This is a genomic window from Mycobacterium sp. 1164985.4 (genome assembly GCF_001668575.1).
Taxonomy (GTDB): Bacteria; Actinomycetota; Actinomycetes; order Mycobacteriales; family Mycobacteriaceae; genus Mycobacterium.
Genome location: NZ_LZMD01000061.1, coordinates 56791 through 171566, shown reverse-complemented (window position 1 = coordinate 171566; position 114776 = coordinate 56791). Strand labels below are relative to the sequence as shown.

The 114776-nt window shown below is 65.0% G+C and carries 109 protein-coding genes, 1 tRNA gene and 6 pseudogenes (2 of these 116 only partly in view); 83 read left to right on the top strand and 33 right to left on the bottom strand.

Features of this window, described 5'->3' with window-relative positions; translation table 11 throughout:
* The 6 genes from pgeF to A5650_RS11965 form a co-directional block, all read left to right on the top strand.
* On the top strand, positions 1-593 hold the 3' portion of the coding sequence (pgeF, locus tag A5650_RS11990; RefSeq protein WP_067290969.1) for a peptidoglycan editing factor PgeF. Its footprint begins 115 nt before the window's first position; 593 of the gene's 708 nt are visible here — the last part of the coding sequence; the start codon falls outside the window, past its left edge; it ends in the stop codon at positions 591-593.
* 8 nt (positions 594-601) lie between these two features.
* Positions 602-1393, top strand: coding sequence for a YggS family pyridoxal phosphate-dependent enzyme (locus tag A5650_RS11985; RefSeq protein WP_067291021.1), 792 nt, complete (start codon positions 602-604; stop codon positions 1391-1393).
* A gap of 13 nt (positions 1394-1406) precedes the next feature.
* Positions 1407-2039, top strand: a complete 633-nt coding sequence (locus tag A5650_RS11980; RefSeq protein WP_067089739.1) for a cell division protein SepF — start codon at positions 1407-1409, stop codon at positions 2037-2039.
* A 120-nt stretch (positions 2040-2159) separates the two neighbouring features.
* Positions 2160-2450, top strand: coding sequence for a YggT family protein (locus tag A5650_RS11975; protein WP_067089743.1), 291 nt, complete (start codon positions 2160-2162; stop codon positions 2448-2450).
* Positions 2451-2655: 205 nt separating this feature from the next.
* Positions 2656-3465 (top strand): DivIVA-like cell division protein Wag31, encoded by an 810-nt coding sequence (wag31, locus tag A5650_RS11970; protein ID WP_067290966.1) that lies wholly within the window; start codon positions 2656-2658, stop codon positions 3463-3465.
* Positions 3466-3490: 25 nt separating this feature from the next.
* Positions 3491-3811, top strand: coding sequence for a hypothetical protein (locus A5650_RS11965; RefSeq protein ID WP_067290962.1), 321 nt, complete (start codon positions 3491-3493; stop codon positions 3809-3811).
* On the opposite strand, the gene A5650_RS11960 is transcribed toward A5650_RS11965, so the two are convergent.
* Positions 3808-4500 (bottom strand): phosphoribosyltransferase, encoded by a 693-nt coding sequence (locus A5650_RS11960; RefSeq protein ID WP_067290959.1) that lies wholly within the window; start codon positions 4498-4500, stop codon positions 3808-3810. The genes A5650_RS11965 and A5650_RS11960 overlap by 4 nt on opposite strands.
* A 95-nt stretch (positions 4501-4595) precedes the next feature.
* On the opposite strand from A5650_RS11960, the gene A5650_RS11955 reads away from it, so the two are divergent.
* On the top strand, positions 4596-5945 hold the full coding sequence (locus A5650_RS11955; protein WP_067290956.1) for a TIGR01777 family oxidoreductase: 1350 nt from the start codon (positions 4596-4598) through the stop codon (positions 5943-5945).
* A 4-nt stretch (positions 5946-5949) separates the two neighbouring features.
* Here the strand turns inward: A5650_RS11955 and A5650_RS26420 are convergent.
* Positions 5950-6690 (bottom strand): annotated as a pseudogene (locus A5650_RS26420) (type 1 glutamine amidotransferase); the annotation flags it as partial.
* An 8-nt stretch (positions 6691-6698) separates the two neighbouring features.
* Between A5650_RS26420 and A5650_RS11945 the strand changes: the two are divergent.
* From A5650_RS11945 to A5650_RS11900, 10 genes are all read left to right on the top strand, one after another.
* Complete coding sequence (locus A5650_RS11945; protein WP_067290945.1) at positions 6699-8243, top strand: phospholipase D family protein; 1545 nt, start codon at positions 6699-6701, stop codon at positions 8241-8243.
* Entirely contained in the window at positions 8240-9781 is a 1542-nt protein-coding gene (locus A5650_RS11940; RefSeq protein ID WP_067290943.1) for a phospholipase D family protein, read from the top strand. Before A5650_RS11945 ends, A5650_RS11940 begins: the two co-directional genes overlap by 4 nt.
* Positions 9782-9853: 72 nt before the next feature.
* On the top strand, positions 9854-13123 hold the full coding sequence (locus A5650_RS11935; protein WP_231992599.1) for a helix-turn-helix transcriptional regulator: 3270 nt from the start codon (positions 9854-9856) through the stop codon (positions 13121-13123).
* A gap of 9 nt (positions 13124-13132) precedes the next feature.
* Positions 13133-13879 carry an alpha/beta fold hydrolase gene (locus A5650_RS11930; protein WP_067290939.1) on the top strand — a complete coding sequence of 249 codons (747 nt, stop codon included), beginning with the start codon at positions 13133-13135 and terminating at the stop codon, positions 13877-13879.
* Between the two features lie 42 nt (positions 13880-13921).
* Positions 13922-15334 carry an HNH endonuclease signature motif containing protein gene (locus A5650_RS11925; RefSeq protein ID WP_067290937.1) on the top strand — a complete coding sequence of 471 codons (1413 nt, stop codon included), beginning with the start codon at positions 13922-13924 and terminating at the stop codon, positions 15332-15334.
* Between the two features lie 141 nt (positions 15335-15475).
* Entirely contained in the window at positions 15476-16903 is a 1428-nt protein-coding gene (locus A5650_RS11920; RefSeq protein WP_067290934.1) for a nitrate/nitrite transporter, read from the top strand.
* A gap of 5 nt (positions 16904-16908) precedes the next feature.
* Positions 16909-20856, top strand: a complete 3948-nt coding sequence (locus A5650_RS11915) for a bifunctional nitrate reductase/sulfite reductase flavoprotein subunit alpha (RefSeq protein WP_067290930.1) — start codon at positions 16909-16911, stop codon at positions 20854-20856.
* A 155-nt stretch (positions 20857-21011) separates the two neighbouring features.
* Positions 21012-22388, top strand: a complete 1377-nt coding sequence (locus A5650_RS11910) for a neutral zinc metallopeptidase (RefSeq protein WP_082950733.1) — start codon at positions 21012-21014, stop codon at positions 22386-22388.
* 202 nt (positions 22389-22590) lie between these two features.
* Positions 22591-23352 carry an SDR family NAD(P)-dependent oxidoreductase gene (locus tag A5650_RS11905; RefSeq protein ID WP_067290923.1) on the top strand — a complete coding sequence of 254 codons (762 nt, stop codon included), beginning with the start codon at positions 22591-22593 and terminating at the stop codon, positions 23350-23352.
* Between the two features lie 9 nt (positions 23353-23361).
* The gene (locus tag A5650_RS11900; protein ID WP_067290920.1) at positions 23362-24165 is read left to right on the top strand and encodes an SDR family oxidoreductase; all 804 of its coding nucleotides are present in this window, start codon (positions 23362-23364) and stop codon (positions 24163-24165) included.
* Positions 24166-24571: 406 nt separating this feature from the next.
* On the opposite strand, the gene A5650_RS11895 is transcribed toward A5650_RS11900, so the two are convergent.
* The 3 genes from A5650_RS11895 to A5650_RS11885 are packed head-to-tail and all read right to left on the bottom strand — an operon-like array spanning position 24572 to position 29260.
* Positions 24572-25987 (bottom strand): phytoene desaturase family protein, encoded by a 1416-nt coding sequence (locus A5650_RS11895; RefSeq protein WP_067290916.1) that lies wholly within the window; start codon positions 25985-25987, stop codon positions 24572-24574.
* Complete coding sequence (locus A5650_RS11890) at positions 25984-27771, bottom strand: DUF3556 domain-containing protein (protein WP_067290913.1); 1788 nt, start codon at positions 27769-27771, stop codon at positions 25984-25986. Before A5650_RS11890 ends, A5650_RS11895 begins: the two co-directional genes overlap by 4 nt.
* Before the next feature lie 37 nt (positions 27772-27808).
* Positions 27809-29260 (bottom strand): class I adenylate-forming enzyme family protein, encoded by a 1452-nt coding sequence (locus A5650_RS11885; protein ID WP_067291018.1) that lies wholly within the window; start codon positions 29258-29260, stop codon positions 27809-27811.
* Positions 29261-29429: 169 nt separating this feature from the next.
* On the opposite strand from A5650_RS11885, the gene A5650_RS11880 reads away from it, so the two are divergent.
* Positions 29430-30713 (top strand): PucR family transcriptional regulator, encoded by a 1284-nt coding sequence (locus tag A5650_RS11880; RefSeq protein WP_067290911.1) that lies wholly within the window; start codon positions 29430-29432, stop codon positions 30711-30713.
* Positions 30714-31015: 302 nt separating this feature from the next.
* Here the strand turns inward: A5650_RS11880 and A5650_RS11875 are convergent, their stop codons facing one another.
* The 5 genes and pseudogenes from A5650_RS11875 to A5650_RS11855 all read right to left on the bottom strand — a co-directional run.
* Complete coding sequence (locus A5650_RS11875; RefSeq protein ID WP_012394840.1) at positions 31016-31450, bottom strand: type II toxin-antitoxin system VapC family toxin; 435 nt, start codon at positions 31448-31450, stop codon at positions 31016-31018.
* Between the two features lie 3 nt (positions 31451-31453).
* Positions 31454-31908: pseudogene (locus tag A5650_RS27345) on the bottom strand (type II toxin-antitoxin system Phd/YefM family antitoxin).
* Positions 31909-32394: 486 nt separating this feature from the next.
* The gene (locus tag A5650_RS11865; RefSeq protein ID WP_012394838.1) at positions 32395-32973 is read right to left on the bottom strand and encodes a carboxymuconolactone decarboxylase family protein; all 579 of its coding nucleotides are present in this window, start codon (positions 32971-32973) and stop codon (positions 32395-32397) included.
* Positions 32936-34108, bottom strand: coding sequence for a zinc-dependent alcohol dehydrogenase (locus A5650_RS11860; protein ID WP_012394837.1), 1173 nt, complete (start codon positions 34106-34108; stop codon positions 32936-32938). The genes A5650_RS11865 and A5650_RS11860 overlap by 38 nt, the downstream gene beginning before the upstream one ends.
* Positions 34105-34473, bottom strand: a pseudogene (locus tag A5650_RS11855) (TLP1 C-terminal extension domain-containing protein); the annotation flags it as partial. The pseudogene A5650_RS11855 and the gene A5650_RS11860, both read right to left, overlap by 4 nt.
* Before the next feature lie 275 nt (positions 34474-34748).
* On the opposite strand from A5650_RS11855, the gene A5650_RS11850 reads away from it, so the two are divergent.
* The 5 genes and pseudogenes from A5650_RS11850 to A5650_RS27340 all read left to right on the top strand — a co-directional run.
* Positions 34749-35273 (top strand): TetR/AcrR family transcriptional regulator, encoded by a 525-nt coding sequence (locus tag A5650_RS11850; RefSeq protein WP_008256180.1) that lies wholly within the window; start codon positions 34749-34751, stop codon positions 35271-35273.
* A gap of 53 nt (positions 35274-35326) precedes the next feature.
* Positions 35327-35764 (top strand): PaaI family thioesterase, encoded by a 438-nt coding sequence (locus A5650_RS11845; RefSeq protein ID WP_041325313.1) that lies wholly within the window; start codon positions 35327-35329, stop codon positions 35762-35764.
* The gene (locus A5650_RS11840) at positions 35764-36675 is read left to right on the top strand and encodes an alpha/beta fold hydrolase (protein ID WP_012394833.1); all 912 of its coding nucleotides are present in this window, start codon (positions 35764-35766) and stop codon (positions 36673-36675) included. The genes A5650_RS11845 and A5650_RS11840 overlap by 1 nt, the downstream gene beginning before the upstream one ends.
* A gap of 92 nt (positions 36676-36767) precedes the next feature.
* Positions 36768-37346 carry a TetR/AcrR family transcriptional regulator gene (locus tag A5650_RS11835; protein ID WP_172827193.1) on the top strand — a complete coding sequence of 193 codons (579 nt, stop codon included), beginning with the start codon at positions 36768-36770 and terminating at the stop codon, positions 37344-37346.
* A gap of 147 nt (positions 37347-37493) precedes the next feature.
* A pseudogene (locus tag A5650_RS27340) lies at positions 37494-37919 on the top strand (IS1380 family transposase); the annotation flags it as partial.
* A gap of 69 nt (positions 37920-37988) precedes the next feature.
* Here the strand turns inward: A5650_RS27340 and A5650_RS11830 are convergent.
* Positions 37989-38954 carry a helix-turn-helix transcriptional regulator gene (locus A5650_RS11830; RefSeq protein ID WP_046188922.1) on the bottom strand — a complete coding sequence of 322 codons (966 nt, stop codon included), beginning with the start codon at positions 38952-38954 and terminating at the stop codon, positions 37989-37991.
* A gap of 162 nt (positions 38955-39116) precedes the next feature.
* On the opposite strand from A5650_RS11830, the gene A5650_RS11825 reads away from it, so the two are divergent.
* The 8 genes from A5650_RS11825 to A5650_RS11790 all read left to right on the top strand — a co-directional run bounded on the left by A5650_RS11825 (position 39117) and on the right by A5650_RS11790 (position 47879).
* Positions 39117-39437 (top strand): 2Fe-2S iron-sulfur cluster-binding protein, encoded by a 321-nt coding sequence (locus A5650_RS11825; RefSeq protein ID WP_012394830.1) that lies wholly within the window; start codon positions 39117-39119, stop codon positions 39435-39437.
* 71 nt (positions 39438-39508) lie between these two features.
* Entirely contained in the window at positions 39509-40849 is a 1341-nt protein-coding gene (locus A5650_RS11820; protein WP_046188902.1) for a cytochrome P450, read from the top strand.
* Positions 40846-42048, top strand: coding sequence for an NAD(P)/FAD-dependent oxidoreductase (locus tag A5650_RS11815; protein ID WP_012394828.1), 1203 nt, complete (start codon positions 40846-40848; stop codon positions 42046-42048). Before A5650_RS11820 ends, A5650_RS11815 begins: the two co-directional genes overlap by 4 nt.
* Positions 42049-42309: 261 nt before the next feature.
* Positions 42310-42720, top strand: a complete 411-nt coding sequence (locus A5650_RS11810) for an SCP2 sterol-binding domain-containing protein (RefSeq protein WP_016889191.1) — start codon at positions 42310-42312, stop codon at positions 42718-42720.
* 36 nt (positions 42721-42756) lie between these two features.
* Positions 42757-44385, top strand: a complete 1629-nt coding sequence (locus A5650_RS11805) for a fatty acid--CoA ligase (RefSeq protein ID WP_046188900.1) — start codon at positions 42757-42759, stop codon at positions 44383-44385.
* A gap of 46 nt (positions 44386-44431) precedes the next feature.
* The gene (locus A5650_RS11800; RefSeq protein WP_046188899.1) at positions 44432-45538 is read left to right on the top strand and encodes an NDMA-dependent alcohol dehydrogenase; all 1107 of its coding nucleotides are present in this window, start codon (positions 44432-44434) and stop codon (positions 45536-45538) included.
* Positions 45539-45815: 277 nt separating this feature from the next.
* Positions 45816-46916, top strand: coding sequence for a BtrH N-terminal domain-containing protein (locus A5650_RS11795; protein ID WP_046188921.1), 1101 nt, complete (start codon positions 45816-45818; stop codon positions 46914-46916).
* Positions 46917-47285: 369 nt separating this feature from the next.
* A complete protein-coding gene (locus A5650_RS11790; RefSeq protein ID WP_082950727.1) occupies positions 47286-47879 on the top strand; it encodes a PaaI family thioesterase in 594 nt (197 codons plus the stop codon).
* A gap of 162 nt (positions 47880-48041) precedes the next feature.
* On the opposite strand, the gene A5650_RS11785 is transcribed toward A5650_RS11790, so the two are convergent.
* The gene (locus A5650_RS11785; protein ID WP_012394821.1) at positions 48042-48731 is read right to left on the bottom strand and encodes a TetR/AcrR family transcriptional regulator; all 690 of its coding nucleotides are present in this window, start codon (positions 48729-48731) and stop codon (positions 48042-48044) included.
* Between the two features lie 73 nt (positions 48732-48804).
* Between A5650_RS11785 and A5650_RS11780 the strand changes: the two genes are divergently transcribed.
* Positions 48805-49674, top strand: coding sequence for a metal-dependent hydrolase (locus tag A5650_RS11780; protein WP_012394820.1), 870 nt, complete (start codon positions 48805-48807; stop codon positions 49672-49674).
* Between the two features lie 166 nt (positions 49675-49840).
* Here A5650_RS11780 and A5650_RS11775 read toward each other — a convergent pair whose 3' ends face one another.
* Positions 49841-50350: a TetR/AcrR family transcriptional regulator gene (locus A5650_RS11775; RefSeq protein ID WP_502687065.1), complete on the bottom strand. Its 510-nt coding sequence runs from the start codon at positions 50348-50350 to the stop codon at positions 49841-49843.
* A gap of 252 nt (positions 50351-50602) precedes the next feature.
* On the opposite strand from A5650_RS11775, the gene A5650_RS11770 reads away from it, so the two are divergent.
* From A5650_RS11770 to A5650_RS11725, 10 genes are all read left to right on the top strand, one after another.
* Entirely contained in the window at positions 50603-51469 is an 867-nt protein-coding gene (locus tag A5650_RS11770; protein WP_012394818.1) for an SDR family NAD(P)-dependent oxidoreductase, read from the top strand.
* A gap of 1 nt (position 51470) precedes the next feature.
* Positions 51471-52394: a hypothetical protein gene (locus A5650_RS11765; RefSeq protein WP_012394817.1), complete on the top strand. Its 924-nt coding sequence runs from the start codon at positions 51471-51473 to the stop codon at positions 52392-52394.
* Positions 52391-53890, top strand: a complete 1500-nt coding sequence (locus A5650_RS11760; RefSeq protein ID WP_012394816.1) for a flavin-containing monooxygenase — start codon at positions 52391-52393, stop codon at positions 53888-53890. Before A5650_RS11765 ends, A5650_RS11760 begins: the two co-directional genes overlap by 4 nt.
* Before the next feature lie 47 nt (positions 53891-53937).
* On the top strand, positions 53938-55455 hold the full coding sequence (locus A5650_RS11755; protein ID WP_012394815.1) for a flavin-containing monooxygenase: 1518 nt from the start codon (positions 53938-53940) through the stop codon (positions 55453-55455).
* Positions 55452-56417, top strand: coding sequence for an alpha/beta hydrolase (locus A5650_RS11750; protein ID WP_012394814.1), 966 nt, complete (start codon positions 55452-55454; stop codon positions 56415-56417). The genes A5650_RS11755 and A5650_RS11750 overlap by 4 nt, the downstream gene beginning before the upstream one ends.
* 61 nt (positions 56418-56478) lie before the next feature.
* A complete protein-coding gene (locus A5650_RS11745; protein WP_012394813.1) occupies positions 56479-58014 on the top strand; it encodes a flavin-containing monooxygenase in 1536 nt (511 codons plus the stop codon).
* Positions 58015-58129: 115 nt separating this feature from the next.
* Positions 58130-59587, top strand: a complete 1458-nt coding sequence (locus A5650_RS11740; RefSeq protein WP_012394812.1) for a cytochrome P450 — start codon at positions 58130-58132, stop codon at positions 59585-59587.
* A complete protein-coding gene (locus A5650_RS11735) occupies positions 59584-60237 on the top strand; it encodes a transglutaminase-like domain-containing protein (protein WP_012394811.1) in 654 nt (217 codons plus the stop codon). The genes A5650_RS11740 and A5650_RS11735 overlap by 4 nt, the downstream gene beginning before the upstream one ends.
* 14 nt (positions 60238-60251) lie before the next feature.
* On the top strand, positions 60252-61877 hold the full coding sequence (locus A5650_RS11730; RefSeq protein ID WP_016889183.1) for a fatty acid--CoA ligase: 1626 nt from the start codon (positions 60252-60254) through the stop codon (positions 61875-61877).
* Between the two features lie 66 nt (positions 61878-61943).
* Positions 61944-63065: an acyl-CoA dehydrogenase family protein gene (locus A5650_RS11725; RefSeq protein WP_016889182.1), complete on the top strand. Its 1122-nt coding sequence runs from the start codon at positions 61944-61946 to the stop codon at positions 63063-63065.
* Positions 63066-63201: 136 nt separating this feature from the next.
* On the opposite strand, the gene A5650_RS27335 is transcribed toward A5650_RS11725, so the two are convergent.
* Entirely contained in the window at positions 63202-63516 is a 315-nt protein-coding gene (locus A5650_RS27335; RefSeq protein ID WP_231973737.1) for a transposase, read from the bottom strand.
* A gap of 521 nt (positions 63517-64037) precedes the next feature.
* On the opposite strand from A5650_RS27335, the gene A5650_RS11715 reads away from it, so the two are divergent.
* A complete protein-coding gene (locus tag A5650_RS11715; protein ID WP_012394808.1) occupies positions 64038-64574 on the top strand; it encodes an HD domain-containing protein in 537 nt (178 codons plus the stop codon).
* 10 nt (positions 64575-64584) lie between these two features.
* On the opposite strand, the gene A5650_RS11710 is transcribed toward A5650_RS11715, so the two are convergent.
* Together A5650_RS11710 and A5650_RS11705 are read right to left on the bottom strand one after the other, a co-directional pair.
* Complete coding sequence (locus tag A5650_RS11710) at positions 64585-65052, bottom strand: NUDIX hydrolase (protein ID WP_012394807.1); 468 nt, start codon at positions 65050-65052, stop codon at positions 64585-64587.
* A gap of 5 nt (positions 65053-65057) precedes the next feature.
* Positions 65058-65876 (bottom strand): hypothetical protein, encoded by an 819-nt coding sequence (locus A5650_RS11705; RefSeq protein WP_012394806.1) that lies wholly within the window; start codon positions 65874-65876, stop codon positions 65058-65060.
* Between the two features lie 239 nt (positions 65877-66115).
* Between A5650_RS11705 and A5650_RS11700 the strand changes: the two genes are divergently transcribed.
* The 4 genes from A5650_RS11700 (at position 66116) to A5650_RS26395 (ending at position 71318) form a co-directional block, all read left to right on the top strand.
* On the top strand, positions 66116-66460 hold the full coding sequence (locus tag A5650_RS11700; RefSeq protein WP_011893911.1) for an SCO3933 family regulatory protein: 345 nt from the start codon (positions 66116-66118) through the stop codon (positions 66458-66460).
* 89 nt (positions 66461-66549) lie between these two features.
* Positions 66550-67983 carry an FtsK/SpoIIIE domain-containing protein gene (locus A5650_RS11695; protein ID WP_012394805.1) on the top strand — a complete coding sequence of 478 codons (1434 nt, stop codon included), beginning with the start codon at positions 66550-66552 and terminating at the stop codon, positions 67981-67983.
* Positions 67980-69485, top strand: coding sequence for a replication initiator (locus A5650_RS11690; RefSeq protein WP_012394804.1), 1506 nt, complete (start codon positions 67980-67982; stop codon positions 69483-69485). The genes A5650_RS11695 and A5650_RS11690 overlap by 4 nt, the downstream gene beginning before the upstream one ends.
* Before the next feature lie 186 nt (positions 69486-69671).
* On the top strand, positions 69672-71318 hold the full coding sequence (locus tag A5650_RS26395; RefSeq protein ID WP_012394803.1) for a recombinase family protein: 1647 nt from the start codon (positions 69672-69674) through the stop codon (positions 71316-71318).
* Here the strand turns inward: A5650_RS26395 and A5650_RS11675 are convergent.
* A tRNA-Leu gene (locus tag A5650_RS11675) sits at positions 71300-71385 on the bottom strand. The genes A5650_RS26395 and A5650_RS11675 overlap by 19 nt on opposite strands.
* Before the next feature lie 100 nt (positions 71386-71485).
* Between A5650_RS11675 and A5650_RS11670 the strand changes: the two genes are divergently transcribed.
* The 3 genes from A5650_RS11670 to A5650_RS27525 all read left to right on the top strand — a co-directional run bounded on the left by A5650_RS11670 (position 71486) and on the right by A5650_RS27525 (position 73611).
* Positions 71486-72829, top strand: a complete 1344-nt coding sequence (locus A5650_RS11670; RefSeq protein WP_067291015.1) for a M20/M25/M40 family metallo-hydrolase — start codon at positions 71486-71488, stop codon at positions 72827-72829.
* A 19-nt stretch (positions 72830-72848) separates the two neighbouring features.
* Positions 72849-73379: a YbhB/YbcL family Raf kinase inhibitor-like protein gene (locus A5650_RS11665; protein ID WP_067290907.1), complete on the top strand. Its 531-nt coding sequence runs from the start codon at positions 72849-72851 to the stop codon at positions 73377-73379.
* Between the two features lie 103 nt (positions 73380-73482).
* The gene (locus A5650_RS27525; protein ID WP_286144517.1) at positions 73483-73611 is read left to right on the top strand and encodes a hypothetical protein; all 129 of its coding nucleotides are present in this window, start codon (positions 73483-73485) and stop codon (positions 73609-73611) included.
* Here the strand turns inward: A5650_RS27525 and A5650_RS11660 are convergent.
* From A5650_RS11660 to A5650_RS11650, 3 genes are read right to left on the bottom strand one after another with little or no spacing between them, the layout of a single operon-like run.
* Positions 73608-74666: a quinone-dependent dihydroorotate dehydrogenase gene (locus A5650_RS11660; protein ID WP_197501849.1), complete on the bottom strand. Its 1059-nt coding sequence runs from the start codon at positions 74664-74666 to the stop codon at positions 73608-73610. The two genes, A5650_RS27525 and A5650_RS11660, sit on opposite strands and share 4 nt — an antisense overlap.
* A 7-nt stretch (positions 74667-74673) precedes the next feature.
* Positions 74674-74943 (bottom strand): DUF5703 family protein, encoded by a 270-nt coding sequence (locus tag A5650_RS11655; protein ID WP_067290900.1) that lies wholly within the window; start codon positions 74941-74943, stop codon positions 74674-74676.
* On the bottom strand, positions 74940-75989 hold the full coding sequence (locus A5650_RS11650; RefSeq protein WP_067290896.1) for a YncE family protein: 1050 nt from the start codon (positions 75987-75989) through the stop codon (positions 74940-74942). The genes A5650_RS11655 and A5650_RS11650 overlap by 4 nt, the downstream gene beginning before the upstream one ends.
* Before the next feature lie 129 nt (positions 75990-76118).
* Here A5650_RS11650 and A5650_RS11645 point away from each other — a divergent pair, with 129 nt between their 5' ends.
* The 9 genes from A5650_RS11645 (at position 76119) to A5650_RS11605 (ending at position 83965) form a co-directional block, all read left to right on the top strand.
* Complete coding sequence (locus A5650_RS11645; RefSeq protein WP_067290893.1) at positions 76119-76430, top strand: hypothetical protein; 312 nt, start codon at positions 76119-76121, stop codon at positions 76428-76430.
* Positions 76431-76474: 44 nt separating this feature from the next.
* The gene (locus tag A5650_RS11640) at positions 76475-77305 is read left to right on the top strand and encodes an undecaprenyl-diphosphate phosphatase (protein ID WP_067290890.1); all 831 of its coding nucleotides are present in this window, start codon (positions 76475-76477) and stop codon (positions 77303-77305) included.
* A complete protein-coding gene (locus A5650_RS11635) occupies positions 77302-78018 on the top strand; it encodes a histidine phosphatase family protein (RefSeq protein WP_067290887.1) in 717 nt (238 codons plus the stop codon). Before A5650_RS11640 ends, A5650_RS11635 begins: the two co-directional genes overlap by 4 nt.
* Before the next feature lie 64 nt (positions 78019-78082).
* Positions 78083-78670: a DUF3090 domain-containing protein gene (locus A5650_RS11630; protein ID WP_067085215.1), complete on the top strand. Its 588-nt coding sequence runs from the start codon at positions 78083-78085 to the stop codon at positions 78668-78670.
* Complete coding sequence (locus A5650_RS11625) at positions 78654-79490, top strand: SCO1664 family protein (RefSeq protein ID WP_156744102.1); 837 nt, start codon at positions 78654-78656, stop codon at positions 79488-79490. Before A5650_RS11630 ends, A5650_RS11625 begins: the two co-directional genes overlap by 17 nt.
* Before the next feature lie 48 nt (positions 79491-79538).
* Positions 79539-80318, top strand: a complete 780-nt coding sequence (locus tag A5650_RS11620; RefSeq protein ID WP_067290880.1) for a 3'(2'),5'-bisphosphate nucleotidase CysQ — start codon at positions 79539-79541, stop codon at positions 80316-80318.
* Positions 80319-80376: 58 nt separating this feature from the next.
* Positions 80377-81615: a cysteine--1-D-myo-inosityl 2-amino-2-deoxy-alpha-D-glucopyranoside ligase gene (gene mshC / locus A5650_RS11615; protein WP_067290876.1), complete on the top strand. Its 1239-nt coding sequence runs from the start codon at positions 80377-80379 to the stop codon at positions 81613-81615.
* A gap of 41 nt (positions 81616-81656) precedes the next feature.
* Positions 81657-82535, top strand: a complete 879-nt coding sequence (locus tag A5650_RS11610) for an SDR family oxidoreductase (RefSeq protein ID WP_067290873.1) — start codon at positions 81657-81659, stop codon at positions 82533-82535.
* A complete protein-coding gene (locus tag A5650_RS11605; protein WP_067290871.1) occupies positions 82532-83965 on the top strand; it encodes a DUF1254 domain-containing protein in 1434 nt (477 codons plus the stop codon). The genes A5650_RS11610 and A5650_RS11605 overlap by 4 nt, the downstream gene beginning before the upstream one ends.
* On the opposite strand, the gene A5650_RS11600 is transcribed toward A5650_RS11605, so the two are convergent.
* The gene (locus tag A5650_RS11600; RefSeq protein ID WP_067290868.1) at positions 83966-84856 is read right to left on the bottom strand and encodes a PAC2 family protein; all 891 of its coding nucleotides are present in this window, start codon (positions 84854-84856) and stop codon (positions 83966-83968) included. It lies immediately after the preceding gene.
* A gap of 81 nt (positions 84857-84937) precedes the next feature.
* Here A5650_RS11600 and A5650_RS26790 point away from each other — a divergent pair, with 81 nt between their 5' ends.
* The 9 genes from A5650_RS26790 to A5650_RS11560 all read left to right on the top strand — a co-directional run bounded on the left by A5650_RS26790 (position 84938) and on the right by A5650_RS11560 (position 95972).
* On the top strand, positions 84938-85129 hold the full coding sequence (locus A5650_RS26790; RefSeq protein ID WP_156744101.1) for a hypothetical protein: 192 nt from the start codon (positions 84938-84940) through the stop codon (positions 85127-85129).
* Positions 85130-85367: 238 nt separating this feature from the next.
* Positions 85368-89117 carry a methionine synthase gene (gene metH, locus A5650_RS11595; protein ID WP_067290865.1) on the top strand — a complete coding sequence of 1250 codons (3750 nt, stop codon included), beginning with the start codon at positions 85368-85370 and terminating at the stop codon, positions 89115-89117.
* Positions 89118-89122: 5 nt separating this feature from the next.
* A complete protein-coding gene (locus tag A5650_RS11590) occupies positions 89123-89806 on the top strand; it encodes an HAD family hydrolase (protein ID WP_067290861.1) in 684 nt (227 codons plus the stop codon).
* 57 nt (positions 89807-89863) lie between these two features.
* Positions 89864-91321: a sugar porter family MFS transporter gene (locus A5650_RS11585; RefSeq protein WP_067290857.1), complete on the top strand. Its 1458-nt coding sequence runs from the start codon at positions 89864-89866 to the stop codon at positions 91319-91321.
* Positions 91318-92853: an FAD-binding protein gene (locus tag A5650_RS11580; protein ID WP_067291012.1), complete on the top strand. Its 1536-nt coding sequence runs from the start codon at positions 91318-91320 to the stop codon at positions 92851-92853. The genes A5650_RS11585 and A5650_RS11580 overlap by 4 nt, the downstream gene beginning before the upstream one ends.
* Positions 92854-92892: 39 nt before the next feature.
* On the top strand, positions 92893-93174 hold the full coding sequence (locus tag A5650_RS11575; RefSeq protein WP_067085432.1) for a phosphoribosyl-ATP diphosphatase: 282 nt from the start codon (positions 92893-92895) through the stop codon (positions 93172-93174).
* On the top strand, positions 93175-94026 hold the full coding sequence (gene hisG / locus A5650_RS11570) for an ATP phosphoribosyltransferase (RefSeq protein WP_067290853.1): 852 nt from the start codon (positions 93175-93177) through the stop codon (positions 94024-94026).
* 67 nt (positions 94027-94093) lie between these two features.
* Entirely contained in the window at positions 94094-94576 is a 483-nt protein-coding gene (locus A5650_RS11565) for a DUF4126 family protein (protein ID WP_067290850.1), read from the top strand.
* Between the two features lie 25 nt (positions 94577-94601).
* Positions 94602-95972 carry an FAD-containing oxidoreductase gene (locus tag A5650_RS11560; RefSeq protein ID WP_156744100.1) on the top strand — a complete coding sequence of 457 codons (1371 nt, stop codon included), beginning with the start codon at positions 94602-94604 and terminating at the stop codon, positions 95970-95972.
* Here the strand turns inward: A5650_RS11560 and A5650_RS11555 are convergent.
* Genes A5650_RS11555 through A5650_RS11540 form a run of 4 tightly spaced genes read right to left on the bottom strand, consistent with a single transcriptional unit; the run spans position 95938 to position 97716 of the window.
* Positions 95938-96570: a flavodoxin family protein gene (locus A5650_RS11555; RefSeq protein ID WP_067290844.1), complete on the bottom strand. Its 633-nt coding sequence runs from the start codon at positions 96568-96570 to the stop codon at positions 95938-95940. The genes A5650_RS11560 and A5650_RS11555 overlap by 35 nt on opposite strands.
* Position 96571: 1 nt before the next feature.
* Positions 96572-97072, bottom strand: coding sequence for an SRPBCC family protein (locus tag A5650_RS11550; protein WP_067085244.1), 501 nt, complete (start codon positions 97070-97072; stop codon positions 96572-96574).
* A complete protein-coding gene (locus tag A5650_RS11545; RefSeq protein ID WP_067290841.1) occupies positions 97065-97385 on the bottom strand; it encodes an ArsR/SmtB family transcription factor in 321 nt (106 codons plus the stop codon). The genes A5650_RS11550 and A5650_RS11545 overlap by 8 nt, the downstream gene beginning before the upstream one ends.
* A 46-nt stretch (positions 97386-97431) precedes the next feature.
* Complete coding sequence (locus A5650_RS11540; RefSeq protein ID WP_067290837.1) at positions 97432-97716, bottom strand: YiaA/YiaB family inner membrane protein; 285 nt, start codon at positions 97714-97716, stop codon at positions 97432-97434.
* 158 nt (positions 97717-97874) lie between these two features.
* On the opposite strand from A5650_RS11540, the pseudogene A5650_RS27330 reads away from it, so the two are divergent.
* The 8 genes and pseudogenes from A5650_RS27330 to A5650_RS27115 form a co-directional block, all read left to right on the top strand.
* A pseudogene (locus A5650_RS27330) lies at positions 97875-98660 on the top strand (DUF222 domain-containing protein); the annotation flags it as partial.
* Between the two features lie 478 nt (positions 98661-99138).
* Positions 99139-100539 carry a recombinase family protein gene (locus tag A5650_RS11535; protein WP_067290833.1) on the top strand — a complete coding sequence of 467 codons (1401 nt, stop codon included), beginning with the start codon at positions 99139-99141 and terminating at the stop codon, positions 100537-100539.
* A gap of 96 nt (positions 100540-100635) precedes the next feature.
* Complete coding sequence (locus tag A5650_RS11530) at positions 100636-100848, top strand: hypothetical protein (protein ID WP_067290830.1); 213 nt, start codon at positions 100636-100638, stop codon at positions 100846-100848.
* A gap of 113 nt (positions 100849-100961) precedes the next feature.
* Positions 100962-102947, top strand: coding sequence for a bifunctional DNA primase/polymerase (locus A5650_RS26385; protein ID WP_082950724.1), 1986 nt, complete (start codon positions 100962-100964; stop codon positions 102945-102947).
* 278 nt (positions 102948-103225) lie between these two features.
* A complete protein-coding gene (locus A5650_RS26785) occupies positions 103226-103402 on the top strand; it encodes a hypothetical protein (RefSeq protein ID WP_156744099.1) in 177 nt (58 codons plus the stop codon).
* A 44-nt stretch (positions 103403-103446) separates the two neighbouring features.
* A complete protein-coding gene (locus tag A5650_RS11520) occupies positions 103447-103878 on the top strand; it encodes a hypothetical protein (RefSeq protein ID WP_067290828.1) in 432 nt (143 codons plus the stop codon).
* Between the two features lie 322 nt (positions 103879-104200).
* On the top strand, positions 104201-104362 hold the full coding sequence (locus A5650_RS26780) for a hypothetical protein (protein WP_156744098.1): 162 nt from the start codon (positions 104201-104203) through the stop codon (positions 104360-104362).
* Positions 104352-104621, top strand: a complete 270-nt coding sequence (locus A5650_RS27115) for a hypothetical protein (RefSeq protein WP_197501847.1) — start codon at positions 104352-104354, stop codon at positions 104619-104621. Before A5650_RS26780 ends, A5650_RS27115 begins: the two co-directional genes overlap by 11 nt.
* Positions 104622-104830: 209 nt before the next feature.
* Here the strand turns inward: A5650_RS27115 and A5650_RS11515 are convergent, their stop codons facing one another.
* Complete coding sequence (locus A5650_RS11515; RefSeq protein ID WP_082950723.1) at positions 104831-105340, bottom strand: hypothetical protein; 510 nt, start codon at positions 105338-105340, stop codon at positions 104831-104833.
* 300 nt (positions 105341-105640) lie between these two features.
* On the opposite strand from A5650_RS11515, the gene A5650_RS11510 reads away from it, so the two are divergent.
* The 3 genes from A5650_RS11510 to A5650_RS11500 all read left to right on the top strand — a co-directional run bounded on the left by A5650_RS11510 (position 105641) and on the right by A5650_RS11500 (position 107989).
* Entirely contained in the window at positions 105641-106567 is a 927-nt protein-coding gene (locus A5650_RS11510; protein WP_156744096.1) for a DUF4747 family protein, read from the top strand.
* Entirely contained in the window at positions 106560-107111 is a 552-nt protein-coding gene (locus tag A5650_RS11505) for a hypothetical protein (RefSeq protein WP_067290823.1), read from the top strand. The genes A5650_RS11510 and A5650_RS11505 overlap by 8 nt, the downstream gene beginning before the upstream one ends.
* 182 nt (positions 107112-107293) lie before the next feature.
* A complete protein-coding gene (locus tag A5650_RS11500) occupies positions 107294-107989 on the top strand; it encodes an HNH endonuclease (protein ID WP_067290821.1) in 696 nt (231 codons plus the stop codon).
* 23 nt (positions 107990-108012) lie between these two features.
* On the opposite strand, the pseudogene A5650_RS27325 reads toward A5650_RS11500, so the two are convergent.
* Positions 108013-108199 (bottom strand): annotated as a pseudogene (locus tag A5650_RS27325) (adenylate/guanylate cyclase domain-containing protein); the annotation flags it as partial.
* A 170-nt stretch (positions 108200-108369) separates the two neighbouring features.
* Positions 108370-108585, bottom strand: coding sequence for a hypothetical protein (locus tag A5650_RS11495; RefSeq protein ID WP_067290818.1), 216 nt, complete (start codon positions 108583-108585; stop codon positions 108370-108372).
* 561 nt (positions 108586-109146) lie between these two features.
* On the opposite strand from A5650_RS11495, the gene A5650_RS11490 reads away from it, so the two are divergent.
* The 3 genes from A5650_RS11490 to A5650_RS26770 all read left to right on the top strand — a co-directional run bounded on the left by A5650_RS11490 (position 109147) and on the right by A5650_RS26770 (position 110667).
* On the top strand, positions 109147-109839 hold the full coding sequence (locus A5650_RS11490; protein WP_067290815.1) for a hypothetical protein: 693 nt from the start codon (positions 109147-109149) through the stop codon (positions 109837-109839).
* Positions 109840-109906: 67 nt separating this feature from the next.
* Positions 109907-110263, top strand: coding sequence for a DUF732 domain-containing protein (locus tag A5650_RS11485; protein ID WP_067290813.1), 357 nt, complete (start codon positions 109907-109909; stop codon positions 110261-110263).
* A 92-nt stretch (positions 110264-110355) separates the two neighbouring features.
* Positions 110356-110667, top strand: coding sequence for a hypothetical protein (locus A5650_RS26770; protein WP_231992598.1), 312 nt, complete (start codon positions 110356-110358; stop codon positions 110665-110667).
* A gap of 7 nt (positions 110668-110674) precedes the next feature.
* On the opposite strand, the gene A5650_RS11480 is transcribed toward A5650_RS26770, so the two are convergent.
* The 3 genes from A5650_RS11480 to A5650_RS11470 form a co-directional block, all read right to left on the bottom strand.
* Positions 110675-111178, bottom strand: a complete 504-nt coding sequence (locus A5650_RS11480; RefSeq protein WP_156744104.1) for a DinB family protein — start codon at positions 111176-111178, stop codon at positions 110675-110677.
* Between the two features lie 97 nt (positions 111179-111275).
* Positions 111276-112073, bottom strand: coding sequence for a thioesterase family protein (locus tag A5650_RS11475; RefSeq protein WP_067290811.1), 798 nt, complete (start codon positions 112071-112073; stop codon positions 111276-111278).
* A 67-nt stretch (positions 112074-112140) separates the two neighbouring features.
* Positions 112141-113028 carry a RecB family exonuclease gene (locus A5650_RS11470; RefSeq protein WP_067290808.1) on the bottom strand — a complete coding sequence of 296 codons (888 nt, stop codon included), beginning with the start codon at positions 113026-113028 and terminating at the stop codon, positions 112141-112143.
* A gap of 74 nt (positions 113029-113102) precedes the next feature.
* Between A5650_RS11470 and A5650_RS11465 the strand changes: the two genes are divergently transcribed.
* Positions 113103-113936 carry a tRNA (adenine-N1)-methyltransferase gene (locus A5650_RS11465; RefSeq protein WP_067290805.1) on the top strand — a complete coding sequence of 278 codons (834 nt, stop codon included), beginning with the start codon at positions 113103-113105 and terminating at the stop codon, positions 113934-113936.
* A gap of 44 nt (positions 113937-113980) precedes the next feature.
* On the opposite strand, the gene A5650_RS11460 is transcribed toward A5650_RS11465, so the two are convergent.
* A complete protein-coding gene (locus A5650_RS11460) occupies positions 113981-114277 on the bottom strand; it encodes a DUF503 domain-containing protein (protein ID WP_067290802.1) in 297 nt (98 codons plus the stop codon).
* 7 nt (positions 114278-114284) lie between these two features.
* Positions 114285-114776, bottom strand: the 3' portion of a protein-coding gene (lppK, locus tag A5650_RS11455; RefSeq protein WP_197501845.1) for a lipoprotein LppK. 54 nt of this gene lie beyond the right edge of the window; the window shows 492 of its 546 coding nt (coding positions 55-546); its start codon lies off the right edge, out of view — the gene reads right to left on this strand; the stop codon is at positions 114285-114287.

Below are 114776 nucleotides of genomic sequence, written 5' to 3'. Positions count from 1 at the left end.
CCAACCGAAAACGGCTCAGCGGCGCCATCGGTCTGGGCGACGACGGAATCGTGTGGATGAATCAGGTGCACAGCGATCACGTCGTCGTGATCGACGAGGCCACCGACCGACCCGTCGACAATACTGACGCATTGGTCACCGCGACACCGCGATTGGCTTTGGCGGTGGTTACCGCCGACTGCGTTCCCGTTTTATTGGGCGACGCGCGCGCCGGAGTGGTGGCCGCCGTGCACGCCGGACGTGTGGGTGCCCAGAAGGGCGTCGTCGCCCGCACGGTGGAGGCGATGCTGTCGCTCGGCGCGCACCCCGAGGACATCTCGGCGCTGCTCGGGCCCGCGGTCAGCGGACGCAATTACGAGGTCCCCGAAGCCATGGCCGCCGAGGTCGAGACCACGTTGCCCGGCAGCCGCACGACGAGTGCGAAAAACACCCCCGCCCTCGACTTGCGAGCCGGAATCCACACGCAGCTAACGAGTTTGGGCGTCACCGCCATCGATGTCGACCCGCGATGCACGGTCGAGGACCGCAACCTGTTCAGCCACCGCCGCGACGCCCCGACCGGGCGCCTGGCCTCACTGGTGTGGATGGAGTGAGCGAGGCCATGCCGTCGTCCCGCGAACTCGAACTGACCGAAGCGCTGACGGCCGTGCGGGCGCGGCTCACCGCGGCCGCCGAAGCCGCGGGACGCGATATCGCCGAAATTGAATTACTTCCTGTGACCAAATTCTTTCCCGCCGACGATGTCATTATTCTGCGCCGTTTGGGGTGTGAGGCTTTTGGCGAGTCACGCGAACAGGAAGCGTCGAATAAAGTCCGCGAAATCGCGTCGAATCCGGATATCGGTCCCATTCGCTGGCACATGGTCGGACGCATTCAGCGCAATAAGGCGCGCTCCATTGCCGGATGGGCGTATGCGGCGCACTCGGTCGACAGCCGCAAATTGATCGACGCGTTGAGCGGAGCGGCGTCCGCGGCGCTCGAGGACGGCAGCCGCGCCGAACCGCTGCGCGTCTTCGTCCAGCTGAGCTTCGACGGTGACGAGAGCCGCGGCGGCGTCGACATCAACAAGCCCGAATCCGTCGACGAGTTGTGCGCCGCCGCGCACGAGGCTCCGGGGCTGGAGTTCACCGGGCTGATGGCGATCCCTCCGCTCGGCGAGGACGCGGACACGGCGTTCGCGCGGGTCAACGCCGAGCTCAGAAGGGTCCAGGCCGGCTACCGCCAGCGCCTGGAGCTGTCGGCCGGGATGTCGAACGATCTGGAAGCGGCGGTCAAACACGGCTCGACATGTGTGCGTGTCGGTACCGCGTTATTGGGACAACGTCCTCTACCGTCACCAGAAGTAGTCACTCCAGTCACATCTTCATCACAGACACCAGAGTCCAGGGCATGAGAAGGGTCGAGCGATGAGCACACTTCACAAGGTCAAGGCGTACTTCGGTATGGCCCCGATGGATGACTACGACGACGAGTACTACGAGGACGACGAGCGCGGCGCCTCCCGTGGATATTCGCGCCGTAGTCGAGACGATCGCTTCGACGACGATGGTTACGGCCCGGGCCGTGGCTACGACGACCGCGATTACGACGACGCCCCTGGCGGTTATCGCGGCTACGAGGACCGGTTCGAGCCGCGGCTGCGCGCACCGCGCGAGTTCGAGCGGCCGGCGCCGCGGTTCGCCCCGATGCGCGGCGCCACCCGAGGCGCGCTCGCGATGGACCCCCGCAGGATGGCCGAGTTGTTCGAGGCGGGCAGCCCGCTGTCGAAGATCACCACGCTGCGGCCCAAGGATTACAGCGAGGCCCGCACGATCGGTGAGCGGTTCCGCGACGGCACCCCGGTGATCATGGACCTGGTCTCGATGGACAACGCCGACGCCAAGCGCCTCGTCGACTTCGCCGCGGGCCTGGCCTTCGCGCTGCGGGGTTCGTTCGACAAGGTCGCCACCAAGGTCTTCCTGCTGTCGCCCGCGGACATCGACGTCACCGCCGAGGAGCGGCGCCGCATCGCCGAGGCGGGCTTCTACTCCTATCAATAGGTCGGGCCACAGACGGGTAGGCTGGCGTCGCGCTCGGGCTTGAGCAGCCTCAGAGCGCGATTGCCTGTATCAAGCCTGTAGTAAAAGTCACATCTGTGCCCGTAGTGAGGACCGTCGGCGTTGTCGCTCTTCTTCGAGATCCTGGGCTTCGCCCTGTTCATCTTCTGGCTGCTGTTGATCGCGCGGGTCGTGGTCGAGTTCATCCGGTCGTTCTCCCGGGACTGGCATCCGAAGGGCGCGACCGTGGTGATCCTGGAGATCATCATGACGGTGACGGATCCGCCGGTGAAACTGCTCCGGCGGCTTATTCCCCAGCTCACGATAGGTGCGGTGCGCTTCGATCTGTCGATCATGGTGCTGCTGCTGGTCGCGTTCATCGGCATGCAACTGGCGTTCGGCGCGGCCGCCTGAGACCGCGCACTCGGCCGGCGTTTGCCCGCAGGAATTCGAGCGGAGAAATCGTCGCCGCCCGTGCGGCCTTGTTTGAAATTCGCTCTTAATTTCATCCTCTTCTGCAACGGCCGCGGCTGGTGTGACAGGATGGACGCCAGTTACGTTCCACCCACGCTCTACACTTTGAGACCGGTTGACTGTCCAGACTTCATAGGGGGCGACAATGCCGCTCACACCCGCCGACGTTCACAATGTCGCGTTCAGCAAGCCACCCATCGGCAAGCGCGGCTACAACGAGGACGAGGTTGACGCGTTCCTCGATCTGGTGGAGAACGAGCTGACGCGGCTCATCGAGGAGAACGCCGATCTCCGGCAGCGCGTCGCCGAACTGGACCAGGAACTGGCCTCGGCCCGCTCCGGCGGCTCCGGACAGTCGACCCAGGCCGTGCCCGTCTACGAGCAGCCCGCCCCCGAGCCTGCCGCCGCGCCGACGCCGCAGCCCGCTTACGAGGCACCGTCCGCGCAGGCCAGCGAGGACCAGGCGCTCAAGGCGGCCAAGGTGTTGAGCCTCGCCCAGGACACCGCGGACCGGTTGACCAGCACCGCCAAGGCTGAGTCGGAGAAGCTGCTGGCCGATGCGCGCGCACAGGCCGACGCCCTGGTGAGCGAGGCGCGGCAGACCGCAGAGACCACGGTCGCGGACGCTCGTCAGCGGGCCGACGCGATGCTCGCCGACGCGCAGACCCGCTCCGAGGCGCAGCTGCGCCAGGCGCAGGAGAAGGCCGACGCCCTGCAGGCCGACGCCGAGCGCAAGCACTCCGAGATCATGGGCACGATCAACCAGCAGCGCACCGTGCTGGAGGGTCGCCTCGAGCAGCTGCGGACCTTCGAGCGTGAATACCGCACCCGCCTCAAGACCTACCTGGAGTCTCAGCTCGAGGAGCTCGGCCAGCGCGGCTCGGCCGCGCCCGTCGATTCGAGCGCCGGAAACGACGGCGGCGGCTTCAATCAGTTCAACCGGGGAAACAACTGAGCCGGCTGTCACCTAGGGTTGATCAATGCTGATCGTTGCGCTCGTCCTCGCTGTCATCGGCCTCGCGGCGCTGGTGACCGCGGTCGTCACCAGCAATGAATTGATTGCCTGGGTCTGTATAGCGGCCAGCGTGATCGGTGTCGTGCTCCTGATCGTTGATGCGGTCCGGGAGCGGTCGGGCCGCAAGGCCGAGACCTCCGACGAGGCGCACACCGAGGCCGAACCGGAATACTACGAGGACTACCCCGAGGACCAAACCGTCGCCGAGCAGCAACCCGAGTACGCCGACGCCGACGAAGAGACCACGGTCGTCGAACAAGCCGACTCCGGCGAAGACCGCCGTTAATCCCTTGGTGCAGAACCGGATTCGTCCGGTGAGAGCAGTTCGCGCACTTCGTCGTCGCTGACTTGATGAAAGTCGGCGAACACCTGGCCGACGGCCTCGAATCCCGGCGGCATGGTCGCGCAGACGACGTCGTCGGCTTCCTTGGCCAGTTCCCCGCACGCCGAGGCCGGCCCGACCGGCACCGCGACGACGACGCGGCCCGGCTTCTGGGCCCGCACGGCACGCACCGCGGCGAGCATGCTGGCGCCCGTGGCGATGCCGTCGTCGACGAGGATCACGGTCCTGCCCGTCAGATCGGGCGGCGGCCTGTCGCCCCGGTACGCGCGCTCGCGGCGGTTCAGCTCGTCGGTCTCGCGGGCGATCGCGGCCTCGATCGCCTCGTCGCCGATGTCGAGGCTGCGCACCAGGTTGTCATTGATGACGACGCCGCCCCCGCTGGCCAGCGCCCCCATGGCCAGCTCCTCCCACTGCGGCACACCGAGCTTGCGCACCAGAAACACGTCGAGCGGCGCGTGCAGCGAGCGGGCCACCTGCGCGGCGACCGGCACACCGCCGCGCGCTAGTCCGAGAACCACCACATCCTGACCGCGGTAGGACGACAGTTCACGGGCCAAGACCTCGCCGGCGTCGCGGCGGTCCTGATACACGCGCCTGCTGTTTCGGCGGGCGAGCCCGCTCCATCCGGTCATCACAGTCGATTCGATGTCGAGACCTTGTCAGCCTACGACCGTGGGTACCCCACCCGGACGCAATCCATCGGCGCGACGGCGACGAATATCGGGGTATGGGGATCGAATACGAGGGCGTGGTCGAGCACCCGCTGGACGAGGTGTTCGCCTGGCACGCACGGCCGGGCGCGATGCGGCGGCTCGTCCCGCCGTGGCAGCCGATGACGGTGGTCACCGAAGCGCAGTCACTGGCCGACGGGAAGGCGGTGCTCGGGCTGCCCGGCGGCCTGCGTTGGATCGCCCGACACGATCCGGCGCGCTACGACCCGCCGCACCGCTTCGTCGACGTGCTGTCCTCCGACGGCCCGACGTCCTGGCCGCCGCGCCTGGTCGGCCGGTGGACGCACACCCACTCGTTTGAGGCGGTGCCCGGCGGCACGCGAGTGCACGACCGCGTCGAGGCGCCGGTGCCCGCGGCCGCGTTGCGACCGATGTTCGCCTACCGGCATCGCCAACTCGCCGACGATCTGTCCGCCCACCGCGACGCCGCCGACGCCGGGCTCGCGCCGCTCACCGTCGCGGTCAGCGGGGCATCGGGGCTGGTCGGATCCGCGTTGACGGCCTTCCTGAGCACCGGCGGGCACCGGGTGATCCGGTTGGTGCGACGGCCCGCTGCTGGGCCGGACGAGCGACAGTGGGATCCCGCGCGAGCCGAACCCGGGCTGCTTGCCGGGGTGGACGCGGTCGTACACCTGGCCGGTGCGTCCATCGCGGGACGGTTCAGCGACGCGCACAAGGACGCGATCCGCACCAGCCGCATCGAACCGACCCGCCGTCTCGCCGAGGCGGCGGCGCGTGCCGAAGACGGACCGCGGGTGTTCGTCAGCGCGTCGGCGGTCGGCTTCTACGGTTTCGACCGCGGTGACGCGGTGTTGACCGAGGGGAGCGTGCCCGGCGACGGCTTCCTCGCCGACGTCGTCCAGAACTGGGAAGCGGCGACGGCGCCGGCCGCCGAGGCGGGGCTGAGGGTCGTCACCGTCCGCACGGGCATCGTGCAATCCGCGCGCGGCGGCACCTTGCGGCTGATGCGGCCGCTGTTCGCGGCGGGACTGGGCGGCCGGTTGGGCAGCGGCCGGCAGTGGCTGGCGTGGATCGCGCTCGACGACCTGCTCGACGTCTATCACCGCGCGCTCTACGACGCCCGGCTGACCGGTCCGATCAATGCCGTGGCGCCCCATCCTGTGCGCAACGCCGACTACACCAGGACGCTGGCGCGGGTGATGCGGCGTCCCGCCGTCTTACCGGTGCCGTCGTTCGGCCCCCGACTACTGCTCGGAGAGCAGGGCGCCCGCGAACTCGCCGAAGCCAATCAACGTGTTCTGCCCACCGCGCTGCAGGCGGTGGGACACCGCTTTCGCCATCCGTCGCTCGACGGTGCGCTCGCTCACGAACTCGGACACGCCTGAGGACAACGCGGGCCACGAAGCCCTGCACGAGGCGGCGTACCCGGGCGGCCGCGTCGTCTGCGAATTCGTCTGTCGCGCAACGTAGTTGGTCATGGGTAAGGCCGAAGGCGGCGACCTCGCCGTGATCGTCGTCGGCCAGCCAGATGTCCAGCAGTTTGCCGTCGACCTCGGGATGGAACTGCAGCGCAAGCGTGCGGCCGAGCAGGAACGCCTGGGACGCGTCAGCGGTGCGGGCCAGTTCGACGGCGCCCGGTGGCAGTGTCCAGCGATCGTAGTGCCATTGGAACCAGCGACCGCCCGGCACCAGTTCGGGGTCGGCGGACTCGACGTCATACCAACCGATCTCGGGTGAGGGCGATCGCGTCACCGTCCCGCCGAAGGCCTGGGCCAGCAGCTGCCCGCCGAAGCAGATGCCGAGGATCGGGACGCCTGCGTCGGCGGCGCGGCGCATCATCGCCATCTCCTCGCCGACCCAGCTGCTGCGCAACGCGTCGTCGTAGACGGGCCAGCGCGCGCCGAGCGGCACGAGCGCGTCGTACGCCGTCGGGTCGGGGAAGATCACGTCGCCGGCCGGAGAGTCCACGCGGTCGGCTGGTACGACCTCGAAGGTCTGCACGTCGAAGCCCGCGTCGGCGAAAGCCTCGCCCAGCAGCGCCTCGGTCGCGAGGTGCTCGTTGTAGAGGAACAGGACTTTCGCCGTCACGCGGCCATTATTCCGCGCGTAGATTGGTCGCCCAGCGGGCATCCCACGGGGTGTCTGTTCTGGCCGAATGGTTTCTCACCGCCGGTGAACGCGGCAACCCCAGTTGGGAGTTGCCGGCGTGGAGCGAGGGCAACCGGGCCGAGGCTTTGATTCACGGCGCGTCTTACTTCGATCGGCTCGTCACGGAGGTGGAGAAGCTCGGCTCCGGCGATCACCTGTTCTTCGCCGACTGGCGCGGGGATGCCGACGAGCGGTTGCGCGAGGAGGGCCCGACCGTGGCCGAGCTGTTCCGCGCGGCGGCCGACCGTGGCGTGCTCGTGAAGGGTTTGATGTGGCGGTCGTATCCGAATCGCTTGCAGTTCAACGAGGAGCAGAACCGCCACCTCGCCGAGACCATCGAACGCGCGGGGGGAGAGGTGTTGCTCGACCAGCGGGTGCTGGTCGGCGGATCGCACCATCAGCGGCTGGTGCTGCTGCGCCACCCCGACGAACCCGAGCGTGACGTGGCGTTCATCGGCGGTATCGATCTGTGCCACAGCCGCCGCGACGACGCGTCACACCGGGGCGACCCGCAGGCCGTGCAGATGTCGGCCCGGTACGGGAAGCGCCCCCCGTGGCACGACGTGCAACTCGAGGTGCGCGGTCCGGCCGTCGGCGCGCTGGACGTCACCTTCCGCGAACGGTGGACCGCACGGGCACCGCTGGATCTGTTCAACCCACTCGCCTGGTTGCGAGACAAATTCGGTGGCGATTCGCGACGGCGCCCGCTTCCGGAGCAGCCACCGGATCCGCCGTCCTGCGGGCCGCACGCGGTGCAGGTGCTTCGCACCTACGGTGACGCGTTGATCGAATACGAGTTCGCCAAGGAGGGGGAACGCAGCATCGCGCGTGGCTACACGAAGGCGATCCGGCGCGCCCGGCGCCTGATCTATCTCGAGGATCAGTATCTGTGGTCCGAGGAGGTGGCGAACCTGCTCGTCGGTGCGCTGACCGAGAACCCCGAACTGCATCTGGTGGCCGTGGTGCCGCGCTATTTCGACCTCGAGGGTGGTCTTGGCCGCCCGCCGACACTGGTGGGTCGTCAGCTGGCGCTCGATGCGTGCCGACGTGCCGCACCGGACCGCGTGCACGTCTTCGATGTCGAAAACCACGAGGGCACACCGGTTTACGTACACTCGAAGGTGTGCGTCATCGACGACACCTGGGCGTGCATCGGCAGCGACAACTTCAATCGGCGGTCGTGGACCCACGACAGCGAACTGTCGTGCGCGGTGCTCGACGCCGACGACACGTTCGCGCGTGACCTTCGGCTCCGGTTGCTGCGCGAGCACCTCGACCGGGCCGACGACGGCAGCGAGGACCAGGGCCTGATCGACCCCGTCACCGCCGTCGACGAGATCGTGGAAAGCGCACGGTCTTTGGAGGAGTGGCACCAATCGGGCCGCCGCGGGCCGCGGCCACCCGGCCGGTTGCGGCCCCACGAGGCAGAGCGAGTGGATCCCCTGACGCGGTTATGGGCCGAACCCGCCTATCGGATGATCTTCGACCCGGACGGTCGCTCGTACCGGGACCGGCTGCTGAGGCGTCGGCCGTGAACGCCGAGGAGTGGTTCCTCACCGCCGAGGAGCGCGGTAACCCCGCATCGGACCTCCCGGCGTGGTGCGACGGCAATCGTGTCGAACCGCTCGTGCACGGCTCAACCTATTTCGACCAGCTCGCCACCGAGGTGGAGGCGCTCGAACCGGGCGATCATCTGTTCTTCACCGACTGGCGTGGCGACCCCGACGAGAAGCTGCGCGACGACGGTCCGACGATAAGCGAATTGTTCTGCCGCGCAGCACAACGCGGTGTGATCGTCAAGGGGCTGGTGTGGCGGTCACATCTGGACAAGCTGGCCTACAGCGAGGAGGAGAACCGCCATCTCGGTGAGCGCATCGAGGAGGCCGGCGGAGAGGTGCTGCTGGACCAACGGGTGCGCATCGGCGGTTCCCACCACCAGAAGCTCGTCGTGATCAGGCATCCCGGCCGGCCGGAACGCGACGTGGCGTTCGCCGGTGGCATCGACCTGTGCCACTCGCGCCGTGACGACGCCTCACACCGGGGCGACCCGCAGGCCCTGCAGATGTCGGCCCGCTACGGGGAGCACCCGCCCTGGCACGACGTGCAGTTGCGTCTGCAGGGGCCCGTTGTGGGCGCACTGGACATGACATTCCGCGAGCGGTGGAACGATCCCGCCTCGCTGGACATGCTGAATCCCTTGGCGTGGCTGCGCGACAAGCTCCGCGGCGCGGACATGACGGCCGAACCGCTGCCTGAGCAACCCCCGGATCCGCCGCCGTGCGGCCCGCACCGAGTCCAGGTGTTGCGGACCTACCCGGACGCCCACTTCGCCTACGACTTCGCACCGACCGGCGAGCGCGGCATCGCACGGGCCTACAGCAAGGCGGTGCCGCGTGCCCGCCGGCTGATCTACCTGGAGGACCAGTACCTGTGGTCGAAGCGGGTGGCCAATCTGTTCGCCTCCGCGCTGCGGGACAACCCCGGGCTGCATCTGGTCGCGGTGGTGCCGCGATATCCCGACGTCGACGGCCGGCTCGCCCTGCCGCCCAACCAGGTCGGCCGCTGGCAGGCCCTCGAGACGTGTCACCGCGCCGCGCCGGACCGCGTGCACGTCTTCGATGTCGAAAACCACCAGGGCACACCGGTGTACGTGCACGCGAAGGTGTGCGTGATCGACGACGTGTGGGCCTGTTCGGGCAGCGACAACTTCAACCGGCGGTCATGGACCCACGACAGCGAGCTGTCCTGCGCGGTGCTCGACGAGGAGGGTGAGTTCGCCCGCGACCTGCGGTTGCGCCTGATGCGTGAGCACCTGGACCGTGCCGACGACGGAAGCGAGGACGGCGGGCTGGTCGACCCGGCCACCGCCGTGGACGAGATCATCGCGGCCGCACAGGCGCTGGAGGACTGGTACGCCTCCGGTCGTAGGGGACCGCGACCGCCGGGTCGGCTGCGTCCGAACAAGGCCGAGAGACTCGGGTTGTTGACGCGGTTGTGGGCAGAGCCCGCGTACCGGTTCATCTACGACCCCGACGGGCGGTCGTACCGCGACCGGCTGAAACGGCGGCTGTGAGCGGGCTGCGCGCGTGAAATCTACGCGCTTGCGCTGATGTTTTGCCGATACCCGGGTCGCATGCTGGCTAGCATGAACGCACTCGAGTGGAGCGAACTTGGTGTGAGCGGACTGCCGACCGGCACGGTGACCTTACTGCTGGCCGACGTCGAGGGATCGACGCGGTTATGGGATTCGCAGCCCGAGGAGATGCGCGCGGCGATTCGGCGACTCGACGCGACGCTGGCCGATCTCGTAGTCATGAACAACGGTGCCCGCCCCGTCGAGCAGGGCGAGGGCGACAGTTTCGTGCTGGCTTTCGCACGGGCCAGCGATGCGGTGGCGTGCGCGCTGGCGCTGCAGCAGGCGCCGCTGGCCCCGATCCGGCTGCGCATCGGCGTACACACCGGTGAGATCCAATTGCGCGACGAGGGCAACTACATCGGGACGACCATCAACCGCGCGGCGCGGCTACGCGATCTGGCGCACGGTGGACAGACGGTGCTCACCGGTGCGACCGAATCCATGGTCGTCGACTATCTGCCCGAGGGTGCGTGGCTGAGCGACCTCGGTTCACATCCGCTGCGAGACCTGCCCCGGCCCGAACGCGTCGTGCAACTGTGTCATCCGGACATCCGCAATGACTTCCCGCCCCTGCGTACGGCCGAGACCGCGTTGAGACACGATCTGCCCGCGCAGCTGACGCGATTCATCGGACGCCGCAAGCAGATCGGCGAGATCGGTGAGCTCCTGACCGGTAACCGGTTGGTGACGCTGACCGGTGCGGGTGGGGTGGGCAAGACGCGACTGGCTGTGCAGATCGCGGACCGTACCGATCTGCCGTCGGTCTGGTATGTGGACCTGGCGCCGATCAGCGACCCGGATCTCGTGCCGGTCGCCGTGCTGCGGGCGCTCGGGATACCAGACCAACCGGGTCGATCGACGATGGACAGCATCGTCGAGTTCGTCGGCGCGCGTGCGGGCCTCGCGGTGCTCGACAACTGCGAACACCTGCTCGAGGTCAGCGCCGAGCTGATCACCACTCTCCTGGAGCGCTGTCCGGCGCTGCGGCTGCTGGCCACCAGTCGCGAACCGATCGGCGTCGAGGGTGAGCTCGTCTGGCGGGTGGCCTCGCTGGCGATCGACGACGAGGCCGTCGAGTTGTTCGTCGACCGTGCTCGCCACGTTCAGTCCGATTTCACGCCCGCGGAAGAGGAACTGGCGGTCATCGGAGAGATCTGCAGTCGCCTGGACGGTATGCCGTTGGCGATCGAGCTGGCCGCCGCCCGGGTCCGCGCCCTGTCCGTGCGCGAGATCCTCGACGGCCTGCACGACAGGTTCCGCCTGTTGACAGGCGGATCGCGAAAAGCGGTGCGCCGCCAGCAGACTCTCAAGGCGTCCGTGGATTGGTCGCATCAGATGCTGACCGAGCCCGAGCGGGTCGTCTTCCGCCGGTTGGCGGCGTTCGCCGGGGACTTCGATCTCGAGGCCGCGCAGGCGGTGGCCACGGGGGGAGAGGTCGAGCGCTTCCAGGTGCTCGACCTGCTGATGCTTCTGGTGGACAAGTCGTTGGTGTTGGCCGAATCATCCAGTGGGCGAGTGAGATACCGGTTGCTGGAAACGGTCCGCCAGTATGCGCTGGACAAACTCGGTGAGTCCGGCGAAGCCGACATCGTGCGGGGTCGGCACCGGGATCATTACACCTCGATCACGCGACTGGCGACGCCGGGGCTCGCCGAGTACGAACGCCTCGTCACGCAGGCGGAGATCGAGATCGACAATCTCCGTGCCGCGTTCGCCTGGAGTCTCGAGCGGCAGGATGTCGACGTGGCACTGCGGTTCGCGAGTTCGTTGCAACCGCTGTGGCTCATGCGCGGGCGGGTACAAGAGGGCCTGTCCTGGTTCAACGCCGCCCTGGACGATCCGGCGCTCGAAGGGGCGTCCGATGTCGTGGCACAGGTCAGTGCGGTGGCCGACCAGGCGGTGCTCCACGCATGGGCGGTGACGGTCGGCGTCACGGAGGGTCTCGAGCAGGCCCTGGCCACGGCCAGGGAGCTCGACGACCCCGCGTTGTTGCTTCGGGTGCTGACGTCGTGTGTGGGGGCGGCCGCATTCGATGCCCAGTCGGCGTACCCGTACATCGACGAAGCTCTCGATTTGGCACGGCGATTGGACGACCGGTGGCGGCTCTGTCAGGTCCTCGGCTGGAAGGCGTTCATCGCCATCCTGCTCGGAGATCCTGTGCCGGCACGTGCGGCCGGCGAGGAGGGACAGTCGCTGGCCGATGCCATCGGCGACGTGTTCATGTCGCGGATGAATCGGTACTGGGGCCCGGCGATGGCCGTTTATCAGATAGGTGACCTGAAAGAGGGCACTGCCCTCCTGCATGCGCTTGCCGCGGAGGCGGATGCATCCGGGGACGTCATCCACGGCTACCTCGCGCGCGTCGGTCTCGCGCATGCGTATGTCTGGCTTGGCGATCCCGCCGCGGGGCGAAGCTACGCCGAGGCAGCCATCGAAGCCGCGACCACGCTCGGCCCGTTCCTCGAGCCGTGGGCGTACGCTCCGCTGGCCTTCGCCATCCTCGCAGAGGGAGACGTGAAAGCGGCTGCCGACGCGTGCGATTGGGCGTGGCAGCGCATCAACGCCCAGCCCGAGACGGCGATCACGAACGTCATCCCGTCGGCGGAGCTCGAGCTCGCCAGAGGTGATCTGCGGGCCGCCAGAGAGTACGCCGACACCGACGTGTCGGTGATGCAGGGGTGGCACCTGGCACGGGCCCTGGTGAATCGCTCTCGCATCGCCTTGGCGCAGAATGATCTCGGTCAGGCGGATGAAGACATGCGCCGGGCGCTGGACACCATGGCCGGTCATCGGTCCTATCAGATCGCGCCTGACGCGTTCGAGGTGCTGGGCGAGTTGACCTGTGCGGCCGGTGATCAGCGCAACGCGGCGCGTTTCCTTGGCGCCGCCGACGCCATGCGCAAACGCATGGGGCTGGTGCGGCTCCGAGTGCACGACGCGACGTACGCGGCAACGGTGTCGCTGCTCAGGGAGTCCCTCGGCGAGAAGGAATTCGAGGCGTTGTGGGACGAAGGGACCGCGCTGTCGATCGAGGAGGCCGTCGCGTACGCGCAGCGTGGACGCGGTGAGCGCAAGCGACCGTCGAGCGGCTGGGCTTCCTTGACGCCGACCGAGCTCGGCGTGGTCCGGTTGGTCGCCGAGGGACTCGGCAACAAGGACATCGCAGCAAGGCTCTTCGTGTCGCACCGGACGGTGCAGACGCATTTGACCCATGTCTACACCAAGCTGGGACTGACATCGCGCGTGCAGCTGGCACAGGAAGCTGCGCGGCACGCCTAGGATCGCGGTATGACAGTCGTTCTGGTGCATGGCAATCCGGAGACGGATGCGATCTGGGGTCCCTTGGTCGACGCGCTCGGCCGCGAGGACGTGGTGCGGCTCTCTCCGCCCGGGTTCGGTGCACCGCTATCCGACGACTTTGCGGCTACGTATCTCGACTACCGCGACTGGCTCGAGCGCGAACTGGAGCGCTTCGACGAGCCGGTCGACCTCGTCGGACACGACTGGGGCGGCGGCCACGTCGTCAACGTGGCGATGCACCGGCCCGACTTGCTGCGCACATGGACGAGCGACGTCGTCGGGCTGTTCGATCCCGACTACGTTTGGCACGACCTGGCCCAGGTGTGGCAGACGCCGGGAGCGGGCGAGGAACTCAACGAGACCATGATGGGCGGCACCGTCGACGACCGGGCAGCGCAGATGGCCGAGCTGGGCCTGCCAGCCGACATCGCCACATCGCTGGCCGAGGCGCAGGGGCCCGAGATGGGGCGCGCGATCCTCGCGCTGTACCGCTCGGCCGCGCAGCCGGCGATCGCCGAGGCCGCGCGTGGACTGGATGCGGCCGCCTCCCGGCCGGGCCTGTCGATCCTGGCCACCGAGGACCCGTACGTGGGGAGCGACGAGATGCGCCGGCGTGCGGCGCAGCGGGCCGGCGCGCGAACGGAAGTGCTCGAAGGGTTGGGGCACTGGTGGATGGTGCAGGATCCCGCGCGCGGGTCCGAGGCGCTCACGAGTTTCTGGGAGACCGTCGACTGACGGATGGAATCAATGTCACACCCTCGTGGCATAGTCGAATGTATGTTCGACTCCGAATTTGCGACCGCGGATGATTCCGCTGTCGTGGCTGCGATCGAGGAGAGCACGCGGGCCGAGGCAAGGGCGGGCGCCCGTCGGCTCGCCGCGATCGCCGAACTCGCCCGCCGCAGAGTCGACGACGAGGACCGATCGGCATTCGACGGTTGGGACGCGGCCGCCGCCGAAGTCGCGGCCGCTATGACCGTCGGCCACAAGCGGGCCTCGGCACAGATGCGCATAGCGATCGCACTTCGGGACCGACTTCCACGCGTCGCGGCGCTGTACCTGCAGGGCGCCATCAATTCCCGCGTGGCTTCGGCGCTTACGTGGCGCACACAGTTCGTTGACGACGCCGAGGCGCTGGCTTTGATCGACGCCGCCTTAGCGGAAGGCGCTTCAAGGTGGGGTCGGCTGTCCGATTACAAGCTCGAGCGCGCAATCGATGCGTGGGTCGAGCGGTACGATCCGGACGGGTTGCGCCGAAGCGAATCAACTACGCGCAGCAGAGACTTCTCGGTCGGGGACATCGACGATCCGGCAGGAACCACGTCGGTGTGGGGACGTCTGCTGGCCACGGACGGTGCTGTTCTCAAACGTCGCATCGCGGAAATGGTGCAGACCCTGTGCGATGACGATCCGCGAACCGCTGGAGAGCGCCGATCGGACGCGGTCGGCGCAATTCTCGCGGGCAGTGACCGCCTCGCGTGCGCCTGCGGATCCGACACCTGTCCGTCGGCTGACGCGTCGCGATCGTCGAACGTCGTCATCCATGTACTCGCAGAGCGGTCGGCTGTCGATGTGGCATTGCAGCAGCCGACAGCCGCCGAGTCCAGGACGAAGCCGCCCGCAGCGCTCATCGTCGGCGAGGACGTCGTGCCGGCATCACTGCTGTCGCAACTGATCCGAGGTGGCGCGAAGATTCGTCCGATCACATTACCCAGCGACAAGCCTGAGTCGCAGTACCGGCCGTCGGCCGAGTTGGCTCGGTTCGTACTCATGCGAGATCTGCACTGCCGGGCCCCTGGTTGCAACGTGCCAGCCGACGGTGGCGACATCGACCACACCATCCCGTATCCATTCGGGACCACGCATGCGTCGAATCTCAAGTGTCTGTGCCGAAAACACCATCTGATGAAGACGTTTGGTGGATGGGACGACGTCCAACTGTCCGACGGTACGGTGGTCTGGACCTCGCCGAGCGGGAGGAAGTACACCACCCAACCCGGTAGCAGAATCTTCTTTCCGACCTGGGATACGACGACCGCTGACCTTCCTCCGCCGGCGAGCTTGCCGCCGATGGCTCGCGACCGCGGGGTGATGATGCCACTGCGACGGCGTAGCCGTGCCGCCGATTACGCCGCGCGAATCAAGGCCGAACGCGCGAGAAATCGGCTAGCGGCTGGCGCACCGTTCTGATCACTTGCCGGAGTAACCCACGCCACATTTGTTTCGGGCACGTTTCAGGCGATTGGAATGGGTCGCGCGAGCCATGTGAGCGGGTGTTGACCTTTCGGTCATGGATGTGCAACGGCCACGGAATGGCCGCCCGCCATCGTGATGCCCGTGAAGACTTTGAGCCGCAGCCGCACGATCGAACACTGGGACGCCGAAGACGTCGAGGCGTGGGAATCTGGCGGTAAGGACATCGCCAAGCGGAACCTGATCTGGTCGATCTTCGCCGAGCACGTCGGATTCTCGGTGTGGTCGATCTGGTCGGTGATGGTGCTGTTCATGCCACAGGACGTCTACGGCATCGACCCTGCGGGCAAGTTCTACCTGGTCGCGATCCCCACGCTCATCGGAGCGATCTTGCGTATCCCGTACACGATCGCCCCGGCGCGGTTCGGCGGGCGCAACTGGACCATCGTCAGCGCCCTGCTGCTGTTGATCCCGACCGTGCTCACACTGTGGGCGATGAGCAACCCCGGCACGTCCTACACCACGTTCATGATCGTGGCCGCAGTGTCCGGCGTGGGCGGCGGCAACTTCGCGTCGTCGATGACCAACATCAACGCGTTCTACCCGCAACGGCTCAAGGGCTTTGCGCTCGGGCTGAACGCCGGCGGCGGTAACATCGGCGTGCCGGTGATCCAACTGGTCGGACTCCTGGTGATCGCCACCGTGAGCAACACCGCCCCCGAAATCGTCTGCGCCATCTATCTCGTCCTTGTCGCGTTGGCCGCGCTGGGGGCTGCGCTGTTCATGGACAACCTCGGCAACCAGCGATCCAATCTCGGCGCGATGGCAGAAGCGTTGCGGTTCAAGCACTCCTGGGTTATGAGCTTTCTCTACATCGGCACGTTCGGTTCGTTCATCGGGTTTTCGTTCGCCTTCGGCCAGGTGCTGCAGATCAACTTCCTCGCAGGCGGCGACACCCCGGCGCAGGCCTCTCTGCACGCCGCCCAGATCGCCTTCATCGGCCCGTTGCTCGGCTCAATCTCGCGGCCGTTCGGCGGCAAGCTGGCCGACCGGATCGGGGGCGGGAGGATCACGCTCTACACCTTCGTCGCGATGATCTTCGCAGCCGGGATCCTGGTCGCAGCAGGCGTTCTCGACGACGGTATGGCGGGCGCGGCCACCGGTGGGCAGATGGCCGCCTATGTCACCGGCTTCATCTTGCTGTTCATCCTCTCGGGCATCGGCAACGGTTCGACGTACAAGATGATCCCGTCGATCTTCGAGGCCAAGGCCCAGGGCCGCGACGGCTGGAGCCGCGAGGACAAGGCCGCATGGTCGCGCAGCATGTCCGGCGCGTTGATCGGCTTCGCCGGCGCTACCGGCGCCCTCGGCGGCGTCTTCATCAACGTCGTGCTGCGCGCGTCGTACGTCAGTGACGCCAAGTCCGCCACCAACGCGTTCTGGGTGTTCCTCGGCTTCTACGTGATCTGCGCGATCGTCACCTGGGTTGTGTTCCTGCGCATGAAGACCTCGCGGGCCGGTGCCGGCGAACAGATCGGCCGCGCCGCCGCACCGGTGCCCGCCTGACGCCGATGGGTACTCGGACGGCGTGCTCGTACTGCGGCGTGGGCTGCGGTATCGAGGTGCACACCGCCACTGACCGCGAGACCGGCAACCCGGTCATCGCTCGGGTAACCGGGGACAAGCTGCATCCGGCCAACTTCGGCAGGCTCTGCACCAAGGGTGCCACCCACGCCGAGATGATGCGCGCGGACGACGGCCGCCTGACCTCAGCGATGCTGCGGTCGGGCCGCGGCGAGGAACTGGTGCCCACACCGGTCGACGACGCCGTCGCCGAGGCGGGCCGGCGTCTGCGGGCCATCGTCGACGAGCACGGCCCGGACGCGGTTGCGCTCTACGTGTCGGGCCAGATGTCGATCGAGGCGCAGTACCTCGCAACCAAATTGGCCAAGGGGTATCTACGCACGGTGCACATCGAGTCGAACTCGCGGCTCTGCATGGCCAGTGCCGGAACGGGCTTCAAACAGTCGCTGGGCGCCGACGGTCCTCCCGGTTCCTACGCCGACTTCGACCGCGCCGACTTGTTTTTCGTCATCGGCTCCAACATGACCGACTGTCACCCGATCCTGTATCTGCGGATGGCCGACCGGCTCAAGGCGGGAGCCAAGCTGATCGTCGTCGATCCGCGCCGCACGACGACCGCCGAACGCGCCGACCTCTTCCTGCAGATCAAACCCGGCACCGACCTGGCACTGCTGAACGGGCTCTTGTACCTGCTCGTCGAGAACGGCGACATCGACGGTGATTTCATCGACGCCTACACCGAGGGCTGGGACGCGATGCCGGCGTTTCTCGCCGACTACACCCCGGACCGGGTCGCTGGGCTCACCGGCCTGGCGGAGGCCGACATCCGGCTCGCGGCGCGAATGATCGCCGACGCGGGGGAGTGGCTGAGCTGCTGGACGATGGGGCTCAACCAGAGCACTCACGGAACGTGGAACACCAACGCCATCTGCAACCTGCACCTTGCCACCGGCGCGATCTGCCGGCCGGGCAGCGGGCCGATGTCGCTGACCGGTCAGCCCAACGCCATGGGCGGACGCGAAATGGGCTATATGGGACCGGGATTGCCCGGTCAGCGTGTGGTCACCTCGGCCGAGGACCGCGCGTTCGTCGAGGGGCAATGGGGGCTGCCGTCGGGCACCATCCGCTCCGACGTCGGCCCGGGAACGGTGGACATGTTCCGAGGCCTCGCCGACGGCGACATCAAAGCCTGCTGGATCATCTGCACCAATCCCGTTGCCACGGTGGCGAATCGGTCGATGGTGATCGAGGGATTGCAGGCGGCCGAGCTCGTCATCACTCAGGATGCCTACCGCACCACGGCCACCAACGCCTACGCCGACATCGTGTTGCCCGCCGCGATGTGGGCGGAGGCCGACGCGGTGATGGTGAACTCCGAACGAAATCTGACATTGCTCCAGCAGTCGGTTCCTGCTCCGGGCCAGGCCCGGCCCGACTGGCAGCTGATCTGTCAGGTCGCGGCCCATCTGGGGTTCGGCGAGCACTTCGCGTATACCTCCAGCGAACAGATCTTCGACGAGATCCGGCGATTCTGGAACCCCAAGACCGGCTACGACCTTCGCGGCGCCAGCTATACGCGGCTGCGGCAGACGCCGTTGCAGTGGCCGTGCCCGCCGGACGACGATGCCGATCGCCATCCGATCCGCTACCTCAACGACGGCGTCAGCCAGGACTACATCGTCGACGAGCACGGCCACGCACCCCGGCTGGCATTCGCGACCCCGTCGGGGCGGGCGATATTCCATGCCCGTCCGCACATGGACGCAAAGGAGTTGCCCGACGACGAATACCCGTTGGTCCTGAACACCGGTCGGCTGCAACACCAGTGGCACACCATGACCAAGACCGGCCGGGTGGAATCGCTGAACAAGCTGACCGGTGATCCGTTCGTCGAGGTACATCCCGAGGATGCGCTGAGGCTCGGAATCGAGGACGGGCGGTCCGTCGAGCTCACGACGCGGCGTGGGCGCGCGGTGCTGTCCGCCACCGTCACCGATCGTGTGCGTCCGGGCACGTGTTTCGTGCCGTTCCACTGGAACGACGACCACGGCGAGAACCTCACGGTCAACGCGTTGACCAACGACGCCGTCGACCCCGACTCGCTGCAGCCCGAGTTCAAGGTCTGCGCGGTCAAGCTGACCCCCGTCGCCTCACCGACACTCACCGAGCACGAAACGCTGTACGTGTCGGGCTTTTTCAGCGGACTGGCCGAGGCGCAGTCGGAGGTCCCGGTCTTGCCCGACTCGGCGCCGGTTTCCACCGAGGTGCGCCAGTGGATCAACGGTGTGCTCGCCGGGCAGGCCCACCGCCCGTCCGACGAACCGGCGCGGCCGGAACTCGACGGCGGGCCGCTCGTGCTGTGGGCGTCGCAGACAGGCAATGCCGAGGACTTCGCGACGCGGCTGGCCGAACGGCTCGGCAACGCGCACCTGGTGAACATGGATGACCTGACCCCCGCCGACCTCGTCGCGGCCCGCGACGTGCTGGTCGTCACGAGCACCTTCGGCGACGGGGGACCGCCCGACAACGGTGCCGGCTTCTGGAAGCGGTTGCAGGCTGAGACGGCGGCGCCGCTGACGGGTCTGCGATACGCGGTGCTGGGCATCGGCGACCGGTCCTACGACGACTTCTGCGGCTACGCCAAGGCGGTCGACGCGCGGCTGGCGGATCTCGGCGCCGTGCGGCTGCTCGAGCGCGCCGACTGCGAGGCCTACGACGACGAGCGCATGCGGCGGTGGGCAGACGACGTCACCGCGCTGCTGAATCCGGGCATCGACACCACGCCGCCGACCGGAAGCGTCTCAACATTGGTGCGGCCGGCCACCGTCGCGCAGCCGTTCACCCGCGCCCGTCCGCTCGTCGTGCCGCTGTCGCGGAACGTGGTGCTGACCGGGCCCGCGTCACGAAAAGAGGTGCGACAGTTCGGCTTCGACATCTCCGAACACGACGTCAGCTACGCTGCCGGCGACTCGCTGGGCGTGTGCGCCACCAACGACCCCGCGATGGTCGACACGTGGCTGGCGGCCACCGGGATGCCGAGTCAGCACACCGTCGAGATCGACGGCACCGAAATGTCGTTGCGCGACGCGCTCGTCTCGCACTACGACTTCTGCCGGGTCACGCCCGACCTGGTGCGCTTCATCGCCGAGCACAGTCGACACGCCAAGGCGCTGCGGGCGCCGAAGGCGAAACTGGACAAGTGGCTGGCCGGGCGCAACGGCCTCGACCTCGTCCAGGAGTTCGTCGTCCACGCCGATCCCGACGAGTGGCGGGAAGTGCTGGTGCGGTTGACCCCGCGCAGCTACTCGATCTCGTCGAGCCCGCTGGTCAGCCCGCACGAAGTGCAGTTGACGGTGTCGGTGGTGCGCTACCGCGGTGTCCACGGCGGCCGGCGCGGCGGCGTCTGCTCGACCTTCCTCGCCGACCGGGCCTCGTCGGCGCCGGTTTTCTTGCAACGCTCGCCACACTTCCGGCCACCGGACGACGGCACGACTCCGATGATCATGGTCGGCCCGGGCACGGGCGTCGCGCCGTTCCGCGGCTTCCTGCAGGAGCGGCGGGCGCTCGGGCACCGCGGTCGCAACTGGCTGTTCTTCGGTGAGCAGCACCGCGACCAGAACTACTACTACCGAGAGGATTTCGAGGACATGGCCCGCGACGGGTTGCTGCACCGGCTCGATCTCGCGTTCTCCCGCGACCAGGCCTCACGGGTCTACGTTCAGCACCGGATGCTCGAACAAGGTGCCGAGGTGTGGCGATGGCTCGACGACGGCGCGCACTTCTACGTCTGCGGCGACGCCACCCGCATGGCCAAAGACGTCGACGCCGCATTGACCACGATCATCGAGCGGCACGGCGGAATGTCGCACGAGCAGGCCCACGACTACAAACGTGAACTGGTCGCAACGAAACGCTATGTGCGCGACGTGTATTGAGACGCGCCGAGTGCCGGCACCGCGTTGACTCTGAATTGGTTTCAGCCATATAGGCGATGTCCGGCGGGCGACGATCGCGGCGTGGATAATGGCTTGTCGTGCATCACCGCCTTCACACTGTGGTCAAGAGCGCTGCGGCCATCGCCGCGGCGGTCATGCTGGCGGCCTGCGGCGGCACGGCGACTCAGGAGTCGGCCGACCCGTTGGCGGTCGCGGGGATGCGCGTCGCGGACGGACCCTCGGGGTTGAGGGAGGGGGCGCCGGGACCGTCACGGAAGGTGACAAACACCGACGGGGGGCCCATCGACATCCTCGCGGCGCAATCCGTCAGCGACGTCGAGGATTACTGGAAAGGCGCATTCAGTCGCGCGCTCACAGGGGAGTTCACGCCCGTCCGCAAGCTGTTGTCCTGGGACGCCAACCGGCGCGACAGGTCCACGTTGTTCTGCGGTGAGACCACTGCGGGATTGATCAACGCCGCGTTCTGTCCGCCCGACAGCTCGATCGGCTGGGACCGCGGTGTCCTGCTGCCGTCGCTGCGGAAGACCTACGGAGAGATGGCAGTGACCATGGTGCTGGCACACGAGTACGGCCACTCCGTGCAGTACCAGGCTGAGCTGAACCAGCCGAGCACGCCGACATTGGTGGCCGAGCAGCAGGCCGACTGCTTCGCGGGGGCCTATATGCGGTGGGTGGCGGAAGGTAATTCGCGACGTTTCACACTGTCCACCGGCGACGGGCTCAACGCCCTCCTCGCCAGCGTCATCTCCTTCCGCGATCCACTGTTCGACCGCAACGGGGCGTCCTCGGGCGGCGGCGAACACGGATCGGCGTTCGAGCGGGTCTCGGCGTTCCAGTTCGGATTCGCCGACGGGCCCGAGACGTGTACGGGTATCGACAAGGAGGAGGTCATCCAGCGGCGCGGTGACCTGCCGGTCGCCCTGCAGCGAGGGGAGACGGGGAACTGGCCGGTGTCACAAGGCTCCGTGCGGTCGGTCATCGCCGCGATGAACCTGCTGTTCGAACCCGCCGACCCGCCGCGGCTCGTATTCGATGCGGCTGCCGCGAAACGATGCGCCGATGCCCGGCCCACACCGCCCGTCTCGTTCTGCCCGGCGACCAACACCGTCGCGGTCGACCTGGCCGGGCTGAAGAAACTCGGCGCCGCCGCCGAAGGCCCGACGGGGCTGACGGGCGACAACACCGCCTATTCGGTACTGATCTCGCGCTATATGTTGGCTCTGCAGAAAGCATTTGGGCTTTCGCTGGACACCGCGGAGACGGGTCTGCGAACGGCCTGCCTTACCGGCGTCGCGACGCGAAAACTCAGCCAGCAAGTGAACACACCGGACGGCAACACCGTCGCGTTGACCGCCGGCGACCTCGACGAAGCCGTGAGCGGTCTGCTCACCAACGGCATGGCCGCCAGCGACGTCAACGGGCAGTCGGCACCCGCGGGGTTCGCGCGCATCGACGCGTTCCGCGCCGGCGTGCTGGGGGATCAGGACTCCTGCCTGAAACGCTTCGCCTGAGAAGGCCGACCGACCTGGTGTCCTTAGGGGGACGTGGCCATCTGCGCCAAGCGCCGGAGGCGCGAAGCGGCACTACAGCCATTGTCTCCAGCCAACAACCAACTCTGTGGTCGCCGTCGCGGCGAGACGAAGCCTTTGACCTACCTTCCTGCCACCTTGGATGTCACAAGCTTTATCAGGGAACGTCTTGGAGGAGCATCGGATGGGTGATCTGTTTGGCCGACGCGCAATCGTGTCGGGATCGGCCCGCGGGATTGGTTTCGCCATCGCCAGGCGGCTCGTGGCAGGCGGTGCCAAAGTTGCCGTCGCAGACCTCGACGCCGAAGCAGCGAACAGTGCGGCACGTCAGCTTGGCAACGGAACTATCGGCGTGGGCTGCGATGTGCGGTCGGACACCGACGTCGATCTCGTGGTGGCACGCGCCGTTGAAGCGTTCGGCGGGCTGGACCTGTTGGTCAACAACGCCGGGATTGAAATCGCCAAGCCCATAACCGAACTCACAAGCGAAGAGTTCAGTCGGGTGCTCGATGTCAATGTGACAGGCACCTTTCGGTTCACCAAGGCGGCGCTGCCGGCGCTTACGTCGGCCGGTAATGGCGCGATCGTGGTCGTGTCGTCTGTCGCCGGCACGGCGGGTGGCCCATTGGTCAGCGCCTATAGCGCGTCAAAGGGAGCGCTGATCCGCTTCACCGAATCGGCCGCCATTGAACTGCGTCAGGCCGGTATCCGCGTAAATGCCGTCTGCCCGGGCCTTATTCGAACCGAAATGGCCGACCGCTTGGCAGCACCGCTCGAGGCGATCGCACCGATCCCGTTCGATGACCTCGTTGCGCTCAAGCAGGGCCGCTTCGGCGCGCCAGACGAGATCGCCGAGACCGTTGCCTTCCTCGCCTCCGACGACGCCCGCTTCGTCAACGGCGCCCACTATCTGATCGACGGTGGCCTCACCGCGAACCTTTTCTAAGGAGAACGCATGTCACACACTACGTTTGCTGGAAGCGCTTCTGGGACTGCGGATGGTTCCCTCGTCGGCAAGGTCGCCGTCGTCACCGGCGCCGCCCGCGGCATCGGTTTCGCTGCCGCGCGGGCTTACGCCGCTCAGGGCGCCACCGTGGTCATCTCCGACATCGACGCATCCGCTGCGGCGTCCGCTGCGGCTACCCTGCCGAAGGCCGTTGCGGTGCAATGCGATGTGAGCAATGAACGCAGCGTCGCCGAACTCTTCGAGCACACGGCAGATCGCTACGCCAAGGTCGACATTGTCGTTGCGAACGCAGGAATCGCCGGGGTTCTGCCGATCGTGGAGATGCCCTTCGCCACCTGGCGCACCATGCTGTCGATAAATCTCGACGGGGTTTTCCTCACGATGCGAACCGCTGCACGGTCGATGATCGCGTCGCAGACGGCCGGATCCATCATCACGATGGCATCGGTGACAGCCCTGGCTGGAATCCCGCTGGCTGCGCATTACGCCGCAGCTAAGGCCGGTGTGGTGAGCTTGACCAAGACCGCCGCGCTTGAACTGCGACCGGCAGGGATCAGGGTCAATGCGATCCTGCCCGGATTCGCCGAGACGGAGCTGATCACCGCGAACCGCGAGAAATACAACGCGGCGTTGGGTATTGACTTCGACACCGTCATCAGCGCAACGCAGGGAGGTTATGTCAGCGTCGACGATGTCGCCGGGCTGGCCTTGTTCCTCGCCAGCGACCGGTCGCAGTTCTGCACCGGCGGAGGGTTTGTCGTCGACGGCGGAATGACTGCCAGCTTGTTCTGACGACCCGCCATGTTCACGAGCCTTCCGCGGCTTCCTTTGGACCGCAGCAGCAGCAGTGAACTAAAAAATGTCGAACACCGTCACCACCGGAGCGTCCACCGGCGTCGGGCGGGCCCCTGCCAACGGTGTTCGCACGACATGGCCACGATCGGCTGCTGGTCACGCGATCTGAAGACAGGCCGGCCAAGGGGGCGCAAGAACTCGAGAGCAGCTACGGGATCGGTTGGCGTCCCGCCGAGGACCCGCGGGTTGCGTGCGTACTCGTGTTGGCGGGCACGTTTGACGTCTTCGGCGCTGACATGTCCGCCCGCCGTGGCATACGGGGCCAGCCTGGACGTGTTGGCCAGCCGCGGCCCTACCGCATTCTCCGTCGAACATCGTCCCAAGCGAGGTCGTCGACGATGCGTCACGCGCCCAGGTACTTCAGTGCAAGCTTTGCGGCGTTCGCCCCACACATTCCATGCGCGCCGGGTCCCGGCGGAGTCGCGGCCGAGCAGATGTACATGCCGGGTATGCCGATCCGGTAGGGGTTGAGTGCGGCCCTGGGCCCGAACGCCAGTTGACGGATGTCCTTGGCCCCGGTGAGGATGTCGCCACCGACGTAGTTGGCGTTGTAGGCGGCCATCTCGGTGGTCGAGCGGACGGTCCGCCCGACGATCCGGTCCCTGAACCCGGGCGCAAAACGCTCGATCTGGGCAATGATCGCCTCGGTGGCATCACCCGTGTAGCCATGTGGCACATGGGCGTACGTCCACACTGGATGGATGTTGCCGACGGAGCGGCCGGAGTCGGCGAGGTATTGCTGGCCGACGAGCACGAACGGGCGCTCCGGCATCCGTCCCGCATGGATGTCACGTTCGGTCGCGGCGATCTCGGCGAAGCTGCCGCCGAGATGAACCGTTCCGGCCCGATGAGCGTCGGGGTTGCGCCACGGAACGCCACCCTCCACCGCGAAGTCGACTTTGAAGGCACCCGGCCCGTACCGGTAGCGGCGAAATGCGCGCCCCACCCGCGACGGTAGGCGATCTCCGAGAATCTTGGCGACGGCGCTCGGGGCGAGGTCGAACATCGTGATGTCGGCGTGCGGGACCTGCGAGGCCGAGTCGATCCGCACCCCGGTTTCGATCTTGGCGCCAAGATCGCCGAGCAGCGACACCAGCGCGTTGGTGATCGACTGCGAACCGCCCGCGGCGACGGGCCAGCCGTGGCGGTGGCCCGCCGTGATGATGCCGATTCCGATCGCCGAGGTCATCGGGTAGTGCAGGGGCCGAAACGCGTGTGCCGCAATGCCGCCCCACAGCGCCCGGGCCTCCGGGGTGCGGAAAGTGTGTGCGAACGTGGCTGCGGGAAGTACGGTCGGGGCTCCGAACCGGGCCAACATCAACGGATGACGGGGCATCCGTAGCAGTGGGCCCATGATGTCTTGCGACAGCAGGTCGAACCTGGCCGAGGGGCCGCCGAACACGCGCTTCCACACCCTGCCGTCGGCGCCGAGTCCATCGGCCGTCGCATCGACCGACCGGCGCAGCACGCCGGCGTCACCGTTGTCGAGCGGATGCGCGCAGTCGATCTCGGGCCAGCGCCATTGCAGACCGTAACGGTCCAGTCCGAGCCCGCTGAAAAACGCTGAGCCGGCGGCCATCGGGTGAATCGCCGAGCAGTGGTCGTGCAACAAGCCGGGCAGGATGGCCTCGCTGGAGCGTGCCCCGCCGCCGACCTCGCAGGCAGCTTCCAGCACTGTTACCTGCACGCCCGCCCTTGCCAGGGCAACGGCGGCAGCGAGCCCATTGGGCCCACCGCCCACCACAACCGCGTTACTCATCCTCGACTCCCACTAGCTCGCGCGTCCGCCGCCGTTCGTGTCCAGGTCACGTTCAACGCAATTGGGCCATTGGGCAGCCAAGGCTGCTCCGCCACAGCGTCTTCGGGGTTCCATGTGCCGCGCTCTACAACACCTAGCGCCGCGTCGATGACCTTGTAGTGCTGGATCCTGCGATGGATAGGCTGCGATTCGACCCAGACGATCACTAGCTCACCCGGCTCGAACTTGGCATCCTCCTGCACGGCCCGGATCATGTCCTCATTGTGCAGATGGCCGTCACCGAAGTTGAACCCGAGAATCGAATTGGCGACCAGCTCCGCTTCGCGCACCGTCCTGTGGTCGATATCCGGGAGGTTCTTCACCAGCACGGAGTACAGGCCACGTCCCTGGCTGTGAAAGCAGCGGAACGCGAGCGTCTGCTGCAGGAATATCTCAGCCCACATCGGCTCATAGCCGACGTACACCAACTGGTCGACCTGGTTTCTCGCCGAACGCGTCACCCGGTTCAGCTTCTCCTCGGCGCCGGGTGCGAAAGCCCACACCGCGGATGCCCAGTTCCCCGCATACTGGCGCATCGCCGGCAGGAACGACACCAGGTCGGGCCGCACATTGCCGAGTACCGGGAAGAACGACAGGGTAGCCAGAAGAGCAATCGCCAGCCACGGCGAGGACATGTCCCAGACCGCGTGGCCCTCCCAGTTGGGGAATCCGAGGAACAAGAAGAGCGTCGCGTAGGCGAACAACACATTCCATTCCACCGGCACCGCCATCGGGAAGGTCGAGATGATGAACAGGTGGAATCCGACCATGATCGCCGCGGCGACGAAAGTCAGCCAGGGCCAAGGGGACAACAGCAGCGCCAAGGGGGCGATGATCTCGACCACGGTGCCCGGCCCGTGGGCCATGAAGCCTGCGAGACGCGATGGGCGCAGGTCGTGCGGGAAGTTGCGGTAATGGGCCCGCTTCAACCACTTGAAGGGCAGGGCGGGGCTGTTGCTGACCATCGGCGGGATGACGTTGGTGAAGTGGATGCCGAGCTTGGAAATGCCGGCCCAGACCCACACGGTGACGATGAGCAGTTTCAGCGCGATGATCATGTCGACGAACGGCAGTGCGGCAAAGAAGAACAACGCCGGCAGGTACTGTTCACCGCGTGCTGCGAGGAATACGGTCTTGTCCCGCAGGCCGATCACCACCAGCAACGTTATGGGCGCGCTCAGCAGTGCCGGGTTCACCAGGCCGGAGGCGTAAACCGGGAGAACCGCGGACAGCGAGTCACTGTGTACGCCGGGCAGCGCCAGTGCCACTGCCACGCTGGCGATCAACGCCAGGTACAACACGATGTCGAACCACGTACGCCGGTTGCCCGCGGTGAACGGAACCCACTTGAACGGCCGTAGCCGAATCGTGTTGACCTTCAACCAAAACCGGTATCCGCCGGTCATTGGTTTGGTCTTGCCGGCCAGCGGGCCCCACGATCCTGCCAGGCCGATCAGCTCCAGGAGCACCGTCCACAGGATCATCTTCTGGTAGACGATGGGCTCGCTCCACCACTCTGATACATGCCAGAACGCCGGCAGCCCGGAGGTGAGCGTGGCGACAAGGACGCCGCCAAGGGCATAGAAGAAGACCAACTTGGCGATGTAGATGGTGTGCACCACTCTCGGCACACCGTATCCATGGTCCACCCACTTCAACGTGAGCAACCTGATGCGCTCCATCAGGGGCAGCTGGAGGAATGATTCGGGTTCAACCGTAGGCAGATTCGGCGTCGTGAATCCCATGATCGGCTCATTTGAGGTGGTTCTCAGTCTTGGCGGGTCAGCATTGTCTGAGCGACGGTTTGTCGATCTTGCCGACCGCGTTCTTGGGCAGGTCGTCAAGAATCGTGATCTCCACCGGGACTTTGTATTTCGACAGTGACGCGCGCAGGTGCGCGTCAATCTTGTCGGCTGCGAACTCAGCTCCCGAATTCAGCGATACGAACAGCACCGGCTCTTCGCCGTACACGGGGTGGGTGCGGCCGACCACGGCCGCCTCGGCGATCTGCGGCAACTGATAGACGACGGACTCGATCTCCTTGGGATAGATGTTCTCGCCGCCGCGGATGATCATGTCCTTCGCGCGGTCGATCAACACGAGGTAGCCGTCTTCGTCCAGGTACCCGATGTCCCCGGTGCGCAGCCAGCCGTCGACGATCGTCTTCGCCGTCTCCTCGGGCCGGTTCAGGTAGCCGCGCATCACATTGCGGCCGTTGATGAGGACCTCGCCGGCCTCGCCGTCAGGAACCGATGTACCGCCAGGTCCGACGATGCGAATCGCCTGTCCCGGTAGTGGAAGGCCGACAGTATCGGGCTTGCGCTTGCCGTTGAGCGGGTTGACGGTGCTGCCGCATGTTCCCTCCGACAACCCGTACCCCTCGATCACGGGTATGCCGTAGCGGGTCTCGAACTTGTCCAGCAGTTCCTTACTGGCCGGAGCGGCCCCGCAGAGGGCGAACCGCACCGAAGAAGTGTCGGGCCGCGTGTCGTCGGGCAGGTCGGCAAGCATCGTGTAGATCGTCGGGACGGCCGAGAAATAGGTGGGGCGGCGCTTTTCGATCCGGTCGAAAAACGTTTCCGGGCTGAACCGCCCGGCGATTGTCGTGCGGCCACCCGCGATCAGCGGGGCCAGTGTGCTGACGACGATCCCGTTGACGTGGAACAACGGGAGGATAAGTAGGCTGTGGTCGTCACTGCTCAGCGAGAACGCATCGATCGTCATGCGGCACATCGCATTCAAGTTGCCTTGGTCGAGCACGACGCCCTTCGGCCGTCCCGTCGTGCCGCTGGTGTAAATCAGCAGCGCGAACGCGTCGTCGCGGTGTGCTGGGGGTGTGACGGCCGTCGACCCCGAGGCCGCCATCAGTTCGTCGACGGTGAGCACCGTCCCAATCGGGGCATCGAAGCCGAGCGGCTCCTCGACGACGAGTACCTTCGCTGCGGCATCGGTGATCTGGTACGACACCTCCGCAGGCACGAGGGTGGGGCTGACGGGCGTGACCGCGGCGCCGAGTCGCCACGCGGCGAACATCGCCACCACGAACGCCGCCCGGTTGGGCAGCATGATCGCCACCACGTCGCCGGGCTCGATGCCGTGTGTGTGCAAGGTCGCGCTGGCGCGACACACGGCACGCAGGAACTCCGTGTTGCTCAGCTCGACGGAGTCGTCAGCTATCGCGGGAGCTTCGGGGGCCCGGGCCGCCCGCACGTCGGGCACTGCCGAAAGGTTCATCAAGGGGTCCTCGGTGGTTGTCTCGAAGTGGATGAACCAACGGTAGGAATCAGCCCCCGGAGACACACCGTTGCGAACCGATGAACTTCGCTGCCGGCACTGTCGCCGGAAGACAGTGGCGACCGCCAAAAGTGCTCGCCGATCCCGCACGCGTTCTAACCTGCAATGCATGGGCGCTCGGGCCCGCCACGACGAGACGGCCGTTCGCGAAGCCGCTGCGGTCGTGATGGAGCGGTTGATCGGTCGACAGAGCGAGGTTTCCCTCGCGATCGAGCAGCGCCTGGTGGCGGAGATCGAGGAGCTGAAGGGCGATTCCGGACTCGTCGAACTCCTGAACGCGAGCACGGGCAGCAACATCGGGGCCGTTTTTCACGCGCTTCGCTACGAGATACCTCTGGAGAACTTCGCGATGCCAACCGCGGCCATGGAGTACGCGCGGCGGTTGGCCCAGCGTGGGGTGCCGATGAACGCACTGGTCCGCGCTTATCGGCTGGGCCATGGATTGGTACTGCGCGCCGCGGTCGAGGAAATCAAGGACACAGGCTTCGACACTTCGCTGGGATTCGCGGTGTTGGAACGAATCTCCGCAGCCACCTTCGTCTACATCGACTGGATTTCCCAACAGGTCGTTGCCACGTACGAACGCGAGCGGGACAACTGGTTGAAGAACCGCGACAGCTTGCGCGCGATGCGCGTGCGCGAAGTGCTCGAGGCCACCGACGTTGACGTGGACGCGGTCACCTCGGCCATCCGGTACCCGTTGCGCCGACGTCATCTCGGGCTGGTGCTGTGGCTACCCGCGGAGACCGACGGCGACGAGCTGATCCGGCTCGAGCGATTCCTTTCCGAGCTCGGTGAATCGCTTGCCACACAAGGCAGTCCGCTGTTCGTAGCCGAGGACAAGGTCAGCGGTTGGGGGTGGATACCCCTGGAGTCCACCGCGACTCCGACGGTGGTCGCCGATATCCGGAGCTTCGTCGCCAACTACGCGTCCCCACCGTCGGTGGCCGTCGGCTCACCGGCGGCCGGGGTGGAGGGTTTTCAGCGGACCCATCGTCAAGCACAGCGAGCACGCAACGTCGCGGTCGCAGCCGGGCCGGACGCGATGCCGGTCACCAGCGTCGCCGATCCTGGCCTGTACGCGGGATCACTGCTGTGCGACAACCTTGACGAGGTGCGCGAGTGGGTGCACGAGATTCTCGGGCCCCTGTCATCGGCCACGGACAACGATGCTCGCTTGCGCGAGACACTGCGAACCTTCCTCCGCGCCGGCGCCAGCTATAAGGCCGCCGCAGATGAACTTAACCTGCACTTCAATTCGGTCAAATACCGCATCCAGCGAGCGGTCGAGCGTCGCGGCGCGCCGATCGATGACGCCAGTCGCTTGGACGTCGAACTCGCGCTACTCGTGTGCCACTGGTTCGGCGGATCCATCCTGCAATCCAAGCCGTGACACTCGGCACGCATGCTAGTGAGACTGTCTTTCCTCGGCCCCGACATGCCGCAACAGGGGTCACTGCTGAGCGGTCAAGAGCCGAAGGAGGTGCGCTGAACTGTGCAAATGAGACTGTTGAAGAAAGTTCCCATCCCGCCGTCGAACAGGATTAGTCACGGCGGTCCGCTATCGACATCAGCCAATGACCTGGTGTCCGAGGGGGGACTTGGCCACTTACGACACGGGTTCTGACCTGGCGAATCGGTACCTGATCGTCATCCATGCCGGGGTCGACCCACCTCTGACGTCGAGCGGTCGGATTAGGGGTCGAGTTGGGCGGGGGCGAGTCGGCACCCGGCGGCTTGGGCTCCGGCGTGCAGGCGTCGGTCCCAAACGGCGACGATCAGGCCGGGTTCGCCGACTGCCAACGCGCTGGCCAGATGGACAGCGTCGGCTTCGCGCAAGGCATGGGCGCGGGCGAGGCGGCCGGCGTGCTGTTCAACCGTGGCGGTGAGTTCGATTGGGCGGGTGGCGGCCCAGAAGTCCTCCCAGTCACGCTCGGCGTCGGCGAGCTCGGATTCGGTTAGGTCGTGATTGCGGGCTGCTGCAGCGAGTGCGGCGCGGACTTCGGGGTAGGCCAGGCGGCTGGACAATGCGGCGTCGCAGCCGTCCCACAGCGCGGATGCCAGCGAGCTTCCTGTCTCGGTGGTGAGAAGTTTAACGAAGGCGCTGGCGTCGAAGTAGACGAGCGGCACCGGTCAGCGCCGCTGGTCGCTGACCTGGTCAGACACCGGCCGCCGCGGTCGGGGCCGGGACCGTCCCGCAGCGACGGGCCGCTGCGCGGTGGCCCTGGCAATCACGCCTTCGGCCGTGAGACGCTCCAAGGTGCCTGCGCTGTCCAGCGCAGCGAGTCGCGCGACCGGAATCCCGCGGTCGGTGATGACGACCTCATCACCAGCCCGAACTCGATCGAGCCAATCGCTAAGGTGCGCGCGCAACTCGGTCACGGATACCTCCACACCGTGAACTGTACACTCGCTGAACCGTGATTTGTACATGTCACTTCTGAGTGTGGCAACGACGACCTGAGAGATTGACCCGCGCAAGCCGGAGGCGAGGTGGCAACGGGCCGGTACACCGATTCGTCCGCGGTGCTGGCGACGCCGAGACGGTCGATATTATGGTGGCTGGTGGCCTTCCGTCCAAGCTGCATCCGAAGGTGTTGCGGCGGAAGGTGTTTGCCGTCCCCGGTGGGACTTCGGCGCGGCTGGCGTTCGTGGTCAGCTGTATGAAGACGGCAGCGCCTCGGTGTCGGACGCCGGGTCTAGCTTGCAGCAGCGGGCTCTTGAATTCTCTGCGTGAGGTGCTGTGTGCGGTGACTGCCGACGATCGCCTTCATTGGCGTTCTGTTGCCAGCGACCCGATTGAACGACTCTCCCAGTAGTAACAGTTGGCCTGAGTCGCGAAGAACCTCGACATCCCTTGGATCGTATTCGTATGACGGAGCGTGCTTCAAGCTGGTGTAGGCGTCCCAGAACAGTTGGCTCCACATGTCCAGTTGGTGGCATTACCCCGAGACCGTGGCTAAGAGACCGAAATCACAACTACCCGTTTGAAATTCAATAGCCCACAACTGACTAGGAACATAAGGGGTAACCGAGCTTCAACTTGGGTGCGATTGCTGAACAACCGTTTTTACTCAATCGTCACGTCGAGGGGCTCGCCCATCGGGCGGCCAGGAGTCGGTACCCGACTCAAGCGGAATATTCAAGGATCGAAGCAGGATCGAAAAGAGCCGCCAATTGGCGATCGCTCCGACAAGTTCGACCAAAACCGCGTGATCGCCATTGAATGCCTTGTGGCACGCGGCCCAGTTTTCCTCGGCAATGACCCCGTCACGTACCACATCATCGGTCGCCGCCAGGACCGCACGCTCGGCATGGCCCAGACGATTGGAACTCTGCCAGTCACGCACCGCCAGAAGGTCATCCGAAGCCACACCGAGCAGCGTCGCGATTCGCCAATGCTGTGTCCACTCATATACCGACCCCGTTACCCAGCCGATGCGCATGATGATCAATTCGCGTAGCCGGGCGTCGAGCACACCGTTAAATAGCAGCGCCTCAAGCATTCCGTACAGGGCCACTGCGAGGCTCGGCTGGTGAAGTGCCACGCGAAATACTGACAGTTCTGCCATCTCTGCGGGCAGCCCACACTCGGCAGCCCGCAGCCGGGCCTGCTCAAGGTCGAGCATCGGTACGCGTTCCGTTCTCGTCACGTGTGACCTTCCTCTGTTGAAGCTCCGCATGCTGTGAGGGCGTGGGCACGAAGACGTTGTGCAGGGCCGCACTCGATTTGGCATTTTCATCTGCAAGCGAACTGAGCAGCGGCGCGAGACCAGCGAATCCGGTTGATTCTCTTGTGATCCGGTCGAACGGCCAGCGGCGCGTGGCCAGAATCTCGAGGGCTGCCCGGTAGGCGGGATACTCCACGCCGAGTGCACCGGCGATGTGTAATTCCTTATACACCAGCGTGTCTGGTTCAAAGCCGGGCGCGCCGCCTCCGCCGCGGGTGCCAGCAACCACGACCCTGCCGCCAGGCCTGGCAAGGGCGACGGCGTCGGCGAACGCGGAGGGTGCTTTGGCGGTGACATCGATGACCACGTCGGCAAGCTGTCCGCCTGTCTCACGCTGGAGCGCTGTCACTGCATCGTCCTGCGATACGTCGATGGGCAGGTCGACACCGAATGATCTGGCTATGGCCAGTCGCTGATCGTCGCGTGGACCGATGCCGGTCATCGCGACGAAAGCGGCTCCCGCCTCTTTCGCCGCCACCGCCGCGCAGATCCCGCGGATGCCCGGTCCCAGTATCGCTACGATACCCCCCGCCTTGGTGTCGGGAAGAGTTTTCCCCCATTGGATACCGGCCCCGAGAGGGTTGAACAACGTGGCGAGAACGGGGTCCATGTCTTCGGCAATCGGGAGTAGCATCGCGTCCCACGGAAGCTCCACATGGGTGGCGTATCCGCCCCATAACCCGGCGCCGATCTCCACGTCGACGAACCCGAACATGGTGGCGATGCCGTTCACCGCACATCGCCGGTATTCGCCGCGGCGACACTCCGGGCAGTCTCGGCAGGACCGGAACACCTCGACGGCCACGCGCTGGCCGGCCCGGACGCACCAGCGTTCGCTGGCCGCATTGCCGACATGTTCGACGATGCCGACGATTTCGTGACCTGGAACGAATGAGAAGCCGGCAGGCAGGTGTCCGGTGAATTGTTCGTGATCTGTACCGCATAGACCACATGCTTCAACTCGCAGGATCGCACCGCGGTCACCGACGTCGGGGATGGTCATCTGGCGCCGCTCCAGATTCCGCGGTCCGGTCAACACCATGGCCTCGGCGATCATGGAAGCTCGAATCCCGTGGACGACCCTGTGTTTCGGAGGCAAACCGTTCTGCCAACGTACATCTCGCCCGCCATCGCCTCGGCAATCTGCGGATCGTCGCTGCGTGCGACGACTCTTCGCCCGTCGGACAGGTGCGCGATGGTCGGTGTCCATCGAGGTCGCCCGTCTCGGTCGTATTCGACCGTGTACCCGTCCACTGTCGCGCGACCGGTCGCCTCGTCGACGCCTGCGACGGCCAGCCGCGATGAATCGATCGGAGTTTGTTCGTCTGCCGTGTCGATCAGTCGCCACCCGGTTGGTGGAGGGGTGGCCGACCACACACCGACCGAATGTTTCGTCGAATACCAACCGAGGCCGGTGACGACGTCGTCCCCGCGATGGGTGACTTCGCCTACGCCGACCGCCACCGGAGTACGCGCTTCTACCGACAATCGATCACTCGCTCAGGGCCACGGGCTGTTGTGAGACACGAATGCGATGGTGTCATATCTGCAGTCAAGCCACAATGGTGTGCGCCCGCGGCATACTGGCTGTTGTGTCGACGAAGTTGGTGCGATGGGGTGCCGCCGCGCCGTCAGATCGTGATTCCGCTCGCGACCGATTGCTAGATGCTGCCGAGCGGTGCCTAGAGAGTTGCGGCGTGGTAGGCACGACCATGGAGGACATCGGCAGAACAGCGGGTGTCTCCAGGGCAACGGTGTATCGCTACTTCCCTAATCGGGAGGCGGTGATGTCGGGCGTCATCATTCGCGCCGCCGAGCGCTATCTCGATCGCATCAACCCCCGGATCGCGGAGCACACCGATCTGGGCTCCGCTCTCGTCGATTTCGTGGAATACACAGTTGAGGCCGCGCGCCGCGAAGAGATCATCGGATTGTTGTTCGGCAGCGACGAGGAACTCGCCGGCGTTGGCCTCGCGGCGGGGACCTCGACGTCACTCTTCGAACTCGTCACCGAGTTTCTCCGTCCCATCTTCAGGAGACACTGGAGTTACGTAGAACCGGGCGTCTCCGTCGACGACGCCGCCGAGTGGGTTCTCCGCACGATACTGAGCCTGCTGACTGTTCGAGGACCGCGGGAGCGCAGTCGTGACGGGCTCCGGACATTTCTTTCAAGGTTTCTCCTTCCCGCAATCCTGGCGAGCGACCATTGTCGACCGATGTGACAGACAAGGCGTAATGTCTCAACCACAGCTGAGGTAGGAGGCCGGACATGTCTGTGCAGTTCACCGCGTTCAACCAGCAGGTCGCTGAACAACTGCAGAGCGCAGCAGAAACCACGGGCGGGCTGGCCGGTTACCTCGGCTTCCGGCACACTGAATTCACTGCTGGACGGCTCGTCGCGGAGATGGACGCACGCGACGACCTGAAGACGCCTTTCGGCAACTTGCATGGCGGCTGCTTGTCGGCCATGGTCGACCATTGCCTTGGAGTGGTGTTTTATCCCGTGATTCCGATGGGATCCTGGGTCGCGACGACGGAGTTCAAACTGAATTTGCTTCGTCCAGTCTCCAGCGGAACCTGTGTAGCCACGGCTGAGATCATCTCGCTGGGCAGAACCAGCGGTGTGGCACGTATCGACATCTGCAACGACGGCAGAGCGGTGTGTGCGGCGCAGGGCACCGTCACCGTCGTCGCACCGAAGGCCATCTCTTGATGTCTGCAAACAGAGCACATGATTCGTCCGCTCCTGTCGTCGAGCGCGTGCCCACGGTGGATGGGCTCTCGCTGGCGGTCGACTTCTACCGCTGTGACGGACCGCGGGCGGTCGTGTTGCTCCTTCACGGCGGTGGTCAGAGCCGGCACGCCTGGGATGTCACCGCCCAACGATTGCATCAGCGGGGCTACACCGTTGCCGCCTACGACGCAAGGGGACATGGTGACAGCGACTGGGATCCAGACGGACGCTATGACATCGAACGGCTGGGGTCCGACCTGTTGGCCGTGCGCGCGTACGCCGGCTCCGCCCGCCCAGTTGCCGCGATCGGGGCATCGTTGGGCGGTTTGACCATCCTCGGCACGCACTTGCTCGCCCCATCGGAGCTATGGCAGGCCGTCGTCCTGGTTGACATCACTCCGCGAATGCAGATGCACGGCGCCCGCCGAGTCCTATCGTTCATGTCGGCCCATCCCGAAGGTTTCGACAGCCTAGAGTCGGCCGCTGACGTGATCGCCGCCTACAACCCGCACCGCCCTCGCCCCGAAAACGTCGACGGCCTTCAAAAAGTCCTCCGCCGACGTGGAGACGGTCGCTGGGCCTGGCGATGGGATCCGGCGTTTGCGACGTCGAATTTTCAGTTCCTGCAGAGTGATTCAGACGACGGCGCAGAGGAGTTCGAGATGATGAGCGCATTCCTTGTCGATGGCGCGCGACAGGTGTCCGCGCCGGCGCTGCTGGTCCGCGGCCTGCTGTCGGACATAGTCTCCGAAGAGACAGTGAAGGATTTCCTCACCTTGGTTCCCCACGCGCAAACCGTTGACGTGTCGGGCGCGGGCCACATGGTTGCTGGCGACAACAACGACGCATTCTCGACGGCGGTCGTCGACTTTCTCGACCGTACCGTTTGACGCCAGTCGTCGGGCTGCGCGGGAGATCCCAGTTCGCCACCTATTCTGCTCGTATGCCAACTGATTCGGCGCGGATGTCGTTTCGCCGACATATCCGCGAGCAGGTCTTGAGGGCGACACGGGAACTCACCATTGAGAAGGGCTGGGAACAAGTCCGAGTGAGTGAGGTCGCCGAACTTGTCGGCGTCTCCCGACCGACGCTATACAAGGAGTTCGGCGATAAGCAGGGACTTGGTGACGCGCTCGTGGTGGCCGAGGGTCAGCGCTTCCTGGAGGGTATCCACGCCATCCTCGCCGAACACACCGGCGACGTTCAGGGCGGCATCACCGCAGCGGTGCGGTTCACCCTGCGTGAAGCAGAAGCCAGTCCGCTCCTGAAGTCGGTGCTGACGTCCAGCCACTCAGGGGATGATCGCGCCGGTGCGCCGACGACGGGCGTTCTTCCTCTCCTGCCGACATCGGCGTCCCTGCTCCAGCTCTCCTCCGCGGCTTTGGTCGCGTGGTTTCACGACCACTTCGCCGATCTCGACTCCGAAGACGTCGAGGAGGTCGCAGACGTTCTGGTGCGGCTCACCGTGAGTCACGTCGTCCTTCCCTCCGCGGACATCGCCACCACGGGTGCGCGGATCTCGCGGGTGGCGCTCCGCTACCTCGGCGTTGGCTATAGATAGCTGTGACTTGAGCGGTCTTAGCCTCGATCCACTGACAATGGACTGTTTGTCGGGGTGTCGGGATAAGGAAAGTGCGTTCTGAGCTGGGAAGATTGATATTGTTCAGGCAACAATCGGTCCAGTTCGAGAACGGCACTTCCGGCGCGAGTGTCCCACACGTTCACCCCGCGGTCCGATGTGTTCGATGAGGACATCTGGTGTCGTGCGCGGGCCTGGTGCCGGTGATGGCGCTGGCTGAGCAGGCAGGCCTATCGGAGTTGTTGGCCAACAAGATTCACATCGCAGCTCCCAGGGTCAAGTCGAGGTCGGCCAATCCGGCTCCGAAACTGGCCACCCTGATCGCGAGCATGTACGCGGGCGCGGATTACATCGATGATGTCGACCTGGTCCGCGCTGGCGGCATAAAAACCCTTTTTCCGCCGGGTGTATCCCCCGTCAACGATGGGAACGCTGTTGCGGGAGTTCACTTTCGGTTATGCCCGCCAATTGGATTCGGTGCTGGCCGAGCATCTGGCCGGCTTGTGTGACCGGGTGAATCTGCTGCCCGGCGCGCAGGCTCGGGCCTTCATCGAACACCCGGGGAGAGGCGACGCTGCAGAAAGACGCCGCAAAGGTCGGGATCTCCGGACCCGCCGGGACAGCTCAATGTGGTGAGAGCCGAAACTCGCTCGGAGAGCGGCCGGTCCATCGCTTGAAGGCGTGTGAGAAGTTGGCGAGGTCGCTGTATCCGAGATCCGTGGCGATCTCACTCACCGATAGGGATCGGTCGAGTAGCTGCAGCATCGCGCGCTCGCGCAGGAATGCTTGGCGCAACTCGCGAAAGGTGGTCTCCTCTTCGGAGAGGCGCCGCTTGAGTGTGCTGGTGGACATCGACAGCTCATGTGCGAACCAATGTTTACTTCGGCGTCCGGGCTCCTTCTGCAGCAGCCGTCTCACCTTCTCCGAGAACGACGTGGTTTCGCTCCGCTGGTCGAGAGTTCGCTGCAGATCGACGATGGCGAGTCGGTATGCGACGGGATCGGAGAACCGGCACACCTCGTTGAGCGTGTCCGCGGGAACATGGAGGAAGGACATCGGAGCGTCGAAGAACAGGCGCCCGGCGGTAAGGTCGTCCTCGCGATCTTTCAAGGCGGCGGGCGCTGGCCAACTCAAGTGGAGTGTGAGGGTCGGCGCCGCACGGACGAGCATGTCCAGCAGTCGCAACAACGCCAACCCGGCGTACGTGACGGCGAGGCAGTCCAGGGCACGATCGCTGGTGTGTCCCCAGAGCCCGACGGTGAGGCCTTGGTCATCTGGATGAAACTGTGCTTTGACAGCCGTCGTGATCAACGGCAGATAAGTCAGCAGCTCTACGATCTCGGCCACTGAGCCCGCGCTGACCAGCGGAACACTCAGCGGGCCGAAGGACGTCAACTGTGCCTGTTCGGCTAACGCAAATCCGAGCAGCGTTGCCTGATCGATGTCTAGACCGGGGTACGCCTCACGAAACCACCGTAACGGGGCCTGGATATCACGCTGAATCAGCGTCGCCTCGTCGGTTCCTTCGCGAGCCATGATGTTGCGAAGCCGCGCGACGGCGTCTGGGTCAAACGCCGGGCTCTCGAGCATTTGCACGAATGCGAGTGGGGGCACACCCGCGTCATTGGGGTTCACTGACCATGGCCCCTTTGAGCCGAAATCACAAGTTTCTGACTCCGGCGAACATAGCCGCAGCGCTCATCTGGCGCAAGACTTGTGTCAAGTAACTGAGGACACGCAAGGAGCCTGGCTATGGCAGTTGTCACATTTGTCTCCCACGGCGGCGAGAAGTATGAGGCGCCTCTCGAGGAAGGTCAGTCACTGATGCGGGTCGCGACCAACAATGCGGTGCCCGGCATCGACGGCGACTGCGGAGGCGAAGCCGCGTGCGGCACCTGCCATGTGATCGTCGATCCGCAATGGTCCGATCGGGTCGGCCTCTCCGGGGCCAATGAAGAGGAGATGCTCGCGATGAACCCCGAGCGTCAGCCGACCTCCCGGCTGTCCTGCCAGATGCAGGTCTCTGAGGCGTGGGACGGTTTGATCGTCCATCTGCCCGAGTTCCAACTGTGATGACGAAAGAGAGGTGAGACGTGAGCAATATTCGCGAGGCAGTCACTGCCAAGGCTCAGGCAACAATTCCGATGGACCGAATAATCCAGGGCGCCCACCTCTACGACAGAACGCGGCGCTGGGTCACCGGCACCAACGGTGAAAAAATCTTCATCGAGCGACCGATCCCGCCGGCTGACGAGGTTGAACTGACCGACATCGACCTTAGCAATCCTTTCCTCTATCGTCAGGGTCGCTGGAAGTCCTATTACGAGCGCCTACGCAACGAGGCTCCCGTGCACTATCAGGCCCACAGCGCGTTCGGCCCGTTCTGGTCGGTGACGCGGCATGCCGACATCGTGGCCGTCGACAAGAACCACGAGGTCTTCTCCTCCGAGCCGTTCATCGTCATCGGGAGCCCGCCGCGCTTCCTCGACATTGCGATGTTCATCGCGATGGACCCCCCAAAACACGACCGGCAACGGCAGGCTGTCCAGGGTGTGGTCGCACCGAAGAACCTGCGTGAGATGGAGGGCCTCATCCGCGAGCGGGTGGTAGACGTGCTCGACGCTCTGCCGCTTGGCGAACCGTTCAACTGGGTGCAGCACGTCTCGATCGAGCTAACCGCGCGCATGCTGGCCACGCTGCTGGACTTCCCGTTCGAGCAGCGGCGCAAGCTCGTCCAATGGTCCGATCTCGCCACCTCCATGGAGCAAGCCAACGGTGGGCCCTCGGACAACGACGAGATATTTCGCGGCATGGTCGATATGGCTAGAGGTCTCAGCGCTCACTGGCGGGACAAGGCAGCCCGGACAGCTGCCGGAGAGCTGCCCGGCTTCGATCTGATCACCATGTTGCAGAGCGACGAGAGCACCAAGGACCTGATCGATCGCCCGATGGAGTTCTTGGGCAACTTGGTATTGCTGATCGTGGGTGGCAACGATACGACCCGCAATTCCATGAGCGGTGGTGTTCTGGCGCTGAACGAGTTCCCTGACCAGTTTGAGAAGCTGAAGGCGAACCCCGAGCTGATCCCCAACATGGTCTCGGAGATCATCCGGTGGCAAACCCCGCTCGCGCATATGCGCCGGATCGCCAAGGCCGACACTGTGCTCAACGGGCAGTTCATCCGCAAGGGCGACAAGGTCCTGATGTGGTACGCCTCGGGCAACCGCGACGAGCGCGTGTTCGATCGGCCCGATGACCTGATTATCGATCGGGCCAACGCCCGTAACCACATCTCCTTCGGTTTCGGCGTGCACCGCTGTATGGGTAACCGGCTGGCCGAGATGCAGTTGCGGATCCTGTGGGAGGAGCTGCTTCCGCGGTTCGAGAACATCGAGGTCGTCGGTGAGCCCGAGTACGTGCAGTCCAACTTCGTGAGGGGGATCAGTAAGCTGATGGTCCGCCTCACCCCGAAAGGTGGCGCATGACCGTGCAGCGAGCGGTCATCGCGGGGGCCAGCCACGCGGGCACCCAGCTCGCCGCCAGTCTTCGCCGAGAAGGGTGGGACGGCGAAATCGTCCTCGTCGGCGATGAGTCGGCGTTGCCCTACCAGCGGCCCCCGCTGTCCAAGTCGTACCTGGCCGACAAATGCGAACTGGCCGAACTCGCGATCCGCAACTCGGATTTCTACGCCAAGCAGCGGATCCGACTCCTGGATGCGACGGTGGCGGCGGTCGACCGCTCGGCTGGTCATGTCGTGCTGAGTACCGGCGACGCACTGCCCTACGACAAGCTCGCGCTGTGCACTGGCGCCCGGCCTCGTCGGCTCCCCACCCCGGGAGCGGACCTGGCCGGAGTCTTCTACCTACGCACCGCCGCGGACGGCGAGATGATCCGAGAGGCCGCCGGCCCCGGGCGTCGGGCGGTGATCGTCGGCGGCGGCTACATCGGACTGGAGACAGCCGCCTCGTTGCGTGCACTGGGTCTGGAGGTCACCCTGCTCGAGGCGACCGGGCGCGTCCTTGAACGGGTCACCGCCCCGGAGGTATCGGAGTTCTTCGACCGGATCCACCGGGAGGAGGGCGTCAACATCCGGACGGGCACGCTGGTCGAGGCTCTGTCCGGCGACGGCAGGGTCCGCGAAGTAATCCTGGCCGGTGGCGAATCAATTCCCGCCGACCTCGTCATTGTCGGCATCGGCGTGGAGCCGAACACCGAGCTCGCCGCCACCGCGGGCCTGGTCGTCGACAACGGCGTCGTGATCGACGATCAGGCCCGGACTAGCGACCCCGACATCGTGGCCGCCGGGGACTGCGCCAGCCACGACATGGCCCGTTACGGCCGTCGCATCCGCCTGGAGTCCGTGCCGAGCGCGGCCGAGCAGGCCAAGGTCGCCGCCGCGACCGTCTGTGGGAAGTCCAAGAAGATAGCGGCCCTTCCATGGTTCTGGTCAGATCAATACGACCTCAAGCTCCAGATCGCCGGTCTCAACACCGGGTACGACGAGGTCGTCCTCAGCGGCGACCCGACCCGGGAGCGCGACTTCACCTGCTTCTACCTCCGTGCCGGCGAGCTTCTTGCCGCCGACTGCATCAACCGTCCCCGCGACTTCATGTTCAGCAAGCGGGTCATCACGCAGCAAGTCGCCGTCGAACGGGCCGAACTGGTGCTCGCCGGCTCGGACTGAGGTGCCGGCGGTGCGTAGGCGGTGGGAACGACGACGGCGGATGCGACGCGTGTCTTGGAGAGGTACTTCAGTGACAATTGCCATCCAGCCCCGCTGGCAAAGGAACGCTAGCGGCTGCCCGGCGGTCGCCTTGGCGCAGCGCATCAGGACCTAGTGGGGTTTCCCAACGAGCATGACGATTCTTTCCGGAGGAGCAGCGTCAGAAGTCGGTGCCTGTTCTGTTCTGTTCTGTTCTGACAATGAGGTTAGTTGAGGTTGACGGTGGCGGTATTTAGGGACGAGGACGAGGTCTATGCCTTCCTGGGCGGGATCTTTCGGCGGGGTTTGGAGAAGGAGGGTCTGGCGGACAAGCTCGCGAATTCGGGTGTGGTGTTGCGGGTGCATTACACAGATCCGGATGCGGTTGTGACGGTGGACATGCCGAACAAGGTGGTGGAGACCGGAGCGGCCAGTACCGCGGTGCCCAACGTGGAGTTGTTCATGTCGGCAGACACGGGGAACAAGTTCTGGTTGGGGAAGGTGAACTTGACGATGGCGATGGCCAAGGGAACGGTACGTGCGAAAGGTCCGGTGCCGAAGTTGATCAAGTTGATCCCGCAGGCCAAGAACCTGTTCCCCGAGTACCGGTTGATGCTGGAGAGCCAGAATCGGCAGGACCTCATCGATGCGTGACCCTCGCCTCACCGCGGGCTGTAGGGCGGGTGTGCGATGAGGAGCACGATGCAGGACGTTGCGTTGACTGTGCCCGCGATCGTGGCCCATGCTTCGGCAGTTCATGGCGATCGCGAGGTGCTGACTGCGCGCGGACCCCGGCAGATCTCTGGGGTGTCCTATCGCGAGGTGGGTGAGCGTGCGGCACGGTTGGCAAATGCTCTGCGCCAGATCGGCATCCGTGGAGATGAGCGTGTCGCGACGTTACAGTGGAGCAACCAGGAGCATCTGGACTGTTACGCGGCGGTGCCGTCGATGGGCGCGGTGCTGCATACGTTGAACCTGCGGCTGCCGCCGGAACAGCTGACGTGGATCGCCAATCATGCCGAGGATCGGGTGATCATCGTCGACAGTACGGTGCTGGCCCTTTTGGCGGCGGCGTTGCCGTCGATGACCTCGGTGCGCACGGTGCTAGTGACCGGAACCGGCGATCTTGCCGCGGTCGAGGGGTGCGGAAAGGACGTCCTACGGTACGACGATGTGGTGGCCGCCCAGTCGAGTACGTTCGACTGGCCCGACGTCGACGAGCAGTCGGCCGCAGCGATGTGCTATACGAGCGGTACCACCGGGCACCCGAAAGGTGTTGTCTACAGCCATCGTTCGACGTGGTTGCACTCGCAGGCGGCGTGCACCTCGAATGCCTTGGGCATCGGTCATGACGACACGGTGTTGGCGATCGTTCCGATGTTCCACGCCAACGCGTGGGGGTTGCCGTATGCGGCGATGATGGCCGGCGCGCAGCTTCTGCTGCCTGACCGTTTCCTGCAGGCGGGGCCTCTAGTGGAGATGATCGAGGCGGTGCGACCGACGATGGCGGGGGCGGTGCCGACGATCTGGACCGATGTTCTGCACTACCTGCGCGACAATCCCGGCCATGACGTGAGTTCGCTGAAGATGGTGGCCTGCGGTGGTTCGGCGGTTCCGCGGTCGTTGATGACCGCCTATGACGAGCTGGGCATCCGCATTGTGCAGGCTTGGGGGATGACTGAGACTTCCCCGCTGGCCTCGGTCGCTCTGCCGCGGAGTTCTGATACCCCGGAGAGGTCGCTTCACCTGCGCGCAACCCAAGGCCGGGTGGTGGCCGGTGTGCAGGCCCGCATCGTCGATGACAGCGGTGCAGAACAACCGTGGGACGGAAAATCGGTGGGGGAGATTCAAGTCCGCGGCCCGTGGATCACTCAGTCGTATTACGAGAATGACAGTCCGGCGGCGTCGCCGGACGGGTGGTTGCGTACCGGGGACGTCGGGACGATCAGCGCGGACGCGTTCATCGCGCTGACCGACCGCTCCAAGGATGTCATCAAGTCCGGGGGCGAATGGATCTCCTCGGTGGAATTGGAGAACGAGTTGGCCGCTCACCCTGCGGTGCGCACCGCCACGGTGATTGGAGTGCCCGACGACAAGTGGCAGGAACGGCCGCTGGCGGTGGTCGTCCTGGCTGCCGACCGCACCGCCACCGCGGCGGAGCTGACCGAATTTCTGCGTGCGCGGGTGGCCAAGTGGTGGCTACCGGAACGGTGGGCGTTCGTCACCGACATTCCGCTGACTTCCACTGGCAAGTTCGACAAGAAGAAGCTGCGCCGCCAGTTCGGCGACGGTGACCTCATCATCGAGACGCTGGCGTGAATCATCAATCCACTGCGACCGAAACACTGACGTTAAGGAGACACACATGAAGACACGTGCTGCAGTGCTGTGGGGCCTAGGAGAAAAGTGGGAAGTCGAGGACATCGAGTTGGATCCTCCCGGCCCCGATGAAGTGCTCGTCCAGCTGACCGCGACCGGGTTGTGCCATTCCGACGAACACCTCGTGACCGGCGACCTGCCCATTCCGCTGCCCGTCGTCGGTGGCCACGAGGGTGCCGGCACCGTGGTCGAAGTGGGTGCGGGTGTCGAGAACGTCGCCGAGGGCGATTCGGTGATCCTGACGTTCCTGCCGTCGTGTGGGCACTGTTCCTATTGCGCGCGGGGGATGGGGAACATGTGCGACTTGGGTGCCGCGCTCATGATGGGACCCCAGATCGACGGCACTTACCGTTTCCATGCCCGGGGTGAGGACGTCGGCCAGATGTGCCTGCTGGGCACGTTCTCGGAATACACCGTGGTCCCCAAGGCGTCTCTGGTCAAAATCGACCAGGGGACACCGCTGGACAAGGCGGCGTTGATCGGGTGTGGTGTGACGACCGGGTACGGGTCGGCGGTGCGCACCGGTGAGGTGCGTGCCGGGGATACCGTGGTAGTGATCGGAGCCGGTGGCATCGGCATGAATGCGATTCAGGGTGCCCGCATCGCGGGCGCGTTGAACATCGTGGCTGTCGATCCGGTGGCGTTCAAGCGTGAACAAGCCGGCGGTTTCGGTGCGACGCATGCCGTTGCCACGATCGACGAGGCCTGGTCACTGATCAGTGACATCACCCGCGGCAAACTCGCCGATGTCTGCGTCTTGACCACCGATGTCGCCGAAGGGTCCTACATCGGCGAGGCGCTGTCCTTGGTCGGTAAACGCGGCCGTGTGGTCGTTACCGCGATCGGGCACCCCGAAGACACCTCGATGTCGGGTTCACTGCTGGAATTGACGCTGTATGAAAAGCAGATCCGCGGCGCTCTGTACGGTTCGTCGAACGCCGCCCACGACATCCCGCGGCTCGTCGAGCTCTACAACGCCGGACACCTCAAGCTGGATGAGCTGATCACCCGTGAGTACACCCTCGATCAGATCAACGAAGGCTACGCGGATATGCGATCGGGCCGCAACATCCGAGGACTCATCCGATTCTGATAAAGCAGCCGAAGCGCGGGAGCGCGACCACGGGAGCAAGCGAGCTGAGTACAACGGTTGAGTGCTGCGCGTCTGTGGCTCTTACCGTTGACGTGTTGATGCAGGACTAGCGATCGAAAGTCAATGTGCCCCATCGCCATAGGCGGTCGAGATGCGCGGCTGAGGTTGGCTGCGGTCACGCGTGTTGGTGTTGGCACCTACTGTCAGCCGGGAAGCCGTGATGAAACGTAGCTTTTGACGAGTCTCAACAGTGCTACTGACAAGGAAGGAAGCGGCGATGACGAGGATTCAAATTCCCTATCCCCATAGGAGGGGAGGGCACTGTGGTTCCGGTGCGCTTCGTGACCTTACTGAATGGGCCCAACTCGGATGGGGGACAGAAGCACTCAGTGAAGGATTGGTCTTCACCCTCGGCGGAGCCTTGGACTTCTCGTACGTCCGCTCTACGCAGTTGTTCCCCCAGGTGTACCTGGTAGGACGAGGAAGCGACCTGGAACAGGATTACCTCTCCCGGGTTGGCGCAAAGTTCGTCGTGCGATCGACCGATGACCCGGACGTGGGATGGGCATTTGTGACCGACGAAATCGACAAAGGTCGACCCGTCATGGTCTGGGCTGACATCGGCGAACTTCCTTACCTGCGCGTCCGATTGCACATGAGCCGTCACGACATTGTCATCACCGGATACGATGACGAACAACGGGTCGCCTATGTGGTCGATAATGACCGCGAGACAACCCAGACGGTGGCCTACGACGACCTACGCCGGGCGCGGTCCTCGGTCGGGTTTCCCACACCTACCCGGCACACCACATATCACGTCGACTGGCCAGAGCGAGTGCCAGACCTTGGGCCGATCGCGGCCGCTGCACTCGCCGCGAGCGCAGCGTTCATGCGCGGCGGTGCCGTAGGTGCGCCGCTACTGCGCATCGAGGCAGCTGAAGTCGAATCTTCCGGTTTGAAGGGTGTGCAGGACTTCGCCGATGACGTAGGGCATTGGCCAACGCTGTTCGATGACGATGCCCTGACCGCGGCATTGTTCGGGCTCGGGGCGTTCATCGAGAAAGCCGGTACCGGCGGCGGGCTCTTTCGTACGCTGCAGGCAGACGGTTGCCAGAACATCGCCGATCTCCTAGATGACGCCGCCACTGCCGAAGCGGCTGCCGCGGCCCGACATGCTTCCAAAGCGTGGTCTACGCTTGCGGCCGCAGCCACGGATGCCGGCACATCGCTACGGAGTCGTAGTCTAGCTGCGGCCAAAGTCGCCGCGACGATCCCGGACGCCGAAACGCGCCTCGTCGAAGCCCTCGAAACGGCCAGTCGATCCGTTGGCACTGTCGATACCGGCATCGAAGCTCATCTGAAAGGCTATCCGTGAGTGGCACTTCAAATCAATCGAGTTTCCTGAAGACTACTGGTTTCTCGATTGGCAGCATGACGATGTTCAGCGCTTCGCCCAGAACGCGGTCGGTGACGTTCGTGACCCTTGTGCAGAAGGCGAGGTTGACCGTCACCGCTGTGGGGGACAGGATTTGGTATGACCCCTATAGCACCGACGACGACCCCGAGCATTATCGGGCGAGCTATGCGGCGACAGCGTCGAGGGCGTATTGCGGGGCAGGACCAAATGGCTGATAGTGACGGAACTGGAAGGTGTACCGCAGCGATGATCTCGGCGGGCTAACGAGTCCTTTACATACTCTTCGGGCGATCAGCCCAGCCGACGTCGGCGCAGTTCTTCAGTCGCATGGTGGTCCATGCACTGCGTGGTCCTATTTGGGAGGATTTCGTCATCGACGAGCAAGCGGAAGAAGATTCGGCCATCGCGTGGTGGCATAACTTTCAGAATCGTGTTATCGCCGCCGACGGCGACTACCTCGATGCGCACCATCCGTGGTGCCTTGGTTGCGGCACAGACAATCCGCACGGTCATCGCCTGCGAGCGCGTCGGCGTGGCGACGGGGTGGGCGCCAGGCATATCTTCGACGGCCGACATCGCGGCGCACCCGGGATCGCACACGGCGGCGCAGTCATGACGGTTCTTGACGACACGGTGGGCATGCTGCTCTACGTCGTCGGTGAGATGGCCGTCACCCGTAAGCTCGACACCGAGTTCTTCGCGCCGGTATTGCTGGGGGTTCCCTACGAGGTCAGCGCGGAGCTCGTGTCCAGAACCGGCCGGAAACTCGAAGTGCGGACAGAATTGCGCGAGGAAGCCACCGGCCAGCTGGTCGCGTCCGCGTCCGGGTTATTCGTCGTCGTCACGCTGGATCACTTCACTAGCTCCATACAGAAGGCGTCGTCAATACGCTGCACTGCGCGACCACCCTGGGAAGGATGACTCAACCCGTAAATCTGCTCATTTTTCAACCGGCGCAGGCTGCTCAGGATTGAACCGGGGCCGACAGGGGGTTTGCTAAGCAAACGCGTACTCGACCACATCGTGGTGTACCAGCCTTCGGTAGCGTGACGCCGCAGCGTGTCGGCGAAAATACCGCCGGTCTCATCTGTTGTGGCCCGCCGGGGAGTTGATATCGACCTGGATGTGCGAAGCGGCCGGGTCAGGTTTCTGGCCGAGGGTATACAGGCCAAGACTGCCGAGAAAACCCGCACAATGCTCGATAAGCACTTCGGTCGATAGGTTTAGTTGTCCGTCTATCCAGCGACGGAGAATCTCGAACAGGCCCCCGACACCGTAGGTAGCGGCGAGATCTGCGACCTGAATCACCTCGCTGGGTATATCGAGATGCAGGCGGGCCTCTCTGAGGACGAGCTCCGCAAATTCGGACATCAGTTCGCTTCGCAGCTGCCGAAGCAGGGGTTCAGCGCCCGATTCGACAAACAATATGCGGGCCATGCTGGGATCGTTCTCGATCATCTGAACCAGGGCCTTTATCGGAGCGTAAGCGAGTTCTTGAGGAGCAACGGTGTCATCCGGTATCGCCTTGGTGATCACGGCTTGGAAGGTGGTGGAGATCTTGGTGAACATCGCACGCAGGAGCGCGTCTCTGTCGCGAAACTGCTGGTAGAAGTACCGGCTCGTCACTCCTGACTCCGTACACACAGCGGTCACGGTGCACGCGGCGGCTCCCTGCTTGCCCATGAGCGCGACCGCGGCGTCAATCAGCAGTGCGCGGCGCTGCGCATCGCGTTGAGTTGCGGACAGCCCGCCATAAACACGTGCTGGACTCATGCCCTACATTCTGGCAGTCTCATGTGACAAGGCCTAAAGTCAGATCACGCAACGGAGGAAGGACCCCGTCAAGATGCCGGAAGATCGAGCCTCGACCAAGAGCCGTGTATTGCCAAAACCCCGGCGCGTTCGTTTCCCCATGCCCACCTCCACGAAGCGGCGACACTTCGTGGATGGCGACCTGGTGATGAGCCATTTCATCTCGGTGCTTTCTGCGACCTTCCCGGAAGGGGAAGACTTCTTCATCCGCTCGGTCAAGTATTTCCAGAGTTCCATCGACGATCCCCAATTGCTGACAGCGGTCAAGGGTTTCATCGGGCAAGAGGCCACACACCGACACCAGCATCGGCTCCTCAACGAACGGCTCCAGGCCATGGGTTATCCGACCGCGCGGATCGACCGCCACGTCGCACGCCTGATCAAGCGATTGGAGCGGCGCTTTTCGCCAGAAATGCGGCTGTCGATGACCTCTGCATTGGAGCACTACACCGCGACGCTCGCTGAAATCATTCTCACCAGCGATGACGCGCAGAAGCTCATCGGACAGACAGAGGTTCGACCGATTCTGCTGTGGCATGCGTTCGAGGAGTCGGAGCACAAAGCCGTCGCCTTCGACGCCTATCGGCTGATTGGAGGCACCGAGCGCACCCGCGTACGGGGCATGCGGATCGCCTCTGCAATTCTGTTCGGCGAACTCATTCTGCAGACTGCGCTGTCGATGGCCTCTGACAAGGCCTCGTATAACCCGGTCACGTTGGTGCGTAGCCTACGTCGCTTCAGTCGCACCCCGATGTTCACCGCCGATGCGCTGCAGCGATTCCGTTCGTACAACCGCCCCGGCTTCCACCCTGATGATTGGGACAGCACCGCGGTCCTGGAGCGATGGAGCAAGGAACTGTTCGACCAAGACGGCTCACAGAAGGTCATCGCTCAGCCGGGGTAGCAAAAGTGCGTGAGGAGGGCGACGCAGAAAGACACTGTTTCTGCGTCGTTCCTCCAAACAAGCGACAGCGCGCCTGTCGTCACGGATTGGATGCCCGGTGGCGGGTCAAGGCGACAGTCATACAGACAAGTGCAGTCGGCCTCGAAACTCACGGAAAGGTTAAGCCTCAGCCGCTGACGACGTAGCGTTGAGCCAAGGTTTCAGCCAGTCGGCTCGTGTGCGCGACCACTTCCTTTTCGGTCACCGCGAGCAAACCGGAGTGCCAGGCCGTGATGACTTCGACGAACCCCCCCACCGCAACCAAAGTGTCCATACGAAGGGCCGTCTCGTCGGCGTCTTCTCTGAGATGTGGCCGGCTTGCCTCGACGACCAACTGCGTTGCGTCCTGCAGCGCCACAGCGCGGCGATCTTGCAGCGGTGAGCTACCTACATGCTGAGCGAGGAGGATGTGCGCCCGGCCAGGATCGCGTGCGATCCGGTCGACCACGATGGCGATCGCCGCGGTGATGGTTTCGATCGGCGGCCGATCCACACGCTCGTCGAAGAGCGCGGAAACCTCGCCGAGCATGTCATTGCGAACGCCATCCCACGCTGCGACGAGAAGATCCTCGCGCGTCTTGAAGTCCTCGTAGAAGTATCGATCGTTGAGCCCTGTCCGGGCGCACACGCCGCGCATAGTCACTGCGGCCCAACCGCTCTCACTCCAAATCTCGGTCGCAGCCTCGATCAATTGCTGCCGTCGCTCTGCTCGACGCTCAGCACCGGTCCGACCACCCCAGCGCGTGTTTCTCGACCGCACATCAAACATCTTGACAAAACGTCGGGCTCACGACCAAACTGGTGGCATGCGACACCAATGGTGGCTGATGCCCCCAAATCAATGGTCTCCCGCACCGGAAATCAGTGTCGCGATCCGAAAGGCAAGCAGATGAGGTTCTTGCCGTTCGGTAGTTCACCAGGTAGAACCCACCGCGCCCACGCAGTAGTCACAGGCGCAGGGAGCGGTATCGGCCGCGCGTTCGCCGTTGAGCTTGCACGCCGAGGTGGACGTGTTGTGTGTGCGGACAAAGACCCCATCACTGCGAAAGAGTCGGCCGAGTTGGTGAGGCAGGCCGGCGGCGAGGGTTTCGACGTCGTATGCGACGTCACCGACCTTGAGCAGGTCCGTAACCTCGCTGATGCCAGTGAAGACTGGTTTGGCAAGGCGGCGAGCCTGGTGATCAACAACGCCGGAATCGGTGCGGGCGGCAATCGCATCGGCGCTACGTCGGTCGAGGACTGGAACGCTGCGATTTCTGTCAACCTTTGGGGTGTTATCTACGGGTGCGAGACTTTCGTTCCCCGGCTCCGGAGCAACGGCCGTGGCGGAGTGATCAATGTGGCGTCCGCCGCGAGTTTCGGCTCGGCGCCCCGAATGGGGGCATACAACGTGAGTAAGGCCGGAGTGCTCGCTCTGTCCGAGACCTTGGCGGCCGAACTGAGCGGTACTAACGTCAATGTCACAGTGCTTTGCCCCACCTTCGTCAAGACGAACATCGCCAAAAATCCTCAGATTGAGGAGTCGGCGGCGAAACTCGCGACCAACCTGATGAGGTGGACCGGCATTTCGCCGGATCAAGTGGCTCGAACGACCTTGAACGCGCACGATCGCGGACAAATCTATGTAGTGCCCCAACTGGACGCGAAAATTTTGTGGCAACTGAAAAGAGCTTTACCCGGTCAGTTTACGCGGGCGTTGGGGCTGGTGGAGCGCGTGGCCTCATGGAACGATCCAGCCGAACAGAGGGAGCAGTGAAATGGCGTTCGCATATAGCGACATGCTCGAGACGATCAAGAACAAGCAATGGGCTCTCGCCGATATCGATTGGGGCGCCCCTGGTGCGGAGTTGATCACCGACGAACAGCGTCCCAAACTCAAGCAATTCATGTCCGACGTGGTGTGGATTGAGCATGTCGGAGCGCGCGCCTTTGCTGCGATGGCCCCGAAGGCGCCCTTCGAAGCGCTCGGAGACATTTACCGTTACTTTCACGCCGAGGAGCAGCGTCACGCCAACGCCGAACTTGCTCTGATGCGTCGCTGGGGCATGATCGAGGAAGGCGAAAAGCCTGTACCGAATAAGAACATCCGTCTCGTGATCGAGTGGCTAGATCGGTACGCTGAGGCTCTTCCTCTGACTGTCATCGGCGCCGCGATTCCCGCACTGGAGACCGCGCTGGACGGGGCCCTGCTGAAATTTCTCCTTGATGAGGTCGACGACCCAATTTGCGGGGAAGTATTCAATAAGGTCAACAGCGACGAATCGCGGCACCTTGCAGTAGGTTTTCAAGTCCTGAATGACCTCGGCGCCAGTCCCATGCGAATCCATGCAATCCAAACGGTCGGCGCTGTGATGGACCCCCGTATTCTCACTGGCGCGTTGCTGTATATACCGCTTCTCACGCGCATGTTGATGAATCTCAACGCGATGGGGCTATCCGAAGAGAAGCTGTACAACGCGGTGACGCGATATGGCAATGTCGGGGACCGCAGTGAGCACACGCGGAGGGTGCCTGGATATCACATCTTGAAGGCCCACATGTCCTCCTCGATCAAGCGGTCCCAACCCCTTCACTTCGTTTCCCAGCGCTTAGGCAATGCGATCGACATCTTCCCCGTGCAAGTACTCGGGCGACCGCCTTCATGGACGGATGAACTGACCTATGAACCGGTCGCTAAATGACGGACACGGTAACGACTTTGATCGTCGGCGCCGGCTTCGCGGGTATCGGTACGGCGATGAGAATGCTTCAAGCGGGCGTTAACGACTTTGTCATCTTGGAGCGATCACATCGCGTCGGGGGCACCTGGCGTGACAACACTTACCCCGGCGCCGCCTGCGACATTCCGTCATTGCTGTACTCCTACTCGTTCGAGCCGAACCCAGGCTGGACTCGCGCATACTCGGGGAGCGCAGAGATCCTCGCCTATATCGACGCGATTGTCGCGAAATACGATCTTGGGAGGTTCATTCATTTCGGTGCGGACGTGAGTGCACTGGAATTCGACGAGGATGCCGGAGAGTGGGTTGTCGACACGACCGGCGGCAGGCGGTATCGGGGCCGTTCAGTCGTGATGGCTAGCGGACCACTTGCTGACGCCAGTTTCCCGGATATTCGTGGCATCGAGTCGTACGAGGGGAAAAAGATTCACAGTGCTCGGTGGGACCACTCCTATGACATGAGCGGTAAGAGGGTGGCGGTTATCGGGACCGGGGCGAGCGCTGTGCAGATCGTTCCCGAATTGGTCCAGTTGGCGGCGTCGGTCAAGGTGTTTCAGAGGACGCCCGGCTGGGTCCTACCGAGGGTGAATTTCCGGCATCCGGCCTGGGCGCGTTCGACTTTCAAGCGCATGCCGGCAACCGAACAGGCCCTACGAGGTGCGTGGTTTTGGGCGCATGAGGTCATGGCCGTGGGCATGGTTTGGGATACCGCTGCCACATCTGTCATCCAAGCGGCCGCGAAGGCGAATCTGCGTCGGCAGGTGAAGGATACCTGGTTGAGACGTCAGCTAACACCGCAGTTCAGACCTGGGTGCAAACGCATGCTTATGACTAACGACTATTACCCTGCTCTCCAGGCCGATAACTGCAAACTCGTCAGCTGGCCGATCGCCACACTGGCTCCGAACGGAATTCGAACCGCCGACGGCATCGAGCATGAGGTGGACTGCATAGTATTCGCGACAGGCTTCGATGTGTGTAAACGCGGTACGCCATTTCCGATCCTGGGGCGCGACGGGCGAAAACTCGAAGACGCGTGGTCTGAGGGGAGATTTGCCTACAAGAGCGTGAGTGTGGCCGGGTATCCGAATTTGTTCTTCACTTTCGGGCCTAATTCCGGTCCTGGCCACAACTCCGCTCTTCTATATATGGAGGCGGCAATCGATTACATCGTAAAAGCGATCGAGCTCTTGCGCGACCAAGGTAACGGAGTCCATACCCTGGATGTGAAAGAGAATAGCCAAAACGCGTACCACTCCAATATTCAGCGGCGGTTACGACGCACGACATGGAACTCGGGTTGCAGCAGCTGGTATTTAACAGAGGATGGCTATAACGGCACGATGTATCCGGGCTTTGCGACTCAGTTCACCAGGGAACTGTCCCGTCTGGATATGCGGGATTACGATATCACTCGGCGTGACGATGCTGACCTGAAGTTGACACAAACACGCTGAACTGCAGCAGCGGATAGGGTAAACATCAAAGCGCACGTGAGGAAGTAATGGGTTCTGAGTCTGGGCAGCACTACGAAATTGTAATAGTCGGAGCCGGGTTTTCTGGGATTGGTACAGCGATCAGCCTGTTGAAGGCCGGATTTGCGGACTTTCTTATAGTCGATGACGCCGATGGCGTCGGCGGTACATGGCACTGGAATACGTATCCGGGAATAGCGGTCGATATTCCGTCCTATAGTTACCAGTTCTCTTATGAGATGCGAACATCCTGGTCACGTACTTACGCTCACGGGGATGAGTTGAAGGCTTATGCAGAGCGGTGTGTAGAAAAATACGGACTCCAAAATTACATCCGGTTCAACACGACTGTGGACGAAGCCTGTTTCGACGAAGGCGCCGCACTATGGCGGCTGAGCTGCTCCTCTGGTCAGAATCTGACCGCGCGTTTTGTGATAAATTGCTCTGGCGTTCTCAGTCGGCCGAAGTGGCCTGATATTCCAGGAGTGCGCGACTTCGCCGGCGTGACGCTGCATACGGCCAGATGGGACCATACGAAAGATCTCACCGGTAAGCGGGTGGCGGTGATCGGGACTGGGGCATCTGCGGTGCAGCTGATTCCCGAAGTCGCGAAGATCGCATCAAGTCTGACGGTCTTCCAGCGAACGCCGATTTACTGCTTGCCGAAGCCGGATTTCTCCATACCGAGCTGGGCCGCGACAGTGATGCGGTTGGTGCCAGGGGCACAACTGATGACGCGCACTGCGAGTCAGGCGTTCGTCGAGTTCACATTTCCCATCGCAGCTCATTTTCACTCGTTGATCCCTGTGTCGGACCTCATGGAAGAGGCGGCGAAACGCTATATGCGTCGGGCGGTCGACGATCCGGTGACTCGAGACCAACTCATTCCTCGCTATTCGTTGGGTTGTAAGCGACCGAGTTTCCACAATTCCTATCTCGCAACGTACAACCGTCGCAATGTTTCGCTCGAGACCAGCGGCATCACCCATGTCGACCATGCCTCGGTTCACACTGAAGATGGCAAGAGTTATCCGATCGATGTCATGGTCTTGGCCACCGGGTTCAAAGTGATGGAGTCGGGCAATATGCCGACTTATGTGCTGAAGGGACGCGGTGGAGTGGAGCAGTCTGCCTGGTGGGATGAGCACCGCCTCCAAGCCTTCGAGGGTGTGAGCGTCCCAGGGTTCCCGAATCACTTCAATATCTTCGGTCCCTATGGTTACAACGGCTCCTCGTACTTCACACTCATCGAGGCGCAAAGTCGGCATATCGTCCGCTGTCTTCGTCGTGCGCGCACGCTGAAGGCTGATTACGTAGAGGTCAGACAGCAGGCGAACGATCGCTACTTCGGTGACATGGTTAGCCGCCGACATCGACAGGTTTTCTGGCAGCCGAGCTGTTCCAATGCCAACAGTTACTATTTCGACAAACACGGCGATGTTCCGTTGCGTCCGTCAACTACCCTGGAGACTTACTGGCGTAGCCGCACCTTCCGGCTCTCCGATTACCGATTTGAACGTCGCGCAGAATCCGTTGGCGCACGGTGACCAACACTGATGCGGCGGACCGGCGCCCCAGTCTTGCAAGTCATTTCGTGGCAATGACTTCGCGAAACACACTGCGTCCGCTGTCGCAACTCATCCCGTCGAGCGCCCACGGCCTCGCGGTGATGGATCGCGTACTCCGGATGGCGCTTGTGGGATCGCGGCCCCGCCGAAGCGTGGCGGTTCGCACAATAGATACCGAGTTCGCCGGGAATCAGATACGCGGGGATTGGATCACTTCTCCTGCAGTCGATCCACACGCGGTTCCGTTGCTCTACATTCATGGCGGCGCCTACTCCATGTGCTCACCGGCTACCCACCGCGGCCTGCTCGGTGAACTTGCCTCCGCGAGCGGTCGGCCCATCTTTGCGGTGAGGTATCGGCTAGCTCCACGCTATCCCTTTCCCGCTGCCGCCGACGATGCACTGAACGCATACCGCTGGCTCGTCACAGGGCAGCCTTCGGCTTCCGGCGAACGCGGTGTTGCGGTGGCCGGGGACTCGGCGGGCGGCCAGCTCACGATGGCCACCGCCCTTGGCGCACGTAGTGACGGACTGCCGCTGCCGGATTCGATGCTTCTCATGTCTCCGGTCCTGGATCTGACATGTGAACTCGCGAGGGCACGCGAACTTCGCCGCCGTGATCCTTTCGCCTCTGCTCGGTCCGCGGCCCGCGCTCTTGACCTGTACGTGGCTGGTGCAGATCACCGCAATGAGCGAATCAGCGTGCTCGACGCAGACCTCAGGTCCATGCCACCGATCCTGATTCAGGTAGGCGGAAGAGAAATGTTGATCGATGACTCGAGGCATCTTGCCGACCGCCTCCGATCGGCCGGATCAAGCGTTGAGATACAGGTGTACCGGGGACAGATCCACGTGTTCCAAGCCATGTTCCGAATCCTGCCCGAGGCTCGTGAGGCGATCCACCGCGCTGGAAACTTCCTGAAAGCTTCGGCCCACCGGTGAAAGTGTTGGGACCGTGGATGCTCCACTGCCACCGCGCCATCAACTGCTTCTTAGCTGTCTCATGACAGGCGGCTTTGCGAGGGATCCTCGAGGACACGATCCGTCGATAGTGATCATCGGGGCCGGCGTCGCGGGTATCGCCATGGCCCATCAGCTGAAGAGGGACGGATTCACCAACTTCACCATGGTGGAAAAGGCTGCAGACATCGGCGGCGTCTGGCGCGACAACACCTATCCAGGAGCGGCTTGCGACGTGCCGTCAGCGTTGTACTCACTCTCGGACAAGCCCAACACTCGTTGGTCGAGACGTTATGCAGAACAGCCCGAGATACTCCAATATCTTCGCCGACTCGTCCTGGCCGACGGAATGGACCTGCATTTGCGCACGCGGACCGAAGTCGTCGAGATGACCTTCGATGAACAGGCCGGCCGTTGGCGTTTGGTGACCGGATCCAGCGAGACGATCTGGTGCGATGTCGTGATTTCGGCCGTGGGGCAGCTCTCGCGACCTCATACGCCGAATATTGCCGGCGAAGACACCTTCGAGGGGCCGCGTTTTCATTCGGCGCGTTGGGACCATTCGGTATCGCTGCGCGGCAAGGAAGTAGCCGTCATCGGGACAGGCGCAAGCGCGATACAGTTTGTGCCACGGATCGCACACGAGGCACAGCGCGTAACGCTGTATCAGCGCACGGCGCCTTGGATTTTGCCGAAGTGGGACAGCAGGTACGGACGTCTTCACCAACAGCTGATTAAGGTTCTGCCGCTGTGGCTGCGTCTTGAGCGTTTCGCGGTATGGCTGATTTTTGAAGTGCTCGCAGTGACGTTGGTCGACGCGAAGCCCTTGTCACGCATTCTCGGCGCGGTCGCCCGCTACCACCTCCATCGGCAGGTTGCCGATCCAATGCTGCGCCGGCAACTCACGCCATCAGATGCGCCGGGGTGCAAGCGGGTGTTGTTCTCGAATGATTACTACCCCGCGATTGCCAACGGTGAAGTCTCGTTGGTGACCAACGCGGTTGCGAAGCTTTGCGACAAGGGAGTCGTGACCGACGATGGCGTACTCCATCGCGCGGATGTCGTCATTTACGGAACAGGTTTCCGCGCTACCGACTTCCTCGCCCCGATGCGTGTTCGCGGCTGGGGCGGAGTGACTCTGGACGAGGTGTGGGGGACGCAGGCGCACGCATACCTGGGCATTACAGTCCCGATGTTCCCGAATCTCTTTCTCCTCTATGGCCCGAACACGAATGTCGGTTCCGGGTCGATCATTTACATGATCGAGTCTCAGGTCCGCTATGTCGGTGCCCTCATCAAGATTTTGGCGAGTGACCCAGGGCGTACGGTCGACGTCAGGCCAGACATCGAGCAAAGCTACAACACACGATTGAGCCGGCGGCTGCGAAGGTCGGTGTGGGCGCTTTGCGCGAGCTGGTACACGACCTCGAGTGGCGCGATCCCGACGAACTGGCCTGGGCCTACATTTGCCTACCGGATCCTCACCCGCAAACCACGCAGTCACGATTATCTATTCAGGCACGTTGAACGCCTTCAGTTAGACGGCCCGAGTGAGAACCGCGCGAGGCTGCGCAGATGATCCGGGTCGCAGGCGGTGTCTAACATTTCACTGTTAACTGTTCGAATATTGACATTCAGCACATCTATGTAAACTATTACCAGATACCCGTGCAGCAGAGCGCCCAGGAGGCATCGTGGCTAATCAGCTTCTCGCAATCACGCGTCACCCCAAGGAGCGGTTGACGTCTGTCCTGTTGGCGCCCGCCCCCCGCGTCGTCGATGACAAATGGCGACAGTGGAGTCGGGACTGGAGAGTCCGGGAACTTGCGCCGGCCCCCGCCGGATCTGGGCTGAGAGCCGTCCTAGGGGACGCTGGACTCCCGTTGCTGGGGCACACTGTCGACTACATCCGATTTGGTTCAGAATTCAGTCGGGAGCGTTACGAACGTTTGGGCTCGGTGTCGTGGATGGGCGCATTCGGTACCAAAATGGTGGTCATCGCCGGTCCAGACGCAACGCGTGAGGCGTTCACAAGCGAAGCCAAGGCCTTTTCTCAAGATGGCTGGTCCTTCCTGATCGATGCTTTCTTCCATCGCGGGTTGATGCTCATGAGCTTCGACGAACATTTGATGCACCGGCGCATCATGCAGGAGGCGTTCACGCGTCCTCGCCTGACCGGATATGTCGGGCAGGTGGCCCCGTGCGTTCGCGCAGCCGTGCCCGCGTGGCCGACCGGTCCGTCGGTCCGGATCTACCCGTTGTTGAAGAATCTCACCCTCGATATTGCCACGGATGTCTTCATGGGTGGCCGCGGCAAGGACGAGAGCGCTGCTGTCAACGAGGCGTTCGTGTCCACTGTTCGCGCGGCGAGTTCCTTTGTGCGAGTTCCACTCCCGGGCACCAGGTTCCGCGCCGGCGTGCATGGGCGGCGCGTGTTGGAGGACTACTTCTCCCGACACCTGCCGGCCGCGCGTGCAGGCGAGACCGACGATCTATTCGCCGCCCTCTGCCAGGCGACCACAGAAGACGGTGAACGGTTCTCCGACGAGGATGTGATCAACCACATGATCTTTCTCATGATGGCCGCCCATGACACCTCCACGATCACCACCACTGCTGTCACCTACTTCCTCGCTAAACATCCTGAGTGGCAGGAGAAGGCAGCGGCGGAGGCGCGGTCCTTCGGTCACGATTCGCCAGATATCGACGAACTGGAGCGGATGACGGTCCTCGATCTGATCCTCAAAGAAGCTCTGCGTCTGCTGGCGCCCGTTCCGCTGGTGATGCGCAAGACCGTCCGCGATGTCGCCATCGACGGCTATCACATCCCCCGTGAAACCTTGTGCGCAATCACACCCGCCGTAAATCACTTCGACCGCAGAATATGGAGCGACCCGGACCGTTTCGATCCGTCGCGCTTCGATGAGCCCCGGCGCGAGGACCAACAGCACCGATTCGCCTGGGTGCCGTTCGGCGGGGGGGCGCACAAATGCATTGGGATGCAGTTCGGCACACTCGAGGTGAAGGCAATCCTGCACCAGATGTTGCGTACCTACACTTGGACGGTCCCAAACGACTATCACGTGCGTTGGGACAACACCTCGCTGCCCATTCCCGTGGACGGACTGCCTGTGACGTTGCGGCACCGATGAGCGGTGAGAACTCGCCTTACCTGGAGCCCACGGAGTTCCTCGATTGGCAACATGAATCGGTACGCGACTTCGTTGCATCGGCGACCCGCGGCGCGGTCGACGACACCACGAAGGCCATAGCCATCTTCACTGCGGTCCGCGACTCGATTTGGTATGACCCCTACACCGTGACCGATGACCCGCATGCGTATCGCGCCAGCACCATCGCAACTGCAGACCGCGCTTACTGCGTCCCGAAGGCGGTGCTCTTGACGGCGGCCTGCCGAGCAGCAGGCATCCCAGCGCGGCTGGGGTTCGCCGATGTCCGAAACCACCTTCAGACCGAGACATTGCGTGAGCGGATGGGCGGTACCGACGTCTTCGTCTACCACGGATACAGCCTCATGCATCTCTGCGGTGTCTGGGTCAAGGCAACTCCGGCGTTCAATCGCGAGCTATGCGCACGGTTCGGCGTCCCGCCAATTGATTTCGACGGGCGCACAGACGCCCTGCTGCACGGGTTCGCCGGTGACGGCACACAACACATGGAATATCTGAGGGATCGAGGCGCCTTCGACGATCTACCGCTGGCAGAGATCCTGCAAGCGCTCAGAACCCACTACGGGACGCTCATAGGCGATGCGAGTCGCCATCCAGACCTGTTCGCCTGAAGGGCCGATGCGTAATGCACAGCACGATGCAAGACGTCCAGCTCACAATCTCGGCAATTGTCCGCCATGCCGCCTCCATTCACGGAAACAGCGAGGTGATCACCCCCGACGGAATTGGATACCGAAGTATGTCCTACCGTAGCGTCCTGGGGCGAGCGGGCCGACTTGCCAATGCGTTGCGCGGGCTCGGAATAACGGCAGATCAACGGGTGGCCACTTTTCAGTGGAGTAACCAAGAACATCTCGAGGCCTACTGCGCGGTTCCCTCCATGGGCGCGGTGCTGCACACCCTCAACATTCGTTTGGCTCCAGAGCAACTCGCGTACATCGCCAACCATGCCAGCGATCAGATCATCCTGGTGGATGCGTCGGTTGCGCCATTGTTGGCTAGTGCGCTACCAGCGATGGAGTCGGTGCATACGGTCATCGCCACCGGGGGCGGCGACCTCGCTCCGCTGCAGCGATGCGGGAAGACGGTGTTGCGTTACGAGGAGATCCTGGCGCAGCAACCGGAGACTTTCGATTGGCCCGAGATCGATGAGCGTTCCGCCGCGGCCATGTGCTACACCAGCGGGACTACTGGAAATCCCAAAGGTGTTGTCTACAGCCACCGTTCGACCTACCTACATGCACTGACCGCCTGCACGTCGAACGCCCTGGCAGTGAGCGAGGCCGACCGTATCCTGGCCATTGTCCCGATGTTTCACGCCAATGCGTGGGGACTGATCTACGCGGCGTTGATGTCTGGTGCGGACTTGGTATTACCCGATCGCCATCTGCAAGCCGCGCCGCTGGTGTCGATCATCGAAGAGACTCAGCCGACTATCGCCGGTGCAGTGCCGACGATCTGGAACGATGTCGATCGATACCTGGAATCGAATCCCGCCCGGGACATCTCCTCACTTCGGCTGGTTGCCTGCGGGGGATCGGCAGTCCCCGTCTCGCTGATGCGGGCATTCGAAGACAAGTACAACGTGCCTATCGTGCAGGCATGGGGCATGACCGAAACCTCGCCGCTGGCTACCGTCGCACGCGCAGCGCACGGAGTAGGCGAGACCCGTGCGTGGGAGATGCGCGAAAGCCAGGGTCGGCCGATGTGCGGTGTCGAGATCCGGTTGCGTGACGACCACAAGAAGACAGTGCCGTGGGACGGTCGATCAGCGGGTGAAATACAGGCGCGAGGCCCGTGGATCACCGGCGCCTACTTCGGCGACGATGATCCGGACAAGTTCGACGGAGGGTGGCTGCGCACCGGCGACGTCGGCCGGATCGACCCGGACGGGTATCTCACGCTGACCGATCGTGCGAAGGACGTCATCAAGTCAGGTGGAGAATGGATCTCCTCAGTCGAGCTGGAAAACACGCTGATTGGTCACCCGGCGATCTACGAGGCTGCGGTGGTGGCAGTTCCCGACGACAAATGGCAGGAAAGACCGCTCGCCCTGGTCGTGGTTCACCGTGGAGCCGAGGTCGACATCGACCGACTGCGCGCGTTTCTGTTGGACAAGGTCGCCAAGTGGTGGATCCCGGAGCGGTGGAGCTTCGTGTCTGAGATTCCCCGAACAAGCGTCGGGAAATACGACAAGAAGGCCATACGCGCGCGTCACTCCGCCGGCGAGTATCAGATCGAAACGTCCTAAGAAATCAAACCCATTGATATTGAACAGCCGAGAGGGAATCCTGTGACAGCATCAATTTCTCCCTGGATGAGCGCCGAATTGCTCGAGCTTCGTGACCTTGCCGCGAAGTTCTTCTCGACCGAATTGGCCCCACATGCGCAACGTTTCGCAGACCAGCACCAAGTTGACCGAGAATTGTGGCACAAAGCCGGCGAACTAGGCCTGCTCTGCATGTCCATACCCGAAGAATACGGCGGGGGAGGCGGCACATTCGCGCACGAAGCCGTCGTACTCGAAGAGCAAGCCCGAGTCGGGGACAGCTCATGGGGCGCAGGGCTGCACAGCGGAATCGTCGCGCACTACATCCTCCAGTATGCGGCCGAAGAACTACGGAGGCAGTGGCTGCCCAAGATGGCCTCAGGCGAAATGATCGGTGCTATCGCCATGACGGAGCCAGGGACCGGTTCTGATCTGCAGAGTGTCAAGACCAAAGCAATTCTTGACGGTGACGAGTACGTGATCACCGGCGCAAAGACCTTCATCACCAACGGTCAGCAAGCCGACCTGATCATCGTCGTCGCCAAGACAGATCCAAGTCAGGGCGCCGCCGGCATCTCGCTGATCGTCGCCGAAGCCGATCGACCCGGATTCCGGCGCGGCAAGGTCCTCGACAAAATCGGCCAACGCGGACAAGACACCTCCGAGTTGTTCTTCGACGACGTAAGAGTGCCCCGCTCGCACCTCCTGGGCGAGACCGAGGGTCAGGGTTTCATTCAGCTGATGACGCAGCTACCTCAAGAGCGGCTCATCGTCGCGGTTGGGGCGGTCGCGGCGATGGAACTTGCCGTGGAGCAGACACTCAAATACACCCGTGAGCGGGAAGCGTTCGGACGGCCCGTCTTCGGCTTCCAGAACACGAAATTCATCTTGGCCGAAGCTGCAACCGAAACGCGCATCGCACGAGTATTTTTGGACTACTGCATCGACCTACACCTCGCGGGCCAACTCGACGTCCAGACCGTCGCCATGGCGAAATGGTGGACCACTGAGCGAGCGATGAAGGTGCTCGATGACTGTTTGCAGCTCCACGGCGGATATGGGTACATGACCGAGTACCCCATCTCGAGATTGTGGGTGGACCAGCGCGTGCAGAAAATCTACGCCGGCACAAATGAGGTGATGAAGGAAATCATCTCGCGTTCCCTATGACCCTGAACGATTAGCCACCTGCACATTACTCACCTGGGAGGATTGATGGCATCTACAGAGGTGCCATATCGCCACGAAATGGGTGGACATTGCGGATCGGGTGCCCTTCGGGAGTTGATACCAGATGCTCCTATCTTCAGGCAATGAGTTCTTCAGGCAATGAGTTCGTTGGTTCTTCTGCTGGGTTGGCGGAGGGCGTGGTAGATCTCGCGGGCGATGTACGCTTGATGCAGCGCATGATCTCGTTCTTGGTTTTGCCTTCGGCCAGGCGGTGAACGAAGTAGTCGCGGGTGGGCTGGTGACGGCGCATGCGCACCACCAGGATGACGTGCAGGGCACGGTTGGCGTCGCGATTGCCTCCCCAATTGAGCCGGTGGCGGATCGTTTTGCCGCTGGAGGCTTCCAGTGGGCTGACCCCGCAGAGTTTGGCGAAAGCGGCGTCGCTGCCGATCCGAGCGGGGTTGTCGCCGAGGGCGGTCAGCAGCGTGGCAGCGGTGTCGGGCCCGACGCTGTAGCTCGGGTGCGGCGGTGGCGGTGATGGTGTCGACGTGGCGTTCGAGTCGGGCGGCTGCGGTGTCGAGCTGGTGGCAACGTGCCGCCATCGACTTGATAGCAGTAAAGAAAGTTCTCACATCGCAGGCCAGCGGCGGTCAGGCGGGCGTTGGTCGCGCCTGCTGCCCGCGGCGTCTCGATGCGGCGAGGAGCGAGGACAGTCCTGGCTTGTCGTGGTGCCAGGATGCCGTGGCCGTTGAGATGTACAGCGCTCGTCGTCGTGTGCAAGCTTGTGTGGCGGCGGACGGAGGGCGAAGCGTAGCGAGCGGCGCGGACGGGAGCGCCAGCGGACGGGAGCAGAGGGAGTGTAGCGAAGCCCGCAGGTAGCCGCCGGTTCCTCGCGGGCTATGGCGGCCCGGGCTCCGCTGAGCATCAGTTGCGGGTCTGCGCCATGGCGATGGGACTCGTAGGATGGCGGTTGTGAGCGGGATGCTGGCGCAGCGTGCACGGCGAGAGGCCGAGACGCGACTGGTGGGGCAGCTGCGGCGGTTGGCGCATGTGCGGGGTGTCGCGACGACTGCCGAGCGGCTGAGTCGGCGGTTCGATGCCCAGACAGCGGACTCTTTGGTGGCAGCGGCGTGGCTGCACGATATCGGCTACGCACCGTCGTTGCGCCGGACCGGGTTTCATCCGCTCGATGGCGCAGAGTTTGCCCGGGCGGCGGGTTTTCGGGAGCTGGTCGCCTCCCTGGTGGCGTTCCATACTGGGGCGCACGCGGAAGCTGCCGAGCGCGGCTTGTCAGGTTTAGCGGCGTTCAGCGATCCGCCCAGCGATGTTCTGGATGTGTTGACCTTTTGCGATCTGACGACCGGGCCGGACGGGGCGCCGGTATCACCGCGAGATCGATTGATCGAGGTGTTGGGCCGCTATGGACCCGAGGACCCGGTGCACCGCGCGGTCGACGCGGGGCGCGACGAACTGTTGGCGGCGGTCCGACGGGTACGCGATTGGCTGTAAACCCAGCCGGTTAGCCGAGGTAGGGGCTGTCGCGGTGTTGCAGGTAGTGCTCGATGCGCAGTCGCATCGACGGGTGCATGTCCAGATTGGGGATGTCGTCGGGATCGGTCCAGGCGATGTCGGTGCTTTCGTGATCGATGGCCAGGGTACCGCCGAGAACCTTGGTGGTGAAGGACAGAGAGAACTGTTGGCGGACTTCGCCATCGGTGAACGCGACGACATGCTGCGGGTTGGTGTAGACACCGACAAGGCCGGTGACTTCAATGTCGAGCCCGGTTTCCTCTTTGACTTCCCGGACGGCGGTGTCGGCAATCGTTTCGCCGATGTCGTGTCCGCCGCCGGGTAGCGCCCACAGGGTGTTGTCGCGGCGTTTGATCAGCAGGATACGACCCTGTTCGTCGGTGACGATGGCCGAGGCTGACGGAACGACGCTGTTGGGCAGCGGGGCGTTGGGGTCGTTGTAGTAGTCGGTTCGCATAGGGTTCAGCCTTTCGCGCTGAGCGGTCTGGCGCGATCCCAGACCTGGGTGAAAGCGTCTTCGAGGGTGGCCCAGAGCCGTGGTTCGTGGTGGCGCGACAGCACAAGCACGGGGTTGTTGCGCCCGGGTGAGCCGTAGATGTGGAAGTTGACGATCATGGCGTCGTCGACCCGGAAGATCGACGTGTAGAGCGTGGTGTCGTGGGTGCGGATATCCAGCCCCGGGGTATCGGCATGCGGGGCGAGCAACTCCACGGACGTGCGGCAGCGGGCGATGACGGCCTCGCCGATGCCTTCCTCCTTGCCGCGCAGGATCGTGGTGGCAGTGTCAGGATCCCCGACGAGAAACCGCACCGCCACACCGCGGGCGGCGGCGTCGAGCAGAATGTCGAGGAAGCCGTCGAGGGTGTCAAACAGGAACGTGGCCGCCAGGACGAGGATGTCGATGCCGGTGGTGGCGTCGCCGAAATGCTGCTGCCACGTCGTGATCGGCAGCTGGGTGCGGCTGGCATACAGCGTCGCGGTGAACGGACCACCCAGCGACGTCGTCGCCAGCGCGCTCGCGGTAGGGGCAGGATACTGGTTGGGCCACAGGTTGTGCGGTGTGCAGCCAAGCAGCTTAGCGGCGCGGCGGGCGTTGTCCTCGCGGACGTTGTAGTCGATGTTGGCCAGCCAGCGGCGCACCGTCTTGATATCCACGCCCACCGCAGTGGCGAACCTCTGTGGGGAGAGTCCCTTGGCGTGCAGCCGTTGGGTGAGGCGATCGTTGGGGATCGTGGCGGCCTCGGCGTCGCCGTCCTGATCGCCCGTCGTCTCAGCGCACATCTTTCCGTGTCATCCCTGTCCATCCTCAGCGCGTGGTTCCTAGTTTGCCATGCGACTGCCGCCGCCCCGCGGCGGTGATGCCCGTCCGATGCCCACGGGCATGTCCCTGTCGTGTCCGAAATGTCTGCGGCAGTGTCGGCAATGCCTGCCAACGTCCCTCGCTACGTCCGCGATGTCCACGTGAACTGAGCCCAGCGCCGCAACGGGCGCAAACAGATCACGAAAGGAACAGCGGGACAATGCGTTTAAGAATCGACACATCAGGCACACGGTTCATCGTCACCCGAGCGGCCGAGCCGCGGCTGAACTTCGAGACCGGCAGCCCAAAAGTGGACACCGCCACCGGCGTGCCACTGTATGCCGCGCAGCTGTTGGCGTTGGATGACACCGGTGGTGAAGTGCTCAACGTCACCGTCGCCGGGGATCCGAAAGTGACAGTCACCCAACCTGTTTCAGTCGCGGGTCTGGTTGCTATCCCTTGGGCTCAAGGTGATCGCAGCGGCGTGGCGTTCCGTGCCGACGCCATCACCCCCACCAACCCCGCGGCTGCGCCGAGCGATCAAGCGTCCCGCGCGCAGAAATAACCCCATTTGCTGGGGCGCGGCGCTCGTGGGTGTCGCGCCCCAGCACGTGAGCTGCTATCGACCATTCACTCACCAGAGGGACGCCTGTCATGGCATCAAACTACAAAAACAGCAAGAACTCTCAATCCAACGACGACGACTGGATCACCGACCTCATCCTCTCACTGTTCAAAGCGGCCGGGTATCTGCTGTGGTGGGCGGTCCTGTTCCCGGCCATCAGCATCCCGATCATCGCCAGCGTGGCGATGGCCATTACCCATGGCTCACGCGCGGGTCTGATCATCGGTATTGCTTTCGCTGCCGCGTATGCGGGCTGGGCGTGGCTGGACCCGCGATCGTTTCACGGATGGGTCACCGAGCCGGTGCGGCGGCGCTGGTTGACCTGGTCGCGCTACACCCGCACCTGGCAATCGGTGTGCACCCTGCACGGCCTGACCGCCACACTTGGCGAACGCACCTTGGTGCCGACCTTGCAGTCGGTGCGCATCGGCAAGACGACCGACGTCCTGGCGCTGCGAGTGGTCACCGGCCACTCCCTGGCTGATTGGCACAAGCAATCCGAGGCGCTAGCCGCCGCCTGGCGTGCCGACCGGATCGCCATCCGCGCGACCGCGCCCGGAGAGCTACGCATCACCCTGATGCGCGGCGACGTGCTGGCCGACCCGATTGCCCTGCCCATGCCCACGACGGCGACTGCGGTGGATGTGGGGTCGGTGCGGGTCGGGATCACCGAAACCCGCCACTGGTGGCACCTACCTCTGCTTGGCCACCACCTGCTCGTGGCTGGCGCGACCGGCGCGGGGAAAGGTTCAGTGTTGTGGTCACTGATCGCTGGCCTCGCCCCCGCCGTGAAAACCGGACAAGTGCGGCTCTGCGTCATCGACCCGAAAGGCGGCATGGAACTGGGCGCCGGAGCACCCATGTTCACGGTGTTCACCCACGACGCCACTGGCACCACCCTGTACCTGCTGCGGCAACTAGTGGAGGTGATGCACGCCCGCGCCAATCGGTTACGGGGCAAGACGCGCATGCACACCCCGACTCCGACTGAGCCGTTATTCGTGGTGGTGATCGATGAGATCGCCGCGCTGACTGCGTATGTGACCGACCGCAAGGTGCGCAGCGAAATTGAACAGCTGTTGGGCCTGCTGCTCTCCCAAGGCCGGGCCGTCGGCATTTCGGTGGTGGCAGCGGTGCAAGATCCGGCCAAAGACACCCTGCCGGTGCGGCAGCTGTTTACCGTGCGAATCGGGTTGCGGTTGACCGAAGCCACCCAAACCACCATGGTTTTGGGCCAGGGCGCCCGCGACGCGGGGGCCGACTGCGATCACATCCCCGACACCACTCCCGGTGTGGGCTACATGATGATCGATGGCACGGCCCAACCGGTGCGGGTACGGGCATTTCACGTCGCCGACCACGACATCGCCACTCTGGCAGCACGATTCCGGCCACCTCGTGCCGCGACCCGAACCAACCAGTCCAACAGCGGGCGCACCGACACCGCCCGGGGTCAACGGTGACTACTGCAACGACAGCCCCCACGCTGGTGTTGCCCGGGGTTCCCGGCTCGATCGACACCAATGCGGTGGTGGATCAGATGGTGCGCCGCGCGTCCTCGACGGGGTTCGAATCGTGGTGGCGGCGCGCGGAATCTGTTGGCTTCTGCGCCCACCCCATCCAACTCAGAGGTACCGACGAGATAGGCCGCGATCGGGTGGTGTGGACACGGTGCAACAACCGCCGCGCACAGGTATGCCCATCGTGCTCAGACCTGTACGCCCGCGACACGTGGCAGCTCGTGCACGCTGGCACCGCCGGCGGCCACCACAACATCCCCGCAGCAGTGGCCGATCGTCCGCAGGTGTTCGTCACCCTCACCGCACCTAGCTACGGGCCTGTTCACGCCGCCGCGCGTGCAGGCGACAAGAAGCAGCGTGTGTGTCGCGACCACCACCACACTGGCGGCTACCGCCGATGCCCGCATGGAAAACCACTGTGGTGCAGCACAACCCACGGCGAAGGTGATATCTATGCGGGACAGCCGATCTGCGCGGACTGCTACGACTACACCGGGCATGTCCTGTTCACATGGCACCTGCCCGAACTGTGGCGACGCTTCACCATCACCCTGCGACGCACACTGCGCCGAGAGCTACGTGCTTCGGGCGCCGACCCGGATGCGGTGCAGGTCAGCTTCATCAAAGTCGTCGAACTGCAAGCCCGGCTCATCCCGCACATTCATGCCCTGATCCGCCTCGACCCGCCCGACAGCGATGACTCTGGCGGTCATGACTGGCATGCGCCCCTTGCGGCAACCGAACTGGCCACCATCATCCAACAGGCCGTTCGAACCGTGGCCGTGACGGTCACCGACTCATCCTCAAATACAGCGACACGGGTGATCAGGTTCGGCACACAAGTCGACACCCAACCCATCGACAACCGGCACGCCGGCACGGACGGCTCTGCTGTGCAGGAGGATTCACCACACGGCGGGGTTCTTCCAGGCCGCCGCGTAGCTCGCTACCTCGCGAAATACGTCACCAAATCCTTAGCTGACGTCGGGATCAGCGCGCGACGCATCTCCACCGAGGCCATCGCTGACCTCGATGTCTGCGACCACGTTCGGGCGATCCTGACCGCCATCAGCCAACTCGCCGATAAGGGACTGGCCGGTGTCGGTCGGTGGCTGCACACCCTGGGCTACCGGGGCCACATCACCAGCAAATCCCGCCGCTATTCCACCACGATGACCGCGCTGCGCGAACGTCGCGCGGCCTGGACCCGTGAACAACGTTTAAAAAGCACTGCGCACCAACATGATCTCGGCCTCGACTCCACCGATGGCGATGATCTGGTGGCATGGGAATTCGATCGTGCCGGCCCCACCAGCCTCGGCGACCGGACCCTCATCTACTCCGCGGCCGTCCAACACATCCACACCCGCCGCATCGGACTGATCGAAGTCCGTGGCCAAGCCCGCAATCAACAATGGGATCCGCCAGGGGGAAGCGATGGCTGACAGGTCCCGAGCAGCACGTGCTCGCTCCGGGTGTGACGCTCGTCCCGATGCGCCGACGGTGTCAGAGGGGGGTGTTGAAATTGTTGTGCCCAACCAATATCGACTTCCGTCCGAGGCCAACCGCGCGCTGGTACACGTGATAATGGCTGTGCGGGACCGGATGCTTGGATCAGGGAGGGGAGTGGCGTGAGCCTGAGGTTCGCCTTCTATGGCCGAGTGAGCACGGAGGACGCTCAAGACCCGGAGGCGAGCCGCAGCTGGCAGAAGCGGCGTGCCATGGACCTGATCACTCCGCACGGCGGATTCATCGCCGCCGACTACTTCGATGTGGGACAGAGCCGTTCACTGCCGTGGAAGCGCAGGCCAGAGGCGTCACGTCTGCTTGCTGATGTCGCTTGTCGGGACCGTAGCTTTGATGCCGTAGTGATTGGGGAACCCGCCCGTGCGTTCTACGGGCCGCAGTTCGCGCTCACCTTCCCTGTCCTCACGCACTACGGAGTTGGCCTGTGGGTACCCGAGGTCGGCGGAGCGGTCGATCCCGGCTCCGAGGCACACGACCTGGTGATGACTCTGTTCGGCGGCATGAGCAAGGGAGAGCGCGCTCGAATCCAGATGCGCGTCCGTACGGCGATGTCAGCACTCGCGCACGACACCGCCAGATATCTCGGTGGTCGACCACCCTACGGTTACCGGCTCGTCGATGCCGGCCCGCATCCAAACCCTGCCAAGGCCAATCTTGGGCAGCGGCTTCACCGCCTCGAACCCGACCCCGCGACATCTTCGGTCGTCGAGCGGATCTACCGCATGTACGCCGACGGAGCGGGCCTGCGCTATATCGCGCAACGGCTCACCGACGATGGTGTACCGTCACCGAGCCAGTACGACCCGGCACGGAATCGGCATCGTGACCCACGAGGATGGTCCCATTCGGCGATCCGCGCGATACTCGACAACCCGGCGTACCGCGGTATCCGTGTTTGGGGCAAGCAGGAGAAATACGAGGTTCTGGTCAACCCCGATGATGTCGCTGCGGGGTATGAGACTCGTATGCGGTGGCGTGATGAGGCCGACTGGATCGCACCAGAACGCCGCACGCATGAAGCGCTGATCCGTGACGAACTAGCGCAGGCTGTTCGTCTTCGGATGCAGGCGCGGCGGGGTCCCGGTCTTGTTTGCAGCAGAGAGTCAACAGTGCCATATGCACTGCGTGGGCTGCTGTTCTGTGCCGCATGTGGACGGCGGATGCAGGGCGCTGCCCGCGCCGGGAAGCGAACAACACGCATCCTCTACCGTTGTGAGCTCGGTAAGTCGCGTTCGGTACCCGCGGACCTGAGTGATCACCCGCGCACCGTCTACCTCCGTGAAGATGAGGTGACTGCGCGACTTGACGAATGGATCGCCACCCTGGCCGATCCGGCCGACTTGGCACGCGGGCAAGACGCGGACCCGGTAGCAGGGGCTGGCTACGCGGCCTTGCGGCGCCAGCTCAGCGAGGCGAATGCGAAGGTTGCTGCTCTGGTTACCGCCGTGGAGTCTGGTGTGGCCGTTGAGGATTTGACTGTTGCATTGCGCCGCCGCACCGCCGAGCGCGACGAGCTGAAGGTCCGTCTTGAGCAAGCGGAGCGACCTCGCGTCATGACTGCCGCACAAATCAGCGAGTTGGTTGAGGAATTGGGCGGGCTGTCAGCAGTGCTTGGTGAGGCAACCGGGGCGGAACGCGCTCAGGTATACGCAAGCCTGGGCCTGCGCCTCGACTACGACCCGCATCTTCAGCGAGTCACGGCGACTGCCGACTTAAGTCGTGTCGCCGGACGTGTCCGAGGGGGGACTTGAACCCCCACGCCCGTTAATAGGGCACTAGCACCTCAAGCTAGCGCGTCTGCCATTCCGCCACTCGGACTCGTTGTGGGCAGCTAAGGCTATCGGATCACCGAGGCGTGACCCAAACCCAGCTGGCAGGTCAATGGTACGAATGGTGGCGGACGAGAGGAGCACTACCCATTAGCACTGTGACTGGTCCCGTCAACGCCGAAGCGGAGGTCGTCGACCTCGTCAGCACGCTCATCCGGTTCGACACGTCCAACACGGGCGACCCGGCCACCACCAAGGGCGAGGCGGAATGCGCGCGCTGGGTGGCCGAACAGCTCGAAGAGGTCGGGTATGCGACCGAATACGTCGAGGCGGGGGCGCCGGGCCGGGGCAATGTGTTCGCCCGGCTCGAGGGCGCCGACAGCTCGCGCGGGTCGCTGCTGCTGCACGGCCACCTCGACGTCGTGCCCGCCGAGGCCTCCGACTGGAGCGTGCACCCCTTCTCGGGCGCCGTCGAGGACGGCTACGTGTGGGGCCGCGGCGCGGTCGACATGAAGGACATGTGCGGCATGCTGATCGCGATCGCGCGGCACTTCAAACGGGCGGGCATCACCCCGCCGCGCGACCTGATCTTTGCGTTCCTGTCCGACGAGGAGGCCGGCGGCAAGTTCGGCTCGCACTGGCTGGTCAAGCACCGCCCGGACCTGTTCGCCGGCGTCAGCGAGGCGGTCGGTGAGGTCGGCGGTTTCTCGCTGACGGTGCCGCGCAAGGACGGCGGGGAGCGACGCCTCTACCTGGTCGAGACGGCCGAGAAGTCGATGAACTGGATGAAGCTGACCGCGCGCAGCCACGCCGGCCACGGCTCGATGATCCACGACAGCAACGCTGTCACCGCGGTCGCCGAGGCGGTGGCCAAGCTGGGCCGCCACGAGTTCCCGCTGGTCATGACGGACGCGGTCGGCCAGTTCCTGCAGGCCGTCACCGAGGAGACCGGCTACTCGTTCGACGTCGACTCGCCGGACCTGGCCGGCGCGATCGCCAAGCTCGGGCCGATCGCCCGCGTCGTCGGGGCCACGCTGCGCGACACCGCCAACCCGACCATGCTCAAGGCCGGTTACAAGGCCAACGTCATCCCGGCGTCGGCCGAGGCGGTGGTGGACTGCCGCATCCTGCCCGGGCGCCAGGCCGCCTTCGAACGCGAGGTCGACGAGCTGATCGGGCCGAACGTGACCCGCGAGTGGGTGACCGAGCTGCCGTCCTACGAGACCACGTTCGACGGCGACCTGGTCGACGCGATGAACAGCGCCATCCTGTCGGTGGACCCCGACGCCCGGATCGTGCCGTACATGCTCTCCGCCGGAACCGACGCAAAAGCGTTCGCGCAGTTGGGGATTCGCTGCTTCGGGTTCGCCCCGCTGCAGTTGCCGCCCGACCTCGATTTCACCGCGCTGTTCCACGGCGTCGATGAACGGGTACCCGTTGACGCGTTGAAGTTCGGTACCCAGGTTCTCGAACACTTCCTGCTGCACTGCTGAATCGACGAAAGGACTAGTCATGGCGTTTGACTACAACCCGTACGAGTTCCTCCCGAAGCTACCTACGTTCAAGCTGTCCTCGAACACCTTCAACGACGGTGACGCGCTGGGTAACGACCAGGTCAGCGGCATCATGGGTGCCGGCGGCAACGACGTCTCGCCCCACCTGACATGGTCGGGCTACCCGGAGGAGACCCGTAGCTTCGCCGTCACGGTCTACGACCCCGACGCCCCGACCGCGTCCGGATTCTGGCATTGGGCCGTGGCGAACCTGCCCGCCACCGTGACCGAACTCCCCGCAGGCGCGGGTGACGGCAGCGGACTGCCCGGCGATGCGCTCACTCTGCGCAACGACGCCGGCATCAAGCGCTTCATCGGCGCCGCCCCGCCGCCCGGACACGGCCCGCACCGCTACATCGTCGCCGTGCACGCGGTCGACACCGAGAAGCTGGATCTGCCCGAGGATGCGACTCCGGCGTACCTCGGGTTCAATCTGTTCCAGCACGCGATCGCGCGGGCGCTGATCCACGCGACGTACGAGCAGAAGTAGCGAAATCCACTCTGCGCGCCTCGATTACCTGCATAGCTGGCTTTTCTGGGGAACTGACGTATGGTCGCGGTTGAGTGATTGCCACTTCTGCTAAGGAGCGACAATGGCTGACAAGAAACCGGGTCGGAGCCTGAAGAAGGCCGAACGATCCCTCAAGGAGCGCCGCGCCGAGAAGCGGCAGCGCGAAGCCGAGGCGGGTGAGTTCATCCGCAAGCGCAAGCGGGCCAGTTAGTTGGCCGACCCCACCGCGTCCGCCAAGGACGCGAAGCCCCCCTCGTGAAGGCGGCGGGCGATGCCGTCGTGAATACGCTTGGCCCACAGCCCGCCGCCGTACACGAACCCGGTGTAACCCTGCAAAAGCGAAGCGCCGGAGGTGATTCGGTCCCAGGCGTCGTCGGCGGTCTCGATGCCGCCCACGCTGATCAGCACCAGCCGGTCCCCGACGCGGCGATACAGCCTGCGCAGCACCTCCGCCGAACGCTCGGCCACAGGCCGTCCGGAGATCCCGCCGGGTCCCAGCTCGTCGACGCTCGGCGTCGCCAGCCCGTCGCGCGACACCGTCGTGTTGGTGGCGACGATGCCGGCCAGGCCGAGTTCGACTGCCAGGTCGGCGATTTCATCGACATCCTCGTCGGAAAGGTCGGGTGCGATCTTCACCAGCACCGGTGTCGACGTCTCGGCTCGCACCGCGGTCAGGATCGGACGCAACGACTCGACCGCCTGCAGATCGCGCAGTCCCGGCGTGTTCGGCGAGCTGACGTTGACGACGACGAACGACGCGAGCGGCCCCAACAGCCGAGCCGACGTCGCGTAATCCTGGACCGCCGCCTCCGCAGGCGTGACCTTCGTCTTGCCGATGTTGACCCCGATCGGGACGTCGGGAACATGCCGGGCCAGACGCACCGCGAGTTCACCCGCGCCGTGATTGTTGAAGCCCATCCGGTTCAGCAGCGCGTGGTCTTCCGCGAGGCGGAACATCCGCGGCTTCGGATTGCCGGGCTGGGCCTGCGCGGTCACCGTGCCCACCTCGGCGTAGCCGAAACCCAGCGCGCCCCAGGTGTGCAGACCGCTGCCGTTCTTGTCGAAGCCCGCGGCCAGACCGAGGGGACCCGGGAACCAGACGCCGAAGACGGTGTTTCCAAGAATCGGATCGCGGGGGCCCAACCACCGGTTCAGGGCACGCCGTGGCCACGAGAAGTAGGTGGCGGCTCGCAGCACGGCGAACACCCAGGTATGAATCCGTTCGGGCGCAACCAGAAACAGCGCCCGCCGCAGCGCGCGATACATCATCCGATCACTGCGCGGGCTGCTCGGGGATGCCTGTCCGGCCGGCCGCCGTCTTCTTGCGGCGCAGCAGCACCCGGCGCGAACCGTCGGTGTAGAGGCGGACGCGGGTGAGTTCCCAGCCGCGGTACTCGGCCTCGATCGACAACCGGGTCGAGGCGCTGACGCGCGTCACGTCCGGCGGTAGCCGCAGGGGGATCCATTCGTAGTCGTCCGAGGGGTCGGACTTGACGACGTCCTCCCAGCCCGGTGGCATCCCTCCGCGGTGGATCGCGCTCATGCGTGCGCTTTCGCCGCGTCGACGATCACCTGCACACCCGCTCCCGATCCGGACACCACATACAGCGTGCCAGAGGATTCGTCGTATGCCAGGGAGTCGGGTTGCCGCACGGTTCGATATCGCACCTTCTCGACGGGGATGCCGGTGGCCAGATCGTAGCCAACGACGGCGTTCGCCGCTGTTTGCGACACCCAGGCCAGCGTCGACGATCCCGCGAGACCGTAGGGGGAGTCGGGCACGGGATAGCGCTGGCGCAGGATCAGCGGGTCGGTGCCGAACACCAGCAACCCGCCGCCCCGTGTGTCGGCGACCAGCACCCGGCCGGCCGGATCGGCGGCCATCGTCGTCGCACCCTCACCGGCGCGCAACGCCTGCGCCTGCTGGGCGCCGTCCTGGGTGAGTGCCGTCACCGACGTCTGTCCGCGGTCCAACACCACGGCCGTATCGCCTTGTGTGACAAGGGCATCGACGCGCGCAAAGATCTTCAGCCGTGCCGCGACGGCGGTGTCGGAACCCAGGGTATAGACCGCGCCGTCGGCGCTGCCGAGCACCATCCGCCCGTCCGCGCGGCGGGCGATCGCGGTGAATTCGGTGTCCGATTGACCCTCGACGTCGACCTTGGTCGCGGTGTGGGCGGCGAGGTCGATCCGGTGGTAGCCACCGCGTGTGGCGGCGTAGGCGTGCCCGTCACCGTCACCGGCCAAGGCGGTCGCCGCACTGGGCAGCAACACCGTCGCCGCGTCTTTACCGTCCCTGGCGAACACCGTGACCTGCGCATTGCCGGCCGGGCCGGGCACCAGCACCGCGAGCGCACCGCTCGCCGCGTCGACGATGGCCGCTTGCGCGTTCCCGGCCAGCGCACGCACCACGCCGTCCGGACGGCCGGTGCCTTCGGGGGACCGCGCGGCCTGTGCGGGAGCGATCGTCGGCGGTGCGTCCGAGGGCTCGGAGGAGCAGCCGCCGACCAGGACAAATGCCGGGAAGATTGCCAGTGCCGCGACAATCCGGCGAATCGGCTGATTCCGGGCGTTTACGAATGGCGGCAAGGGGTAGCTCTCGGTCGTGCGTACGGGAAATCGACTGAATGGCCAGTCTAGGCAGACCGCTGCACGTGAGTTTTCATCTGCTCGCCGTGACCCCACAATCAGCGGCCGCGTCAACGGTATGGTGCGCTCATGACCCTCGCCGCGGATCGCGCACTGGGTGCCCGGGAATTTGTGATCGAGGACATGACCACTGGTCTGCACGCCAGCGGGTTCGGCCAGGTGGGCGACGGCCGCAGTTTCTCGTTCCACGTCGAGCGCCAAATGCTGGTCGTCGAGATCTACCGCCCGCGGTTGACCGGCCCGGTCCCGCACGAGGAGGACGTGGTCGCGGTGTCCAGCCGCAAGCTGACCGACATCGATCTCACCGATCGGCGCAGCGTGGGCGCCGCGGTGCGTGATCTGGTCGCCGCCGCCGAGCCCGTGGCGCGGACCGGCCGCTAACACCCGCCCACGGTACGGTCGTCGTCGTGACGGACGTGCCGGCAATGTCGTGGGTGCAGGTTGTCGTCCTCGCGATCGTGCAGGGGCTCACCGAATTCCTGCCCGTCTCGTCCTCGGGACATCTGGCGATCACCTCGCGGGTCTTCTTCGCCGACGACGCGGGTGCGTCCTTCACCGCCGTCACCCAGCTCGGCACCGAATTCGCGGTCCTGTTGTACTTCGCCAAAGACATCGGGCGCATCGTCAAGGCCTGGTTCAACGGATTGTTCGTCACCGCGCACCGCAACGCCGACTACTGGCTGGGGTGGTATGTGATCGTCGGCACCATCCCGATCGGCGTGCTGGGGTTGCTGTTCAAAGACCAGATCCGCACCGGGGCGCGCAATCTGTGGGCCATTGCGATCGCGCTGATCGTGTTCTCGGCCGTCATCGCGGCTGCGGAGTACTTCGGCCGCCAAACCCGCACGGTCGAGAAGCTGACGTTCAAGGACAGCATCATCGTCGGCTTCGCGCAGTGCCTGGCGCTGCTGCCCGGCGTATCCCGCTCCGGAGCGACGATCAGCGCCGGGCTCTTCTGTGGCCTCAACCGTGAGGTCGCCGCCCGGTTCGGGTTCCTGCTCGCCATCCCCGCGGTGTTCGCGTCCGGGCTGTTTTCCCTCCCCGACGCCTTCCACCCGGTGGGCGAGGGAATGAGCGCCAGCGGTCCGCAACTGCTCGTGGCCACGGTCATCGCTTTCGTGGTCGGCTTCGCCGCAGTGGCGTGGTTCCTGCGGTTCCTGGTCAGGCACAGCATGTACTGGTTCGTCGGATATCGCGTCATGCTGGGCACCGTGGTGTTGATCTTGCTGGGAACGGGTGTAGTGACGGCGACATGACGGTGATCCTGTTGCGCCACGGGCGCTCGACCTCCAACACCGCGCACACGCTCGCGGGCCGGTCCGAAGGCGTCGACCTCGACGACAACGGGCGCGAACAGGCGCACGCGGTGGCGACCCGCATCGGATCGCTGCCGATTCGCGCCATCGTGCGTTCGCCGCTTCTGCGCTGCGAGCGGACCGTCGAACCGCTGGCCGCGGCGTTGGGCCTGACCCCGATCGTCGACGAACGGATTTCGGAGGTCGACTACGGCGCCTGGACGGGCCGCAAGATCGCCGATCTAGTCAAAGAACCGCTGTGGTCGGTGGTGCAGCAGCAGCCGAGCGCCGCGGTCTTCCCCGACGGCGAAGGCCTCGCCCACGTGCAGTCCCGCGCCGTGGCCGCGGTGCGTGAGCACGACCGTCGACTCGCCGAGGAGCACGAGGGCGACGTGCTCTGGGTCGCATGCACGCACGGCGATGTGATCAAGGCCATCGTGGCCGACGCGCTCGGCACCCACCTCGACAGCTTCCAGCGGATCACCGCCGACCCGGCGTCCATGAGCGTGATCCGTTACACGTCGGTCCGCCCGTTCGTGATTCACGTCAACCACACCGGCGACCAACTGACGTCCGGCCTCGTGCCGAAACCGCCCAATAGCGACGGTCAGGCCGACTCCGGCGACGGCGAGGTGCCGCCGGAGGACGCCGTCGTCGGCGGATCCACCGGCTAGTCGCAATCACGGCTGACAAGCCCGAACCGGTATTTTGGAAAGTGCCCGGTATTTTGGAAGTGCTATGCCCCGCGCAATTCACGTCTTCCGCACACCCGACCGCTTCGTGGCCGGGACCGTCGGCCAACCCGGCAACCGCACGTTCTACCTCCAAGCCGTACACGACAAGCGCGTCGTCTCGGTGATTCTGGAAAAGCAACAGGTTGCCGTGCTCGCCGAGCGGATTGCCGCGCTGCTGCTCGAGATCAACCGCCGGTTCGGCACGCCGATCCCGCCCGACACCGGTGAGGTCGAAGATCTCAGCCCGCTGATCACGCCCGTCGACGCCGAATTCCGGGTCGGCACGATGGGGCTCGGCTGGGACTCCGAGGCGCAAACGGTGGTCGTCGAACTCCTCGCGGTGACGGAGACCGAATTCGACGCATCGGTGGTGCTCGACGATGCGGAGGAGGGCCCCGACGCGGTGCGCGTGTTCCTCACGCCGGAGTCCGCCCGCGAGTTCGCCACGCGCTCCAACCGGGTCATCTCGGCAGGCCGACCGCCCTGTCCTCTGTGTGACGAGCCGCTGGACCCGGAGGGCCACATCTGCGTGCGCACCAACGGCTATCGGCGCGGTGCCTTCGCCGAGTCCGACGATGACATCGACATCTGAGAGCGGGTCCGACGACGCCGTCCGGGAAGAGGTGTTGCGCAGCGGCGAGCTGACCGTCATCGGCCGTATCCGCTCGGCCAGCAACGCGACGTTCCTGTGCGAGGCGAATCTCGACGAGCGGCAAGTGCATTGCGTCTACAAGCCCGTTGCGGGTGAGGCGCCGCTGTGGGACTTCCCCGACGGCACGCTGGCCGGTCGTGAGCGCGGCGCGTATCTGGTGTCGGCCGCGTTGGGTTGGAACATCGTGCCCTACACCATCATTCGCGATGGGCCCGCGGGCAAGGGCATGGTGCAGCTGTGGGTCGACCAGCCGGGCGACGAGGTCGACGACGAACGGCCCTCCGGTCCGGATCTGGTGGATCTGCTTCCGGCGGGACGCATCCCGCCCGGCTTTCTGCCGATCCTGCAGGCCTACGACTACGCGGGCGACGAGGTCACCCTGGTGCACGCCGACGACGACCGGCTGCGCCGGATGGCGGTGTTCGACGTGCTGGTCAACAACGCCGACCGCAAGGGCGGCCACATCCTGTCCGGGGTGGACGGGCGCGTGTACGGCGTCGACCACGGGGTCACGCTGCACGTCGAGGACAAGCTGCGCACGGTGCTGTGGGGCTGGGCCGGTAAACCCGTCGACGATCAGACGCTCGAATCGGTGGCCGCATTGCGTGACCAGCTGCGGGACGGGCTCGCCGACGAGCTGTGCACGCTCATCACCGAGCGGGAGGTCGCGGCGCTGCTCGCCAGAATCGTTGCGCTGCTCACCGATCCGGTGATGCCCGGCCCCGATCGTCGCCGCCCGATCCCGTGGCCGGCGTTCTGACGCCGTGCCTGTCGCGCCGTTCGAGGACCGGTTGGTGATACTGACCTGATGAGCCTGACCGATGCGGCGCTGGCCGCCGAGGTGGCCGCCGAGGCGGGCGAGATGCTGCTGAAGGTTCGCGAGCAGGTGGGTTTCTACGACCCGTACGACCTCGGCGACACTGGGGACAAGCTGGCCAACAAGCTCATCCTCGACCGGCTCCGCGCGGCGAGGCCCGACGACCACGTGCTCTCCGAGGAGGCCGTCGACGACCTTTCGCGCGTGGACGCCGACAGGTGCTGGATCGTCGATCCGGTCGACGGCACCCACGAGTTCTCGATGCCGCGACGCACGGACTGGGCCGTCCACATCGCGCTGTGGCGCCGCGACGGCGGCCCCAACGGGCGCATCACCGACGCCGCGGTCGCACTGCCGGCCCGCAACGAGGTCTACCGCACCGACACCGTCACTCCGCCACCGCCGCGCACCGAGGGTCCGATCCTCATCACGGCGAGCGCGAACCGGCCGCCGCCGGTGCTGTGGTGGCTGCGGGACCGGATGGACATCCAACTGGTGCGGATCGGGTCGGCCGGCGCCAAGGCGATGGCCGTGGTGCGCGGCGATGTCGACGCCTACCTGCACGACGGCGGTCAGTGGGAGTGGGATTCCGCCGCGCCCGCCGGGGTGGTTCAGGCCGCGGGCCTGCACGCCTCGCGCCTCGATGGTTCAGAGCTGATCTACAACCGGCGCGACCCCTACCTGCCCGATCTGTTGATGTGCCGGCCGGAGCTGAGCGACGCGCTGCTGGAGGAGATCTTGGCGGCGTACCAGAGCCGCTGGCGGCGATGAACCGGGAATGAAATGACCGCCCGCGATGTCGGTGGAGTAGATGCCTAAAGTCGAGACTATGAATTCGTGGCCGGCTCCCGTCGTCCCGGCGCTGCCGGGTCGCGGACCCCAGCTACGTCTCTACGACAGCGCCGACCGACAGGTCCGGCCCGTCGGCGCAGGCAAGACCGCCACGATGTACGTCTGCGGAATCACGCCCTACGACGCGACGCACCTCGGCCACGCCGCGACCTACCTGACGTTCGACCTCGTGCATCGCGTCTGGCTGGATGCGGGCCACCAGGTGCGCTACGTGCAGAACATCACCGACGTCGACGACCCGCTGTTCGAACGCGCGCAACGCGACGGTGTCGACTGGCGCGAACTGGCCGACCGCGAGACCGAGCTGTTCCGTGAGGACATGGCGGCGCTGCGGGTGTTGCCGCCGCACGACTACGTCGCCGCGACCGAGGCCATCGCCGAGGTCATCGAGGTCGTCGAGAAGCTGCTGGCATCCGGTGCGGCCTACGTCGTCGAGGACGCCGAGTACCCCGACGTGTACTTCCGCGCCGACGCCACCACCCAGTTCGGCTACGAGTCCGGATACGACCGCGACACCATGCGCCGGCTGTTCGCCGAACGCGGCGGCGACCCCGACCGACCCGGCAAGGGCGACGAACTCGACGCGCTGTTGTGGCGTGCGCAGCGGCCGGGGGAGCCGAGCTGGCCGTCGCCGTTCGGGCCGGGGAGGCCCGGGTGGCACGTGGAATGCGCCGCGATCGCGTTGAGCCGCATCGGCACCGACCTCGACATCCAGGGCGGCGGCAGTGACCTGATCTTCCCGCACCACGAGTTCTCGGCCGCCCACGCCGAATCCGTTACGGGCGAGCGGAGATTCGCGCGTCACTACGTCCACGCCGGGATGATCGGCTGGGACGGCCACAAGATGAGCAAGAGCCGCGGGAACCTGGTGCTGGTCTCGCGCCTGCGCGCCGAGGGCGTCGACCCCGCCGCGATCCGGCTGGGGCTGTTCGCCGGGCACTACCGCGCCGATCGGTACTGGAGCGACGCGGTGCTCGCCGAGGCGGTCGAGCGGCTGGGCCGCTGGCGTACCGCGGTGGCGCTGCCCGCCGCGCCCAATGCGAGCGACGTGGTGAGCCGCGTCCGCCGGTACCTCGCCGACGATCTTGATACCCCCAAAGCGCTTGCCGCGCTGGATGGTTGGACCACCGACGCGCTCACCTACGGCGGGCATGATCCCGAGGCCGGGCACACGGTGGCGGCCGTCGTCGACGCGCTGCTGGGCATTCGGCTGTAGAACATCGCGGTGGTCCCACCGGGCGGGGTACGTTGTCGCCCATGGTTTCTGTGAACGGCAAAGTCGTCCTCATCACCGGCGGGGCGAACGGCATCGGCGAAGAGGTCGCCAGCCGCCTGCACGGTAAGGGCGCGAAGTTGGTGCTGACCGACCTGGACGGGAAACGTCTGGATGAGGTCGCCGCGCGGTTCGGCAACGAGGGTGTGGTCACCGCCGTCGCCGACGTGCGGGATCTGGCCGCGATGGAGTCCGCCGTCGCCAAGGGTGCGGAGCGGTTCGGCGGCATCGACATCGTGATGGCCAACGCGGGCATCGCGACGTACGGGTCGGTGCTGCAGGTCGACCCGATGGCGTTCCGCACGCTGATCGACGTCAACGTCGTGGGCGTCTTCCATACGGTGCGCGCGGCGCTGCCATCGGTGATCGAGCGCCGCGGTTATGTGCTGATCGTGTCCTCGGCGGCCGCCTATGCGGCCTCGGCCGGCATGGCCCCCTACGACGCGTCCAAGGCGGCGGTGGAGCACTTCGCCAACGCGTTGCGCCTCGAGGTGGCGCACCGCGGCGTCGACGTGGGGTCGGCGCACATGCTCTGGATCGACACCCCGCTGGTGCAGGAGAGCCGGTCGGACCTGCCGAGCGCCCGCGCGATGCTCGACGGCCTGCCGGGGCCGCTGGGTAGGACCACGTCGGTGCGCGAGTGCGGGGAGTTGTTCGTCAAGGGCATCGAGGAGCGCAAGCGGCAGATCAACTGCCCCCGCTTCGTCGGCCTCATGCGCTGGCTCAAGCCGCTGTTGTCGTCGCGGCTGGGGGAGCGCGCCTCGCTCAGGTCGGTACCCGAACTGCTGCCGAAGATGGACGCCGAGGTCGCGGCGCTGGGCCGCTCGATGAGCGCGCGCACCGAAGCGCTGGAACAGCGTTGATCCGACGGATCGCGGTGCTGGTAACGGCCACACTGCTGGCCGCGTGCGGCTCAACCGATTCGAAGGAGACCGCGACACCTGCGCCGCCGCCCCCCAGTGATGCGGCGGTGAGCCCCGAGCAGGCCAGGGCGATCGCCAGGGAGGCCTACATCTACGGCTTCCCGCTGGTCGACAGCTACCGGATCCGGTATGCGTACTTCGTCAACAAGCAGAGTCCGGAGTACAAGGGCGGCTTCAACGAAATCCACAACGAGGCAAGGCTTTACACGCCCGAGGACACGGCGGTGCAGACACCGAACGCCGATACGCCGTACTCGATGCTGGGGCTGGATCTGCGCTCCGAGCCGTTGGTGCTGACGGTCCCGCCGGTCGAACAGGACCGGTACTACTCGCTGCAGTTCATCGACGGCTACACGTACAACGTCGCCTATGTCGGCAGCCGCACCACGGGCAACGGCGGCGGCAAGTACCTGGTGGCGGGCCCGAACTGGACGGGTGACAAGCCCGAGGGGATCGACGAGGTGATTCGCTTCGATACGGACCTCGCGTCGGTGATCTACCGCACGCAGTTGTTCGGCCCGCCGGATCTCGAGAACGTCAAGCGGATTCAGGCCGGCTATCAGGTGACTCCGCTGTCGGTGTATCTGAACCGGCCGGCGCCCGCGCCGGCCCCGCCGATCGACTTCGTGCCGCCATTGACTCCGGACCAGCAGCGGACGTCGCCGCAGTTCTTCGAGATCCTGGGCGTCACGTTGCGGACCGCCCCCACGCTGCCCGAGGAGCGAGAGCTCCGCGCGCGGTTCGCCAAGCTCGGAATTGGGCCCGAAGGGGACTTCGAGGCCGACAAGCTCTCGCCCGAGATGCGGGCCGCCGTCGAGGGCGGTATGGCCGACGCATGGGCCGAGCTGGACAAGCTGAAGAAGGACAAGATCGAGACGGGTGAGATCGGTTCGGCGCAGTTCTTCGGCACCGCCGCGGATCTGAAGGGCAACTACCTGTACCGGATGGCCGGCGCGGTGTTCGGGATCTTCGGCAACACCGCCGCCGAGGCGCTGTACCCGGGCATCGCCACCGATTCGACCGGCGCCCCGCTGACGGGCGCCAACAACTACGTCGTCAAACTCCCATCGGGTCAGTTGCCGCCGGTCAATGCGTTCTGGTCACTGACGATGTACGAGATGCCGCAGAGCCTGCTCGTCGACAACCCGATTCAGCGGTATCTGATCAACTCGCCGATGCTGACCAGCCTGGTACCCGACCCCGACGGCGGCTACACGGTCTACGTGCAGAACTCCTCGCCCGGCCCCGGCAAGGAGGCCAATTGGTTGCCCGCCCCGAAGGGGCCGTTCCAGATGATCATGCGGCTGTACTGGCCCAAGCCCGACGCGCTCAACGGCACTTGGAAGCCGCCGCAAGCCGTCAAGGCATAGCTATCCCCGGAAGCCGGGGCCGCGCCGGCGCAGATAGCGCTCGAACTCCGCGGCCAGCGCGTCGCCGTCGATCTTGCCGAGCGCCTCGGTCATGTCGACCTCGGCGTCGCCGCGTTCCTCGAGCGACTGCACGTACTCGGCGATCTCGTCGTCCTCGGACGTCATCTCCGACACCGCCTGTTCCCACTCCTCGGCGGCGGTCGGCAGGTCGGCCAGCGGCACCTCGATGTCGAGCACGTCCTCGACGCGCCGCAGCAGCGCCACCGTTGCCTTCGGATTCGGCGGCTGGGAGACGTAGTGGGGGACCGCGGCCCAGAACGTCACCGCGGGGATACCGGCCTGCACGCACGCGTCTTGGAACACGCCCGCGATGCCGGTCGGACCCTCGTACCGCGTCTCCTCCAGCCCGAAGACCTTCGCGGAGTCCGACGAATAGGCCGCCCCCGACACCGGGACCGGCCGCGTATGCGGCGTGTCGGCCAGCAGCGCGCCGAGGATGACGACGGTCTGCACGTTGAGCTTGTCGGCAATGGCCAAGAGCTCCGAGCAGAAGGTTCGCCAGCGCATATTGGGCTCGACGCCGTGCATCAGCACGATGTCGCGGTCCGATCCGGGCGGGCGGCAGTGCGAGATCCGCATCGACGGCCAGACCAGCTCTCGTGTGACCCCGTCGACCTGCCTGATCACGGGCCGGTTCACCTGGTAGTCGTAGTAGGCCTCGTCGTCGATCTCGACAATGGTCTCGGCCTCCCAGATGGCGTCGAGGTGCTCCACCGCATCGCTGGCCGCATCACCCGCGTCGTTCCAGCCTTCGAAGGCCGCGACGACGATGGTCTCGGTCAATTCGGGCAGGTCGGGCGGTTTGAAACCGCTCGCATCCGACAAGGTCACGAAGCCAGCGTAAGCCCTTCGGGGCGGGTAGGAGCGCCATCGCCACACGAGCCGATTTGATCCGCCGACTACCCTGGATCCGTGGCTGGCGTAGACGCTGTCGTGGGCAACACCGCTTTGCTCGACGCCTGTACGGCGCGGGTCATGATCGGTGCCGGCGCGATGCGTACCCGGCCTGCTGCAGACGGTTGCTTCGTCGGCGCCGTCGAGCTGTCGAACGATGTATGTTCCGACGTCACCGGGGCGAAATACGTTCGGCTGCACGTTGGTTGACCAAGGTGTCGACGACTTTGCCGACAGGACCCGCCAGCGCTGACTCAATGTCGCGTTTCGCCGGGCGGGTCAGGCCGATCGCCGCGACGAGATGGGCGTCCACACGTCGATCGGATGACAACGTAGACTTTCCTGGTCGAGAGGCGTTGCAACGGTTACCCGAGGAACTCTGTTCCCACTCGGTAGCCGCCACGCTCGGCAGAAAGCAAGGACGCCTTCCTCACCGGAAGGAGCGCATATGAACGCCGTTGAGCCCAACACCTTCGCGCAGAACCTCCGCCCAGACTGCACCGACGAACTGACGGCAGCACTGCGGCAGCGCATCCTGGTGATCGACGGCGCGATGGGCACGGCGATCCAGCGGGACCGGCCCAACGAGGCCGGATACCGCGGCGAGCGCTTCAAGGATTGGCCGAGCGACGTCCAGGGCAACAACGACCTGCTCAACCTCACCCAGCCGCAGATCATCGAGGCGATCCACCGTGAGTACCTCGACGCCGGCGCCGACATCATCGAGACCAACACGTTCAACGCGAATGCGATCTCGCTCTCCGATTACGGTATGGAGGAGTTCGCCTACGAGTTGAATCACGCGGGCGCAGCCCTGGCCCGTGCGGCCTGCGACGAGGTCGGCACCGCCGACAAGCCGCGCTACGTCGCCGGCGCGCTCGGGCCGACGACGCGGACAGCGTCGATCTCCCCGGACGTCAACAACCCCGGAGCCCGCAACGTCACCTACGACCAGCTGGTCGCGGCCTACCTCGAGGCCGCCAACGGCCTGGTCGACGGCGGTGCCGACATCATCCTGGTGGAGACGATCTTCGACACGCTGAACGCCAAGGCCGCGGTGTTCGCCATCGAGACGCTGTTCGAGGAGCGCGGACGCCGCTGGCCGGTGATCATCTCGGGCACCATCACCGACGCGTCGGGACGAACGCTGTCCGGCCAGGTCACCGAGGCGTTCTGGAACTCGATCCGGCACGCCAAGCCGCTGGCGGTCGGCCTGAACTGCGCGCTGGGTGCACCCGAGATGAGGCCGTATATCGCCGAGATCTCGCGCATCGCCGACACGTTCGTCTCCTGCTACCCGAATGCCGGCCTGCCCAACGCGTTCGCCGAGTACGACGAAACACCCGACAGCCAGGCCGGGTACGTCGCCGACTTCGCCGACGCGGGCTTCGTCAACATGGTCGGTGGGTGCTGCGGTACGACGCCGGCGCACATCGCCAAAATCGCCAAGGCCGTCGAGGGGAAGGCACCGCGCCAGGTGCCGGACATCCCGGTGGCCACCCGGCTGGCGGGCCTGGAGCCGCTGAACATCGACGACAACTCCCTGTTCGTGAACATCGGTGAGCGCACCAACATCACCGGCTCGGCCCGGTTCCGCAACCTGATCAAGGCCGAGGATTACGACACCGCGCTGTCGGTGGCCCTGCAGCAGGTCGAGGTCGGTGCGCAGGTCATCGACATCAACATGGACGAGGGCATGATCGACGGCGTCGCCGCGATGGACCGGTTCACCCGGCTGATCGCGGCCGAGCCCGACATCAGCCGCGTGCCGGTGATGATCGACTCCTCCAAGTGGGAGGTCATCGAGGCGGGCCTGAAGAACGTGCAGGGCAAGCCGATCGTCAACTCGATCTCCCTGAAGGAGGGCGAGGAGAAGTTCGTCCGTGAGGCGCGGCTGTGCCGCAAGTACGGCGCCGCCGTCGTCGTGATGGCGTTCGACGAGCAGGGCCAGGCCGACAACCTGGAGCGTCGCAAGCAGATCTGCGGGCGCGCCTACCGGATCCTGACCGAGGAGGTCGGCTTCCCGGCCGAGGACATCATCTTCGACCCGAACTGCTTCGCGCTGGCCACCGGCATCGAAGAGCACGCGACCTACGGCATCGACTTCATCGAGGCGTGCGCCTGGATCAAGGAGAACCTCCCCGGGGTGCACCTCTCCGGCGGCATCTCCAACGTGTCGTTCTCGTTCCGCGGCAACAACCCTGTGCGCGAGGCGATCCACGCGGTGTTCTTGTTCCACGCCATCAAGGCCGGCCTGGACATGGGCATCGTCAACGCGGGTGCCCTGGTGCCCTACGACTCGATCGATCCGGAGTTGCGGGATCGCATCGAGGACGTCGTGCTGAACCGCCGTGAGGACGCGGCCGAACGTCTGCTCGAGATCGCTGAGCGGTTCAACACCACGGAGAAGGGCGAGGACCCCGCGGAGGCCGAGTGGCGCAGCCTGCCGGTGCGCGAGCGGATCACGCACGCCCTGGTGAAGGGCATTGACGCGCATGTCGACGACGACACCGAGGAATTGCGGGCCGAGATCGCCGCCGCGGGTGGGCGTCCGATCGAGGTGATCGAGGGACCGCTGATGGACGGCATGAACGTCGTCGGCGACCTGTTCGGCTCGGGCAAGATGTTCCTGCCCCAGGTCGTGAAGTCGGCGCGCGTGATGAAGAAGGCCGTCGCCTACCTGCTGCCCTACATCGAGGCGGAGAAGGTGGAGGCCGGGACAACCGGCTCAAAAGACACCAACGGCACGATCGTGATGGCGACCGTCAAGGGCGACGTCCACGACATCGGCAAGAACATCGTCGGAGTTGTGTTGCAGTGCAACAACTTCGAAGTGATCGACCTCGGCGTGATGGTGCCGGCCCAGAAGATCCTGGACGCAGCCAAGGAGCACGACGCCGATATCATCGGGCTGTCCGGCCTGATCACCCCGTCGCTGGACGAGATGGTCAACTTCGCCGTCGAGATGGAACGCGAAGGGCTCGAGATCCCGCTGCTGATCGGCGGCGCGACCACGTCACGCGCGCATACCGCGGTCAAGGTGGCGCCGCGCCGCAGCGGTCCGGTGGTCTGGGTCAAGGACGCGTCACGTTCGGTGCCGGTCGCGGCCGCACTGCTCGACGACAAGCAGCGCCCGGCGCTGCTGGAGGCGACCGAGAAGGACTACGCATCGCTGCGGGAACGGCACGCCCAGAAAAACGAGCGGCCCACGGTGACGCTGGAGAAGGCCCGCGCGAACCGCACCCCGATCGATTGGGACGGCTACACGCCGCCCGTGCCCGCCCAGGGCCTCGGCGTGCGGGAGTTCCTCGATTACGATCTCGCCGAGTTACGCGAATTCATCGATTGGCAGCCGTTTTTCAACGCCTGGGAGATGAAGGGCCGCTTCCCGGACATCCTGAACAACCCGGCTTCGGGTGAGGCCGCGCGCAAGCTGTTCGACGACGCCCAAGAGATGCTCGACACCGTCATCAAGGAGAAGTGGCTCACGGCCAACGGCGTGATCGGCTTCTACCCGGCCAACGCGGTCGGCGACGACGTCGAGGTCTACACCGACGACACGCGTGGCGAGGTGCTCACGACCCTGCACAACCTGCGTCAGCAGGGCGAGCACCGCGAGGGCATTCCGAACCGGTCTCTCGGCGACTTCATCGCGCCCAAGGACACCGGGCTGGCGGACTACATCGGCACTTTCGCCGTGACCGCGGGGCTCGGCAGCGCCGAGAGGATCGCCGAGTTCAAGGCGGCGCACGACGACTACAGCGCGATCCTGCTGGAGTCGCTCGCCGACCGGCTGGCCGAGGCGTTCGCCGAACGGCTGCACCAGCGGGTCCGCACGGAGTTCTGGGGTTACCAGCCCGACGAGCAGCTCGACAACGAGGCGCTCATCGAAGAGAAGTACGTCGGAATCCGCCCCGCGCCCGGCTATCCGGCGTGCCCGGAGCACACCGAGAAGGTGACGATCTGGGAGCTGATGGACGTCAAGGAGCGCACCGGCATCGAGCTGACCGAGTCGATGGCGATGTGGCCCGGCGCCGCCGTCAGCGGCCTGTACTTCTCGCATCCGCAGTCCCAGTACTTCGTGGTCGGCCGGCTCGCGCAGGATCAGGTCGCCGACTATGCGAAGCGCAAGGGCTGGACGCTGAAGGAGGCCGAGCGCTGGCTGTCCTCTAACCTCGGCTACAACCCCGAGGATTGAGCACCATGAGAGCCGTTCTGTTCGATATGGACGGCACCCTCGTCGATTCCGAAAAGCTGTGGGACATCTCGCTTGCGGCGCTCTACACCGAACTGGGCGGTGAGCTGACTCCACAGGTGCGCGAATCGATGGTCGGTGGTTCGGCCGAGGACACCATCGCCACCGTGTACACCGACCTCGGCCTCGATCCGGATCCGCGCGCCATGGCCGAATCGAGCCGGTGGCTGCACGATTACACGGCCGGGTTGTTCGACGAAGGCCTGCCGTGGTGCGAGGGGGCGCAGGAGTTGCTGGAAGAGCTTGCCGCGCAGGAAGTCCCGATGGCTTTGGTCACCAACACACTGCGCGCGTTGACCGATCGCGCGTTGAACAGTGTTGGCGCACATTACTTCTCGGTGACAGTGTGCGGTGACGAGGTGGCCCGCGGCAAACCCGCGCCCGACGTCTACGAGCGCGCGGCGGCGCTACTGGGTCTCGATCCGGGTGCGTGCCTGGCCATCGAAGACTCGGTCACCGGCACGGCCGCCGCCGAGGGCGCCGGATGCCCGGTGCTGGTGGTACCCAACGACGTAGCGGTGCCCACCGGCCCGCGGCGCCGACAGATTTCCTCGCTCGCCGGGATGCGCGCCGCAGACCTACGGCGCGTCCATTCCGAACTGATGACGACGCCCGGGGAACGCACCGCCTGACCACCGGTCTGTGATTGAATGTGACGTCCATCACGCGACGCTGGGGAAAGGTCTCACATGACGCACGGACCCGCCGGTGATCCTTCGACAGGTGTGGACTACGAGGAATCCGAGCACAGCGGCCGCGTCGTCCTCATCGCGTCCGTGGCGGCACTGGGTGGCCTGCTGTTCGGTTACGACAGCGCGGTCATCAACGGTGCCGTGTCCGCCGTCGAGGATCACTTCCAGACCGCCAAGGCGGTGACCGGTGCCGCCGTCGCCGCGGCGCTGATCGGTGCGGCGTTGGGTGCGGTCGTCGCGGGCCGACTCGCCGACAAGATCGGCAGGCTGTCGGTGATGAAGATCGCCGCGCTGCTGTTTCTGATCAGTGCCTTCGGCACCGGCCTGGCGGCGAACGTCTGGATGTTCGGGCTGTTCCGCGTGGTCGGTGGTCTCGGCGTGGGCGTGGCATCGGTCATCGCGCCGGCCTACATCGCCGAGACCTCACCGCCACGGATCCGCGGGCGGTTGGGCTCGCTGCAGCAGCTCGCGATCGTCACCGGCATCTTCGTGTCGCTGGCCATCGACGCCCTGCTGGCCCACATCGCGGGCGGATCGCGCGAGGAACTCTGGTTGGGGTTGCCCGCCTGGCGCTGGATGTTCCTCGTGATGGCGGTGCCCGCAGTGGTTTACGGCGGGCTGGCATTCACAATCCCCGAATCGCCGCGTTATCTCGTTGCCACATACCGGATTCCGGAAGCCCGACGAGTGCTGACAAAGTTGCTGGGGGAGAAGAACCTCGAGCTCACGATCTCGCGCATCAAGGAATCGGTGAAATCGGAGAAGCCGCCGTCGTGGCGCGACCTTCGCAAACCCACCGGTGGGCTCTACGGCATCGTCTGGGTGGGCGTGTTGCTGTCGGTGTTCCAGCAATTCGTCGGCATCAACGTGATCTTCTACTACTCGAACGTGCTGTGGGAGGCCGTCGGGTTCGGCGAGGGCCAGGCGTTCATCATCACCGTGATCACTTCGGTGACGAACATCGTCACCACGCTGATCGCGATCGCGCTGATCGACAAGGTCGGGCGCAAGCCGTTGCTGTTGATCGGGTCGACGGGCATGGCGGTCACCCTCGGCACGATGGCGATCATCTTCGGCACGGCTCCGGTGGTCGACGGTCAGCCCGACCTGAGCGGCGCCGCAGGTCCGATCGCGCTGGTGGCGGCGAACCTGTTCGTGGTCTCGTTCGGTATGTCGTGGGGACCGGTCGTCTGGGTGCTGCTCGGTGAGATGTTCCCCAACCGAATTCGCGGTGCCGCGCTCGGACTGGCCGCCGCGGCGCAGTGGCTGGCGAATTGCGCGATCACGGCGTCCTTCCCGGCCCTCGGTGACTTCTCGCTCGGTGTCGCGTACGGCTTCTACGCGCTCTGCGCGGTGCTGTCCTTCTTCTTCGTGTGGAAGTTCGTCGCCGAGACCAAGGGCAAACACCTCGAGGACATGGGCAACGAGAGCGCGCAACAGGAGGAAAGCGTCTGACCGGCATCGACGAGTCGGTCGAGGTTCTGGTCGCCGGCTCCGCTGGGGCGCTGGCCGGGGCCTATACCGCTGCCCGGGAAGGACTTTCGGTTGCCATCGTGGAGGCAACCGACCGGTTCGGCGGCACGTTCGCATACTCCGGCGGTGGCGGGATGTGGTATCCGTGCAATCCCGTGTTGCAACGTGCCGGATGCGACGACACCATCGAGGACGCGCTGCGCTACTACCGCGAGGTCGTCGGCGATCGCACACCAGCGTCACTTCAAGAGACCTACGTCCGCGGCGGCGCGGAGCTGATCGAATACCTCGAACGCGACGAGTACTTCGCGTTCAAGATCCTGCCGTGGCCGGACTACTACAGTTCCGTCGCCGGGGCCCGCACCGACGGCATGCGCCACATCGTCTCCAAGGCGGTGCCCGACGAACGCCTAGGCCGGTTCGCGGGCCTGGTGCGTGGGCCGCTCGACCACGAGCGCCTCGGGGTGCCGCAGCCCGACCTGCTCACCGGCGGGCGTGCGCTGGTCGGACGGTTCCTGTGGGCGATGGCCGACAACCCCGCCGTCACCGCGCACACGTCCACCAGCTTGGTCGAGCTGGTCGTCGACGGTGGTCGCATCGTCGGTGCGGTGATGGAGCGCGACGGTGTGCGCCGCACGATCGGGGCACGACGTGGTGTGCTGCTTGCCACGGGCGGCTTCGAACAGGACGCCGAGATGCGGGCCGAATTCGGCGTCCCCGGGTATGCCCGAGACACCATGGGCGCCCCGGCCAACATCGGCTTGGCGCATCGGGCGGCGATCGCCGTGGGGGCCGATACCGACCTGATGGATCAGGCATGGTGGTCGCCGGGGTTGATCCATCCCGACGGCCGCGCCGCGTTCGCGCTGTGCTTCACCGGCGGAATCTTCGTCGACCGGTCGGGTCGGCGGTTCGTCAACGAGTCGACGGCCTACGACCGCCTGGGCCGAGCGATCCTGAACGCGATGCGCGACGGGACGGTCGCATCGCCGTATTGGATGGTCTACGACAGCCGGGCGGGCGAGCAGCCGCCCGTCATGGCCACCAACGTGTCGTTTTCGCCGACGGAGCAGTACGTCTCGAAGGGCCTGTGGGTGCAGGCCGATACGCTGGCGGCGCTCGCCGGGCAGATCGGCGTGCCGGCAACGCATTTGGAGGAAACGGTGCGCCGCTTCAACGAGTTCGCGGCGCGCGGCGTCGACGACGACTTCGGCCGCGGCGGCGAATCGTTCGACCGGGCCTTCACCGGTGGCGCGTCGCCGCTGGTGCCGATCGACACCCCGCCCTACCGCGCGGCGGCGTTCGGCGTCTCCGACCTCGGCACCAAAGGCGGGCTGCGCACCGACACCGACGCCCGCGTGCTGGACACCTCCGGACAGCCGATTCCCGGCCTGTACGCGGCGGGCAACACGATGGCGGCCGTCTCCGGGGAGACCTACCCGGGAGGGGGCAATCCGATCGGGGCGTCGCTGTTGTTCAGCCACCGCGCTGCGCTGCACATGGCACGCAGATGAGGGCGGCGGGCAAACCGGCGTGACCCGGCGGGTGTGACCGTGAAACAATCGCGTGCCGTGAAGACCTTCGATGCCCTGTTCGCTGAGCTCAGCGAACGCGCCCGTACCCGCCCCGCCGGTAGCGGAACCGTCGCCGCGCTGGACGGAGGCGTGCACGGCATCGGTAAGAAGATCCTCGAAGAGGCCGGTGAGGTGTGGCTCGCGGCCGAACACGAAAGCGATGAGTCGCTCGCCGAGGAGATCAGCCAGCTCCTGTACTGGACCCAGGTGCTGATGCTCTCTCGCGGCCTCACCCTCGACGACGTCTACAGGAAGCTCTGAATGCCTGCCCTTCGGGTCGCCGTCCCCAACAAAGGCACCCTTTCCGAGCCCGCGAGCGAGATCCTCTCCGAGGCCGGATACCGGCGGCGCACCGACACCAAGGACCTCACGGTCGTCGACCCCGCCAACAATGTCGAGTTCTTCTTCCTGCGGCCCAAGGACATTGCGATCTACGTCGGTTCGGGGCAGCTCGATTTCGGAATCACCGGACGCGACCTGGCAGCCGAATCGGATGCGCCGGTGCACGAGCGGCTGGCGCTCGGGTTCGGGTCGTCCACCTTCCGGTACGCCGCTCCAGCCGGACGTGATTGGCGGGTCGAGGATCTCGCGGGCAAGCGGATCGCCACCGCGTTTCCGAACCTGGTCCGCAAGGATCTGGCGGCACACGGCATCGAGGCGACGGTGATCCGGCTCGACGGCGCGGTGGAGATCTCCGTCCAACTCGGCGTGGCCGATGCGATCGCCGACGTGGTCGGCTCCGGCCGCACGCTCGGGCTGCACAATCTCGTGGCGTTCGGCGAGTCCCTCTGCGACTCCGAGGCCGTGCTGATCGAGCGCGAAGGTGCGCCGGACAGCCCGACGGGCGCCCAGTTGGTTGCGCGTGTGCAAGGCGTCGTGTTCGGGCAGCAGTACCTGATGCTCGATTACGACTGCCCCCGTAGCGTGCTCGAGAGCGCGACCGCGGTGACGCCCGGCCTCGAATCCCCGACCATCGCACCGCTCGCCGACCCCGCGTGGGTGGCCGTGCGCGCGCTGGTGCCGCGCCGCGACGTCAACGCGATCATGGACGAACTCGCCGCCATCGGCGCGAAGGCGATCCTGGCATCCGACATCCGATTCTGCCGCTTCTGATTCGACGCGAAACGGTCCGGCCTGCGTGTTAGCGTCCGGAGGTCGATAACACCGGCCGGAGGTCGCTATGACGCACGTCCTGATTCTGGTTCTCGCTCTTCTGATCGGCATCATCGCCGGCCTGCGCGCGCTCACAGCACCCGCGGTGGTCTCCTGGGGCGCGCTGCTGGGGTGGATCGACCTCGACGGGAAATGGTCGGAGTGGATGGCACATCCGATCACGGTCACGGTGCTGACCATCTTCCTGCTCGTCGAGTTGGTCACCGATCAGTTGCCGAGCACACCGAGCCGCAAGACGGCTCCGCAGTTCATCACGCGGCTCGTCATGGGCGCCTTCGCCGGAGCGGTGATCGGCAGCGCGTACTTTCACACCTTCAGCGCTCTCGGCGCCGGCATGATCGGCGCGGTGCTCGGCACGATGGCCGGTGCCGCGGCACGCCAGCGTTTCGCCGACCTGCGCAGCGGTCAGGACCGTCCGGGCGCCATCGTCGAGGACATCGTCGCGGTGGGCGGCGGTTTTCTGATCGCGTTCCTGGTCAGCCTGGTGTGAACAGATGCCGTTTGAACTGGCTGAAGTGACAGAACGATTCGACGCGATCATCGTCGGCGCCGGGCAGGCAGGCCCACCGTTGGCGGGGCGGCTCACCGAGACGGGGCAGACGGTCGCGGTCATCGAGCGCAAGCTCGTCGGCGGAACCTGCGTCAATTACGGGTGTATCCCGACCAAGACCCTGGTCGCCAGCGCGCATGCGGCTCATCTCGCCCGCCGCGGCGCCGAATACGGTGTCAGTACAGGTGATATCAGCGTCGACATGGCGAAGGTCAAGGCGCGCAAGGACAAGATCGTGCACGGCGACCGTGAGGGCGTCGAGTCCTGGCTCGAGGGGATGGACGGATGCACGTTCATCCGCGGCCACGCACGGTTCTCCGACCCGCACACGATCCGCGTCGACGACCGTGTGCTGCACAGTGACAAGATCTTCCTCAACGTGGGCGGTCGAGCCGTGGCGCCCGATATGCCCGGACTGTCGGACATCGACTACCTCACCAATGTCGGCATTCTCGAACTGGACACGGTCCCCGAGCATCTCGTCATCATCGGCGGCAGCTATATCGCGTTGGAGTTCGCGCAGATGTATCGCCGATTCGGGGCGGCCGTCACCGTGGTCGAGAAGGGGCCGCGGCTGACCTCACGCGAGGATGAGGACGTCTCGGCCGCGGTGAAAGACATCCTCGAGGCCGAGGGCATTGATGTCGTCGTGAACGCCGACGCGATCCGATTCGTCAAGACTGACAACGGTTTCGAGGTCGTCCCCAGCGACGGTGCGGCGCCGATTGCGGGTACTCATCTGCTCGTCGCGGTCGGCCGAGCCCCGAACACCGACGATCTGGGGCTTGAGAACGCCGGTGTCGAAACCGACGCGCGCGGTTACATCGTCGTCGACGACCAGTTGCGCACCAATGTCGAGCACATCTGGGCGATGGGGGACTGCAACGGCAAGGGTGCGTTCACGCACACGTCGTACAACGACTTCGAGATTGTCGCGGCGAACCTGCTAGACGACGACCCGCGCCGCGTGAGCGACCGGATCACCACCTACGCGCTCTACATCGACCCGCCGCTGGGCCGCGCCGGGCTGACCGAAGACCAGGTGCGCAAGTCGGGCCGAAAGGCGTTGGTCGGCAAGCGCCCGATGACCCGCGTCGGGCGCGCGGTGGAGAAGGGGGAGACGCAGGGGTTCATGAAGGTCGTCGTCGACGCTGAGACCGAGCAGATCCTCGGCGCCGCGATCCTCGGTGTCGGTGGCGACGAGGTGATCCACTCGATTCTCGACATCATGACGGCCAAGAAGCCTTACACCGCGATATCCCGCACGATGCACATCCATCCGACGGTCAGCGAGTTGGTGCCTACGATGCTGCAGGAGATGAAGCCGCTGCAGTGACCGACCGGCCGACGATGAATTGCCGTGTCACCAAGGCGAATCGGTGGCCGAGGTGGCGGTGGGTGGCGACATCGGCGGGGTGGACCTGATCGGGCTTCGCGTCGACGTCGGTCTGTGCGCCGGCGCCGAGGAAGAAGCCCAGCCGGTTGAGGTCGTTCTCGCTCGCGTTCGAATGATTCCAGCCCGGGGGGAGCCCGAGGCTGACCCAGTGCATGTGATGCTGCGCGGCGAACACCGCCAGCGAGACAAGGGTGTTCAGCTTGTCGCCGCTCTTACCGCCGGAGTTGGTGAACCCGGCGGCCACCTTGTCGCGCCATGCGCCGGTGACACAGCGCCGTCCGGTCTTCTCGGTGAAAGCCTGGAACGCCGCGGACACGTTGCCCATGTAGGTGGCGGTGCCGAAGATGATGCCGTCGGCCGAGTCCAGGACGTCCCAGTCGGCGTCGGTGATGCGGTCGACGGCGATCGGCGTGACGGCCGCACCCGCATCGCGTGCCCCTGCGACGACGGCTTCGGCCAGCGTGGCGGTGTGCCCGAATCCGGAGTGGTAGGCGACGGCCACCGCGGGAGCGGCGATATCAGAGCCGTTGTGTACCATCTCAATTCGCTCCTGTCTGTGCGTTGTTGATCTCCGCGCGCCTGGCCAGCCAGTCCGGTAGCGGTTCGTGCTGCAGATAAGCCTGCAGGCGATCGAGATAGGCGTGGGTGCCGCCGAGGAAGCCGCCGGCGTTGCGCACACCGAGCCCGCGGTGAGTGAACCGCAACAGCGTGCCGCTGCCGTCGGGCGTCAGCTCGTAGCGGACCGTGCTGTCCTCGACGATCGGTTGGTGCCATTCGTGTTCGAGGACGTGTGGGGGATCCCAGACGAGGATGCGCCCGGTAACGCGCATCCGATCGGGCGGCAACGGTGGGCCGGTGGGCACCATTTCGATCGTGCCGCCCTCGCGCGGTTCGATCGTCGTCGTGCCGAGCCATTCTCGGCGTTCCTCGGGGTCGGCGATGGCCGACCACACCGCCTCTATCGGGAAGGGCAGCCGTCGCTCGAAGGTCAGGACGGCGCGGTCGCCGTCGATCGTCAGTCGTCCGTTGCGGTCACTCATCGGAACTCCCGTGCTTGACTTCCAAGTGACGCTCGAGGGCGTCGAGGTGGTCGGTCCAGATGCCTCGGTAGCGTGCGATCCAGTCGTCGATCGCCATGAGTCCGTCGGCGCGTAACGCGTAGATGCGGCGCTGGGCGTCGGGGCGGACCTCCACCAGGCCGACTTCGCGAAGGACCCGCAGGTGGCGAGAAACCGTGGGCTGGGTCAGTTCCGGCAGGCTGGCGACCAGTTCGCCCGCGGTGCGTTCACCGCCGACGAGCTGGTCGAGCAGGGCGCGGCGGCTCGGCTCGGCGACCGCTTCGAAGACGTCCATACGGCAAGTATTGCACTCCATCTATATAGAAGCAAATGCATATACCTTAGGTCGTTGTGAATGGATTGTGTTCGGCGATGAGCTTCTCGATCCGCGCCTCGTCGAGCCGAACCCGGATCGTGGCGGCTTCCTGTTGGTCGCGGATCACCTTGGCGAGAGTGAACGAACTGGTGACCAGGAAGAGCGCGGTCATGGCGAGGAAGAGTCGCTGCCACGGGTCAAGCGGCAGGAAGAGAATGCCGCCGAGCATGCCGAGCAGGCTCACGCCGAAGGCGATGGCGGCTTGGAGGAAGTAGGCGGCGGTCGTCCGCGCGGTGGTCGGTGTGTCCATGTCGCCAGCGTGCAGTCACGGTTCGCTCGGCGGGTAGGTAGAACTACGCGATTCGCCGTCTGTCGTCGGTTTCGGGCTTCTATCCCCAACGTGGAGTTCATCCACAGATTGCGCGAACGCCCTGTTGGCCGGGACGCTCGGCTGGCAGGATCGAAACTATGTTCGACAGCTTTGGGGACGCCGCCTTGGTGGCCGAGATCGAGGGCGCCGGGCGCGCAGAGGCCTCGGCGGCGGCGCACAAGCTGGCGCTGATCGCCGAGTTGGTGCGCCGCCGCGAGGATGCCGCTGTCGAGGATCAACAGCGCTGGGTCTGTGATCCGTGGGCGGCCACCGCGTGCGAGGTGGCGGCCGCGTTGCATGTGGGTCAACGAGCGGCGTCCAAGCAGATGCGCATCGCTGTGCAGTTGCGGGACAGGTTGCCTTCTGTGGCAGCCTTGTTCGCCGAAGGGGCGGTCAGCGCGTCGGTGGTCACGACGCTGACGTGGCGCACGCATCTGATCGAAGACGAGCAGACACTGGCGACCGTCGATGATCAGTTGGCTTCCAACGTCACCGAATTCGGTGCGATGACTGCAACGCAGCTGGAGATGACCGTCGATAAGGTGGTCGACAGTGTCGACCCGGCGGCGGTCCGGCGGACGCGGACAGCGGCGCGAGGACGCGACGTGCGATTCGGTCATCCCGATGACGAGACGGGGACGACGACGGTGTTCGCACGGTTGACCAACGCCGATGCCGTGGCGCTCAAGAATCGGGTATCGGGCATATCGGATGGGGTCTGCTCCGACGACCCACGCACACCAGGACAGCGACGCTCGGATGCGCTGGGCGTGATTGGCCACAATGGAGAGCGTCTGGCCTGCCGCTGCGGCGATGCGAAATGTCCGACTGCAGGCGTGGATTGGCGTGCCGCGAACACCACGATCTATGTGATCGCCGAACCGGCCGCGGCGGCAAGCGCGGTGGACAAATACCTCGATGGGGACCAGGAGTCGAACCCGATCCCTCTTTTCGAGCCTGATCCGAAACCCGAGCCGGCAGCGGCAGAGCTCGATCCCCCTCCTGAGGCCGGGCCTTCGCGCCCTTCCCGGCCCGCGGCTCTGCGGCCGGGTCGTGGGGGCGCGGTGGTCGTCGGCGGGGGAGTGCTGCCGGCGCCGATGGTCGCGCAAATGATCGCCGAAGGGGCGAAGGTCACCAAACTGCCCACGCCTGAGGGAGCCGCAAAGACGTACCGGCCACCGGCGGTGGTGGAGCGGTTCGTCCGCATGCGGGATATGACCTGTCGGTTCCCAGGGTGTGATCGCCCCGCCGAATGCTGCGATGTCGACCACACGATACCGTGGCCTGCAGGTGCAACCCATCCGTCAAACAACAAGTGCCTGTGTCGGATTCAGTACTGGCAACCTAGAGTACGTTCTGGGTATGAAAGCCGCCATCTACCTGCGCCAATCGCTGGACCGCGAAGACAACCAGCTCGCCATCGACCGCCAGCGGGAGGACTGCGAGAGGCTGTGTGCCACCAAGGGCTGGGAGCCGGTCCCGTACGTCGACAACGACACCTCGGCCTCCAGCGGCAAGCGCAGGGACGCCTACGAGGAGATGCTGACCGACATCCGCACGGGTGCGATCGGCGCGGTCGTCGCGTGGGATCTCGACCGTCTGCACCGCCGGCCCGTCGAACTCGAGGCGTTCATCGCGCTCGCTGACGAGCGTCATCTGGCGTTGGCGACGGTGTCGGGCGACTGCGACCTGAGCACTGAGCAGGGCCGCCTGGTGGCGCGGCTGAAGGGTGCGGTGGCACGCCACGAGATCGAACAGAAGTCGAAGCGCCAACGCCGGGCAGGCAGGCAGAAGGCAGAGCGCGGACGGCCGAAGTGGAAGCGGGCGTTTGGGTACCTGCCCTACACCGGCACCAAGGAGGACGACGTCGGCAAGCGGTCGCTCGATCCGGTCACCGCGCCGCTGGTCGAGCAGGCGTATGCGTCGATCCTGTGCGGCGGGTCGATCTCCGAGATCGCGCGGGCGTGGAACGCCGCCGGGCACTACGGGCTGACCGGGTCGCCGTGGATGGCCTCGACGATGAGTTTGTTCCTGCGCTCGCCGCGCAACGCCAACTTGCGCTCCTACGGCGGCGAGATCGTCGGTAAGGGCACCTGGCCGCCGCTGGTTGACGAAACCACTTGGCGTGCAGCGCAATCGGTGCTGAATTCGCCCGGCCGCGCACCGGGGCGCAAGAGTGTGCGCCGTCATCTGCTGACCGGTGTGCTGGGCTGTGGCAAGTGCGGCGGGCATCTGTCGGGGGTGCAGGTCTACCGCAGCAAAGCCATTGTCTACCAATGCAAGTCGTGTCGCGGCGTGAGTGTGCGCGCCGAGCACGTCGAACCGTTGCTGTTCGGTATCGTCGCCGGGCGCCTGGCGGACGACGATGCCGTCGACCTGCTGCGCGCCGAGGAACACGACGAAGCGACCGCCGAACGGCTGCGACTCGAGAAGATCGCTCTGACAACACGTTTGGATGATATCGCGACTGATTACGCCGAGGGGCTGCTGACCGGGCAGCAGGCGAAGCTTGCGACCGACGTCGTTATGGGCAAGCTCGAGACGATCGAGGCGGCCCAAACCGATCAGGCCAAGCTACGCGTGCTCGACGGCATCCCGCTGGGCGAAGCCGAGGTCGCCGACGCGGTCGCGGCACTGTCGCCCGATCGCTACCGCGGCGTGCTCGACCTGTTAGTGCGCGTGACCGTGATGCCGGTCGGTAAGGGGCATCGGGTCGGCGGTGCACGGTTCGATCCGGACCGGGTAGACGTCGCCTGGCGCTAGAGAACATCTGTTCACTGATCTGAGATCCATTGCCACACTTGGCAATACGCTGCAGATTTTTTGACTGAATCTGGCGATTCTGCCAGCGTTAAGAGCATGGCCGACGAGGTGGTCAATGCCCGGTGCGCCATCATGCGCGCCCGCAAGGCGAACGACAAAGCTGCCGAGATCGAGGCGCGCGGCGACCTGGCCGCCGCGAAGATCGCCAGGGTGCTCGCCGAGGCGCCACCGCTGAGCCACGCGCAGCGCGACCGTCTCGCCGAGCTGCTCAAGCCGGTGCGCAAGAAGGCGGCCCGTGGCGACCCCTGACAGCGAAGAACCCGACGACTTCGGTAATCGCCGGGCTCTTCCGTTCAGTTGCTCATCTACATCACCGCGCCAAGGAGATTTGGCAATGACGATCGTAGCCCAGCGGGGCCGCCGTGAGTAGCGACCTGCGCGAGTATCTCGCCGCTGCGCACGCCCAGCTTGCGCATGGGCTGATGGTGTTCCCGGCTGACCATCCCGACCATCCGGAGTGCATCGGCGCCCACAATCTCGCGCATCCGTGCGACGGCATCCGCGGCAAGCATCCGGCGGTCGCGTGGAGCACCTGGCGCGTCGTCACCCCACCGATGCTTGACACTGCGTGGGAGAAACGCGGCGGCCTGGCCAACACCGGCGTCTCCTGTGGCCCGTCAGGGATCGTCGTGCTCGATGAGGACAAACTAGGCGAGCTCGACCGCTGGCTCGCCGACTACAACAGGACGGCCAAAAACAAGATCACGCTGCCGCCTACCTACACCGTCACCACCGCCCGCGGGCGTCATGTGTACTTCCGCTGGGACCATGCCGCCCAGCCGATAGGTAACCGCGAGAAGGCATTCCAGGGCTACAAGATCAACGTGCGCGGTGACGGCGGCTATGTCATCGGCCACGGCTCCAAGCATGAATCCGGAGCGATCTACACCGGCAACGGCCTGCCCATCGCCGAGCTGCGAGAGCAGGTCGCTGAGATCCTGCTCTACGCCATCGGCACGCCGGCAACCAACGGCGCCGAGGTCGCCACTGCGGCGTCGTTCTTCGAACCACCGCGCAACCCCAACACCGAGAGGATCCCATTCGGCAAGCGGCACGCCGAGCTGGTCGCCTACGCGGGACGGCTGCGCAAGCTCGGGCTGGATTATCACGAGGCCGAGGCCGCCTTCCGGGCGCGCTGGCTGCTGTGCGAGCAGCCCGAGGGGCCTGAGGGCATGCTGGTGCACCCTCACGAAGTCACCGGCGGGCTAAAGATCGTCGAGCCGCCGTTCCGCAGCGCGGCCTGTCCGTATCCGGTCACCTGGGAGCAGGCCCAGCAGAAGCTCGCCAGCGTCTACAGCCTCTACCCGGCGGGTGCGACCGAGGCATCACTGTCGGCGGCGTCGGGCGCCGAGCATTCCTGGCGCGCCGTGGATCTCGAGGCGGTGCTGTCGGGACACTGGGAAGCTCCCAAGCCCACCGTGGGACAGCGCAGCGACGGCGTTGGGCTGTTCTACCCAGGCAAGGTGCACACCGTCGCCAGCGAGTCCGAGGCCGGCAAGACGTGGTTGGTGCTCGGTGCGGCGTTCCACGAACTGGAGGCGGGCCATGCCGTGCTCTACCTCGACTTCGAAGACGACGAGGGTGGGGTCGTGGGTCGCCTACTCACCATGCAGTTGGCACCCGAGACGATCCGGTCGCGCTTCCGCTATCTGCGGCCCGCCGAGGCGCTGGGTAATGGCGCCAATCTGGGCGACCTGTTCGCGATCGTCGCCACTGATCGCCCGACGATCGCCGTCATCGACGGAGTCACCGAGGCGATGACCATGCACGGCCTCGACCCGCTGAACAATAAGGACATCGCGACGTTCGGTCGTATCCTGCCGCGTCGACTCGCGGCGACGGGCGCAGCGACCGCGTGCCTCGACCATGTCAGCAAGGCCACCGACCGCGGCCGGTACGCGCTGGGCGGCGTGCACAAGCTCAACGGGCTTGACGGCGCGGCGTATCTGCTCGAGAACCGTGAGCCGTTCGGCATCGGACGCGAGGGGCGCAGCACCGTATTGATCGCGAAGGACCGGCCAGGCCAGTTACGCAAGCACGGCCGCAAGCGCAAGGACGGGCTGTGCGACTTCGGCGAGCTGCGGGTCACCTCACACGACGAGAGCTACGTCGAGTTCGAGATCCTGCCGGCCCTCGCCGCCCACGGTGGTGAATTCCGTCCGGTCAAGCTGATGGCGAAGATCTGCGCCGCGATCGACGAGCACGGGGCGATGCCGCAACGGCAGATCCTGGCGACCGTCGGGGGGAGGCGTCAGTACGCCATCGATGCACTCGCTTTGCTGCAGCGCGACGGGTACGTCTCTGAAGAGTCGCCACACAAGCTCCTGAAGCCGTGGGATGAGTGGTGAAAAGTGCCTCTGACCTGCGTTACCAGCGTTCCCATCGTTAACTTGGCCAACAATCCCGTTCCGGCTAATAATTCCGCCGTCGGGGCGTTCCCCTCGCAAAAGCGCCCGACCTGCAGCGTTCCCCGTTCCCCTTGCGTTCCCCTCGCGTTCCCCGTTCCCCGGCCGCAAAAGACGTCAGTCCCGTTCCCCCGTTCCCCCCTTCTATACAGAAGGGGAACGGGTAGGGGAACGGTTGGGGGAGCCCCTCGCGGCGAATTAACCAAGAAAGGATTCACCGCATGAACCCCGGCGTCGATACCTACCTCCAGGCGGCCCGCGGGCTGGCGCGGCTGGCGCTGGCGCACGATCCCGACGAGTTCAACGACGCGGAGCGCGGCGAGATCGCGTTGGCGTTACGTCGTCTCGCTGAGGAGTACGCCCCGCGCGAGCGTGCCTGCTGTGCCGAACCATCCTGAACGTCCCAGACACGATTGACCGAAAAGTGAAGGAGAATCAAACCATGAGCGACAACCAGCTCGTCCCGCTGGGCGCCATTGCGGCCGAGCTCGGCACATCCATCGACACCCTGGCCCGACGCGTCGCCGACGCCATCGTCATCGACGCCGTCAGCGGGTTGCGCTGTATCGAGGCCGACATCTGTCGCGAGCACATCGCCCGGCATCACGACGCTGCCCGCGAGATCCACCGTCAGGCGCTAGAACGGGCAGCCCAGACCGGTGCCTCGGTCGAGGCGATGCGCGAGCGTGTGCGGGCCATTCAGCGCCAGCAAGAGCGCCTCGGGCCGCCGGTCGAGGGCGAGGGTGGAGCGTTCGCCGTGATGCTCGAGTGCGACGGTGCCCGAGACGCACAGCTCAACAAGGCCGCCCGTGATCGCGCTGAGATGACCGGCGGTCGATTGACGTATCACCAACTGAATGAAGGGAATCGGTAATGGAACACATAGCACTCGTCGGACCACCGCGACCGCTGCGACGGTCGACGATCGAACGGCAACGGACCGCATCACTACGAGCCCTCGCGGCATGTGCCCGCGTCGATGCCCTATGCGAGACGCGCGGCGTCGACGACATGTCCACCGTCCTCGCTAGCATCCCCGCGGAGCTGCTGCGCAGTGCGGTTAGGACAGAGGTGCTCGACGCTCGCGGCAATTGGGTTCGTGTGCGGTGACAACCGACTTCAGGAAATGGCTACGCGCCGGGTATGAGGCTGGCTTCTGCGGCCCACCGATTTGCGCCACGCACAGCCTGGTACCGATGACCGAGGCGGAGGAAAACGCCTTCGACGATGGCGATGAGCCATGCCAGCATGTGCTCCGGCTGTACGACGACGCCGCCATGAAAGCTGCGGTGGAGGAATATCATTCGGCGTCGGTGGCGAGTGCGCACAACTGGAGACTGACCTCCCGTGACGAGTGAGTGTGCGGTGACGAGCGCATTACCCGACGTGACAACGCATGTCGCGGTAGGCGGTACTGCCGACGTCGTATTGATGAAACACCGCGTGGAAAACCGAATGACGCCGGTGTTGCGATATCGCGGCATCTCTGGCACCGAGTACGCCATCGAATTATCGACGCGCGACGTTGTTTCGCTGATGGCGTCGTTGGTGCGCATGTTCAGCGCCGAGCAGCCCGAGATCGCCGAATGGTGGGAAAAACTGACGGCCCAGCGATGACCCCCCGTTTTTTAGGCCAGCGATCGGCGGCCACACCCGCGCTGTGGTCGATCTGTTCATTGGGATTTCCTCGTCGCACACTTATCCCGAATCCCCTGTGCGCCAACGTGATTCAACCCTGCTATCGTACCGAAACTCATTGTGACGCAGCACTATTCGCACGGGGAACGCGATTGGGCGGCACCGGAGGCTGAAACGCAGCGGACGCCTCAGAGCGGATTGATTAACGGTTTACCGACACTCTTAAGCGCGCCGCGCTGCACTTCGCGCTCCAGGGCCAGCGCGGCCGGCCCGTCGGCAGTGGCGACGTACCGGTATCGGAAATGGTCGCGGATGTACGCCTTGGTGAGCCCGTCGATCAGCTTTTCACCAGCGGCCATCTGCTGCCGCTGCTGCTCGGTCAAGTGGGGGGCGATGTACCACGCGAAGACATAGACGCAGAACTGGTCTCCGGACAGGCGACCCGACGCGTGCGCGCCCAAGCGTGGGAACAGCCCGGTCGGCTTCTTCGGGCTGCGGTCGTAGTCGGCCTTCAGCTTCTTGCCGCCCATGCCCACATAGATGAACGCGCCAGCGGCATCCCAGACCGTGTAAACGCCGGGAGCGGCGCGATCCATCGTGAGGTTCGGCCATTCGGCGAAAGGGTAGGCGGTGCCGTTCTCGAGTTCTGCGTAGCGCGGATCTGCGGCCGCCGGCTCATCGAGCATCGTGACGGTCATATCCGACGCTCCATACTCATCTCTTCCCTCGCGTTCGTCGTGCGATGTGTAGCAAACAGTAGACGCCAGATAGTCGACACGACCGATATCGCCTTAATCCTCGACACGGGTCAACGACCTCGCGGCCCGGGGCTAGCCGGGCCCTTGGCCGGGGCGGGCTAGCCGGCCGGCGGCGGTGGGGCGGCGGTTGACAGGCCGCTTCTGGGCAGCCTCACGTGTTCGCTCACGGATAGCCGATATGGTCTTCCTGTCCAGGCCACGGCGACGCTCGTCGCGCTGCGTGGAGGGAGGACCAGCAGATTGAGCCCGGATTCGGTCCCTGAGGAAGGTCAGTGGTTTGCGGGTAAGGATGTACCAGTCTGGATATATCGGGTAAACCGACGGCCGGCTGGGTCGCTGTTCGACGGCAAGCTCGACGATGTGCTCACCAGCTTCAACGCCAATCTGAGAGCGGCGATCGAGATACGAACGGGCGGACGCTACCAGCGTGTCTATCGGGTCGGAAATGTCGCGACCAACGAGACCGAACGTAGCGTGTCGGGCCGGCTTGGCTGGTCGCGAACGGATATTCAGTTGGCGACAGTTTGGGACGATCAAGCGAAGGCGTGGGAAGACGAGTTTGTATCGAGCGAGGTGTCTGCAACTGCGCCGTTCTGGTTCGATGCGAACCAGCGATACCTCGGTGTAATGAGACATCCGAGCTTCGACTCGAGGGTCGTAAGTTCTGTCCTCGGACGGATGCTGAACCGCGCGGAAATACGTCTCCGGAAGGCTGCGCCAACAGTGGTTTGGGCAGTCGATCCGGTGGTCGACAGGCGAGAGTTTCAGGCGTGGCTAGAGACTACCGACGTTGTCACTTCGGTTGACTTTGTCTTCCTGCGGCCTAACCCAGATGCCGAGGAGGAATTCGAGCACCTCTTTGAACGGATCGATCGGCTCCAAGCCGACAAGATCAGGGAATCCATAACGGCACGTGACCAAACCGCTGGCCTCAGCAAGGACGGCATCCGCAATGACCCCGAGTCGAACGCGCTGATCACGGCAGCGTCGAGAGCATTTGGGTATATCGTTGCGAGAGGCCGCAGCGCACGCAGGAAAGTCAGATTTGACCAGCGCCAGGACCTCATGAGTGAAACGGCCGAATCTGTCGGTCCCACGTGGGACAGTGCCGTTCAGAGCGTCCGCTTGGCGGTCCAACGAGCGGTCAGGAGGTCATCGAGTGGGTAAGTTACGTCGCAGCGTTGGCTTCTGGCGCTCCTTCGGCAAACTACAGTTGTCGCAGCTTGCCACGGTTGAGCTTGGCGGCTGTCTAGTGGTTGGAATAGTCGCCGGCGTGTTCCTCGTTAAGCACACTGATCTTGCCGCGCGCGTCGCCATCGCAGGTGATGTGCTTTCGCTTACGCCGGCGCTACTAGGCGTGGTCTTCGCAGCATTGGCCTTAGTGGTGGCGCTGCTCTCCGAGTCGTACTTGCGCCTGCTCAACGAGGAGAGAGACGGGATCCTGGCATTTCTGTCTCCCTTCATGGTGGTAATCGGCATCCAAGTCGCCGCAGTGATCGGAGCAGTTAGCTATCGAGCCTTCGCGAAATTCGTACCACCAACGGTCGAGAATTGGTTGTTCTGCGGTCTTGCCGTTCTGTTCCTTACATCGGCCCTAGAAGTCGTCGCACTCGCACGGTCGGTGATAATGCATGGGCTCGCTCGCGCTCGACTGCAAGAGGTCACTGACCTCGAAACTGAAAGAGACGCAAGACGTTCCAACCGTCGTTAGACAGCGATTTCGGCTGAGATGTTTTGAGGTCAGGCATCTGCTCTAGGTTATGGTCAATCGCGGCGAATTGGACGCGGTGAAGCTGGGCGACCGCACCTCATTTCTGCCGCAAGCCTCGATAGATCTATCGAGCGCCTACTAAAGCAAACCGTGGATGGCTAGCGAGCCCTACGATCGGGCCTATGTTCGTTCCCGGCGAGGTTATTTCCTACTTGGAAATGTGCCGAGAGGAAGGCGTCAACCTACAGCGGGGTATGAACTTCGGCAGCGGCGGTCGGCCCAGCGTCATTTTGATGAGCCGCCGGCCCGGCGCGCCTTACGACGACCGAGTCGAAGACGATGGCCGTGTCCTTATCTACGAGGGTCACGACAGGCCGCAAACCCGCGGCGGCCCTGACCCTAAGACGCTCGACCAGCCTGAGCGCGGCCCAGGGGGCACGCTGACCCAGAACGGCTTGTTCTTGCAAGCTGCGTCACAACACCGGAAGTTGCAAACGCCCGCAGAGCGTGTCCGGGTGTACGAGAAGATGCGCACCGGCATTTGGACGTTCAACGGCATATTCGGGCTTGTCGACGGCTGGCGGGAAGAGTCCAACGGGCGATTAGTGTTCAAGTTTCGGCTCGAGGTAGATCCAGAAGCGACGCCGATTGTCGATGCTCGTGAGCCGCGCCTAGAGCAGAACCGACTCATCCCAACAGATGTGAAGCTGGCCGTGTGGAAGCGCGACCAAGGCAAATGTGTGGTGTGCGGAAGCAGCGACAACCTTCACTTCGACCACATCATTCCGTACTCGCGTGGCGGCTCCTCGCTCGTAGCGGAGAACATCCAACTAATGTGCGCCCGACACAATTTGGCGAAGCGCGACAACATCCAATGATCTAACTGCTAACGCAGTATTGACTATGTCGCTCGCCCAGAGGCGACGGCGAATAGATGCCACTCGCCGGGCACGCCCTTGAGCTGGTGAGCGCCGCGATCCTCGAACTCCAGTCCTGACCCGATCACCAGGTCGCGCAGCGCTGCCGGACACCAGCACGTCGTTCGGGCCGGCCAGTGCGCTCACGCGGGCGCCGATTGTCAGGGTTAGGCAGGGGCGGGAGTGATCGAGCGTGTGTGTTTTCGCGGCGGCCCGCTTCGCATTGGGCGTTGTCCAAAACGCGTGGTGCCAGTACTGGCAGCGACTGGCTAAAGAACATTCAAACGAACGCTGGTGACCCAGACAAACAGCCGTCGACGCGGGGTTGCCGGGTAGTTGGACTAGTTCAGTTCGTCCGTGACGGTCGTCATGTAGGCGGACACCTGCTCAAGCTGAGCCGATGCCTTTTTCCAGTCAGTTGTGGTGCTGTATGGACCGAGCGTTCTGCAGGTACTAGCAAAATCTTCGGTCATGTCTGCGAGGCCCTTTACAGCGGTGGTGAGCTTAGCTGATGGGCCGGGTCCTGCGTCGCTCAGTTCAGCGCTGGCGAAGTCCATTCTCACACATCCGGCAGTCAAACCGCCCCAGTCCTGCACCTTTGCTGCCGTTCCTGCTTCCCGCATAGCGCTCTGGAGGTGTGTTAATGCTGAATCTACGGTGGACATCCATTGTTGGAGTTGGGACTCGTTCCACTGCGTTGTAGTCGGGGAAGCAGGTTCTTGCGGCGGGCTCATGGGGGTGGCTGTGGCGCGCAACGCGTCGCTGCCATCGCCAAGCGTTGAGACGCTAACGAGACCGAGTACGGTCACCGCTATGGAGATCGCCGAAGCCCATCTCCTCAAGCGGATCCTCCGTCGCTGGCTACGAAGCACCATCGTCATCGATTTCTCCTGTGAGGGAGCGTAGCGCGCTGATTTCGTTGCTATTTGGAAAACGACGTTGCAGCTTGACCCGACAGGTGTATCGCGCTGACGGTCGCGTCCCCACACCGAACTCGGTCCAAGTCGCGGCGCTCGACGTTCTGTACCGCGCCGGTTGGCAATCGGTTAGCCGGGAGATGGACGTTCGAAGGCTCACGGTCCGGCCCTAAGACATGGACGCGGGGCGCAGAATGAGCCATGCCCGACAACGTGTTGAGTTACGAACGCATCGCTAGGGCCCTTGGACGGGCCAAGGCATACATCGATACCGACGAGCAGCGGAGCGGATTCGCCATCGCCCTGGACCACCTCGTCGGCGAGATCGGCTCCGACGACGGGTTGCGTTTCGACAAACAGGCATTCCACGCCCGCGTCGAAGAGTCGTATCAGTCTTGGAGCGACTATCGCGACAAACTCGCCACAGGGAGCGCCAAGATCCAGGCCGAACTAGACCGGGTGAAAGACGAGAAGGAATACATTCGAGGTGCAGCCCGAGAGGAGGCCGACGCCACGACCTACTACAGCGACGGCTACGAAATCGTGGCCTTTGAACACGGGCTGCCGGAAGGTAGCGGCGACGCCATGATCTGGACGCCGAGAGACACCGCATGGGTGCACTGCCCCGCCTCAACCGGCATCGCTGAGAAGGTGCGTTGGGAGGACTGGGGTAAGGAATATCGCGGAGTACCCGACCTGGCCGCGAAGCAGCGGGAGATCAGCGAGCGTCTCGCCGACCGCCGCGACTACAGCGCAGCCGCACTGGAGAAACAATGCGTGTCCTGCGCGGCACCTGTCGGCGAGCCCTGTAACCCCGAGTGCCCCGCCACGGCATACTCGCGGGCCGAAGAGATCAAGTTCGGCGAGCCCCCGCAGTTCTCGCCGACAGGGTAGGCGGCATGGCGATGCGACGTTGGTTAAACGACCAACGCTGTGTCACATTGCGGATCACACTAGACGCGTGATTCGCGCATCGCTCGTCGCGCTCGCCGTCGCGGTCGTGATGGGAGCCGGAACAGCGAACGCTGTCCCATGCCGGACCGAGGCTGAGCAGGACGAGACGTTCAGCCAACTACTGTCCAGCGACGGCACCCTGTTCAACTTCAACCTGCAGAAGATGCAGGCCAAACGGGCGTGCGACCGCGAGGCTTATGGCTTGGATGCCGTTCAACTCCTCATGAGGGACGGCGGGTACTCGTTCGATGTGGCTAACTCGATCGTGTCGGCGGGCTCGGTCGCGTACTGCCCCCAGCACAACGATCGCGTTGATCTACCACCGTACCCGTTCGTCAACTGCCCTCCGACTCCCACTTCTTGACCTGAGAGGTCACACGCCGACCATAAGTTATGGCATCTACCGGTTAACCAGCGTGGATATCAGAGCGTCCTTTGGACAATCGTTGCCACCATTTGCTCAAGACGTTCTGGCGGGGTTGGTCGGATCAGCAGCTACCCAACGGCGCTGTGGTGTGGACAAGTCCGTCAGGCCGCACCTACACGACGTTCCCGGCGAGCAAGACTCTCTTTCCGTTGTGGGACATCGCGACCGCCGCGCTGCCGCCACCCGCCATGCCGTCGCCACCCAGCTCGGAGAGATCGGCGAAGATGCCGCGGCGTCGGCGCACTCGCGCGGCCGAGGAAGCGCGCCAGATCGTTGCCGAGCGGGCACTCAACGAGGCTGAACTCGCCGAACACGACCGGCCACCACCGCCGAGGGAGTGACGAAATGTCAGACGCCGGTGCGCCCGTCGATGCGTTCCCGGATCACATCGGCGTGTCCGCAATGTCGGGCGTACTCGGCGATCATGTGCGCATAAATCCAGCGCAGGCTGACTTCGGTGCCGTTGAATAGGTTGGTGTCGTCGAGTGAGCGTGCCGCATAATTGGCACGGGCGTGGCGAATCTCGTTCTGCCATAACACGGCAGCCTCGTGATACGACGAGTCCGGCGACAGTTCGAAACCGCCGTCATGGCCGTCGGGGTGCGGCGTCGCGTCGAAGATCGGCGGCACATCCTCGTCGGCCAGCACCCGGCGAAACCAATTGCGTTCCACCTCGGCGGCGTGCTGCACCAGTCCCAGCAGCGTCATCTCCGATGGCTCCACCGATGTGACGCGCAACTGCTCGTCGTCGAGACCCTCGCACTTGGCGGCTAGGGTCGCGCGGTACAAGTCCAGCCAGCCCTCCAACGTCGTGCGCTCATCCGCATTCATCGGCGGCATCGTCCGGTCCATTCTCATCGCACCCATGGTGCCCTCTGACGGGTTGATCGCTCGCATCCGCCGGTGCCGGCAAGCAACCCGTCATACCGTCGACCGAGGGTGGCGGCGGTCAAGGGCGGCGTTGCACCAGCAAGGTCTGCGCCGAGGTGCCGATGAACCCCTGCCTGTCGAAGAGTTCCGCGGTGGTCACCCCGATACCGTCCGGCCCGATCGAACCGCGGGCGCGCACCGCGAAGTCGTCGCCCGTGGGCAGGCGATGCAGGTGCACGGCGGTATCGGTGTTCATGAACACGAAAGACTCGGGATCCAACGCCGCGCCCGCGCCGTTCGCGCTGTCCACCACCATCGCCAGCCGCTGCAACGCCGTCGTCGGCTCCGAATCGACAAGCGGGACAAGCGGACTCATCCATACCACGTTGCCGGTCTCACCCGTCTCCGGCTGGCGCCGCCAGCTCACCGTCTCGAGGTAGCCCTTGGCGCCCACCCAGCCGTGCGGAACCTCCACCGCCTCGCCTTCGACGAGCGGCGGATAGCGATCTGTCGCGGCGTCGGCGGTGTCGCTGGTCGCCAGCAGCCAAGCCGTGACGCGGGCGACCACCCGATGTCCGCCGTCGGGCCGCGTCTCCGACATCTCGGCGGCCATCATCGAGATTCGCTTTCCCGGCCGTTCCACCCACGCCCGCACCCGCACTTGCGCGACGGGTATGGCGCCCAAGATGTCCAAAGTCAACCGGCCGACGCGCAAAACCGAGTCGCCGGCCAGCTCTTCGATCAGCCGCGTCATCAACGCCAACGGCGGTGAGCCGTGCTGGATTTCGGGATCCCAGTTACTGCGAGTGCCGTCGGTCGAGTCGAAGACCTGGTAATTGCGGTCGACCCCAACACGCCGGTACAGGCATTCGATCATGCCTCGGCTCCCGCTCCCTCCAGTCCTCGCTGCGCAGCGATCCTCGCTCGCGGTCGCCTTCGGGCGATCACGCCGCAGGCTCCGCCGCCCGCATCACGATGTCCTCGGCCGTCGGCGACCCCTCATCGGGCACCTCGGGCCATCCCGGATACGGCGGCGGCGTACCGCCGAACACCGGGCAGTGCGCATGGTGGGCACACCAATCGCACATCGCCGACGGCTGTGGACGGAAATCGCCTGTGGCCCCAGCGTTCTGGATGGCCCGCCAGATGGCCGTCAGCGTCTTCTCGAAGCGCAGCAGCTCCTCGTGGTCGGGTGTGTAGTCCAAGATCTGGCCGTCGGCCAGGTACAGCAGCCGCAGCCGCGCCGGCAGCACACCACGCGACCGCAGCAATGCCACCGCGTAGAACTTCATCTGGAACATGGCCTTGAACTCGGCCAGCGCCCGCGCCTCCGGTGGTGCCTTACCGGTCTTGTAGTCGACCACGCGCATCTCGCCGGTGGGGGCGACGTCGATGCGGTCGACGAAGCCGCGCAGCAGCGTCCCGTCCTCCAGCTCGACCTCGACGCGCTGTTCGCAGCCCTGCGGATCGAAGCGCGTGGGGTCCTCGAGCCGGTAATAGCCGGCCAGCAGGTCGCGCGCCTCCGTCAGCAGCGTGGCCCGCACCTCGGGCGCGAACTCGTCCGCGATGCCGGGCTGCTCTGCCACGATCCGCTCCCACGCCGGCTCGACGAGCGTCAGCGCGGTCTCGCGCCCGCGCTCTGCCGCCGGCAGCGCATACAGCTGCTCGAGCGCGGCATGCACGACCGAACCGCGAACCTGGGCAACCGACGACGGCTCGGGAAGCCGGTCGATCGCGCGGAACCGGTAGAGCAGCGGGCACTGCTTGAAGTCCGCGGCTCGCGACGGAGACAGCGCGGGGCGTCGCATCCTCTGCTCGCCCCGGTCGGTCATGACGTCAGCCTAAGACCGGTGTCCGACAACCCCGGCCACCCACGGCGGCGCGTCTACTGGCAGGCTGAAGTGCTGTGCCAAGAACCGGTCCGTTCGCCGTCGGCGATCGGGTGCAGCTCACCGACGCCAAGGGTCGTCACTACACGATGGTGTTGACGCCCGGCGGAGAGTTCCATACCCATCGCGGCGTCATTGCGCTCGACACCGTGATCGGGCTGCCCGAGGGCAGCGTCGTGAAATCGACCAGCGGCGACCAGTTCCTCGTGCTGCGGCCGCTGCTCGTCGACTACGTGATGTCGATGCCGCGCGGCGCGCAAGTGGTCTACCCCAAGGACGCCGCGCAGATCGTCCACGAGGGCGACATCTTCCCCGGCGCCCGGGTGTTGGAGGCCGGTGCCGGCTCCGGCGCGCTGACGTGTTCGCTGCTGCGGGCCGTCGGTCCCGAGGGGCGGGTGATCTCCTACGAGGTTCGCGACGACCACGCCCACCATGCCGAGCGCAACGTCGCGACGTTTTTCGGTGAGGCCCCGGCGAACTGGGAGCTGGTGATCGCGGACCTCACCACCTATGCCGGTCCGGAAGTGGACCGTGTCGTCCTCGACATGCTCGCGCCCTGGGAGGTCTTGGGCACCGTCGCCGACGCTCTCGTCGCCGGGGGCGTGCTGATGATCTACGTCGCGACGGTGACCCAGCTGTCGAGGGTGGTGGAGGCGCTGCGCGAGCAGCAGTGCTGGACTGAGCCGCGGGCCTGGGAGAGCATGCAGCGCAACTGGCACGTCGTCGGTCTGGCCGTCCGCCCGCAACACACGATGCGCGGCCACACCGCGTTTCTGGTCAGCGTGCGCAAGCTGGCACCGGGCGCCGTGGCGCCGCTGCCGGCCAGGCGCAAGCGTCAGATCGGAACGTAATCCCGCGCGCCCGGCTGAGGGCGGTCAACCCCTTGAGCCGCCCGCTACTCGTCGGTGCTGCGACGCAGTCCGCGCTGTGCCGACAGCAGCTCGAATTCCGGGCGCGCGGCGACCAGACGCTCGGCGGCGTCGAGCACCTCGACCACGTGTCCGCGGTCGGCGGACACCAGCGCCACGCCGACGTTGGCGCGTCGGTACAACTCCTGAGCGCCGGTCTCGGCCGCCGAAACCGAGAAGCGGCGATGCAATTCGGCGATCACCGGCCGGATCGCGGAGCGCTTCTCCTTGAGCGACCGCACGTCGCCGAGCAGCAGATCGAATTCCAGCCAACCGATCCACATCGGCGGCTCACGGCGTCGGCGTCGGCGTGGGGACCGGACCGAGCTGCAGCAGCTGGTCGGTCGTCGACCGGGTCAGTTGCCAGTGGTCGTCGGCGAAGCGGAACTGCATCGGGAACGTGAACTCGCCCGCCTGCGGATTGGCGGTCTTCACGGTGACGATCGCCTGCACGACCCCCTTGGCGCCGTCGGCCCATGTGAGGTCCCTGGCCTCGAATGTGGCGGGGGAATAGCCGCCGTCGCGCAGGGCGATGGCGAACTTGTCCATCGATTCGCCGTCGGCGGGGGTGGCGTTCTCGACCAGATCGAGCTTCTCGGGGCCGGGGATGTTCGCGTCGGCGATACGCGCCAGAACGTCGGTGAGCGCCTCAGGAGGCGGCAGGGGCGCCAGCGTCGTCGCCGGATCCGGCGGCTGCACCGTCGGCGACGTGATGGCCGGAGGCGGTGGCGGTGGCTCGTTCGCAGAGGGGTGTTCGTCGGCCCCACATCCGCATAGCCCGAG

Excerpts from the sequence above, each read along its gene's own strand:
- A5650_RS11985 (WP_067291021.1), top strand. The coding sequence starts at position 602 with ATGCCGTCGTCCCGCGAACTCGAACTGACCGAAGCGCTGACGGCCGTG.
- A5650_RS11980 (WP_067089739.1), top strand. The coding sequence starts at position 1,407 with ATGAGCACACTTCACAAGGTCAAGGCGTACTTCGGTATGGCCCCGATG.
- wag31 (WP_067290966.1), top strand. The coding sequence starts at position 2,656 with ATGCCGCTCACACCCGCCGACGTTCACAATGTCGCGTTCAGCAAGCCA.
- A5650_RS11965 (WP_067290962.1), top strand. The coding sequence starts at position 3,491 with ATGCTGATCGTTGCGCTCGTCCTCGCTGTCATCGGCCTCGCGGCGCTG.
- A5650_RS11960 (WP_067290959.1), bottom strand. The coding sequence starts at position 4,500 with ATGACCGGATGGAGCGGGCTCGCCCGCCGAAACAGCAGGCGCGTGTAT.
- A5650_RS11955 (WP_067290956.1), top strand. The coding sequence starts at position 4,596 with ATGGGGATCGAATACGAGGGCGTGGTCGAGCACCCGCTGGACGAGGTG.
- A5650_RS11935 (WP_231992599.1), top strand. The coding sequence starts at position 9,854 with ATGAACGCACTCGAGTGGAGCGAACTTGGTGTGAGCGGACTGCCGACC.
- A5650_RS11930 (WP_067290939.1), top strand. The coding sequence starts at position 13,133 with ATGACAGTCGTTCTGGTGCATGGCAATCCGGAGACGGATGCGATCTGG.
- A5650_RS11925 (WP_067290937.1), top strand. The coding sequence starts at position 13,922 with ATGTTCGACTCCGAATTTGCGACCGCGGATGATTCCGCTGTCGTGGCT.
- A5650_RS11920 (WP_067290934.1), top strand. The coding sequence starts at position 15,476 with ATGCCCGTGAAGACTTTGAGCCGCAGCCGCACGATCGAACACTGGGAC.
- A5650_RS11915 (WP_067290930.1), top strand. The coding sequence starts at position 16,909 with ATGGGTACTCGGACGGCGTGCTCGTACTGCGGCGTGGGCTGCGGTATC.
- A5650_RS11910 (WP_082950733.1), top strand. The coding sequence starts at position 21,012 with ATGCTGGCGGCCTGCGGCGGCACGGCGACTCAGGAGTCGGCCGACCCG.
- A5650_RS11905 (WP_067290923.1), top strand. The coding sequence starts at position 22,591 with ATGGGTGATCTGTTTGGCCGACGCGCAATCGTGTCGGGATCGGCCCGC.
- A5650_RS11900 (WP_067290920.1), top strand. The coding sequence starts at position 23,362 with ATGTCACACACTACGTTTGCTGGAAGCGCTTCTGGGACTGCGGATGGT.
- A5650_RS11895 (WP_067290916.1), bottom strand. The coding sequence starts at position 25,987 with ATGAGTAACGCGGTTGTGGTGGGCGGTGGGCCCAATGGGCTCGCTGCC.
- A5650_RS11890 (WP_067290913.1), bottom strand. The coding sequence starts at position 27,771 with ATGGGATTCACGACGCCGAATCTGCCTACGGTTGAACCCGAATCATTC.
- A5650_RS11885 (WP_067291018.1), bottom strand. The coding sequence starts at position 29,260 with ATGAACCTTTCGGCAGTGCCCGACGTGCGGGCGGCCCGGGCCCCCGAA.
- A5650_RS11880 (WP_067290911.1), top strand. The coding sequence starts at position 29,430 with ATGGGCGCTCGGGCCCGCCACGACGAGACGGCCGTTCGCGAAGCCGCT.
- A5650_RS11860 (WP_012394837.1), bottom strand. The coding sequence starts at position 34,108 with ATGATCGCCGAGGCCATGGTGTTGACCGGACCGCGGAATCTGGAGCGG.
- A5650_RS11840 (WP_012394833.1), top strand. The coding sequence starts at position 35,764 with ATGTCTGCAAACAGAGCACATGATTCGTCCGCTCCTGTCGTCGAGCGC.
- A5650_RS11830 (WP_046188922.1), bottom strand. The coding sequence starts at position 38,954 with ATGCTCGAGAGCCCGGCGTTTGACCCAGACGCCGTCGCGCGGCTTCGC.
- A5650_RS11825 (WP_012394830.1), top strand. The coding sequence starts at position 39,117 with ATGGCAGTTGTCACATTTGTCTCCCACGGCGGCGAGAAGTATGAGGCG.
- A5650_RS11820 (WP_046188902.1), top strand. The coding sequence starts at position 39,509 with ATGGACCGAATAATCCAGGGCGCCCACCTCTACGACAGAACGCGGCGC.
- A5650_RS11815 (WP_012394828.1), top strand. The coding sequence starts at position 40,846 with ATGACCGTGCAGCGAGCGGTCATCGCGGGGGCCAGCCACGCGGGCACC.
- A5650_RS11805 (WP_046188900.1), top strand. The coding sequence starts at position 42,757 with ATGAGGAGCACGATGCAGGACGTTGCGTTGACTGTGCCCGCGATCGTG.
- A5650_RS11800 (WP_046188899.1), top strand. The coding sequence starts at position 44,432 with ATGAAGACACGTGCTGCAGTGCTGTGGGGCCTAGGAGAAAAGTGGGAA.
- A5650_RS11795 (WP_046188921.1), top strand. The coding sequence starts at position 45,816 with ATGACGAGGATTCAAATTCCCTATCCCCATAGGAGGGGAGGGCACTGT.
- A5650_RS11790 (WP_082950727.1), top strand. The coding sequence starts at position 47,286 with ATGGTGGTCCATGCACTGCGTGGTCCTATTTGGGAGGATTTCGTCATC.
- A5650_RS11785 (WP_012394821.1), bottom strand. The coding sequence starts at position 48,731 with ATGAGTCCAGCACGTGTTTATGGCGGGCTGTCCGCAACTCAACGCGAT.
- A5650_RS11780 (WP_012394820.1), top strand. The coding sequence starts at position 48,805 with ATGCCGGAAGATCGAGCCTCGACCAAGAGCCGTGTATTGCCAAAACCC.
- A5650_RS11775 (WP_502687065.1), bottom strand. The coding sequence starts at position 50,350 with ATGCGCGGCGTGTGCGCCCGGACAGGGCTCAACGATCGATACTTCTAC.
- A5650_RS11770 (WP_012394818.1), top strand. The coding sequence starts at position 50,603 with ATGAGGTTCTTGCCGTTCGGTAGTTCACCAGGTAGAACCCACCGCGCC.
- A5650_RS11765 (WP_012394817.1), top strand. The coding sequence starts at position 51,471 with ATGGCGTTCGCATATAGCGACATGCTCGAGACGATCAAGAACAAGCAA.
- A5650_RS11760 (WP_012394816.1), top strand. The coding sequence starts at position 52,391 with ATGACGGACACGGTAACGACTTTGATCGTCGGCGCCGGCTTCGCGGGT.
- A5650_RS11755 (WP_012394815.1), top strand. The coding sequence starts at position 53,938 with ATGGGTTCTGAGTCTGGGCAGCACTACGAAATTGTAATAGTCGGAGCC.
- A5650_RS11745 (WP_012394813.1), top strand. The coding sequence starts at position 56,479 with ATGACAGGCGGCTTTGCGAGGGATCCTCGAGGACACGATCCGTCGATA.
- A5650_RS11735 (WP_012394811.1), top strand. The coding sequence starts at position 59,584 with ATGAGCGGTGAGAACTCGCCTTACCTGGAGCCCACGGAGTTCCTCGAT.
- A5650_RS11730 (WP_016889183.1), top strand. The coding sequence starts at position 60,252 with ATGCACAGCACGATGCAAGACGTCCAGCTCACAATCTCGGCAATTGTC.
- A5650_RS11725 (WP_016889182.1), top strand. The coding sequence starts at position 61,944 with ATGAGCGCCGAATTGCTCGAGCTTCGTGACCTTGCCGCGAAGTTCTTC.
- A5650_RS11710 (WP_012394807.1), bottom strand. The coding sequence starts at position 65,052 with ATGCGAACCGACTACTACAACGACCCCAACGCCCCGCTGCCCAACAGC.
- A5650_RS11705 (WP_012394806.1), bottom strand. The coding sequence starts at position 65,876 with ATGTGCGCTGAGACGACGGGCGATCAGGACGGCGACGCCGAGGCCGCC.
- A5650_RS11700 (WP_011893911.1), top strand. The coding sequence starts at position 66,116 with ATGCGTTTAAGAATCGACACATCAGGCACACGGTTCATCGTCACCCGA.
- A5650_RS11695 (WP_012394805.1), top strand. The coding sequence starts at position 66,550 with ATGGCATCAAACTACAAAAACAGCAAGAACTCTCAATCCAACGACGAC.
- A5650_RS11665 (WP_067290907.1), top strand. The coding sequence starts at position 72,849 with ATGGCGTTTGACTACAACCCGTACGAGTTCCTCCCGAAGCTACCTACG.
- A5650_RS27525 (WP_286144517.1), top strand. The coding sequence starts at position 73,483 with ATGGCTGACAAGAAACCGGGTCGGAGCCTGAAGAAGGCCGAACGATCC.
- A5650_RS11660 (WP_197501849.1), bottom strand. The coding sequence starts at position 74,666 with ATGTATCGCGCGCTGCGGCGGGCGCTGTTTCTGGTTGCGCCCGAACGG.
- A5650_RS11655 (WP_067290900.1), bottom strand. The coding sequence starts at position 74,943 with ATGAGCGCGATCCACCGCGGAGGGATGCCACCGGGCTGGGAGGACGTC.
- A5650_RS11645 (WP_067290893.1), top strand. The coding sequence starts at position 76,119 with ATGACCCTCGCCGCGGATCGCGCACTGGGTGCCCGGGAATTTGTGATC.
- A5650_RS11640 (WP_067290890.1), top strand. The coding sequence starts at position 76,475 with ATGTCGTGGGTGCAGGTTGTCGTCCTCGCGATCGTGCAGGGGCTCACC.
- A5650_RS11635 (WP_067290887.1), top strand. The coding sequence starts at position 77,302 with ATGACGGTGATCCTGTTGCGCCACGGGCGCTCGACCTCCAACACCGCG.
- A5650_RS11630 (WP_067085215.1), top strand. The coding sequence starts at position 78,083 with ATGCCCCGCGCAATTCACGTCTTCCGCACACCCGACCGCTTCGTGGCC.
- A5650_RS11625 (WP_156744102.1), top strand. The coding sequence starts at position 78,654 with ATGACATCGACATCTGAGAGCGGGTCCGACGACGCCGTCCGGGAAGAG.
- A5650_RS11620 (WP_067290880.1), top strand. The coding sequence starts at position 79,539 with ATGAGCCTGACCGATGCGGCGCTGGCCGCCGAGGTGGCCGCCGAGGCG.
- mshC (WP_067290876.1), top strand. The coding sequence starts at position 80,377 with ATGAATTCGTGGCCGGCTCCCGTCGTCCCGGCGCTGCCGGGTCGCGGA.
- A5650_RS11610 (WP_067290873.1), top strand. The coding sequence starts at position 81,657 with ATGGTTTCTGTGAACGGCAAAGTCGTCCTCATCACCGGCGGGGCGAAC.
- metH (WP_067290865.1), top strand. The coding sequence starts at position 85,368 with ATGAACGCCGTTGAGCCCAACACCTTCGCGCAGAACCTCCGCCCAGAC.
- A5650_RS11590 (WP_067290861.1), top strand. The coding sequence starts at position 89,123 with ATGAGAGCCGTTCTGTTCGATATGGACGGCACCCTCGTCGATTCCGAA.
- A5650_RS11585 (WP_067290857.1), top strand. The coding sequence starts at position 89,864 with ATGACGCACGGACCCGCCGGTGATCCTTCGACAGGTGTGGACTACGAG.
- hisG (WP_067290853.1), top strand. The coding sequence starts at position 93,175 with ATGCCTGCCCTTCGGGTCGCCGTCCCCAACAAAGGCACCCTTTCCGAG.
- A5650_RS11565 (WP_067290850.1), top strand. The coding sequence starts at position 94,094 with ATGACGCACGTCCTGATTCTGGTTCTCGCTCTTCTGATCGGCATCATC.
- A5650_RS11555 (WP_067290844.1), bottom strand. The coding sequence starts at position 96,570 with ATGGTACACAACGGCTCTGATATCGCCGCTCCCGCGGTGGCCGTCGCC.
- A5650_RS11550 (WP_067085244.1), bottom strand. The coding sequence starts at position 97,072 with ATGAGTGACCGCAACGGACGACTGACGATCGACGGCGACCGCGCCGTC.
- A5650_RS11545 (WP_067290841.1), bottom strand. The coding sequence starts at position 97,385 with ATGGACGTCTTCGAAGCGGTCGCCGAGCCGAGCCGCCGCGCCCTGCTC.
- A5650_RS11540 (WP_067290837.1), bottom strand. The coding sequence starts at position 97,716 with ATGGACACACCGACCACCGCGCGGACGACCGCCGCCTACTTCCTCCAA.
- A5650_RS11535 (WP_067290833.1), top strand. The coding sequence starts at position 99,139 with ATGAAAGCCGCCATCTACCTGCGCCAATCGCTGGACCGCGAAGACAAC.
- A5650_RS11530 (WP_067290830.1), top strand. The coding sequence starts at position 100,636 with ATGGCCGACGAGGTGGTCAATGCCCGGTGCGCCATCATGCGCGCCCGC.
- A5650_RS26785 (WP_156744099.1), top strand. The coding sequence starts at position 103,226 with ATGAACCCCGGCGTCGATACCTACCTCCAGGCGGCCCGCGGGCTGGCG.
- A5650_RS11520 (WP_067290828.1), top strand. The coding sequence starts at position 103,447 with ATGAGCGACAACCAGCTCGTCCCGCTGGGCGCCATTGCGGCCGAGCTC.
- A5650_RS26780 (WP_156744098.1), top strand. The coding sequence starts at position 104,201 with ATGACCGAGGCGGAGGAAAACGCCTTCGACGATGGCGATGAGCCATGC.
- A5650_RS11515 (WP_082950723.1), bottom strand. The coding sequence starts at position 105,340 with ATGACCGTCACGATGCTCGATGAGCCGGCGGCCGCAGATCCGCGCTAC.
- A5650_RS11500 (WP_067290821.1), top strand. The coding sequence starts at position 107,294 with ATGTTCGTTCCCGGCGAGGTTATTTCCTACTTGGAAATGTGCCGAGAG.
- A5650_RS11495 (WP_067290818.1), bottom strand. The coding sequence starts at position 108,585 with ATGGACTTCGCCAGCGCTGAACTGAGCGACGCAGGACCCGGCCCATCA.
- A5650_RS11490 (WP_067290815.1), top strand. The coding sequence starts at position 109,147 with ATGCCCGACAACGTGTTGAGTTACGAACGCATCGCTAGGGCCCTTGGA.
- A5650_RS11480 (WP_156744104.1), bottom strand. The coding sequence starts at position 111,178 with ATGGACCGGACGATGCCGCCGATGAATGCGGATGAGCGCACGACGTTG.
- A5650_RS11475 (WP_067290811.1), bottom strand. The coding sequence starts at position 112,073 with ATGATCGAATGCCTGTACCGGCGTGTTGGGGTCGACCGCAATTACCAG.
- A5650_RS11470 (WP_067290808.1), bottom strand. The coding sequence starts at position 113,028 with ATGACCGACCGGGGCGAGCAGAGGATGCGACGCCCCGCGCTGTCTCCG.
- A5650_RS11460 (WP_067290802.1), bottom strand. The coding sequence starts at position 114,277 with ATGTGGATCGGTTGGCTGGAATTCGATCTGCTGCTCGGCGACGTGCGG.